This is a genomic window from Collinsella sp. AF11-11, assembly GCF_003465485.1.
GTDB lineage: Bacteria > Actinomycetota > Coriobacteriia > Coriobacteriales > Coriobacteriaceae > Collinsella.
This window is the reverse complement of sequence record NZ_QSAS01000005.1, coordinates 1-115,343: the sequence shown is the minus strand read 5'-3', so window position 1 is coordinate 115,343 and position 115,343 is coordinate 1. Positions and strand designations below refer to the sequence as shown.

At 59.9% G+C, this 115,343-nt stretch carries 89 protein-coding genes, 1 tRNA gene, 3 pseudogenes and 1 riboswitch (1 of these 94 running past the window's edge); of the genes and pseudogenes, 60 read left to right on the top strand and 33 right to left on the bottom strand.

The genetic code is table 11. The features are described from left to right. Nucleotides 1-2,468 carry the 5' portion of a magnesium-translocating P-type ATPase gene (mgtA, locus tag DWV58_RS05155; RefSeq protein WP_117776402.1) on the bottom strand. The gene continues 301 nt to the left of window position 1, outside the view, so 2,468 of the gene's 2,769 nt are visible here — the first part of the coding sequence; its start codon is at nt 2,466-2,468; its stop codon lies off the left edge, out of view. Nucleotides 2,469-2,905: 437 nt separating this feature from the next. Between mgtA and pyrE the strand changes: the two genes are divergently transcribed. After that, nucleotides 2,906-3,586 (top strand): orotate phosphoribosyltransferase, encoded by a 681-nt coding sequence (gene pyrE, locus DWV58_RS05150; RefSeq protein ID WP_117776401.1) that lies wholly within the window; start codon nt 2,906-2,908, stop codon nt 3,584-3,586. A 256-nt stretch (nt 3,587-3,842) separates the two neighbouring features. Here pyrE and DWV58_RS05145 read toward each other — a convergent pair whose 3' ends face one another. Beyond that, on the bottom strand, nt 3,843-4,106 hold the full coding sequence (locus tag DWV58_RS05145; protein ID WP_117776400.1) for a hypothetical protein: 264 nt from the start codon (nt 4,104-4,106) through the stop codon (nt 3,843-3,845). Between the two features lie 161 nt (nt 4,107-4,267). On the opposite strand from DWV58_RS05145, the pseudogene DWV58_RS05140 reads away from it, so the two are divergent. The 3 genes and pseudogenes from DWV58_RS05140 to DWV58_RS05130 form a co-directional block, all read left to right on the top strand. Then, a pseudogene (locus DWV58_RS05140) lies at nt 4,268-4,435 on the top strand (family 1 glycosylhydrolase); the annotation flags it as partial. A gap of 139 nt (nt 4,436-4,574) precedes the next feature. After that, the gene (locus tag DWV58_RS05135) at nt 4,575-5,111 is read left to right on the top strand and encodes a PTS glucose transporter subunit IIA (RefSeq protein WP_055310775.1); all 537 of its coding nucleotides are present in this window, start codon (nt 4,575-4,577) and stop codon (nt 5,109-5,111) included. Nucleotides 5,112-5,346: 235 nt separating this feature from the next. Further along, the gene (locus DWV58_RS05130; protein WP_117634513.1) at nt 5,347-5,904 is read left to right on the top strand and encodes a hypothetical protein; all 558 of its coding nucleotides are present in this window, start codon (nt 5,347-5,349) and stop codon (nt 5,902-5,904) included. A 475-nt stretch (nt 5,905-6,379) separates the two neighbouring features. Here DWV58_RS05130 and DWV58_RS05125 read toward each other — a convergent pair whose 3' ends face one another. Beyond that, a complete protein-coding gene (locus tag DWV58_RS05125; RefSeq protein ID WP_199586002.1) occupies nt 6,380-7,045 on the bottom strand; it encodes an HAD family hydrolase in 666 nt (221 codons plus the stop codon). 478 nt (nt 7,046-7,523) lie between these two features. Between DWV58_RS05125 and DWV58_RS05120 the strand changes: the two genes are divergently transcribed. Next, nucleotides 7,524-9,602, top strand: coding sequence for a C69 family dipeptidase (locus DWV58_RS05120; RefSeq protein ID WP_233540513.1), 2,079 nt, complete (start codon nt 7,524-7,526; stop codon nt 9,600-9,602). A gap of 287 nt (nt 9,603-9,889) precedes the next feature. Continuing rightward, a riboswitch (cobalamin riboswitch) is annotated at nt 9,890-10,017 on the top strand. A 167-nt stretch (nt 10,018-10,184) separates the two neighbouring features. Beyond that, complete coding sequence (locus DWV58_RS05115; RefSeq protein WP_117776397.1) at nt 10,185-14,738, top strand: FIVAR domain-containing protein; 4,554 nt, start codon at nt 10,185-10,187, stop codon at nt 14,736-14,738. Between the two features lie 181 nt (nt 14,739-14,919). Here the strand turns inward: DWV58_RS05115 and hypE are convergent, their stop codons facing one another. The 7 genes from hypE to trxA all read right to left on the bottom strand — a co-directional run bounded on the left by hypE (nt 14,920) and on the right by trxA (nt 21,380). Beyond that, nucleotides 14,920-15,954 carry a hydrogenase expression/formation protein HypE gene (gene hypE, locus DWV58_RS05110; protein ID WP_117776396.1) on the bottom strand — a complete coding sequence of 345 codons (1,035 nt, stop codon included), beginning with the start codon at nt 15,952-15,954 and terminating at the stop codon, nt 14,920-14,922. 48 nt (nt 15,955-16,002) lie between these two features. Then, the gene (gene hypD / locus DWV58_RS05105) at nt 16,003-17,115 is read right to left on the bottom strand and encodes a hydrogenase formation protein HypD (RefSeq protein ID WP_233540512.1); all 1,113 of its coding nucleotides are present in this window, start codon (nt 17,113-17,115) and stop codon (nt 16,003-16,005) included. Further along, nucleotides 17,115-17,375, bottom strand: coding sequence for a HypC/HybG/HupF family hydrogenase formation chaperone (locus DWV58_RS05100; RefSeq protein ID WP_022094793.1), 261 nt, complete (start codon nt 17,373-17,375; stop codon nt 17,115-17,117). Before DWV58_RS05100 ends, hypD begins: the two co-directional genes overlap by 1 nt. A 131-nt stretch (nt 17,376-17,506) precedes the next feature. Further along, complete coding sequence (gene hypF, locus DWV58_RS05095) at nt 17,507-19,975, bottom strand: carbamoyltransferase HypF (RefSeq protein WP_117776395.1); 2,469 nt, start codon at nt 19,973-19,975, stop codon at nt 17,507-17,509. Nucleotides 19,976-20,093: 118 nt separating this feature from the next. Next, a complete protein-coding gene (nikR, locus tag DWV58_RS05090; protein WP_117757710.1) occupies nt 20,094-20,588 on the bottom strand; it encodes a nickel-responsive transcriptional regulator NikR in 495 nt (164 codons plus the stop codon). Nucleotide 20,589: 1 nt separating this feature from the next. After that, entirely contained in the window at nt 20,590-20,838 is a 249-nt protein-coding gene (locus tag DWV58_RS05085) for a hypothetical protein (RefSeq protein WP_006235225.1), read from the bottom strand. 221 nt (nt 20,839-21,059) lie between these two features. Further along, nucleotides 21,060-21,380, bottom strand: coding sequence for a thioredoxin (gene trxA / locus DWV58_RS05080; RefSeq protein WP_117776407.1), 321 nt, complete (start codon nt 21,378-21,380; stop codon nt 21,060-21,062). 136 nt (nt 21,381-21,516) lie between these two features. On the opposite strand from trxA, the gene DWV58_RS05075 reads away from it, so the two are divergent. After that, nucleotides 21,517-22,092: a hypothetical protein gene (locus tag DWV58_RS05075; RefSeq protein WP_117776394.1), complete on the top strand. Its 576-nt coding sequence runs from the start codon at nt 21,517-21,519 to the stop codon at nt 22,090-22,092. 18 nt (nt 22,093-22,110) lie between these two features. Here DWV58_RS05075 and DWV58_RS05070 read toward each other — a convergent pair whose 3' ends face one another. Beyond that, nucleotides 22,111-22,638 carry a GHKL domain-containing protein gene (locus DWV58_RS05070; protein WP_117776393.1) on the bottom strand — a complete coding sequence of 176 codons (528 nt, stop codon included), beginning with the start codon at nt 22,636-22,638 and terminating at the stop codon, nt 22,111-22,113. 187 nt (nt 22,639-22,825) lie between these two features. On the opposite strand from DWV58_RS05070, the gene DWV58_RS05065 reads away from it, so the two are divergent. From DWV58_RS05065 to DWV58_RS05040, 7 genes and pseudogenes are all read left to right on the top strand, one after another. Next, on the top strand, nt 22,826-23,932 hold the full coding sequence (locus tag DWV58_RS05065; protein WP_233540511.1) for a hypothetical protein: 1,107 nt from the start codon (nt 22,826-22,828) through the stop codon (nt 23,930-23,932). Nucleotides 23,933-24,014: 82 nt separating this feature from the next. Further along, nucleotides 24,015-24,242, top strand: a pseudogene (locus DWV58_RS09995) (transposase); the annotation flags it as partial. Then, nucleotides 24,143-25,195: an IS3 family transposase gene (locus tag DWV58_RS05060; RefSeq protein ID WP_158564523.1), complete on the top strand. Its 1,053-nt coding sequence runs from the start codon at nt 24,143-24,145 to the stop codon at nt 25,193-25,195. The pseudogene DWV58_RS09995 and the gene DWV58_RS05060, both read left to right, overlap by 100 nt. A 994-nt stretch (nt 25,196-26,189) precedes the next feature. Beyond that, nucleotides 26,190-27,215 carry a quinolinate synthase NadA gene (gene nadA / locus DWV58_RS05055; protein ID WP_089573637.1) on the top strand — a complete coding sequence of 342 codons (1,026 nt, stop codon included), beginning with the start codon at nt 26,190-26,192 and terminating at the stop codon, nt 27,213-27,215. A gap of 56 nt (nt 27,216-27,271) precedes the next feature. After that, nucleotides 27,272-28,648 carry an L-aspartate oxidase gene (locus DWV58_RS05050; RefSeq protein ID WP_233540510.1) on the top strand — a complete coding sequence of 459 codons (1,377 nt, stop codon included), beginning with the start codon at nt 27,272-27,274 and terminating at the stop codon, nt 28,646-28,648. Nucleotides 28,649-28,651: 3 nt separating this feature from the next. Further along, a complete protein-coding gene (gene nadC, locus DWV58_RS05045; protein WP_055250817.1) occupies nt 28,652-29,512 on the top strand; it encodes a carboxylating nicotinate-nucleotide diphosphorylase in 861 nt (286 codons plus the stop codon). Beyond that, nucleotides 29,512-30,057, top strand: a complete 546-nt coding sequence (locus tag DWV58_RS05040) for a transcription repressor NadR (protein ID WP_117776390.1) — start codon at nt 29,512-29,514, stop codon at nt 30,055-30,057. The genes nadC and DWV58_RS05040 overlap by 1 nt, the downstream gene beginning before the upstream one ends. 238 nt (nt 30,058-30,295) lie before the next feature. Here the strand turns inward: DWV58_RS05040 and DWV58_RS05035 are convergent, their stop codons facing one another. Beyond that, nucleotides 30,296-30,481, bottom strand: a complete 186-nt coding sequence (locus DWV58_RS05035) for a DUF362 domain-containing protein (protein WP_006235216.1) — start codon at nt 30,479-30,481, stop codon at nt 30,296-30,298. Between the two features lie 605 nt (nt 30,482-31,086). Here DWV58_RS05035 and dnaK point away from each other — a divergent pair. The 5 genes from dnaK (at nt 31,087) to DWV58_RS05010 (ending at nt 38,068) form a co-directional block, all read left to right on the top strand. Further along, nucleotides 31,087-32,979: a molecular chaperone DnaK gene (gene dnaK, locus DWV58_RS05030; RefSeq protein WP_055250813.1), complete on the top strand. Its 1,893-nt coding sequence runs from the start codon at nt 31,087-31,089 to the stop codon at nt 32,977-32,979. A 2-nt stretch (nt 32,980-32,981) separates the two neighbouring features. After that, the gene (locus DWV58_RS05025; RefSeq protein WP_117776389.1) at nt 32,982-33,824 is read left to right on the top strand and encodes a nucleotide exchange factor GrpE; all 843 of its coding nucleotides are present in this window, start codon (nt 32,982-32,984) and stop codon (nt 33,822-33,824) included. A 107-nt stretch (nt 33,825-33,931) separates the two neighbouring features. Next, the gene (locus tag DWV58_RS05020; protein ID WP_006235211.1) at nt 33,932-34,897 is read left to right on the top strand and encodes a DnaJ C-terminal domain-containing protein; all 966 of its coding nucleotides are present in this window, start codon (nt 33,932-33,934) and stop codon (nt 34,895-34,897) included. A 72-nt stretch (nt 34,898-34,969) separates the two neighbouring features. Further along, nucleotides 34,970-35,386: a heat shock protein transcriptional repressor HspR gene (locus DWV58_RS05015; RefSeq protein WP_006235210.1), complete on the top strand. Its 417-nt coding sequence runs from the start codon at nt 34,970-34,972 to the stop codon at nt 35,384-35,386. A gap of 381 nt (nt 35,387-35,767) precedes the next feature. Then, entirely contained in the window at nt 35,768-38,068 is a 2,301-nt protein-coding gene (locus tag DWV58_RS05010; protein WP_117776388.1) for a hydratase, read from the top strand. 270 nt (nt 38,069-38,338) lie between these two features. On the opposite strand, the gene DWV58_RS05005 is transcribed toward DWV58_RS05010, so the two are convergent. After that, complete coding sequence (locus DWV58_RS05005) at nt 38,339-39,007, bottom strand: hypothetical protein (protein ID WP_117640733.1); 669 nt, start codon at nt 39,005-39,007, stop codon at nt 38,339-38,341. A 234-nt stretch (nt 39,008-39,241) separates the two neighbouring features. Between DWV58_RS05005 and DWV58_RS05000 the strand changes: the two genes are divergently transcribed. The 4 genes from DWV58_RS05000 (at nt 39,242) to DWV58_RS04985 (ending at nt 44,873) form a co-directional block, all read left to right on the top strand. After that, nucleotides 39,242-39,913 carry a hypothetical protein gene (locus tag DWV58_RS05000; protein ID WP_147325196.1) on the top strand — a complete coding sequence of 224 codons (672 nt, stop codon included), beginning with the start codon at nt 39,242-39,244 and terminating at the stop codon, nt 39,911-39,913. A 446-nt stretch (nt 39,914-40,359) separates the two neighbouring features. After that, entirely contained in the window at nt 40,360-42,987 is a 2,628-nt protein-coding gene (gene clpB / locus DWV58_RS04995) for an ATP-dependent chaperone ClpB (RefSeq protein WP_117776386.1), read from the top strand. Between the two features lie 131 nt (nt 42,988-43,118). After that, nucleotides 43,119-43,313, top strand: coding sequence for a hypothetical protein (locus DWV58_RS04990; protein ID WP_233505209.1), 195 nt, complete (start codon nt 43,119-43,121; stop codon nt 43,311-43,313). A 207-nt stretch (nt 43,314-43,520) separates the two neighbouring features. After that, complete coding sequence (locus DWV58_RS04985; protein WP_117776384.1) at nt 43,521-44,873, top strand: ATP-binding protein; 1,353 nt, start codon at nt 43,521-43,523, stop codon at nt 44,871-44,873. 73 nt (nt 44,874-44,946) lie between these two features. Here DWV58_RS04985 and DWV58_RS04980 read toward each other — a convergent pair whose 3' ends face one another. From DWV58_RS04980 to DWV58_RS04970, 3 genes are all read right to left on the bottom strand, one after another. Next, entirely contained in the window at nt 44,947-46,419 is a 1,473-nt protein-coding gene (locus DWV58_RS04980; RefSeq protein WP_117776383.1) for a hypothetical protein, read from the bottom strand. Nucleotides 46,420-46,652: 233 nt separating this feature from the next. Beyond that, entirely contained in the window at nt 46,653-47,660 is a 1,008-nt protein-coding gene (locus tag DWV58_RS04975; RefSeq protein WP_117776382.1) for a DUF5692 family protein, read from the bottom strand. A 63-nt stretch (nt 47,661-47,723) separates the two neighbouring features. Then, the gene (locus tag DWV58_RS04970; protein WP_117776381.1) at nt 47,724-48,386 is read right to left on the bottom strand and encodes a TetR/AcrR family transcriptional regulator; all 663 of its coding nucleotides are present in this window, start codon (nt 48,384-48,386) and stop codon (nt 47,724-47,726) included. 190 nt (nt 48,387-48,576) lie between these two features. Here DWV58_RS04970 and DWV58_RS04965 point away from each other — a divergent pair, with 190 nt between their 5' ends. The 7 genes from DWV58_RS04965 (at nt 48,577) to DWV58_RS04935 (ending at nt 55,590) form a co-directional block, all read left to right on the top strand. Further along, on the top strand, nt 48,577-51,354 hold the full coding sequence (locus DWV58_RS04965) for an FAD-dependent oxidoreductase (RefSeq protein ID WP_199585998.1): 2,778 nt from the start codon (nt 48,577-48,579) through the stop codon (nt 51,352-51,354). Between the two features lie 34 nt (nt 51,355-51,388). Continuing rightward, entirely contained in the window at nt 51,389-51,817 is a 429-nt protein-coding gene (locus tag DWV58_RS04960; RefSeq protein ID WP_117776380.1) for a hydrogenase maturation nickel metallochaperone HypA, read from the top strand. A 374-nt stretch (nt 51,818-52,191) separates the two neighbouring features. Next, nucleotides 52,192-53,181, top strand: coding sequence for a PTS sugar transporter subunit IIB (locus DWV58_RS04955; protein WP_089573275.1), 990 nt, complete (start codon nt 52,192-52,194; stop codon nt 53,179-53,181). Nucleotides 53,182-53,199: 18 nt separating this feature from the next. After that, on the top strand, nt 53,200-54,018 hold the full coding sequence (locus DWV58_RS04950; RefSeq protein WP_089573274.1) for a PTS mannose/fructose/sorbose transporter subunit IIC: 819 nt from the start codon (nt 53,200-53,202) through the stop codon (nt 54,016-54,018). Between the two features lie 16 nt (nt 54,019-54,034). After that, nucleotides 54,035-54,955 (top strand): PTS system mannose/fructose/sorbose family transporter subunit IID, encoded by a 921-nt coding sequence (locus DWV58_RS04945; RefSeq protein ID WP_117564942.1) that lies wholly within the window; start codon nt 54,035-54,037, stop codon nt 54,953-54,955. A 120-nt stretch (nt 54,956-55,075) separates the two neighbouring features. Next, nucleotides 55,076-55,474, top strand: coding sequence for a DUF956 family protein (locus tag DWV58_RS04940; RefSeq protein ID WP_117564941.1), 399 nt, complete (start codon nt 55,076-55,078; stop codon nt 55,472-55,474). Between the two features lie 40 nt (nt 55,475-55,514). Beyond that, nucleotides 55,515-55,590 (top strand) — tRNA-Arg (locus DWV58_RS04935). A 448-nt stretch (nt 55,591-56,038) separates the two neighbouring features. Here DWV58_RS04935 and DWV58_RS04930 read toward each other — a convergent pair. Then, the gene (locus DWV58_RS04930) at nt 56,039-56,272 is read right to left on the bottom strand and encodes a helix-turn-helix domain-containing protein (RefSeq protein ID WP_231500812.1); all 234 of its coding nucleotides are present in this window, start codon (nt 56,270-56,272) and stop codon (nt 56,039-56,041) included. A 137-nt stretch (nt 56,273-56,409) separates the two neighbouring features. On the opposite strand from DWV58_RS04930, the gene DWV58_RS04925 reads away from it, so the two are divergent. The 8 genes from DWV58_RS04925 to DWV58_RS04890 all read left to right on the top strand — a co-directional run bounded on the left by DWV58_RS04925 (nt 56,410) and on the right by DWV58_RS04890 (nt 65,591). After that, the gene (locus tag DWV58_RS04925) at nt 56,410-59,709 is read left to right on the top strand and encodes a CAP domain-containing protein (protein ID WP_117776379.1); all 3,300 of its coding nucleotides are present in this window, start codon (nt 56,410-56,412) and stop codon (nt 59,707-59,709) included. A 47-nt stretch (nt 59,710-59,756) separates the two neighbouring features. Then, complete coding sequence (locus DWV58_RS04920) at nt 59,757-60,419, top strand: hypothetical protein (protein ID WP_233540509.1); 663 nt, start codon at nt 59,757-59,759, stop codon at nt 60,417-60,419. Nucleotides 60,420-61,104: 685 nt separating this feature from the next. Then, nucleotides 61,105-61,695, top strand: coding sequence for a ribbon-helix-helix protein, CopG family (locus DWV58_RS04910; protein WP_117640693.1), 591 nt, complete (start codon nt 61,105-61,107; stop codon nt 61,693-61,695). Next, complete coding sequence (locus tag DWV58_RS04905; RefSeq protein WP_158564521.1) at nt 61,682-62,881, top strand: relaxase/mobilization nuclease domain-containing protein; 1,200 nt, start codon at nt 61,682-61,684, stop codon at nt 62,879-62,881. The genes DWV58_RS04910 and DWV58_RS04905 overlap by 14 nt, the downstream gene beginning before the upstream one ends. Before the next feature lie 187 nt (nt 62,882-63,068). After that, a complete protein-coding gene (locus tag DWV58_RS10085; protein WP_255413117.1) occupies nt 63,069-63,194 on the top strand; it encodes a hypothetical protein in 126 nt (41 codons plus the stop codon). 299 nt (nt 63,195-63,493) lie between these two features. Then, nucleotides 63,494-64,132 (top strand): hypothetical protein, encoded by a 639-nt coding sequence (locus DWV58_RS04900; protein WP_117776377.1) that lies wholly within the window; start codon nt 63,494-63,496, stop codon nt 64,130-64,132. Further along, a complete protein-coding gene (locus tag DWV58_RS04895; RefSeq protein WP_117776376.1) occupies nt 64,129-64,854 on the top strand; it encodes a metallophosphoesterase family protein in 726 nt (241 codons plus the stop codon). Before DWV58_RS04900 ends, DWV58_RS04895 begins: the two co-directional genes overlap by 4 nt. Beyond that, complete coding sequence (locus DWV58_RS04890; RefSeq protein WP_117776375.1) at nt 64,854-65,591, top strand: metallophosphoesterase; 738 nt, start codon at nt 64,854-64,856, stop codon at nt 65,589-65,591. Before DWV58_RS04895 ends, DWV58_RS04890 begins: the two co-directional genes overlap by 1 nt. 42 nt (nt 65,592-65,633) lie before the next feature. On the opposite strand, the gene DWV58_RS04885 is transcribed toward DWV58_RS04890, so the two are convergent. The 10 genes from DWV58_RS04885 to DWV58_RS04835 all read right to left on the bottom strand — a co-directional run bounded on the left by DWV58_RS04885 (nt 65,634) and on the right by DWV58_RS04835 (nt 79,634). Beyond that, on the bottom strand, nt 65,634-66,212 hold the full coding sequence (locus tag DWV58_RS04885; protein ID WP_117776374.1) for a hypothetical protein: 579 nt from the start codon (nt 66,210-66,212) through the stop codon (nt 65,634-65,636). Between the two features lie 608 nt (nt 66,213-66,820). Continuing rightward, a complete protein-coding gene (locus DWV58_RS04875) occupies nt 66,821-67,207 on the bottom strand; it encodes a hypothetical protein (RefSeq protein WP_117776372.1) in 387 nt (128 codons plus the stop codon). Nucleotides 67,208-67,216: 9 nt separating this feature from the next. Next, nucleotides 67,217-67,462, bottom strand: coding sequence for a hypothetical protein (locus tag DWV58_RS04870; protein ID WP_117640700.1), 246 nt, complete (start codon nt 67,460-67,462; stop codon nt 67,217-67,219). A gap of 218 nt (nt 67,463-67,680) precedes the next feature. Next, nucleotides 67,681-68,754: a tyrosine recombinase XerC gene (xerC, locus tag DWV58_RS04865; protein ID WP_158564520.1), complete on the bottom strand. Its 1,074-nt coding sequence runs from the start codon at nt 68,752-68,754 to the stop codon at nt 67,681-67,683. Between the two features lie 816 nt (nt 68,755-69,570). After that, nucleotides 69,571-71,532: a Stk1 family PASTA domain-containing Ser/Thr kinase gene (pknB, locus tag DWV58_RS04860; RefSeq protein WP_117776370.1), complete on the bottom strand. Its 1,962-nt coding sequence runs from the start codon at nt 71,530-71,532 to the stop codon at nt 69,571-69,573. Between the two features lie 132 nt (nt 71,533-71,664). Continuing rightward, nucleotides 71,665-74,535 (bottom strand): FtsW/RodA/SpoVE family cell cycle protein, encoded by a 2,871-nt coding sequence (locus DWV58_RS04855; RefSeq protein WP_117776369.1) that lies wholly within the window; start codon nt 74,533-74,535, stop codon nt 71,665-71,667. Between the two features lie 16 nt (nt 74,536-74,551). Beyond that, nucleotides 74,552-76,351: a Stp1/IreP family PP2C-type Ser/Thr phosphatase gene (locus DWV58_RS04850; RefSeq protein ID WP_117776368.1), complete on the bottom strand. Its 1,800-nt coding sequence runs from the start codon at nt 76,349-76,351 to the stop codon at nt 74,552-74,554. After that, nucleotides 76,348-76,764: an FHA domain-containing protein gene (locus tag DWV58_RS04845; protein ID WP_006235180.1), complete on the bottom strand. Its 417-nt coding sequence runs from the start codon at nt 76,762-76,764 to the stop codon at nt 76,348-76,350. Before DWV58_RS04845 ends, DWV58_RS04850 begins: the two co-directional genes overlap by 4 nt. A 6-nt stretch (nt 76,765-76,770) precedes the next feature. Continuing rightward, nucleotides 76,771-77,784 (bottom strand): FhaA domain-containing protein, encoded by a 1,014-nt coding sequence (locus tag DWV58_RS04840; protein ID WP_035136732.1) that lies wholly within the window; start codon nt 77,782-77,784, stop codon nt 76,771-76,773. Then, the gene (locus tag DWV58_RS04835) at nt 77,781-79,634 is read right to left on the bottom strand and encodes a serine/threonine-protein kinase (RefSeq protein WP_117776367.1); all 1,854 of its coding nucleotides are present in this window, start codon (nt 79,632-79,634) and stop codon (nt 77,781-77,783) included. The genes DWV58_RS04840 and DWV58_RS04835 overlap by 4 nt, the downstream gene beginning before the upstream one ends. Nucleotides 79,635-80,071: 437 nt before the next feature. On the opposite strand from DWV58_RS04835, the gene DWV58_RS04830 reads away from it, so the two are divergent. The 6 genes from DWV58_RS04830 to DWV58_RS04810 all read left to right on the top strand — a co-directional run bounded on the left by DWV58_RS04830 (nt 80,072) and on the right by DWV58_RS04810 (nt 85,907). After that, complete coding sequence (locus DWV58_RS04830) at nt 80,072-82,207, top strand: LuxR C-terminal-related transcriptional regulator (protein ID WP_158564519.1); 2,136 nt, start codon at nt 80,072-80,074, stop codon at nt 82,205-82,207. 109 nt (nt 82,208-82,316) lie between these two features. After that, complete coding sequence (locus DWV58_RS09810) at nt 82,317-82,829, top strand: hypothetical protein (protein ID WP_147345862.1); 513 nt, start codon at nt 82,317-82,319, stop codon at nt 82,827-82,829. Nucleotides 82,830-82,883: 54 nt separating this feature from the next. After that, the gene (locus DWV58_RS04825) at nt 82,884-83,765 is read left to right on the top strand and encodes a hypothetical protein (protein WP_089573265.1); all 882 of its coding nucleotides are present in this window, start codon (nt 82,884-82,886) and stop codon (nt 83,763-83,765) included. A 38-nt stretch (nt 83,766-83,803) separates the two neighbouring features. Then, a complete protein-coding gene (locus DWV58_RS04820) occupies nt 83,804-84,601 on the top strand; it encodes a hypothetical protein (RefSeq protein WP_147326479.1) in 798 nt (265 codons plus the stop codon). Next, a complete protein-coding gene (locus tag DWV58_RS04815) occupies nt 84,598-85,242 on the top strand; it encodes an ATP-binding cassette domain-containing protein (protein WP_089573263.1) in 645 nt (214 codons plus the stop codon). The genes DWV58_RS04820 and DWV58_RS04815 overlap by 4 nt, the downstream gene beginning before the upstream one ends. A 5-nt stretch (nt 85,243-85,247) precedes the next feature. After that, on the top strand, nt 85,248-85,907 hold the full coding sequence (locus DWV58_RS04810; RefSeq protein ID WP_117773741.1) for a DUF5028 domain-containing protein: 660 nt from the start codon (nt 85,248-85,250) through the stop codon (nt 85,905-85,907). A 105-nt stretch (nt 85,908-86,012) separates the two neighbouring features. On the opposite strand, the gene DWV58_RS04805 is transcribed toward DWV58_RS04810, so the two are convergent. Then, the gene (locus tag DWV58_RS04805) at nt 86,013-86,729 is read right to left on the bottom strand and encodes a hypothetical protein (RefSeq protein ID WP_117776365.1); all 717 of its coding nucleotides are present in this window, start codon (nt 86,727-86,729) and stop codon (nt 86,013-86,015) included. Nucleotides 86,730-86,845: 116 nt separating this feature from the next. Between DWV58_RS04805 and dnaX the strand changes: the two genes are divergently transcribed. Next, nucleotides 86,846-89,326 (top strand): DNA polymerase III subunit gamma/tau, encoded by a 2,481-nt coding sequence (gene dnaX, locus DWV58_RS04800; RefSeq protein ID WP_158551940.1) that lies wholly within the window; start codon nt 86,846-86,848, stop codon nt 89,324-89,326. Between the two features lie 21 nt (nt 89,327-89,347). Here the strand turns inward: dnaX and DWV58_RS04795 are convergent, their stop codons facing one another. After that, the gene (locus DWV58_RS04795) at nt 89,348-89,821 is read right to left on the bottom strand and encodes a hypothetical protein (RefSeq protein WP_117776364.1); all 474 of its coding nucleotides are present in this window, start codon (nt 89,819-89,821) and stop codon (nt 89,348-89,350) included. 339 nt (nt 89,822-90,160) lie between these two features. Between DWV58_RS04795 and DWV58_RS04790 the strand changes: the two genes are divergently transcribed. From DWV58_RS04790 to DWV58_RS04760, 7 genes and pseudogenes are all read left to right on the top strand, one after another. Beyond that, nucleotides 90,161-90,481 (top strand): YbaB/EbfC family nucleoid-associated protein, encoded by a 321-nt coding sequence (locus tag DWV58_RS04790; protein ID WP_006235174.1) that lies wholly within the window; start codon nt 90,161-90,163, stop codon nt 90,479-90,481. Nucleotides 90,482-90,494: 13 nt separating this feature from the next. After that, nucleotides 90,495-91,091, top strand: a complete 597-nt coding sequence (gene recR / locus DWV58_RS04785) for a recombination mediator RecR (protein WP_089573257.1) — start codon at nt 90,495-90,497, stop codon at nt 91,089-91,091. Between the two features lie 245 nt (nt 91,092-91,336). Beyond that, entirely contained in the window at nt 91,337-92,242 is a 906-nt protein-coding gene (locus DWV58_RS04780; protein WP_117564927.1) for a hypothetical protein, read from the top strand. Then, nucleotides 92,239-94,083 (top strand): hypothetical protein, encoded by a 1,845-nt coding sequence (locus DWV58_RS04775; protein ID WP_117776363.1) that lies wholly within the window; start codon nt 92,239-92,241, stop codon nt 94,081-94,083. The genes DWV58_RS04780 and DWV58_RS04775 overlap by 4 nt, the downstream gene beginning before the upstream one ends. A gap of 3 nt (nt 94,084-94,086) precedes the next feature. Then, nucleotides 94,087-95,025, top strand: coding sequence for an FHA domain-containing protein (locus DWV58_RS04770; RefSeq protein ID WP_022094220.1), 939 nt, complete (start codon nt 94,087-94,089; stop codon nt 95,023-95,025). Nucleotides 95,026-95,352: 327 nt separating this feature from the next. Beyond that, nucleotides 95,353-95,619, top strand: a pseudogene (locus DWV58_RS10145) (methyltransferase); the annotation flags it as partial. Nucleotides 95,620-96,314: 695 nt separating this feature from the next. Then, nucleotides 96,315-97,943, top strand: coding sequence for an ABC transporter ATP-binding protein (locus DWV58_RS04760; RefSeq protein WP_117564924.1), 1,629 nt, complete (start codon nt 96,315-96,317; stop codon nt 97,941-97,943). 1,095 nt (nt 97,944-99,038) lie between these two features. Here DWV58_RS04760 and DWV58_RS09800 read toward each other — a convergent pair. After that, nucleotides 99,039-99,242, bottom strand: a complete 204-nt coding sequence (locus DWV58_RS09800; RefSeq protein ID WP_124785779.1) for a hypothetical protein — start codon at nt 99,240-99,242, stop codon at nt 99,039-99,041. 169 nt (nt 99,243-99,411) lie between these two features. Beyond that, on the bottom strand, nt 99,412-100,770 hold the full coding sequence (locus tag DWV58_RS04750) for a radical SAM/SPASM domain-containing protein (protein ID WP_082421808.1): 1,359 nt from the start codon (nt 100,768-100,770) through the stop codon (nt 99,412-99,414). Nucleotides 100,771-101,286: 516 nt separating this feature from the next. On the opposite strand from DWV58_RS04750, the gene DWV58_RS04745 reads away from it, so the two are divergent. Next, nucleotides 101,287-101,760 (top strand): FHA domain-containing protein, encoded by a 474-nt coding sequence (locus DWV58_RS04745; protein WP_055285289.1) that lies wholly within the window; start codon nt 101,287-101,289, stop codon nt 101,758-101,760. Between the two features lie 451 nt (nt 101,761-102,211). Next, nucleotides 102,212-105,751 (top strand): pyruvate:ferredoxin (flavodoxin) oxidoreductase, encoded by a 3,540-nt coding sequence (gene nifJ, locus DWV58_RS04740; protein ID WP_117776362.1) that lies wholly within the window; start codon nt 102,212-102,214, stop codon nt 105,749-105,751. A gap of 435 nt (nt 105,752-106,186) precedes the next feature. Here the strand turns inward: nifJ and DWV58_RS04735 are convergent, their stop codons facing one another. Both DWV58_RS04735 and DWV58_RS09850 read right to left on the bottom strand, forming a co-directional pair. Beyond that, the gene (locus DWV58_RS04735; RefSeq protein ID WP_117584183.1) at nt 106,187-107,548 is read right to left on the bottom strand and encodes an ATP-binding protein; all 1,362 of its coding nucleotides are present in this window, start codon (nt 107,546-107,548) and stop codon (nt 106,187-106,189) included. Nucleotides 107,549-107,655: 107 nt separating this feature from the next. After that, on the bottom strand, nt 107,656-107,805 hold the full coding sequence (locus DWV58_RS09850; RefSeq protein WP_158551673.1) for a hypothetical protein: 150 nt from the start codon (nt 107,803-107,805) through the stop codon (nt 107,656-107,658). Nucleotides 107,806-108,240: 435 nt separating this feature from the next. Between DWV58_RS09850 and arcC the strand changes: the two genes are divergently transcribed. The 6 genes from arcC (at nt 108,241) to DWV58_RS04705 (ending at nt 115,133) form a co-directional block, all read left to right on the top strand. Then, nucleotides 108,241-109,203, top strand: coding sequence for a carbamate kinase (gene arcC / locus DWV58_RS04730; protein WP_006235166.1), 963 nt, complete (start codon nt 108,241-108,243; stop codon nt 109,201-109,203). Between the two features lie 433 nt (nt 109,204-109,636). Next, nucleotides 109,637-111,532, top strand: coding sequence for a BglG family transcription antiterminator (locus tag DWV58_RS04725; RefSeq protein ID WP_117648558.1), 1,896 nt, complete (start codon nt 109,637-109,639; stop codon nt 111,530-111,532). Between the two features lie 119 nt (nt 111,533-111,651). Then, nucleotides 111,652-111,978 (top strand): PTS lactose/cellobiose transporter subunit IIA, encoded by a 327-nt coding sequence (locus tag DWV58_RS04720; protein ID WP_117648559.1) that lies wholly within the window; start codon nt 111,652-111,654, stop codon nt 111,976-111,978. Between the two features lie 46 nt (nt 111,979-112,024). After that, nucleotides 112,025-112,318, top strand: a complete 294-nt coding sequence (locus DWV58_RS04715; protein ID WP_117648560.1) for a PTS sugar transporter subunit IIB — start codon at nt 112,025-112,027, stop codon at nt 112,316-112,318. Nucleotides 112,319-112,327: 9 nt separating this feature from the next. Next, nucleotides 112,328-113,677, top strand: a complete 1,350-nt coding sequence (locus DWV58_RS04710) for a PTS sugar transporter subunit IIC (RefSeq protein ID WP_117776361.1) — start codon at nt 112,328-112,330, stop codon at nt 113,675-113,677. A gap of 1 nt (nt 113,678) precedes the next feature. Further along, a complete protein-coding gene (locus DWV58_RS04705; protein WP_117776360.1) occupies nt 113,679-115,133 on the top strand; it encodes a family 1 glycosylhydrolase in 1,455 nt (484 codons plus the stop codon). Nucleotides 115,134-115,343 lie beyond the last annotated feature (210 nt).

Here is a 115,343-nt window from a genome sequence, read left to right as displayed (position 1 = left end):
GCCGCAAAGGTCGCCATACCCGCGACGTCGCCTGCGGCGTCAAGCTCGGACCAGCTTGCGCCCACGGCGGCGGGGCACACCACAAAGAAGAGCGCGGCGAAGGTCACGATGTCAAACAGCGAGCTCACGAGGCCCAGCTCGAGCATTAAGCCCTTGATGGACGCAGCGTCCCAAGCGCGCGGGCGGGCAGTCCAGGCGTTGTCGACGGTGTCCCACGGCAGTGCGATGCACACGATCTCGTAGACCAGCGACAGCAGCACCAGCTGCAGAGCGCTCATGGGCAAAAACGGCAAGAACAGGCTCGCAGCGGTTACGGACAGCACGTTGCCAAAGTTGGAGCTCACCGTGGTCTTGAGGTACTTGAGCAGGTTGCCGTAGGTGCGGCGGCCTTCGATGATGCCGCGCTCGAGCACGCCCAGGTCCTTCTGGAGCAAGATGATATCGGCGGATTCCTTGGCGATATCGACGGCGGAGTCGACCGAGATGCCGCAGTCGCTCGCACGCATCGCGGCGGCGTCGTTGATGCCGTCGCCCATAAAGCCCACGGTGTGGCCGAGCAACTCGCGCATGACGCGCACCAGGCGCGCCTTCTGCAGCGGCGAGAGCTTGGCGAAGAGGTGGGTGTTCTCGGCGCGCTCGGCAAGCTCGGCGTCGTCGAGCGCATCGATCTCGGAGCCCAGCAAGACGTTGCTCGCGTCGATGCCGATCTGCTCGCAGACGGTGGCGGCGACACGGTCATTGTCGCCGGTCAGGACCTTAACGGCGACGCCCTTGGCCTCGAGGGTGGCGACGGCGCCCGCGGCACTTGCTTTGGGCGGATCGAGGAAGGCCAAAAAGCCCATCAGCACCATGTCGCACTCGTCGGCGATGCCAAACTCGCCCACGCAGCGCGGATCGGTCTTCTGCGCCACAGCAATCACGCGCAGGCCCTCGGCGTTAAGCCCAGCGACTTGCTTGCGAATCTGGGCGAGCTTCTCGTCGGTGAGCGGCTGAGCGATGCCATCGACCTCGACAAAGGAGTAGATCTCGAGCATTTCCTCGGCAGCTCCCTTGGTGACCATCTGGGTTTTGCCTTGGGCGTCGGCGACAACTACGCTCAGACGACGGCGCGAGAAATCGAAGGGCACCTCGTCGACCTTGGTATAGCGGTCGCGCAGGCTCTGGCCCAGCATGGAATCGGGTGCTGCGGCCGAGGGCGTCACATCGGCGCGGTCGATGACGGCCAGGTCGATAAGGTTCTTGAGGCCGGTCTGGAAGAAGCTGTTCAAAAACGCATGGCGCAGCACGCGTGCGTCTTCGTTGCCGTCGGTGTTGAGGTAGCGCTCGAGCACGATGCGGTCTTCGGTGAGGGTGCCGGTCTTGTCGCAGCACAGGACGTCCATCGCGCCCAGGTTTTGGATTGCTGGCAGCTCCTTGACGATAACCTGGCGACGGGCGAGGTCCTTGGCGCCCTGCGACAGGCTCGTGGTCACGATGACGGGAAGCATCTGCGGCGTGATGCCCACGGCCACGCTCGTGGCGAACAACAGCGCATCAATGACGTTGCCCTTGGTGGCGGCGTTGATGGCAAAGACGGCCGGCGCCATAACGAGCATGAGGCGTACGAGCAACATGGAGACGCTCGAGACGCCGCGGTCAAACGCGCTCTTCTCGCCGCGCCCGTTGAGCATCTTGGCGATGCCGCCCAGGTAAGTGTCCGAGCCGGTGGCTACGACAAGTGCCATAGCGGTGCCGTTTTGCACGGAGGTGCCGGTAAAGACGATGTTTTTGCAGGCAGAGAGCGGCAGCGCGGGGCTGCCGGCACCCTCGGCGACGGTGATGGCAGCGGTCTTTTCGACGGCCTCGCTCTCGCCGGTGAGTGCGGACTCGATCACAAACAGGTCGCGCGCGGTGATGATGCGGGCATCGGCCGGCACCATATCGCCGGCAGAGAGGCGGATCACATCGCCGGGGACGAGATCGTCAAAGGGGATCTCGATACGCTCGCCGTCGCGCAGGGCACAGCAGGTGTTGGAGACCAGGTCCTTGAGGGCCTCGGCCGCATTGCCGCTGCGAGCCTCCTGGATAAACTTCATACTGCCCGATACCAGCAGCATGATGCCGATGACGATGACCGTGGAGGGATCGCGCTGGGGCTCGGGTACGGCGAGCACGTCGATGTAGAGCGAGACCAGCGCGAGCGCGGCGAGGATGCCGGCGAAGGGATCGATGAACGCGTCGGCGATGCGGCGGGCGAGCGTCTTGGTCGGCGCCTCGATGGTGTTGGGGCCGGCGGCGTCCAGGCGCTCGGCGGCGTGCTCGGCAGTGAGTCCGTCGGCCGTGGCGTCAAGCAGCACGAGGGCGTCCTCGGCGCTATGGGTGGCGGCGAATATGGTGTTCTTGGACAGGCCGGTGTGAGCGGCGGGGCGCGCCGTGCGGCGGCGCTTGGAGATGGCTTCGAGTACCGTGGCGGTTTTGAGCATTAGCATAGGGTCCTCCTTGTTGAAGGGAGTTAGCGTACGTGTCGTATTTGCTTTAAAAAACCTAGATGTCGCTCACGTCATACTCACGAGCCACCACAAAGGGGACAGGCACCTTTGCGGTGGTTTTGGCGATCGGCTATTGGCGCTTATGCGTGTGCGGAATCCTCGCGGCGTGCCGAGGGCGACATGCAGGTTTTTCGACTATGACTGCCTTCCATGGCACACCTCCTTAAGACCGGGCGCGGCGCGCTTCGGGCATCTTGTGCCCGTTTCAATCCGCCCGTATTTTTGATGAGGGGGTTTGCCGTGTCAACCCCATTGTTCGGAAAACCGTTGCCCCTGACAAAGCCTTTACAGAATGCCGTTGCCTCAAAGCGCGCCCGCATCGACGCTTCGCCTGCGCTAAACTGGAAGGCACATACGCGATTACGAGAGGAGCCCGCATGGAGGCTTACAAGCAAGAGTTCATCAAGTTTATGGTCGAGTCCGACGTTCTTAAGTTCGGCAGCTTTACGCTCAAGAGCGGCCGTCAGTCCCCGTTCTTTATGAACGCCGGCGCTTACGTGACGGGCTACCAGCTCAAGAAGCTGGGCGAGTATTACGCCCAGGCTATCCACGATAACTTTGGCGACGACTTTGATGTCCTGTTTGGGCCGGCCTACAAGGGTATTCCGCTGGCCGTCGTGACCGCGATTGCCTACCACGAGCTGTACGGCAAGGAGGTCAAGTACTGCTGCGACCGCAAGGAGGCCAAGGACCACGGCGCCGACAAGGGTAACCTGCTAGGCTATGAGCCCCAGGACGGCGACCGCGTGGTCATGGTCGAGGACGTCACCACCAGCGGCAAGTCCATCGACGAGACCTATCCCAAGGTCAAGGCTGCTGCCGATGTCGAGATCAAGGGCCTCATCGTGTCCCTCAACCGCATGGAGGTCGGCAAGGGCGGCGTGACCACCGCGCAGAAGGAGATCGAGGCCAAGTACGGTTTCCCCGTCGCGAGCATCGTCTCCATGGCCGAGGTCGTCGAGACCCTCTACAACCACGAGATCGACGGCAAAGTTGTCATCGACGACGAGCTCAAGACCGCCATCGACGCCTACTACGAGCAGTACGGAGCCAAGTAGGTTCCGCGGTTTTACCAAACCGCGGAACCGGCCGACGCTACGCGGGCCGCATTTGGACAATCTGACGTTCAACTTCAAGGGCGCGACCAGAAGGTCAGCGCCCTTTCGTTTCACGTCACCTTGTCTCAAATGCGACCCGCTCGCTGTCCGTCCTCTACTTGCGGCGTCGTCTTGCTCCGGATGTGGCACCTGGGGACGTTCCTTTTCTGCCGGCACCTTGGGACACTCCTTAGTCATCGGGGACGTTTTTAAATGGCTACTTGAGCCCGGGCAGGCGGGTGTAGGGGAACGATCGCTCTAGGAACTCGGAGCAGCGGGCGTAGTCTTTGGCAAAGTAGCTGCTGTAGAGCGAATCGAGCACGTATTGCACGGCGATGTGGCTGGCGAACTGCGTGATGCGGTGCGTCATGCTCTCGTGGTCACTCACCGTAAGGTAGGCGGCAAAGCCGGGGTGAATGCGGGCGCAATAAGGCGTGCCGATGACGATGACCGGGACATGTCGACTGCTGAGGATCGGCAAGATGTCCTTGAGGTTGGGGGCGAGGCCGCTGTAGGAGATGGCGATTGCTACATGGTCGGTGCCCGAGGTAAGCGAAGTCGGCCTTGCCTTCTACGACCGCGTCTTCGACTGCCTGCGCGCACGGCATCAAACCGCTTGTTACGCTTAGCCACTACGAGATGCCCCATGCCCTGGTCTCCGTCGGCACCGGCGAGATGCGCAAGCGCTACGGCTTTATCCACGTCGATAAGTACGATGACGGCACCGGCACCTACGAGCGCCGCCGCAAGGACAGCTTCTTCGCCTACCAGAAGATCATCAAGTCCAACGGTACCGAGGGCCTGGCTTAATTGACAAGATGAGTGCCACCGGGGAAAGCCTTGGTACGGGCTCGCGATTCGAGTCCCCACCTTAGCATTTGAACCATTTGGCACTATAATCACCATAGGCATGCGCATAACGTTGCGCTTGATCAAGAGGAGAAAACGTATGGGTCTGTTTGACATGTTCAAGAAGAAGGCTGAGCCCGCGGCTGCCGCTGCTCCGGCCTCCATCTCTGCTTCTGCCGGCGCCGACGTGCTGTGCTCGCCCGTCAAGGGCAAGGTCATCAAGATGGCCGACGTGCCCGATCCCGTCTTTGGTGGCGAGGTTCTGGGCAAGGGCTGCGCCGTGTGGCCCGAGGACGATCTGGTCTACGCTCCCTGCGACGGCAAGGTGACCGTCACCATGGGTCACGCCGTGGGCCTGCAGTCCGATAGCGGCATCGAGGTTCTGGTGCACGTTGGCGTCGATACCGTCAACATGAACGGCGACGGCTTCGAGGGCTTCGTCAAGGCCGACGACGTCGTTAAGGCTGGCCAGCCCATGCTCAAGATCGACCGCGCCAAGATCGCCGCTGCCGGCTACAAGGACTGCGTCGTGGTGGCCGTGTCCAACACCGCCGAGTTCGCCGACGTCGAGCTCGCCGTCGAGGCTGACTCCGCTGTCGCCGCCGGCGATGCCATCGTCAAGGTCGTCCGCAAGTAGTCTGCGGCAACATAAGGGTGTTTTGGGGTGGTCGGGTTATCCGGCCGCCCTTTTTTATTGCAATGCGGCGGAACGTTTTATTGCGCGTTGGGCGGACCGGTAAACCGTTCGGACGTTAAATCGAGCCGACTGCGCCTTTGCTTTGCCGGGGGTGTTCGTTATCGGCTAGTATGGCCTTATTGTTACGACGCGCACCGCGTCGGGAAGCGCGGTGCCGCTTGTTGGGAGGAATGTCATGAAGAAGAAGCTGCTGCTTGCGCCCCTGATGGCTGTTCTGGTCGCGTGCGTGGTTGTGCTTTCCGGCTGCGGAGGTCCTTCGGTTGAGGAGCTCATCACCGAGGATCTTACGACGCAGTTTGACGAGGTCAAGAACGGCGGCGACGACTTCCTCGCCGGCCTGGAAGAGGCCTCGGGCGACGAGTTCGAGCAGCTGGGTATCGATCCCAAGGAGTACGCCAAGAGCTATCTCGAGGGTTTTGACTACAAGATCGGTGACGTGACGGTCGACGAGGACAAGGGCACCGCAACTGCCGAGGTCACCATTACCTGCAAGTCCATGAACCAGATCGTTGAGGATTTTGCCACCCAGTATCAGGAGAAGGTCGCCGCGCTCGATTCGATGCCTTCCGATGACGAGCTGTACAAGATGGCCGGTCAGGTTATGGTCGATGTGACCAAGGCTGCTAAGACCAAGGACACCAAGGTCACCTTCAAGTATTCCTGCAATGACGATGGCGAGTGGTCTGCCGACGATTCCGCAACCAACGAGATGATGAATGCCATGATGAGCTAGGGGAGTTACGGCGTTTTACCAAACGCCGTAACTGTTCGACGCTGCGCGGGCGCCAGAGCGACAACTTGTCATTCAAAGAGGACGGCATGACCAGAAGGTCTATGCCGTCCTCTTTTCATGCCAATTTGTTCGCTCTGGTGCCCGCTCGCTGCCCGTCCTCTACCTGCGGCGTTCTCGTTGCTGGAAGGTGGCAGTTGGGGACGTTCCTTTTCTGCTGGCAGTTGGGGACACTCCTTGTGCCGGCGTTGCATCGCGAACGCTCGGGAAAATGCGACCCGGTTTTTGGCCGAATTCCGGGTCGCGGTTTCCGGATGGGGTGGGTTGCGGAAACCGCGACCCGGAATATTGCTCCAAAACGGGATGCCGTTTCCCCGATGGGGCTCAAGCGGAAAGCGCGCCCCATTCCGGAGCTCCAAAACGGGATGCGCTTTCCGCGCGGAAGAATTGTCGCAGCTGCGTTAAGCGGTGTCGCTCGCTACTCGCCCAAGATTAGCTCGGCGAGTTCGTCCTGCGTATCAACAACGTAGTCGGCGCCGGCGGCTTCCAGCTCTGCGCGGCCGCGGAAGCCCCAGCTGACGCCCGCGCTCTTAAGGCCGGCGTTGTGGCCGGTCAGAACATCGACATTGGAATCGCCCACATAGAGCGTGGTTGCCGGATCGGCGCCCAGCTCTTTCATCACATGCAACGTGACGGGCGCTTCGGGCTTAGGCGGAAACGCATCGACACGGCCTTGCACCAGCGCAAAGCAATCGGGACCAAAGTATTTCTCGATAAGCGGGGTTGCCGAAATATGATCCTTGTTGGTGAGCACGGCAAGCTGAATGCCCGCTGCGCGCAGACGGTCGAGCATCTCAATCGTGCCGGCGTAGGGTGAGGTGTGGTCCTCCTTGTGCTCGCCGTAATAGGCCCTAAACTCGGCAAGCGTCTGCTCAAACATACGGCCGTCGCCCGCGTACTCGGCGGGCATAAAGCGCTCGACCAGCTTAAGCATGCCGTTTCCCACCTTGTAGCGGTACTCGTCCACGGCAAACGTGGGCCAGCCGTGCATCTCGCAGGTGTGGTTGCCGGCGGCCGCCAGGTCTTCGAGCGTGTTGAGGATGGTGCCGTCAAGGTCAAAGATCACAGTGGAAAAAGCTGCCATAGGTACGCTCCCATCTATATAGCTCACGCAAACGGCAACCATAATAGCGCGTGCCGTTCCAGTCGGGCATGAGCGAGCCAAATGTCCCCCGTGGGACTGAGGGGGCCAAAAGTCCCCGTTAAAACGCTTAAATGGCCTCTAACAGGTACATTTGGCCCCCTCAATCCCACGGGGGACACTCGGCCCGCTCAATCTTGCGCACGGGGCTTATCGGCCTGTTCAACCCTGCGGGGAATGCCGCCTGCCAGATGCAAACGACCGGTCACGGGTTGTTACGAGTGCCATGTCCATACTTCCTTAACACATAAGATAAGCTGATAACTGCATATTCAATCCGATTTACCCAGCTAAAGTGTTCTCATTACGCATATTGTTGGTGGGTAGTTCGGGCTCCGTGTGGAGGGGAGAACGTATGAGGTTACCGGCTTTTGCTAAGAAGGCGTTTAGGGGGGGGGTAGTCGCGGCGCTTGTGCTTGCCATGCCCGCGCCCGCGCTCGCCTGCACGCAGGTTTACATCGGTAAGAACCAGACAACGACGGGCGATACCTATGTCGGTCGCGCCGAGGACTATTCACCTCGCTACTGCAAGACCTTTGGCGTGCAGCAGCCGATCGACAACCCTGTCTTCCGTTCTTTCGAGAACGATTCTGTGCCGGGGACCGGCTTTGAGTACACCTATCAGGGTCGCTCGTATCGTTACACCTATGTTCGTGACAATCCCGATGCGTGGGATGCCCAGGACGACGAGGCAGCGTCCCGCGTGTATTCCGAGGCCGGCACCAACGAGCGCGGCGTCTCCGTTTCCGCGACGCTCACAACGGATTACAACGACGGAATCAAGGCTATCGACCCTCTTGTCGACAAGGGCATCGGCGAGTATAACCTGGGCGACTACCTGTTGAGCGTTTCGTCCACGGCGCGCGACGGCGTGGAGAAGCTCGGCGCCATCATCGATCAGTATGGCTCTCAGGACTGCAACCAGATCGTCATTGCCGACAATACCGAGACCTGGATTTTCGCTCAGCTTTCGGGCCATCAGTGGATTGCCGTCAAGATGGGCGACGACGTGGCGTCCGTTAATCCCAACATCGGCGGCCTGCAGTATAAGGTCGATCTTGACGATCCGAGTCAGTGCCTGCACTCGGCCGATGTCGTGACGCTGCCCGAGTCCAACGGCGTTCTCGTAACCTATGACGACGGCACGCCGAACATCTTCAAGACGTATGGCAAGGAGAATTCGGGTTCGTCGCAGAATACGCGCCTGGCCCAGGGACGTGCTTACTTCGGTGCTGCCCTTGCGCCTCAGACGGACTATACCGTTGATGAACAGGGTCGCGTCACCTCGCTCATCGACCCGCAGCTGACGTTTACGCCGGGCATCAAATCCGATACGTTCACGGCGTTGCGTTCCCTCGCTGCCCGCGGTGAGCAGGATGACAGCCTCAACGCCAATCTCAACAGTGCCCTGTATGCCATCGGCAACAACAGGACGACCGAGAGCAATATCTTCCAGATTCGGTCCGGCCTTTCCAGTGATATCGCCACGATTCAGTGGGAAGCGCTTTCGCGTTGCGAGTTCAGCGTGTACCTGCCCAGCTACTCTGCGCTGTTGACGGAAGTTCCGGCTGACTACTTCCCGGCGTGGAACACGGTGGACGGCACTTATACAGGACGCAAGGACGACGTCGCGCAGGCTTTGGTCGAAAAGGACGGCAAGAACCTCGACTACGTCTTCATGGACATCAACACGCTCGCCTACAACAACCGTGCCTCGATGGGTGAGAACGTGCGCGCCTACCTCGATGTCCTTCAGAAGCAGGTTATCGCCCAGCAGGACGTTGTTGACGGGTTGATGCAGGCAACCCCTGCCGATCAGCGCACGGACCTTGCCAACAAGGCGTTTGCCGCAGTGAGCGAACAGGTCTACAACAAGGCGGCCAAGCTTCTCGATGAGATGCGCGCCTATGTGAATGCGGGAGATACCTCGAGTGCGTTTATGCCGAGCGACTATGACGCCGAGAATGGAACCTCCCGGACCCCGATTATGTACGCGTCCGCTTTTGTTGCTCCCAGCATCACGGCTCAGCCGCAGTCGGTAACGTGTGCTCAGGGCGCTGAGGCCAAGCTGAGCGTTGCCGCGACGGTTGATGACAGCGTGGATGGCTCGGATGCCCAGCTTACCTACCAGTGGTTCGTCAAGGGCGAGGACGGTAACTTCTCTGCCATCGACGGGGCGACGGCGGCTGAGTACGTCGCCGCGACGACCGAGGTCGGTTCAAAGGTGTATCGCGTTGAGGTGACGAGTGCTGCCGGGCTGGTTTCCACGTCCGATGAAGCGACGGTGACCGTGACGCAGGCTGCGCAGGAGGAGCCTGGGCAGAAGCCCGGTCAGAAGACGGATGTGAAGACGGACGTCAAGACCGATACCGCCAAGAAGGCGACCAAGGGAGGGCTTGCCAAGACCGGTGATTCGTCTGTGGTGATCGTGGCGCTTCTGACGGTGGCTGGAGTTCTGGCCGTTATGGGGGCCGTGCTTATCCGCAAGCGTGCGAATTAACCGGAGCGGGTCATAGACGACAGCCCTAACTAAAAACGGTCCCGTACGAGTAATCGTGCGGGACCGTTTGCTTGAGCTAAAGCAAAATGAGCGGGCCAAAAGCCCCCGTGGGACTGAGGGGGACATTCGGGCCGCTCAATCTTGTGGGCAGGGACGGCTCGGTGGACGGCTGGCGATATGGGCTGCCTATAGGTGGCCATCCGGGAGCCATATGGCTCGGGTATGGCGGTTTTTGTGTAGTGCATTGACCGATTTACCTGCGGTAACGTACACTTCCTCCGTTAAAAAATAGAAGCCGGAGCACGGGTGCGCGCGAGCGCATAAAGGGGAATCGGGTGAGAATCCCGAGCAAGGCGGTTACTGTGTGCGGGCGCGCCCGCGAGCCAGATTACCTGCCCGCGCTCTTCTCGAAACCGAGGGCCTCTCTGCTTGCCGCTGGATTCCGGTCTACAAGGGGTGCTGCTGAGCGTGCGTTTTGCTGCTGATAGGGTGGCTGGCGTGCGCTTTTGTGCTGCCGGGGCATCGCCTGCCCCGCCTTCTTCGCCACGGCTCTATTGCAGGTTCGCGAAAGAAGGAGAACGGGTGACGCGAAACAACATCATGCTCAAGCGCCTGGGGGCCGCTGCTTTCTCGGTGCTGCTAGTCTGGTCGATGCCGGGTACGTCGGCATTTGCCGAGGGCGTGGCAGAGATCGCTGTGCAGGCGCAGGCCCAGGCCTCGCAGCAGGCGGATGCTGCCGAGAATGCCGACGAGTCGAGTTTCACTTCGGACGAGCAGACGGGTGCTGAAGGCGCCGAGGCGTCGGCGGACGAGGCAAGATCCGACGTTGCTCCGTCTGCCGATGAGGGGCTTGCCGCCATGCTGAGTGCGGACGAGCAGAACGCCGCCGCGGTGAACGTCGACGATGACGACGCCGATGTTCAGCAGGCACGTGACGTGCGTTTCGCCAAGGCCGGCGAGACTGTGATGGTCTCTTCTGCCGATGAGCTGCCCGCCACCATCGAGGCCGGGGCTGTCGTGAAGCTCGCGGCGAATATCAGCCTTGAGGCTGACCAACAGATCGAGACCGTGGCCGGTACGCTCGATGGCCAGGGCCATAGCATCGTGCTCAACGGCAAGGCGTTGGCGAAGAGTGTGACCGGTACAGTGCAGAATCTGGGCGTGACGGGTTCGATGTCGATTTCTGGCACCGACGGTCCTATCGCCACCACATGCTCGGGTACCGTGCAAATGTGCTGGTCGACGGCAAGTCCCTCTGACGACAATTGGACTTTCGCTGACGCTGCCGGTCTCGTAGGCACGCTCGATGGCGGTTCGGTGCTCAACTCGTATTACGCCGGCAGCCTCAGCGGCATGCCCCTTGGCGGCTACGGCCTCGTTGCCTGGTATAAGTCTGGCACCGTGGCCAACAATCTGTTCACTGCGGGCGATCAGGCGTGCGGCTACAAGGTTGATGCTTCCTTCGGCAGCAAAATCTCAACCGGCGAGCTCAAGACCCAGGCTTCGGTCGATAAGCTCAGCACCGATGCCCCTGCCACCGGCTTTATCTGGTCTGCGCAGGGCGGCCTTCCCGTGCTGGTTTCGGGCAGCGCCGTGGTCGTCGTGAACAAAGATGCCCTCAAGGCCGCCATCGACGACGCCAGCGCCAAGGTCGAGAGCGACTACACGGCCGAGAGCTGGTCGAAGCTCGCCGAGGCCCTTGTGAGCGCTCAAGACGTCTACGCAAACGATGACGCCAAGCAGGCCGAGGTCAACGCTGCAACCAAGACGCTTACCGATGCCATTGCCGCACTCGAGAAGCCCAAGCCCACCGAGCCCGTGGCTCGGCCGCAGAACGTAGTGCGCCTGAGCTCGCAGAGCGACCTCGAAAACAAGTTCAAGCCTGCCGACGTCGACGCCTACTACGTCCTCGACAACGACATCACCATCGACGACGAGTACTTCTTTGCCCCCACGGGCATGTTCGCGGGTACGCTTGATGGTCAGGGCCACGCCATCACCTTCACCAACGGCGGTGGCGTGAAGTCGCTCATGGACGGCGTTGCCTCCACGGGCGTGGTGCAGAACATCTCGTTTTCCGGTGAACTCAAGCAGGCGACGGACGGTAAGGCGTTCGGCCCCCTGGGCAACAAGGTTCAGGGTGCCGTGCTCAACTGCTCCACGAGTGTGGCCGGCAAGGGCGTTGCGGGCTTTGCGCGTACGCTCGACGGCGGCATCGTGTCCAACTGCGTGTCGACCTCCGAGGGCACAGCGGGCGCGCTGTTCGCGACCTATAGCGCGGGCCAGCTCGTCAACACCTACTGGGGCGCATTCCTCACCAACAAGATGGACGCTCCCGCCTCGGCATTCGTCAACTCCTATGCCGTCGACCCCGCCGACATGGCCACCGATGCCTTCGCCGATCTTATCAACGCCAACTGCGGCGCCAACGGCAGCAGCTGGGGTATCGATAAAAATGGCACGCCGGTCTTTGGCTCGGGCAACAGCTACCAGGCGCCCGAGGACACCACGCCCGACGACGCCTACACCGTGAGCTTCACGGCCAACGACGGCACCAGCCAGACGGTTGCCGGCCATATGCTCGAGGTTTCGCCTGATGCTGTGGACGCCTACCGCAAACTTGGCGTCTTTGCACTTAAGGGCGTCCCGGCCACGAGCACCATCACCTGGGGCACCGATGACGCCAACCGCGGCAACATCGGCATCAACGAGTCCACGGGAGAGCTCTACGTCTACGACAACGCTACCGGCACGGTGACCGCCACCGAGCGCAAGGCCGATGGCTCCGAGCAGACCGTGGCTACCATCAAGATCAAGGCCAAAGCCAAGCAGTTCGACGACTTTGAGCTGTGGTATCGTGCCTCCGACGGCACCGTGAGCAACGTGACCGATGGTACGGCTACCGTCCAGGGCTCCGAGGTGCGCAACCTCGAGATTCGCGTGCATTACGTCGATGCCGATAAGGGCGAGTACGTGCCCGTCTCGTTCAGCCGCTTCCACTTTGCCTCGAGCGATCCTACGACCATCTACAGCAACGACTACTCGGCCTGCTTTTACTTCAAGCATGCCGGCAGTGCCACGATTACCGTTACCCCGCGCGACGCCGCATCTGCGGGCGCCGGCTCCAAGAGCGTGACGCTGACGTCCGAAGCCGTGGCCGCCACGTCCATCTCGATGGGCTATAACGAGGACGGCGCCACCGTCTACCTGCAGGGCCGCAGCCCACTCTCCGAGCGCGGCGCGTTTTTGACCGATCACGCACGCCCGGTGGTGGCGCCCGACAACGCCACCAACCGCGACAACTTTACCGTGACGAGCAGCGATCCTGCCGTGGCGGCCTACACCACCGCGGGCGAGATCGGCTACACGGCGTACAAGGCTGGCGCCACCACGTTAACCGCGACGCTGCCCGACACGGACGCCGATGGCAAGGTCATCAGCGCGTCGTGCGACGTGACTTATGCTTACCAAAATCCGCTTGCGAGCGTGACGGCCGGCACGGACAGCCTCTACCTCAAGGCCGGCTCGGCGCAAAAGCTCGACCTGGCCTTTACCGGCAAGAACGACGCGGACGGCTGGAGCGTGACCGAACCCGGCCTCACCTGGACGTTCAAGACACTCGACGGCAAGGACGCCTCGGGTATCGTGGGCATCGACCGCAACGAGAAGGGTGCCTGGAAGCACGTTGACGGCGCTCCCGATGACGGCCTGTACGTGGCCTCGAGTGACTACACGGTGACGGCGCTTTCGGCCGGCACGGTGATCGCGACAGGTACGCCGGTGGACACGACTGCCGGTGCCGAGCCCGTGACGCTTACCATCACCGTGGCCGGTGTGGCCGCGAGCCCCGCCACGAGTGAGTCCGCCTCGGCGGGCATCGATGCTGCCGCTGCGTTCATCGACGCGCGCCGCAGCTCCGACGCCTTCCAGTATGGCGACGAGTGGGAGATCTACGACTTTGCCAAGGCGGGCCGCAAGATCGATTCCAAACTGCTCGATAACTACCGCGCCTCGCTGGCCGAGCACAAGGCCGAGTGGGGGAGTGCGACCTGCGCTCTGACTGAGACCGAGCGTGTGGCGCTTGCTCTCTCCGCCATCGGCGAGGACATCACCGACTATGACGGCGTCAACCTGGTCGAGCTCATCTGCGGCCGCACCGATATGACGCGCGCCAACGAGAAGATCTTCGCACTGATGGCGCTCAATGCGAGCGGCTCGGATGCGCCCGCCGGTTCCGCCTGGACGCGCGCGAGCCTCGTGGACGCCGTCTGTGAGCTCCTCGGCAGCGACGACGCTGTGGAAGGTACGCGACTGGGCGACGTGGACCTGACGGCTATGGCGATCCAGGCCGTGGCGCCCTATGCGGGCGACACCAAGGTCGATGCTGCCATCGAGAACGGCCTCTCCTACCTCAAGGGCAAGATGAACGCCGGTACCTGTGACTTCGGTTCTGCCGAGGCCAATGCCCAGGTGATCCTCGCACTGCTTTCGCTCGACCGTGACCCGGCCAACCCCGTCAACGGGTTTGCAAATGCCGCGACCAACGTGGTGTGTGCGCTGGACCTGTACCGCGTGGACGGCGGCAACGGCTATGCGCACAGCAAGGGCGGCGCGGCCAACGCCATGGCGACCGAGCAATCGCTCCGCGCGCTCACGACGTATCGTGTCTCCTCGGGAGAGACGATTGCCTGGAAGACGGCCGTGATGGCGGGCAAGGGCTCGAGCAGCAACGACCCGCAGAAGCCCACGGTGGCGCCGGGCGTTCTGACGCCGGGTACCGGGTCGGACAGCGGTGCAGGCAACGGAACCGGCGGTTTTGCGGCCGTGATGGCTCCTGTGGCCGCCAAGATGGCCGGTGCTTCCTCGCGCGAGGGCGCCAAGGCAGCTGGCGATTCCAAGGACGAGGCTGAATCCGGCAAGAAGGATTTGACGGAGTCTTCCGTCGCCGGTAAGACAGACAAGAGCGGCAAAAAGTCGGGCACGTCCGGCAAGACTGCCGCGTTGAGCGCCGGCGCCGCCAACAAGGCTGCGGACGCGGGTCCAAACGGCTTTGCTATCGCTGGCGTTGCCGTGGGCATCGTCGGTATCGGGGCCGTCGGCGGCTGGTTTGTCTACACCAAACGCCGCGCGGCGTAGCGAGCCTCTGCCTACCAGGTAAATACTGCAAGGAGTATGGTCTTGCAAAGCGAAGGGCCCTCCTACCGATCAGCTCGGCAGGAGGGCCCTTCCATCTCCTCGCAGTTTAAGTGGGCCAACGTCCCAGTGAAAATGGGCGGGCCGATTGTGGCCGGATGCTGAGCAGCTTGCAGAGCAGCCGCTAGCAAATTCTCGGCAGCTGCTCTCCTACGAGCATGTCGAGGATGCGGGTCGATCCCCAGCCGGTGCGTACGCGCACGGCGGGGCGGGCGTCCTCGGCAAGCGGCAGCACGCGACCGATGATGGCGGCGTTCTCGCCGTAGCGGGCGGCGCGCATGGCCGCCAGCGCGGCATCGGCCTGCTCGGCCGGCACCACGGCGACCATCTTGCCCTCGTTTGCCACCTGCAGCACATCGTAGCCGAGCATCTCACATGCCGCCTGCACGTCGGGGCGCACGGGCACGGCATCCTCGTCGATCTCCATGGCGACGCCGCTGGCCTGGGCAAACTCGTTGAGCGTGGATGCCAGGCCGCCGCGCGTGGGGTCGCGGAAGCAGCGGGTGTCGGGGGCGGCGGCGAGCACATCGGCAATCAGATGATTGAGCGGCGCAGCGTCGCTTTCGATGTTGCTCGAAAACGCCAAGCCCTCGCGCTGGCTCATGATGGCGATGCCGTGGTCGCCGAGTGTACCCGACACCAGGATGACGTCGCCGGGCTTGCAGTTTGCGCCGCTGAGCGCCACGCCCGCGGGTACCTCGCCCACGCCGGCGGTATTGATATAGACGCCGTCGGCCCCGCCGCGCTCGACCACCTTAGTGTCGCCCGTGATTATGGACACGCCCGCCTCGTGCGCCGTCTCGGCCATCGTCTGCACGATCTGACGCAGCTTGTCCATGGGGTAGCCCTCTTCGAGGATAAAGCCGCACGATAGGTAGCGCACGTTGGCGCCCGAGGTCGCGACGTCGTTGACGGTTCCGCACACGGCGAGGCGGCCGATGTTGCCACCGGGGAAGAACTGCGGCGAGACTACAAAGCTGTCGGTCGACATGGCGATGCGCCCGCTCGCGGGCAGCGCGGCGACGCCGGCGTCGTTGCCCTCGAGCAGCTCGGGCGAGCCAAAGGCATCCAAAAAGACTTCGTCGATGATGCGCTTCATCATCTGCCCGCCGGAGCCGTGGCCCAGCAAGACAGTGCTATCGGAGACACTATGGGACATATCGAAAACTCCAATCGTGGGAGGTGTCAGCACGCGGGGGCGTTCGGGCTAGACTCGGTAACGGTAGTACGCCGCGCAGCTGCCCTCGGAGCTCACCATGCACGGTCCGACAGGATGCTCGGGCGTGCAGGTGCGGCCAAAGAGCGGGCAGCTGCTCGGCGTAATGGCCCCGCGCAGCACGTCGCCGCAGCGGCATCCGCGCGGCTCAACCGTCGCCTCAACGGGCACGTCAAAGCGAACGCGGGCATCAAAGCGCGAGAACTCGGGACGAATGGTGAGGCCCGAGCCGGCAATCGGCCCCAGACCGCGCCATGTGGTGTCGCACGGCTCAAACACCTGCTCGACCAGTTGGCGCGCCACGGGGTTGCCGTCTGCGTTGACGCCACGGCGGTAGGCGTTGTCGATTGCGGGCTGCCCCTCAACAACCATCTGGACCAGCATGCAGATGCCCTGCAGAATATCGACCGGCTCAAATCCGGTGACCACACCCGGGGTATTGAACTCGTCGACCAAAAAGCTAAAGGGCGCCAGGCCCGTGATGGTGGCGACGTGCCCCGGCAGGATAAAGCCGTCGATAGTGGTCTCGGGATCGTTGGCGATGGCGCGCAGCGCCGGCGGCGTGGTCTTGTGGGCGCAATAGACCGAAAAGTTCAAAAGTCCGCGCGCGTCTGCCTCCAAAATGGCGCCGGCGATGGTGGGCGTTGTGGTCTCAAAACCCACGCCCATAAAGATGACCGGGCGGTCGGGGTTGTGTTCGGCGATATCGAGTGCATCGAGCGGGGAGTACACAATGCGAATATCGCGCCCCGCCGCCTTTTGCGCGGCGAGCGAGGTAGACGACCCGGGCACGCGCATCATGTCGCCAAAGGTGGTGATGATGGCGCCGTCCATCTTGGCGAGCGCGATTGCATGGTCGATATCGCGGTTGGCGGTAACACAGACGGGGCAACCCGGACCGCTCAGCAGTTTGAGCCCGGCAGGCATAATGGAGCGAAAGCCATAGCGACCGATGCTCACGGTGTGCGTGCCGCAGACTTCCATAAGGTTGATGGCGCGGTCGCCGACAAGCTCATGAATACGATCGATGAGCTCGCGAGCCAGCTTGGGGTCGCGAAATGCCGAAAAGTCGATACCGGAGCGCGCCGGCTGTCCGGCCGCCACTAGTATGCCTCGGCCGGATTGCTGGCCAGTTGGTCTTCTTCGGCCAGTTCGGTCATGGCATTAACGAGCTCGAGCGTTTCTTGCGCTTCCTGCTCGTCGACGATCTGGATGCCAAAGCCGGCGTGTACGAGAATATAGTCGCCTACCTGTGCCGTCGGCACGAGGCGCAGCGAAACGGGGCGCTCGATGCCCATCATGTCGACGGTCGCCTTAAGGTCGTCGTCGCGTTTGACCACTTTACCGGGAACGGCAAGGCACATAATGTTCCCCTTTTATACGTTTTGCGCTGGATAGGCGCCTAATTACCCATCAGTTGATGGTAGCGCTCGCGGGAGTCACGAGCAAACGCGTTACACCTGTGAGACGGCGGCGCGCAGGCTGGCAAAACAGCCTATCGCGATGCTGTCTGCGCGAGGTGAGCGCGAGCGATGGCGGCCTGACCGTAGGCGATGCAGCCGTCGTTGACGGGCACGGAGCGGGGGACCAAGACGGCAAGACTGGCGTCTTTGAGTTCGTGGGTAAGGAGCCGAAGCAAAAGTCGGTTCATGAACACGCCGCCCGAGAGCACGACGGTGTCGAGGTCTTCACGGACGCAGATCTCGCTTGCGATGCGGGCCGACGCGCGTGCGATGGTGACATGGAAGTCGAGCGCGAGCTTGCCGGCGGGCACGCCGGTCCTGATTCCCTCCAAAAGCGCCTCAAAAAGCGGCCTGGAGTTCAGAACATGGCAGTCGTCCGGACGGGATGATTCGGTTACGGAAAAGCTGGCCATATTGCCGGTGGGGCAGGCACTTTCACTGCTGAACGCGCGCCAGGCGGCGGCTTCGAGTTCTATGGCGGGTTCGCCCTCGTAGGTTGCCTTGTCGCAGATGCCCAGAATTGCTGCCGCGGCATCAAAGAGGCGCCCCATGCTGCTGGTACGCGGGCTGTTGATGCCGCGCTCGATCATGGTGGCTGTCACGCTGCGCGTTTGCTCGTCGAGACTGTCCAAAAGCCGAGCGGCACCTGGGTGCTCGAGCAGGCCGAGCTCACTGAGCAGGGCAAAGGCGTTGCGTCGAGCGTCGCGTACGGAGGCCGCCCCGCCGGGGAGCGCCCAGGTGAGCAAATGCGCGGCGCGCTCAAAGCCGCCAAGGCTGGCAACAAGAAACTCGCTGCCCCAAATGGTTCCATCGGTGCCGGCGCCGGTGCCGTCAAAGGCGATGCCAAGGACACGCGTGTCGGTTGTAAGCTGGCCCGCGGCGATGGCCTCGGCCATTACGCTCGCGATATGTGCATGATGGTGCTGCACCTCGACGAGCGGCAGATTGTGCTCCCGTGCCTGCTCGCGCGCCCACTGGCCCGATAGATAGCTGGGGTGTAAATCGCAGGCCAAGGCGGCGGGCGCCAAGTCAAAGAGATCTTCCAAGCGCGTGCGCGCGGCGTTCCAGGCATCGAAGGTCCCGCCGTTTTCAACATCGCCGATATGCTGCGACACAAAACAGGTTGCCTCGCCGTTCGTCCCTTCACGCGTGAGCGCAATCGTGGCCTTTTGTTGTGGCCCGCAGGCGAGCACGCAGGACGGAGCGCCGTCGAGCGCCGGCAACGGCAGCGGCTGGGGTGCATATCCGCGAGCGCGGCGCACGGGCATAACAGCGCCGTCGACCACGCGCACTACAGAGTCGTCATAGCGCGAGAGGATCGCGCGGTCGTTACCGAGCAACGAGTCGGCGATGCCGGCGGCAACGAGGTGTTTCCAGGCAAGGTCGTCGTCGGTCTCGATGGGTTCTTCGCTCAGGTTTCCGCTGGTCATGACGAGCGCGTGCATACCGCAGACTTCTGCCGCGGCAAGCAGCAGATGCTGAAGCGGGGTGTAGGGGAGCATAACACCGAGCTCGGGAAGGTCGTGCGCGACGGACGGCGCGAGCGCGAGGGCGTCGGGGGAATCTCCACTCTCGCAAACGGCACGTCGGCGCAGCAGCACAATGGGGCGGATGCTGCCGGCCAGCAAGTCGCGCTCGGCATCATCGACATGGCACAGGCGTTCAGTATCGGCAAGGCTGCGCACCATAACGGCAAGCGGCTTGTTGCTGCGGCGCTTGCGACGGCGCAGCTCGACCACCGCCTGCTCATTGGCGGCGTTGCAGGCCAGATGGAATCCGCCCAGCCCCTTGATGGCGACAATACCGCCGCTGGCCAGCAGCTCGACACAGCGGTCAATAATGGCATCGCTGGTTTCGCGCGTGCTGCCGACGGCCGGCATCGCCCCCGAGCCCTCGAGCTCCATGTCGCCCGCCGCCTCGCGCCAGGTAATATGTGGCCCGCAGTCAAAGCAGGCATCGGGCTGCGCATGAAAGCGCCGGTCAAGCGGGTCGCCATACTCTGCAGCGCACTCGGGGCACATAGGAAAGCAATCCATCGACGTGGCCGCTCGGTCATAAGGCAGCGACCGGATGATGGTAAAGCGCGGCCCGCAGTTGGTGCAGTTGATAAAGGGGTAGTGATAGCGACGGTCGGCGGGGTCGAACAGTTCGCGCAGGCAGTCGTCACAGGTGGCGATATCGGGGGAGATGAGCGTCGTGTGCACGGTCTGATCCTGTGACGCTACAATACGAAAGACCTGCTCATCGTCGGCATCCCAAGCGTCGGGCTCCAGGTCTGCAACAGCGACATGCTCAACGCGGGCTGCGGCCGGCGCGTGCTCCGACAGCGCGGTGACAAATTCGTCGAGCGCCTCGCTCAAAGCATGCGCCTCGATGTGTACGCCATCGCCCGCGTTGAGCACCCAGCCACAGATGCCATGCGCCATAGCCTCGCGATACACAAATGGCCGCATGCCAACGCCCTGCACAATGCCCGTCACATGAATATGCACATGCCGCATGTGGCTTCCCCTCGTCAAAACCGACCAAAAAGGGACAGGTTTATTTTGGTCGGTAAAACTTCTAAACCTGCCAAAACAAACCTGTCCCTTTTTGGCAGGTGCGCTGCGGGAAATCCCGCTACAGCCCCAGGCTCTGCTTGGTGGCGGCGCAGGTGAGCTCGCCGTGCTTAACGCCGCGCAGTCCCAGCAACCGGTCCGCTAGCTCATAGACGCGTTTGCCGCGACCCTTGAGCGCCAGAATCTCCAGGCAGTTGTGGTGGTCCAGATGCACGTGCATGGTCGAGACAATCTCGTCGGTGTAGTCGTGCTGCACCTCGTCCAGACGGCGCGTCAGATCGCCGGTATGGTGGTCATAGATCATGGTGAGCGAACCGATGACCTGCTCGTCGGGCGTGCGCATCTGCTCCTTGGCGATCGAGGCGCGAATCAGATCGCGTACGGCCTCGGATCGGTTAGCCACGTCACCGCGGCGCGCGATCTGCTCGTCAAAGCGGCGCAGCAGGTCGTCGGGCGCGGTGACCGAAAAGCGGACCAGCTCGGAGCTGGAGCCGCTGTAGCGGCAGCTTGCATCGTCGTCCGCACCGTGATTGTGCGCGTGCTCGTGCTCGGCCACGTTACACCAGTTTCACAGAGCCGACGGAGTTGTGGTCGGCCTCGATGGCCTCCTCGTAGCCCTCGAGCGCATCGTGCGCCTCGTGGAGTGCCGCCATGGCGGCCTCGAGCTTGGCGCCAATGCGCTCCATGTCAAAGTTCTCGGTCGCATGCAGCAGCTGATGGCTCCACTCGTGAGCGAGCTCAATGGTGTCGTCGACCTGCTTGACGCTCATGGCAAGCTGGCTCATGTTCATTCCGACGTCATGCATGGGGAGTCTCCTTTTGTACGGGGCGATATGGTGGTTCAGATTCTACTACGCCCGCCTTGAGCGCCGCCGCATAAGAAAACGGGTGCGAGTCCGTCTGACCCGCACCCGTTCACTGGGGGCTGTTTGTATCTACCATACTATCCGTGGTCGCATACCTTGCGTTTGGCACTCCGGCGAGCGGTGCGAAACCGCTCATGGACGGCAGATGGGTAACAAGCGTATTACAGATGTTTCTCCAGCAGTGCCTGAAGTCTTGCCTTGGGCAAGGCGCCGACCGAGCGGTCGACCTCCTCGCCGTTCTTAAAGACGATCAGCGTGGGGATGCTCATGACGCCAAACTTCATGGCCAGGTCCTGGTTGTCGTCGACGTTGCACTTGGCCACAGCCAACTTGCCGGCCAGCTCGTCGGCAACCTCGTCTACGATGGGCGAGAGCGAGCGGCAGGGGCCGCACCACGGGGCCCAAAAATCAACCAGTACGGGCAGGCTGTCGTTAACGATGGAATCGAAGTTCTCGGGGGTAATCTGCTTAATGTCAGCCATGGTGACCTCCATAATACGACGCGGCTCGGCCGCGTAAAACTCAGTACGACCGTGCTTATACCCAGCGGCCCGCAAAGCAACCACTCGCGGGCGGCTCTTTTATATAATGGTGGGCACGCAAACGATTGGAGAGCGCATGCCCACGTCACAAAGCCAGAAAAAAGAAGCCATCGCTCAGGCGACCGAGCAGGAGCTCGCGTCGCTTGCAGGTCGCGGTGTGCGTATCGCGGGCAACGCGTGCTCGCCGATTGTGCTGGTCAAAGGCGATTTGGATGAAGCCGAGTGCTCGGGCGGCGAGCTGGCTGCCGGCGCGGATGGCGCCGCGTTGCGCAAGGCGCTCGGCGCCATCGGATATGCCCCCGAGGACTTTTGCGTGCTGGCAAGCGTCGCCGGCGCGGGTGACGGAGCGGTCGCGGTGGGCGAGACTCTGCCGTGCGACCTGTTCCGCGAGGCGCTGGAGACCTTGGACCCCGAGGCGGTGCTGCTGCTCGACAACAGTGCGGCCGATGTCATGCGCGAGACCTATGCCGATATGCTTGTGGCAATTGATGACTTTGACACCGCCATGCTCAAGCCCGGCCTGGTCGCCCATGTGCAGGGGCGCCGCGTGCTGGCGCTCGACGGTTTTGAGGCGGCGCTCACCGACAAGGCCGCCAAGCAGCGCATGTGGGCCTACATTAAGCAGCTGACCCCGGCGGCTGCACCGCTGTAGCGAGGTTGGCGGCAGCCCCTACATCACGGCGCGCAGCTCAAACCGGTCGCCGTTAATGCGGAGCTGGCAGTTGCCGTTCATGCGCTCGACGGCAAGCATAATGCTCTTGGTGCCAAAGCCGTGCCCAGTGTGCTGAGCCACGGGCATGCCGTCGACCATGTGCGGCGCACGGCCAAACGTGTTGGAAACCAGCAATAGAAGCTGACCGTCTTCGTAGCGAAGGTCCAGGTCGACAAACCGCTTGCCTTCGGGGGCGGCGCTCGCCGCGGCGATGGCATTGTCCAGGGCGTTCGATACCACACTGAATAGATCGACATCGCCCACGTGGACGGTTTCGGGCACGGCGGCGCGCAGATCGGCGGTGATGCCGCGCGCGTTGATGTCCGCGGAAAGCGACGAGAGCGCAATGTTGACCGTTTCGTTGGCGCAGTAGCGGCGCACGGCGGTGCGGTCGTTGGTCTCGCAGAGCGCGTCGATGCGCCCGAGTGCCTCATCGGTGTGACCCTCTTCGATCAGGGCCGCAAGACCGCGCAGGTAGTGGCGCATGTCGTATCACATTGAGACCAAGTCAAGAAGAATCGCTTCGGTCGAATCGCGTCTTTTGGGTGAGTTCTCAACGTCCGCTGCCGCTGGTTTCCACCGTATGCCGAAAACACCCGGACGATGCCGTGCAGATCGCTTCGCTCTGCTATAGTCTCCCAAATTCACGTTTTCTATTGGGATGGTGGTTAATATGGGCGACATACTCGAATCGTTCCTGCGCGTGGCGATGGTGGTGTTCATCGTCGGTCCGCTCACTGCATGGGTCGCCCGTCGCGGCGCGCGCGAGCGCAGTGAGGCGACGGACAGCCTCGATCGCTTCACGGTGCGCATGCCCGCTGCCATTCGCACGATCATCGCCTGCTGCGCCGTCGCGTTCGAACTGCTCATGCTGGGTGTCTACGTCTGGCAGGGCGTCTCGTTGGGCGAGTGGGACCACGAACTTGTGTGGTTCGGTCACGCCATGGCGCTCGCGGGCATGGCCATCTGGGCCCTGCTGAGCATCCCGCGCATCGACGTGGACGGTGAGCGAATTCTCTCGCGTAACGCCTTCGGCATCCGCAAGGAGACGACGTTTGGCAACATCACCCGTGCAACGCTTCACACGCAGATGATGAGGATCGACCTGTTCGAGGGCGACCGGAAGTTCTGCTCGATAAGCCTCGAGGGGGTGTGCTCGCTCAACCTCCTCGCCCGTCTGGAGGAAGAGGGCATCGAAGTCTCGGACGCCGTCGACGGTCCCATGACCAAGGCGGGCCTGTGTTGGTCTGCCATCAAGCCGTTGACGATTGTTTTCAACGGCATGGCGCTCGTCTTCTCGCTCGTGATCGCCTTCATGGCTGTTTTCACCGATGCCGGTGCTCGTCTGCTCTTGCTCGTCCCGTTCCTCTTCCTGTTCATAGGGGGACTCCTGCCCCTGCTCATGCTCAGCATGCCCGACCGCGGCATCCTCGAGATCGGCAGGCAGGAGCGCGAACTCGGCTTCTCCTTCGCCGAGGAGATGGCAAGTCGAGGTACCACGGGCACTTCGCTTGTCGACGATGATTGGTTCATCGAGATCAGCAATGCCCGCGTCGTGGCGTTCCGTCGCGATTACCTCAAGAAGGTCACGGCGCACGAGAACAGCGAGAGCGGCGACCGTTGCACGGTGACCACGAAAGGCGGTCGCAAAATCAAGGTGTATGCAGCGGGCAGCACGCTCGAGGACCTGCGCTCGTGGTTCAAACAGGGTGCCAAGGCCAGAAGCACGCTCGACCGTGCAGAGGACGCGCTCGAGACGACGTCTGATTGGGTTGTCTGACCTGTATCGTCTTTTCGGACACGCATGCTAGAGGCCCAATCCTTTAGAATGCATTCATCGACGACCGAGAGGACGGTATGCTATGTCCAACCCAGCCGCCAAGTACACCGACGAGTTCAGGCGCGAGACCGCCGACTACATCATCTCGACGGGCAGGCCGATAACGGAATGCTGCGCAGAACTGGGCCTGAATTCCAAGACCGTGAACAAGTGGGTGCAGAATCGCCGGCGCGAGCTTGCCGGCGGGCCCGACCCCAAGGCCGAGGACCGCGAGCTTCGCGAGGCGAAAAGGCGCATACGCGAGCTCGAGATGGAGAACGCCTTCTTGAAAAAAGCCGCGGCCTTCTTCGCCAAAAGCCAGGCGTAGCCGCGTGCTACCGGATGATGTTGGCGGAGAAGGCCGAATTCCCGGTGAAAATGATGGCCCGCGTGCTCGGCGTGAGCCGATCGGGCTTCTACTCGTGGCTCTCCAACGGCTGCCCGCGAGAAGACTGGTCGGCCGAGCGCGAGGCGGTCCGGCGCGTGTGGCTGGAGTCGGACCGCAGGTTCGGCTTCCGGTTCGTGAAATGCTTCCTGCCCGGCGAGTTCTCCGGATTGACCCTGTACAGGGTGCGCAAGCTGATGCGCGAGCTGGGAATACGCGGCTGCACGCCCAACGACAGGAAGCGCACCACCATCCCCGACCCGAAGGCCAGGCCCCGGCCCGACCTGGTGCGCCGCGACTTCACCAGTCCCGTTCCAACCTGCAAGCTCGTGGGCGACATCACCTACCTGCGCACCGGCGAGGGATGGCTGTACCTGTCGACGGTCATCGACCTCAACACCCGCATGGTGGTGGGCTGGTCGCTCTCCGAGCGCATGACCGCCGACATCGTGGTTTCGGCGCTGGCGTCGGCCAAATCGCGCGGCTACGTGGCCGGCAACGCGATATTCCACGCCGACCGCGGCGCCCAGTACACCAGCAGGCTTCTGGCCGAATGGGCGCGCGACAACGACGTGCGGCTGTCCTGCAGCCGCGCCGGCAACTGCCACGACAACGCGGTGGCCGAGTCGTTCCTCGCCACGCTGAAGAACGAGATGTACTACAGGCGCAGCTTCCCGACCAGGGATTCCGCCAAGCACGCGGTGGTCGAGTTCATCGAGGCGTACTACAACCGCCGAAGGCCCCGCTCGACGATCGGCTACAAGGTGCCGGCCGAGGCCATGGCGGCCTTCTTCGAGAGAACCGAGCCCAAGCTCGAGGCCATGCCTATGGCCGCTTGATTTCTCGAGCATGCGTGTCCGAAATCTTGACACAGGTCAGAAGGCCTCGATGCCAGCGCTGCGCCGATATGGGGCAGCGGCCCCCCGTTGGCCGCCATGGCCCTGACTTCCGAGCGTATGCTGGCGCCGCTCGTCTTAAGACGTTGACCTCCATCCGGAGCCTGCGGTTCTCGCGCTCGGGCTCCAGGATCCGGTTCTACTCGGGCGTGCGGTTGTCGGCGGCGCGCGGCGAGCCGGTCGCGTTTATCGGCTTGACCCGCCTCTCCACGGTGCTCTTGCCGAGGCCGCACTCGTCCATGGCCTCGCGCCTGGGCTTTCCGGCGTTGTGGAGATCGACTATCTTCCTCTTGAACTCGTCAGTGAAATGCCTCGGTCTGGGGCCGGTCGAGGCCGAGCCCCCGGTCCGGCTGGGATAGCATGTCGCTGCGGGCCATTGTCTTTCCTTTCGTCGAATATCTAGGCGCTGACGATTCTAGGCGATGGCCCTCTCTTGCTTCTTACACCTCGATTGTGCGCGCTACCCCCAGCGGGCCCGGATCGAGCGATTCGGGCCCGCTTTTGGGGCCTGCCGGAAACCCGGTGGTCAAAAAGGGCCAAATATGAGTACTGTTACCAGTTTAGTGGCAGCCAAATGGCCTCAAAAATCGGTGCCAGAGGACAAAAGTGCATCGATTTTCGTTCTTCAGAGTCGCGATCGGGCTCCAAACAAGGCGATTTTGCTGCTCTGGACCGGAAAATCGCTGCTACTAATTTGGTGACAGTACTCATATTTGGCCCTTTTTGACCACTGCCCCTTGGTCCAGGACAAAACAGGCTGCTCGAATCATGGGGCGGGTCCATTTTCGGCTGTCCTCAGCTTGCCAGTTCGAATATGGACTTGCCGCATGGTCGAATCTTTATTTCAACTTTACACCTAGGTTTACAGCTGTCTTGTCAGCTGTAAACCTAGGTGTCATACTAAAGCCCCAAGATTCGCCAAAAGAGAGGGGCCTTGATGGCACAGAGCGCGAACATGGATGCGTCGGAGCTTGCACGCGATATCGCGGCCGGCCTAGCATCGGCAACGACGGCAACGGAGCGCGCGGCACTGGTGCCCGCAGAGCTCGTCGAGGCCATTCAGCAACTTAAAACCCAACGCGACGCGGTGATCCTGGCGCACTATTACGTGGCGCCCGAGGTTCAGGCTGTGGCCGATTACGTCGGCGACAGCTTCTACCTGGCAAAGCTTGCCAAGAGCCTGCCGCAGCAGACCATCGTGCTGTGCGGCGTGGAGTTTATGGGCGAGAGCGCCAAGCTGCTCAATCCCACCAAGACCGTGCTGCTGCCCGAGCCGGGCGCGGACTGTCCCATGGCGCACATGGTCAAGCGCGAGACGGTCGATGCGGCGCGCGCCGAGTACGGCGACGACCTGGCCGTGGTCTGCTACGTCAACTCCACGGTCGAGATCAAGAGCTGGAGTGACGTGTGCGTTACCAGCTCAAACGCCGTCAAGATCGTCTCCGAGCTGCCGCAGCAGCACATCTTGTTCATTCCCGACCAGAACCTGGGCCGCTTCGTAGCCGAGCAGGTGCCCCAGAAGCACGTCATCCTCAACAACGGCTACTGCCCGCGCCATCACATCATCACCGTCGAGCAGATCGTTGACGCGACGGAGGCCCACCCCGACGCGCTCGTGCTGGCGCATCCTGAGTGCAAGGCCGACGTCTTGGCCGAGGCCGACTACATCGGCTCCACCGCCGGCATCATCAAGTACGCCGAAGAGTCCGACGCGAGCGAGTTCATTATCGTGACGGTCCGCGGCGTGCTCTACGAGCTCGAGCGCCGCTGCGAGGGCACCGGCAAAAAGTTCTACTTCCCCGCGGTGCAGCCCACCTGCGTCAACATGGATCTCATCACGCTCGAAAAACTCGTGCGCTGCCTGGAGACGGGCGAGGGCGAGGTGCAGATCGGCGTGTCGGACGAGGCCGCCGACCAGGCCAAACTTACGCTCGACCGCATGCTCGAGTACGCGGCGCGCTAAGCCAATGTGACATGAGGGACAGTCCCTTATGTCACATAACAAGGGAGAGGATTCCTGTGGAAACCAAACAATACCCCGACATGGAGTGCGACGTTGTCATTGCCGGTTGCGGCGTGGCGGGCCTGTACGCGGCCCTCAATCTGCCGACGAGCACGCGCGTGATCATGCTCTCCAAGGGCGCTGTCGACGAGTGCGATTCGATGCTCGCGCAGGGCGGCATTTGCGTGCTGCCCGAGGGCTCGGACTACGATGCCTTCTTTGAGGACACCATGCACGCCGGCCACTACGAGAACCGCCGCGAGAGCGTCGACATCATGATCCGCTCGAGCCGCTCGGTCATCAACGACCTGCTGGCGATGGGCGTGGACTTTGAGCGCAAGGCCGACGGCAGCCTCGACTTTACCCGCGAGGGTGCGCACAGCCGCCCCCGCATTGCCTTCCATGCCGACATTACGGGCAAGGAGATCACGACCAAGCTGCTTCAGGCCGTTCGCAAACTGGATAACGTGCAGATTTTGGAGCACGTGGCCATGACCGACATCCTGACGGGCGAGCGTGACGGCGCCACGGTGTGTGCCGGTGTCGTCGCCGTTCCCGTGGACGAGGACAACTCGGTCCGCCCCGCCGACGAGCTGATAAATGCCGCCGAGGGCGCGCATGCCGGCGAGCCGTTTAAGATCCATGCCCGCCACACGCTGTGGGCAACGGGCGGCATCGGCGGCATATACGACCACTCGACCAACTATCCGCAGCTCACGGGCGATGCCTGCTACATCGCTCAGGAGCATGGCATTAAGATGGAGCACCTGGACTACGTGCAGATCCACCCCACGGGACTGTTCTCGCCGCAGCCAGGCCGCACCTTCCTGATCAGCGAGAGCTGCCGCGGCGAGGGCGCGATTTTGCTCAACGCCGCCGGTGAGCGCTTTACCGACGAGCTTCAGCCGCGCGATGTGGTCGCTGCCGCTATTCGCGAGCAGATGAAGCGGGACGGTACCGAGCACGAGTGGCTGAGCTTTGCCCCCGTCGAGCGCGATGTAGTGACCGGGCACTTTGCCAACATTCGCGCACGCTGCTTGGAGGACGGCCGCGACATCTTGGACGAGCCCATCCCCGTTACGCCTACGCAGCACTACTTTATGGGCGGCGTGTGGGTCGACAAGGACGGCCGCACCTCGATGCCCGAGCTCTACGCAGCCGGTGAGACGGCCTGCAACGGCGTGCACGGCAAGAATCGCCTGGCTTCCAACAGCCTGCTCGAGGCGCTGGTCTGGGGTCGTCGCGCCGCGTGGTACATGCGCACCGGCGAGTCGCTCGCCGTGGAGCAGGCGGGCGAGCCCGCGCTCGACGGGCGTCATCGCGCCCTGAGCGCCGACTCCCTGGCAATCGATGATTTGGCCCGTGCCGCCGGCACGCAGGCCGTGGAGGAGTAGACCATGAATCCCATTACCATGAAGCTCGTCGTCGATGATCTGATTCTGCAGGCTCTACGCGAGGACATTACGTTTGAGGACGTGAGCACGGCGAGCGTGTGCCCCACGGCGCGCCCCGCCACGGTGGAGCTCATCGCCAAGGCCGATGGCATCATCGCGGGCTTGGATGTGTTCGCCCGCACCTTTGAGCTGCTGGATTCGCAGAGCTCGGTGCTGTTTGATGTTGCCGACGGTGACGAGGTGCACGCCGGCGACCACGTGGGCCAGGTGCGCGGCGATGCGCGCGTGCTGCTTTCGGGCGAGCGCGTGGCGCTCAACTACCTGCAGCGCATGAGCGGTATCGCTACCTATACGCACAGAATGGCAGCGGCGCTCGAGGGTACCAAGACCGTGCTTGTCGACACACGCAAGACCACGCCGGGCATGCGCGTTTTCGAGAAGGCGGCGGTTGAGATCGGCGGCGGCAGCAACCATCGCTACAACCTGTCGACGGCCGTCATGCTCAAGGACAACCACATCGACGCCGCCGGTGGCGTGGCGCGCGCGATTGAGATGGCGCGCGCCCATGCATCGTTTACCACGACGGTCGAGATCGAGTGCGAGAACCTGGACATGGTGCGCGAGGCCGTGGAAGCCGGCGCCGACATCATCATGTTCGACAACATGACCCACGACGACATGGCCGCCGCTATCGAGCTTATCGCCGGTCGCGCCAAGACTGAGTGTTCGGGCAATGTGGACGCCAGCAATATTCGCGCCCTGGCCGATCTGGGCGTCGACTTTATTAGCTCGGGCGCGCTGACACACTCCGCCCCGATCCTCGACCTCTCGCTTAAGCACCTGCGTCTGCTGGACGGTAAATAATGAACGCCCGCGAGCGCCGTCGTGCCATCATGGGCGTGCTCGAGGGAGCCAGGGAGCCCGTTTCGGGCAGCGCACTTGCCCGCGAGGTTGGCGTGAGCCGCCAGGTCGTGGTTCAGGATATTGCCCTGTTGCGCGCCGATGGGCACGATGTCGTGGCAACCAACCGCGGCTACGTGCTGCAGGAGGCCCCCAGCAGCCCCGCCGTGCCCACGCGCTTGGTCAAGGTTCGCCACAGCGTGGAGCAGGCAGGCGATGAGCTCACGAGTATCGTCGACGCCGGCGGCGCCGTGCTCAACGTGATCGTCAATCACCGCGTGTACGGTAAGATCACGGCCGACCTGGACATTCGCAATCGTCGCGATGTTGAGCGCTACCTGCACGATATCGAGAGCGGCAAGAGCTTTCCACTACTAACGGTGACGAGCGGCTATCACTTCCACCGCATTGCGGCAGAGGATGAGCAAACCCTCGACGAGATCGAGGCCATACTCAAGGAGAAAGGCTATTTGGCAGACCTGATGCCCTACGAGGACGATCTGTCGTAGCCGATGCTGCAAACGTCCCTAAGCGGCAATCTGACGTTCAATCGTCGGTCGCGTACCAAAGTACGCTTCCCTCCTCTTTCACGTCACCTTGCTCGCTTAGGGACGTTTTCGCTGACGTGAGCTCAACCTGCGATGGTGCCTAATTGGTTATCCGCACAAAAAAGGAGGCCTCCGCGGCGATGCGGAGGCCTCCTTTTTTGTGCACGGTGTACTTTTGAGTGTGCAAGTGCGGGAGTTGTTACTCCTCGACGATCTCGGTGATCGCGCCAGCGGGGCAAGCGTCCTGGCAAGCGCCACAGGCGACGCAGGAGTCCTCGTCAGCGACGGTGGCGACGTCCTGGAGCTCCAGAACGCCAGCGGGGCAGGAGTCGACGCAAACGCCACAAGCGATGCACTCGTCGGCATCAATTACGGGATGAGCCATGGTAGTTTCCTCTCTGTTGACCGACGCTACAGGCGATGCGCGTCGGTTTGATTCGGGCAAAAACATACCACGGGAGCGACCGTTTGCAATACCCTCTGACCGGCATCTTCATACCGTTCGCCGAGTATGCCATGGCTTACTAAAAAACATGCAGGTGAGGCCGTTGAGCTGCGCAAATGTTAGCTACAGGTGACTTGAAATATAGGGCGATTGAGCGTGTTTGCGGAAACCGCATCCCGTAATCCACGTCCAAAACGGGACACGGTTTCCGGTTGGACCGCCCGGCGGAAACTGCGTCCCGGAATTTACGCTCAGACTGGGTCGCGCTTCCCCCGGGGTCGCTCCAAGGCCCCCTGTACGGCTTCAGGCTCACACCTCAGTCAACTCTACATAGATCTCAATAGATCTGCCGAGAACTCAATCAGCGCATCTACCTGCGCATTTAAGAACCTAAACTCTCAGCAATAAGAAATCTTATATGAATTGACTTAGATTTTGTATATTCCAGCCCATAAGGGGATACACTACATCCTGAAAGACAAGCCGAAGCGCCGCGCGACAGACCGTCGAGGCGACGCGAACGCAAAAGAGAGAGGGAATTTCTAATGAGTAAGATTCTTGGTATCGACCTTGGTACTACTAACTCCGCCATGGCCGTTCTCGAGGGCGGTTCTCCGACCATTATTGTGAACGCCGAGGGCGACCGCACCACCCCGTCCGTCGTGGGCTTCCGTGCCGACGGCGACCGCGTTGTGGGTAAGGCCGCTAAGAACCAGGCTGTCACCAACCCCAAGAACACCGTGTTCTCCATCAAGCGCTTCATGGGCCGCAAGTACTCCGAGTGCACCTCCGAGATCAAGACCGTGCCGTATGAGGTCAAGGAGGGCCAGGGCGGCCGTGCCGTCGTCGACATCGAGGGCAAGGACTACACCGCCGAGCAGGTGAGCGCCATGACGCTCGCAAAGATGAAGGCCGACGCCGAGAAGTATCTGGGCGAGACCGTCACCGACGCCGTCATCACCGTCCCGGCCTACTTCAACGACGCCCAGCGTCAGGCCACCAAGGATGCCGGTAAGATCGCCGGCCTCAACGTCAAGCGTATCGTCAACGAGCCGACCGCTGCTGCTCTGGCCTATGGCCTGGACAAGCAGGGCACCGACCAGCGCATTCTGGTCTTCGACCTGGGCGGCGGCACCTTCGACGTCTCCATCCTCGACCTCGCCGACGGCGTGTTTGAGGTTCTGTCCACCTCGGGCGACAACCACCTGGGCGGCGACGACTGGGATCAGCGCGTCATCGACTGGATGGCCGACAAGTTCCAGCAGGAGAACGGCGTCGACCTGCGTCAGGACCCCATGGCCCTGCAGCGTCTGAAGGAGGCCGCCGAGAACGCCAAGAAGGAGCTCTCCGCCGCCCAGCAGACCACCATCAACCTGCCGTTCATTACCATGAACCAGTCCGGCCCGCTGCACCTCAACTACACGCTGACCCGCGCCGAGTTCGAGAAGATCACCCGCGACCTGCTCGAGCGCTGCAAGCAGCCTGTCACCAACGCCCTGCGTGACGCCAAGCTTAAGCTCTCCGATTTGACCGAGGTCATCCTCGTCGGCGGCTCCACCCGTATGCCCGCCGTCCAGGAGCTCGTCAAGACCATGACCGGCAAGCAGCCCAACATGTCCGTGAACCCCGACGAGGTCGTTGCCGACGGCGCTGCCGTCCAGGGCGGCGTGCTCACCGGCGACGTCGAGGGCATCCTGCTGCTCGACGTTACCCCGCTGTCGCTGGGCGTCGAGACCATGGGCGGCATCATGACCAAGATGATCGACCGCAACACCACGATCCCGACCTCCAAGACCGAGGTCTACTCCACCGCTGCCGACAACCAGACCAGCGTCGAGATCAACGTGCTCCAGGGCGAGCGCGAGCTTGCTCGCGATAACAAGTCGCTCGGTAAGTTCCAGCTGACCGGCATCCCGGCTGCCCGCCGCGGCGTGCCGCAGATCGAGGTCACCTTCGACATCGACGCCAACGGCATCGTCAAGGTCTCTGCTAAGGACAAGGGCACCGGCAAGGAGCAGCAGATCACCATCTCCGGCTCCACCGCTCTGTCCGACGACGAAGTCGATCGCATGGTCAAGGACGCCGAGGCCCATGCCGAGGAGGACAAGAAGCAGAAGGAGGAGGTCGAGGTCCGCAACCAGACCGATAGCCTGTGCTACTCCACCGAGCAGACCCTCAACGAGCTGGGCGACAAGGTTTCCGCCGATGTGAAGTCCAAGGCCGAGACCGCTATCGCCGACGCCAAGAAGGCGCTCGAGGGCTCTGACGTCGAGGCCATCAAGGCCGCTGGCGAGTCCCTGCAGTCCGTGGCCTACGAGCTGGCCCAGGTTGTCTACGCCGACGCTCAGCAGCAGACCGACGGTGCCGCCGGCGCCCAGCCTGCCGACGATGACGTGGTCGACGCCGACTACGAGGTTGTGGACGACGAGGACAAGTAATCATGTCCGCCCGTAAAGCTCGCACGGAGGCGGCTGCCGCTGGCGCCGCCCCCGTTGACTCTGAGGAGAAGGACGTGAAGATTCCCGTAGAGGCCGTCGACGATACCGAGGCCAACGAGGCCGAGGCCGCCGAGGCTGCCGAGAACCAGGTAGAGGATTCCAACAAGGAGGCGACGATGACCGAGGACGAGATGGTGGAAGCCGCTATCCGCGCCGGTGAGGAAGCCGCCGACAACGACTTTAAGCTCAAGTTCGAGCAGGCCCAAAAGGAGCTTGCCGACGTGCGCAGCGAGCTCGATGCTGCGGCAGAGGCTCAGAAGGCTGCCGAGGACAAGGCGAAGGACGCCACCGAGCGCACCGCCCGTTTGCAGGCCGACTGGGAGAACTTCCGTCGCCGCACCGCCAACGAGCGCATCGCCGAGCGCGACCGCGCGACTGAGAAGCTTGTCACCGCGCTGTTGCCGGTAATCGACGATATCGAGCGCGCGATCGACCATGCCCGCAGCCAAGAGCTTGCCGACGACTTTAAGCAGTTCGTCGATGGCGTCGATGCGGTGCATGCCAAGCTGCTCGATGTGTTTGCGCACGAGGGCGTTGAGCCCATCGACCCCAAGGGCGAGGCGTTCGATCCGCTCGAGCACCAGGCTGTGGGTCGCGTCGAGGACGCATCGCAGTACGACGAGACCGTCAACGACGTGTACCAGAAGGGCTACCGCATGGCGGATCGCATCCTGCGTTCCGCGATGGTGACGGTGACCTACGGTGGCGAGAAGCGCCCCGCACCGGAGCCCGAAGCGGCGCCCGAGGATGCTTCGGCCGATACGGCCGAGAGCACCGAGGAGTAATTGAGAAGGGCCCCGGGGCAACACCCGGGGCCCTTTCTGGCCTAGTGCCATATGAAAGCATGAGCCGCCGCCCGCTGGGCGGCGGATGAAACAGGAGAGGAGCTACGATGGCTGCAGGCAAAACCTTCTATGACATCCTGGGCGTATCCAAGAGCGCCTCCGACAAAGAGATCAAGAGCGCGTTTCGCAAGCTCGCGCAAAAATATCACCCCGATGCCGGCGGCGACGAGGCCAAGTTCAAGGAGATCAGCGAGGCCTACGAGACGCTTTCGGACGAGAAGAAGCGCAAAGAGTACGACCAGATGCTCATGTTTGGCGGCATGCCGGGCGCGGGCGGCGCATATGGCGGCGGCTACGGTGCCGGCGCGGGCGCCAGCGGCTGGGGCGACATCTTCGACAGCATCTTTAGCGGCAACGGCGCCTGGGGCAGCGATTGGGGCTCGGGCTTTGCCGGGGCTGCGGGCGCTGCCGGTGCCGGCGCGGGTCGCAGCCGCGCTCGCAAGGGCGGCGACCTGTCGCTGACCGTCGATGTTTCGGCCGAGGACGCGTTTCGCGGCGTGACGCACAAGGTCACCTATCGCATTCCCTCGACAGGCGAGCAGCAGACCATCACGGTCTCGGTGCCCGCGGGCGCGGTCGATGGCGGCAAGCTACGCTACAAGCGTCGCGGCGAGTATGGCGTTGCGGGTGGCGAGCGCGGCGACCTGGTCGTGACCACGCATGTGGAGGAGCACCCGCTGTTCAAGCGCAAAGGCGCCGACGTGACCATGGAGGTACCGGTCTCGGTCTACGAGGCGGCGCTCGGCTGCACGGTGGACGTGCCCACACCCGGCGGTGCGACGGTCCGTTTGAAAGTGCCCGCGGGTACCCAGACGGGCAAGAAGTTCCGCTTTAAGGAGATGGGAGCGCCCGACGTTAAGCACCGTGGCCGTACGGGCGCGCTGCTCGTCGAGATCAAGGTGCAGGTCCCCACGAACCTATCCGATGACGAGCGCGATGCCATGACCAAGCTGCGCGAGGCCGACACGCGCGACTATCGCGAGAAGGTCAACCGTTACAAGGCGACGTACTAGGGCGGTCGCGGCGCGCGCCCGCGCCCGCGGGCTTATGATGGACGATAACGAGACGGAAAGGGGTCAGGTAGCATGGCCGAGGACAATAGGAACAAACCGCTGTACATGATCAGCGTGGCGGCCGAGCTGACCGGCATGCATCCGCAGACTCTGCGCGTCTACGAGTCTAAGGGCCTGGTGAACCCCCAGCGCTCGGGCGGTAACACACGCCTGTATTCGCGTGCCGATATCGAGCGTCTGGAGCTCATCAACCAGCTGACTGACGAGGGTATCAACCTTGCCGGCGTGGTGCGCATTCTCGATATGAAGGAGCGTGCCGAGGAGCGCGAGCGCGAGAACGAGAAGCTCCGCGCTCGCGTGCGCCAGCTCGAGGATGAGCTGCACGAGTACAAGATGCAGAAGAAGATCACCGCCCTGGCCCCGCGCGATGGCTCGGTTAACCCCGAGCAAGTCATGCGCAAGCTACTGGGCGCCGGCGGAGATCTCTAGGTTCCGCCGTTCTACCGAACGGCCGACGCTGCGCGACGTCCGGAGCGACAATTTGTCATTCAAAAGGCAAGGCATGACCAGAAGGTCTATGCCTTGCCTTTTTCATGCCAACTTGTTCGCTCCGGACGTCGCTCGCTGTCCGTCCTCTACCTGCGGCGTTGCCTTGCTCCGGATGCGGTAGTCATTGGGGACGTTCTTAAATGACTAGTCGAAAGGGACACTCTTGCGCCAAATCTGCCGGCCCCACACCGGGCTCGTCCTTTGCTTTACTGAGATAAAGTGAACGCGCAGATTCGTAACCCGCTCGCAACCGTTCTATGGCACGATATTGAACGAATGTATGCTATGCGCCCGAGCCTTTCGGGCAGAGTGGGAGACAGTATGGTTAAGCTGTACGAGGACGGCATCTACCTGCGCGGCGGCAGCGAGGTTGTGCCTGCAGCCGAGGCCGCTGAGCGCGGCATTACGCAGACGCCCGAGGATGCCAAGCGCGGCACCATCGCGTATTCGATCCTTCAGGCACACAATACGTCCGGCGACCCCGAGGCGCTCAAGATTCGCTTCGACGCCATGGCGAGCCACGACATCACCTTTGTCGGCATCATCCAGACGGCGCGCGCCTCGGGCATGGAGCAGTTCCCGCTGCCCTACGTGCTCACCAACTGCCATAATTCGCTGTGCGCCGTGGGCGGCACCATCAACGAGGACGACCACGTCTTTGGCCTCTCTGCGGCCAAGAAGTACGGCGGCATCTTCGTCCCGCCGCACATCGCCGTCATCCACTCCTTTATGCGCGAGAACTTTGCCGGTTGCGGCAAGATGATCTTGGGTTCCGACTCGCACACCCGCTACGGCGCTCTGGGCACTATGGCCGTGGGCGAGGGCGGCGGCGAGCTGGCAAAGCAACTGCTGCGCGACACCTACGACGTCGCCTATCCCGGCGTTGTCGCCATCTACCTCACGGGCGCCCCGCGCCCCGGCGTCGGCCCGCACGACGTTGCGCTCGCCATCATCCGCGCTGTCTTTGCCAAGGGTTACGTCAAGAACAAGGTCATGGAGTTTGTGGGCCCCGGCATCGCGAGCATGACGACCGATTACCGCAACGGCGTCGACGTCATGACCACCGAGACCACCTGCCTGTCGAGCATCTGGGCCACTGACGAGGACACGCATGCATTCCTGACCATGCACGGCCGCGGCGACGACTACCGCGAGCTCAAGCCCGCCGATGTCGCCTACTACGACGGCTGCGTCGAGGTCGATCTGTCGAGCATCAAGCCCATGATCGCGCTGCCGTTCCATCCTTCCAACGGCTTTGAGATCGACGAGCTCAACGAGAACCTCGAGGACATCCTGCACGAGGTGGAGCTCGAGGCCGCTAAGATCGGCGAGGGTAAGACGCACTTTAGCCTGCTCGACAAGATCGTCGACGGCAAGCTGCACGTGCAGCAGGGCGTCATCGCCGGCTGCTCGGGCGGCAACTACGACTCCGTGGTTCAGGCTGCCCGCGTGCTCAAGGGCGCCAACACCGGCTGCGGCGAGTTCTCGCTGTCGGTCTATCCCACGAGCCAGCCCGTGGCGCTCGAACTTACACGTCGTGGCTATATCTACGACCTTATGGAGGCCGGCGCGATCGTGCGCACGGCGTTCTGCGGTCCGTGCTTTGGCGCCGGCGACACGCCTGCCAACAACGGCCTTTCGATCCGCCACACTACGCGCAACTTCCCCAACCGTGAGGGCTCCAAGCCGGGCAATGGCCAGTTGAGCGCCGTGGCTCTGATGGACGCTCGCTCCATTGCGGCGACGGCTGCCAACGGCGGCGTCCTGACGCCGGCGACCGACCTACCCGAGGAGACTTGGGACGAGGCCTGCGAGTACACCTTCGACGACGCTCCCTACAAGAAGCGCGTGTACTGGGGCTTTGACAAGGCTGAGCCCGCCGACGAGCTGGTCGAGGGCCCCAACATCAAGCCGTGGCCCGCGATGGAGCCGCTCGGCGACGATATCCTGCTCAAGGTTTGCTCCAAGATCATGGACCCGGTCACTACGACCGACGAGCTCATTCCCTCGGGCGAGACGAGCTCCTTCCGCTCCAACCCGCTGGGCCTGGCCGAGTTTACGCTGAGCCGCCGCGACCCGGCCTACGTGGGCCGTTCCAAGGAGGTTGACGCGGTAGAAAAGCGCCGCGTGGCCGGCGAGGCCACGGGCGACCTGGCGGCGCTCGATGCCGAGCTTGCCGGCGTGTTTGAGGCGCTGGCCGGCGCGGGCATCGCGGCCGATGCCAAGGCGACCGAGTATGGCTCCATGCTCTACGCCAAGAAGCCGGGCGACGGTTCTGCCCGCGAGCAGGCCGCGAGCTGCCAGCGCGTAATTGGCGGCCTGGCCAACATCGTCCACGAGTACGCCACCAAGCGCTATCGCTCCAACGTGATGAACTGGGGCATGGTGCCCTTCCAGATGGAGACGGAGCCCAACTTTGAGGTGGGCGACTACGTCTTTGTGCCGGGTATCCGTGCCGCGCTCGATGGCGACCTCAAGAACATCGCCGCCTACGTGGTGCGCGCCGACGGCACGGTCGAGCAGATTGAGCTTTACATTGCCGATATGACGGCCGAGGAGCGTGCCATCGTCAAGGCCGGCTGCCTGATCAACTACAACAAGTTCAAGGCCGCTGCCGAGTAACGCACTTAATTGTCCGCCCGGGGCCACCCTTTCCCGCCCGCTCACGCGCTTCGCGAGGGTCGCGTTCGGCAAAGGGTGGCCCCGGGCTACATTTCTGCGTTCTCGTTGGGTCTTGAGGGATGCTAATAAATAGACTTGCTTGATGCCGCCTCTTTTATTGGGGCGGCTTCTTTTTGTCGAAACCCACCACATTGGGGTCAGGCACCTTTGTGGTGGTGGGGGTGAGCTCAATGTCGGTGTGCACGTTGAGCGACATTCCAATAAGCGCCTCTACAGGATTTCATCCGGGTTGGCGGGTTTGGTTGTTTTGGGGATGCCGAGTTTGGAGGACGCGAAATCGTCAACATTGTCCTTAATTCCGTCTTTGGTGTAGACAGTGACCATATAGGTGCTGTGTCCGAATTCGCCCTTGTCGCGTGTTGCCCAGGCATCCCAGTAGGCGGCCCCGTTTCGCCCTTTGATTTTTCCGACACGGCGGAGTTCTGTTCGCTTTAATTTCTGGTTGCTATAGATGGTTCGACCGGCCTCCTCGGTGAGCCCGCACTGTCCAAGCATCTTGTCGAGGACTTGGTTCATGTGGCGCTCATCGGTGTTTGGTGCGTAGTCGTAGGCGAGGGTGATGGAGTCGAGTGGCTGGTCGTCGATTAGATAGTTTAGCGCCTGAGGTCCAAGGCAGAAATAGGGGGAGCATCCGTCGATCTGACCGAGCAGTGGCAACTTTGACTGCCAAATTCCGGTGGGAATTCCATCTTCGTAAAACACGCCGCGACAGATAAAGGAGAGCGAGGTGGCACGTGAGCCGGCGTCGACCATTCCGCATAAATCGAAGGGCGAGGTGATACCAAGGGAAAAGGGCGTGATGACGATAAGGAAGAGCATCACGATGGGTATGGCGAGAATGGCGATGACGTTGCGACCGGTGGAATGAGGCGGCTTCATATGCGCTCCTCGAGACAAAGATCTGTTGAGGATAGGCAGAAATAGATATGTTCAGAGAACAATTCAAGTTTAATCTCATGGCGCGAGATGGTCGACCGTTAGCGTCTAAAACCACCACAAAGGTGCCTGTCCCCTTTGTGGTGGTGAGGAGCGCGCGGCTTCTTTTGGTAATAGTGCTGGCTGGCGATATCATTAGTGCAGGTAGCGAAGGTTTGCGTTGCGAGGTGCTTTGCTGTGAGAAGTCCTGCCCGTATTGGATTGATTGTTTTGGCGCTTGCGATTGCCGTGGTTGGCGTGGGCACTGTCGGCATGGCGTTTCTACCTGCTGCGGTGACGGAGCCGGTGGTCAAGCCTGTGACTCAATCTGTCGAACTTCTGACCGGCGACGACAAGCCCGAGACCATTACCGTTGATTTTGATGAGCAACCGGCTGCGCTGGGCATTAGTAATTATCCACATATTCAGCTTGGGGCTATGCGCTATACCACGGATTCTAGTCTGATCGACAGGGCGTCCGAGCTGCTCAAGGGCAAAACCTTTAAGCGCTGGTATGGATATGCGTCCTATCGGGCAAAAGCGAACGACATGGTTGGCGGATGCCACTCTTCCATCGAGCTGGACACTGCAAACGGCGCAAAGTTATGTGATGTCTCGTACGATCCGGGCTACGAGGGCAATGAGGGTCCGGGCATCTACATCATGGACGGCGATGTCGCCTATGTCATGGAGGGCGACCAGACCGAGCTCAACGATTTTATGGGTCAGTGTATCCAAGATGCCTATAAACAGACCTGCTTGCCTGACCCGCAGACTGCACGCGATAGTGGGTCTGCCCGTACATGGCTGTTCGAGGATGAGATGCCCTGGACCGTCGAATCGGGAAGTACGGGTTCGGCGAAGGAGTAGAGACCGCGACTACCACAAAGGTACCCGTCCCCTTTGTAGTAGTTCTCGGTTTGTCTCGATCTGTAACATCTTGGCCGCTAAAAGTGGGCCTGGTGTTACAGATTTAGATTTTCGACTCAGGTGTCTTCGTTCGTCTCGATTTGTAACAGTTAGACCCTAATTTGCCGAGTAGATGTTACAGATTGAGACAAACGGTTGCCGCTGGTCATTTCATCTTGATCCGTAACATCTAGGATCAAAAATGGCTGCTAGATGTTACAGATCGAGACGGTAGTGCGCCTGGGCAGCGGCGGGCTGACATCTCAGTACCCTATCCATCAATCACTCAGAAAATCTTATATATAGAGACTTAGATTTGTGTATAAGATCGTACAAAGCTGGCAACAATACTTCTCGAACAACGTGAAGCCGCCCCGTAGGGCGGCCGCCCCAAGAGAGGTGATTCCATGAGAATCGATAAGCTAGCAATGACGTCGCGCGAGGCGTTGCAGACTGCCATGGGCATCGCCGCCGACGCACAGGCCGGCGCGGTGGAGCCCATCCACCTGCTGTCCGCCCTGCTCGGTGCCGGCGAGCGCAACATTTCCGTGATCATCGAGCGCATCGGTGCCGACCCGGTCCAGCTTGCGCGCGCCACACAGGATGCCATCGACCACGCGCCCAAGGTTTCGGGCGAGGGCCAGCAGATGGGTCTTTCCAATGAGCTCGTCCGCGTCATCGAGAAAGCCGAGAAAAAGGCCACCAAGATGGGCGACAGCTTTGTGGTGACCGAGCATCTGCTGATGGCGCTTGCCGAGGACAAGGGCGACGCGGGCCGTGTGCTGCGCGACGCCGGCGTTACCAAGGAGCGTATCGAGCAAGTCTACGAGGAGCTGCGCGGCGATGACCGCGTGACGTCTGCCGAGGACAAGACACAGTTTGAGGCGCTGGAGCAGTACGGTCGCAACATCTGCGACCTCGCCCGCGCCGGCAAGCTCGACCCGGTCATCGGCCGTACCGACGAGATTCGCCGCACCATCCAAGTCCTGTCCCGCCGCACTAAGAACAACCCCGTGCTCATTGGCGAGCCGGGCGTCGGCAAGACGGCCATCGTCGAGGGCATCGCCCAGCGTATCGTGGCCGGCGACGTGCCGAGCACCCTGCGCGATCGCGACCTCATCGAGCTCGACATGAGCGCGCTGGTCGCCGGCGCCAAGTATCGTGGCGAGTTCGAGGACCGCTTGAAGGCCGTGCTCAAGGAAGTGCAAAAGTCCGAGGGCAAGGTCATCCTGTTCATCGATGAGCTCCACACCATCGTGGGCGCGGGTGCCACCGAGGGCTCCATGGACGCCGGCAACATCCTGAAGCCGGCGCTTGCCCGTGGCGACCTGCACGCGATCGGAGCGACTACGCTCGACGAGTACCGCAAGTACATCGAGAAGGACGCGGCACTCGCCCGTCGTTTCCAGACTGTTATGGTGAGCGAGCCTACCGTCGAGGACACCATCTCCATCCTGCGTGGCCTCAAGGAGAAGTACGAGATCTTCCACGGCGTGCATATCACCGATAGCGCGCTCGTGGCAGCTGCCGACCTCTCCGATCGCTACATCGCCGACCGTTTTCTGCCCGACAAGGCCATCGACCTGGTCGATGAAGCGGCAAGCCGCCTGCGCATGGAGCTCGACAGCATGCCGGTCGAGATCGATGCCACCACGCGTCAGCTCACTCAGCTGCAGATTGAGGAACAGGCGCTCATGAAGGAGACCGACGAGGCCTCCAAGGAGCGTCTGGAGGCTCTGCGCCAAGAGATCGCTGAGGTCCAAGAAAAGCTCAACGTGCAAAAGGCCGGCTGGCTCAACCAGAAGAACGCTATCGACCACGTGCAGGAGCTCAAGGGGCAGCTCGACGAGGCCAAGAGCGAAGAGGAGCGTGCGACGCGCAACGGCGACCTGGGCCGTGCGTCCGAGCTGCGCTACTCCGTGATTCCGGGCCTGCAGCAGCAGATTCAGGATTCCGAGGCTGCGCTCGAGGCGCAAAAGCAGCAGGACGGCGAAGGCCTCAACGAACAGGTGACCTCCGATGAGATCGCTGAGGTCGTGAGCGCTTGGACCGGCGTGCCCGTCTCCAAGATGATGCAGGGCGAGCTCGACAAGCTGAAGGGCTTGGAGGGCGAGCTGCATAAGCGCGTCATCGGCCAGGACGAGGCGGTCTCCGCTGTCGCCGCGGCCGTGCGTCGCAGCCGTGCGGGCCTCTCCGATCCGGACAAGCCCATCGGCAGCTTCTTCTTCCTGGGCCCCACCGGCGTGGGCAAGACCGAGCTCGCCAAGGCGCTTGCCGAGTGCCTGTTCGATGACGAGCGTGCGCTCGTGCGTATCGACATGTCCGAGTACATGGAGAAGTTCAGCGTCCAACGTCTGATCGGTGCGCCTCCGGGATACGTGGGTTACGACGAGGGCGGCCAGCTTACCGAGGCCGTGCGCCGTCGTCCGTACTCCGTGATTTTGCTCGACGAGATGGAGAAGGCTCATCCGGATGTCTTTAACGTGCTGCTGCAGGTGCTTGATGACGGCCGTCTGACCGATGGCCAGGGTCGCCAGGTGTCCTTCAAGAACACGATCATCATCATGACGTCTAACGTGGGCTCCAAGGCCATCGCCGATCTGTCCGGTAAGGACGAGGAGGAGATGCGCCATCAGGTCGACGCCGCCATGGCTCAGACCTTCCGCCCCGAGTTCCTCAACCGTATCGACGATATCGTGGTGTTCCATCCGCTCGGCATGGCGCAGATCGAGAAGATCGTCGACATCCAGCTTGCCGACGTCCGCGCGCGTCTGGCCAAGGAGCGCATGACGCTTGCCATCACCCCGGCGGCCAAGCAGATGCTCGCCGTGGGTGGCCTGGACCCCGTGTTCGGTGCCCGTCCGCTCAAGCGCCTGGTCCAGCGCGAGGTCGTGGACGCCATCGCCGCCGCCATCATCGACGGTACGGTGCGCGAGGGCGATCAGGTGACGGTCGATGCCGACAAGGACGGCGGCTTTACCGTCGTGTGCGACAACACGCCGTCTGCTACCTACGAGGTCCCCGACGCGCAGTAGGTTTTTGGCGCATGCCTTACAATCTGCCTTTTGAGCCGAACGCCAAGGGCGGCGGATCCAATGGGGTCCGCCGCCCTTTTTCGTGCGACAATCGATGATGCTGAACGGATGCGATGCAAGGAGCTATGCAGATGAAAGACGAGATCAAGACAAGCGCGCCGGCGACCGATGCTGCACCCGCCGCACCCAAGCCTGCGCCTAAGCCGGCACCCAAGCCGCGCGATCCCTACATCCGCGCCGAGAACGAGGACGACGACGGCTACGATCCTTATAGCGATCGTCGCCCCGAGCGCGAGCCCCTCTTCGAAGCTGACCCCTGGCGTTAAGTAGCTCATTTGGGACGGGGCTTTTTAGCTACTTTGTTTTCGGCTAGAGGCGTTCATGCCTGCCCCCCTCGGCCGCTCGATATCCTCCGGGAGGGGCCACTAATAGAAAACTTGCTTATCCATTAATCAAGATACGCATAATCTTGCTCTCCTGCTAATCAAGAATCGTTATAATCTTGATTAGCAGGAGAGCAAGATTGGAGAATTATGGCATTCAACGACTTGGTGGCTCAAAAAATAAAGGACTTTGAGCAACAGGGGATTCCGCAGGTCTTTGAGCGCGACCTTGATCTGGGCAACCCGCAGGAGCCAAAGCGCGACAACATCGTATATGTGATTGTGGGCGCCCGTCGTTGTGGAAAGACGTATCGCCTGTATCAGGAGATGCGGCGGCTTCAGGGCCAAGGCGTCGAGCTTGACCGGATGCTATATTTCAATTTTGAGGATGAGCGCTTGCGTCCGTATGAGCCATCGCTACTAGCGGACGTGCTCGATACATTCTATGCACTATATCCTGCTGCTCGAGGCGAGGGCGCCTACCTTTTCTTTGACGAGATCCAGGAAATACCCGAATGGGGTGCGTTTCTGCGACGCGTGGTCGATACGGAGAAGGCGACCGTTTACGTGACGGGATCTTCTTCTAAGATGCTGTCCTCAGAACTTAAGAGCGAGTTCAGGGGCCGTTCTCTTGTGCGAGAGCTTTTTCCGTTGAGTTTTTCGGAATACGTCCGATATAAGACGGGGAGCGTTCCTGAGTCGAACGCACCCTTCTCCTCGAGCGATGCGGCGTTGCTCCGACACCATCTGGTCGGATATCTCGAGCGAGGGGGATTCATCGCGACACTTGAGCAGACGCCCGCAGACGCGATTCAGCTGCTACAGGAATATGCGTCGCGAACGGTCGCCATGGACGTCGTTGAACGTTACGACGTCAAGAACCCCCGTTTGGCCTCGCTGTTTCTGGCGCGGTGCATGGCATCTTCGGGACGAGAGCTGTCAGTGAACAAAGTGTACAACGAGTTCAAGAGCAGACAGATATCCGTCAGTCGAAATACGCTCAGCGACTTACTTGAGTATTACGAGGACGCCTACCTGCTGTTTTCGGTGCCGGAGTTCACGCGTTCGCTTGCAAATAATACGCGGTCTGCGTCTAAGGTCTACGCCGTCGATCCTGCGATGTTCGGAGCGTTCTCCCCCGCATCGGCATTGGATCAGGGTCAGAGGCTCGAGACCGCGGTGTTCAATGCGCTCAGAAGAAGGACCCCCGCCGTGCGGCCCGGTTCGGTTTGCCGCCTGCTGATTAAAGATAAGAATAAAAGCCATGAGGTGGACTTTGTGGCTGGGGATGCACTGCTCATGCAGGCTTACGGCCTGATTCAGGTAAGTGTGGATATGACAAGCGAGAAAACGCGCGAGCGCGAAATTGCCGCGCTCGATGCCGCGATGGCCCAGTTTGATCTTGGCGAGTCGGCAATCGTTACCATGGATGAGCAGGCCGATATTCCATGCAAACACGGCGTGGTACATGCTGTGCCCGCATGGAAGTGGCTCCTTTCCTAATCGTCTATGGATTTGCGAGGCCAGGACCTCCTGGCCCCTTCATCACGGTTGGGGAGCACCATGATGCGCCCGGCTAGTCCTGGGCCTTGATGCTCGGCAGGAGAATCTGGGCGAGGTGGTCGGTCTCGAGTTTGGTCGCGGCGTCGGCCTTGCCGTCTTTGCCGACCAGTACGTTCTTGATCTGGCTATAGGTGTAGCGGTTGCCGGTCGTGAGCTCGACAAGCTCAATGGCCGAGTCCATGGGGTAGGTCGACACGGGATTCTGCGTCCGTCCGTTGATGGTCTGGGGCACCACGTACGGATAGACGGGGCCGCTGGCGTAGACGGTATAACCGTTGCCTAGATTGGCCGCACCCAAAACCGTATCGCCCTCATCGGGCGTAAAGCTCTCGCCCTCGCGCACCGCGACGAGCGTCACAATCGGCGTATCGCTGTCGCCGGCAAGATAGATGCATAGCGTGCTGCCATTTTGCCAAGTCTCGACCTTGCCGTACCATTCGACGGGGATATCGAGCTGGTAGAGGTCGGTTGCCTTGTGACGGGCGTCGGCATCACGGGCCGCCTGTGCCTTTTGCGCGCTCACGGCATTGACGGCGGCGTCGCGCCGCGCGGTTGCCGCCTGCTGGAGCGCCTTGGCGGTGGCGGCGGAGCTCGCGCCTCCCTCCTCGGCATATTTGGCGGCGGCATCGATCTGGTCGTCGGTTACCGTGTCGGCCGAAGGCACCTTAAGCTTAAAGGCGGCCTGGCTGCTTAGGTCTTGTCCGTCGCTCTTGATCGTGACCTGCGCCTTGGTGGTCGGCACGGTATAGACGGTGCCGTCGGACGCGATGGGGGAGGCGGCAATGGAGAGCGTGTAGTTACCGGGTAGCAGTTTGATGCCACGGCCGTGCTCGTCAACATAGAGTGTTTCGCTCACAGAGGAGCCGTCAGAATCCTGGCCGCTCACCTGTACGGGAATCTTGGAGCCGGTGGAACAGTCGAGCCCCGCGGCATGTACACCAATCTGCACCGACATCATCGTGTGGGCATTGGCGGCGGCGATGGCAGCCTGCTCTTGCCGGTATCCGTTCCAGGCTGCGTAGCCTGCGCCGCCGGCGACGAGCGCAACGACCACAGCGCCGGCGACCATCAGATTGCGGCGCTTGGGCGACATCTTGCGATGGCGAACCTCGGCCTCGCGTGCCGAGGGAACGGACGGCAGGGGAATATCGCCCATGGCGATGGTCTCGTCCACGGCAGGCGCGGAGCCTAAGCCAGGGAGCTCGCGGGTGAGCGAGTCGTCGGCAGGCAAGCTGCCAAGCAGGACGGTCTCTTCTCCCGAGTCGGATTCCGGCTGGTCATCGTCCTTGCTATCGTCCTCTTCGGCTTCGGCCTCGTCAGGAGCGTCTTTGGCGTCGCTGTCTTCGTGCGCCTCGTCCTGCGTGTCGACGGCCGAATCGCTAAACGAGAGCTCGTCTAGCGCAATCCGGTCAAGGCTCTCCAGGGCCTCGGCACATGCTTCCGCATCCTGGACCGCATCCTCGCGGCCACACATCTCATCGCTCATATATCCCCCAATGCAATATCGGCTCAACACTGTACCCAAAAATGGAGCCATATAAAGCGAATGCGAAATATAAGATCCGATTTAACCCGAGCACATCGTTCAGCCGCATCCTCGCGGCAGCAAAAAGCCCCCGGAACGCGAACGAATCACATTCCGGGGGGCTCTGCAATGCGTTGAGTTGCGCGGAGCCGGCTACGCCGCTTCGTGCTCAAACGATGTTTGCGTCAGGCACGTTACTCGGCGTGAGCGTAGTCAACCTTGGCGCGGCGGGCGGTGGCCTTCTCCCAATCGCTGGTGCCCTCAAAGACATCCTGCTTGTAGGGATTGCGGCCGAGCTTCTTGGCGCGGTAGGCGATGTAGATGATCGCGGCGACGTTGGCGACCAGTGCGGCGATCGAGACCGCGGTAGCGGCGCTGGGGTCGAGCGTGGAGTGGGTCACAAAGATGGACTCCTCCTGGAAGAACGGGAACACCTGGGCAAACATGCACCAAATAGCCAGCGTAAAGGCGCGGTTCTGGATCCAGCCGCCCTTGTTCCAGATAAAGGCGGCGACGGTGGGCGCCAGCAGCAGCGCAAAGCCGCAGAACCAGGAGTGGGTGGGCAGACAGTTGTAGGTGTAGCAGAAGTTCCAGATATCGTAGGCGATGATGTAGACCCAGGTCATATCGGGCCACAGCATGTCGGTCTGATCCTCGGAGGCGTAGACGCTCCACCAACCGGTCATGCAGAAGATGTTGATGATACCGGCGATGCCGTTGAACACGTTGTTCCAGCCGGCCAGCTGCGTAGCACCTTCGGAGGTGACCCAGGTGGACTCGCCCAGGACAAAGAAGTGATAAGCGCTCTCGAAGTCGGACACGACGGCGATCATGATGTTGATGGCGACGATCACAAACGGCCATGCGCGGAACCAATGCGCCTTGCCGATCTTGCCCCACTGGTACTTAATGGCAATGAAGCCCCAGCAACCGGCCAGCGCCGCGTATACCTTGGCGTAGTGGAACCAGCTGTTCTGGTACACATGGGTGGGGTTGGTGAGCGCCCATTCGGCACCCTGCGAAACGCCGACGGCGATGGCGATGCAGTAGATGGTCATGGCCAGCGGAGCCACGCCAAAGATGATGGCCGCGCCCAGCTTGGTGCGCCTGCCTACCTCGTTGAGCACGATCAGGCCAATAAAGACCATGGCCCAGCCGGCCCAGTGGATAAGGGTATTGCTACCCCAAACATCGAACAGCATGCTGCTCTCCTTTCACAAGCCCGCGGCCCCTCTTCTGATCGCGGGCAGTTTGGCCAAATGTCGTCAGTTCTGGGGCTTGCGCTCCGGATACTTGGCGGTATAGCCCTCGATGTGGAGTGTCGAGGCGATGATTTCCTTGACCGTCTCGTCGGGCACATCGGGGTGCGTGCGGATATACATCAAAAGACCCATGATGAGGGTGTAGAACGTCTCGTAGACATGGTCGATGCGTAGCTCATGATGGGCGACAAAATCCACCACGGTGGTATCGCAGATATACTGCGCCACGCGCTGGACCACGTTGTGCAAAAAGCCGCCGTAGAGCGCGCCGCTGCTCGAGGTGAGCGTGCTCGGCAGCTCGTGGCCGCTGGCGACCAGGCGTTTAAAGAGCGGGGCGACGGTGTCGAGCGCGCCCTCGATATCACCAACGGTGCGGCCGGCATTCCACGTCTCGAGCTCGGAGATAAAACCGTCGATTGCCTCGTCCATGACGGCGGTGACGGCGGCGTCCATGTCGGCGAAGTAGTGGTAGAACAGCGAGCGCGTGCAGCCGGCTCGCTTGGTTACGGCCGAGACGGATAGGTGGGACACGCCCAGCTCGGAGCTTACGGTGCGCACGGCATCGAGGATCTCGCGACGGCGTTCGTCGCCCGTCAGGCGCTTTGCCGTGCTGTCGGACGCGAGGACGGCATCAGCCACAGAGATGTTTGCCGTGTTATCGCTCATGCGTTTGCCGCCTTTCATCCGTTTGGGCCCGACCGTTCGCCTAACAGTCTTGAATATTGTTGACGGTTCGTCAATACTGTTTTTGACACAATGTCAACAATAGCGGGTGAACGGCATGGGGGCATGCCCGGCCTGCAAAAAAAGAGGGGCGCTGCGGTCTCGCCGGGCTGCGGCAAGAGAAGGGATAACCATGATTCTCAACGGACCGGGGATTAGCTATACCGAGCCCGATATCGGCGCGGAGTTCGTGCCGCCGATACCGGAGCATCCGCGCGAGGCCATCGTCAAACTGTGTGAGCACTGCACCAACCGCCTGTTGCACCGCGACGAGCTGCTGGGCTACGAGTACTGGTCGTTTGCCGAGGCCGCAACCGACGAGCAGGCCGAAGTGCTCTGCAAGATGAAGATGCGCCGTCCCTATACGCTGCCCGAGATGGTCAAGCTCACCGGCATGCCCGAGGCCCAGATCGAAAAAATGCTCGATGACATGAGCTACACGGGTCTGCTCGAGTACAACTGGGAAAACCCCGAGCGCGCCAAGCAGTGGGTGCTGCCCATGCTGGTGCCGGGTTCTGCCGAGTTCCTCAACATGCGCATGGGCCAGCTCGAGGAGCACCCGGTCTATGCTAAGTTCTTTGAGCAGGCGTCCAAGGGACCGCTGTCCAAGGCCACGCCGATGGTGCCGCCTGGCGGTGCCGGCATCGGCATGCATGTCATTCCGGTCGAGAAGGCCATCGATGCCGCGAGCACCTCGGTGCCGATCGAGCATATCGAGCATTGGCTCGACAAATACGAGGGTAAGTATGCCGCCAGCACTTGCAGCTGCCGCGCGAGCCGTCGCGTGATGGGAGAGGGCTGCGCCGACGACCCGGCCGATTGGTGCATCGCCGTGGGCGATATGGCCGACTACGTGGTCGAGACCGACCGCGGCCATTATGTGACGCGCGAGGAGGTCTACGACATCCTGCGCCAGGCCGAGGACAACGGCTTTGTGCACCAGATCACCAACATCGACGGTGAGAACAAAATCTTCGCCATCTGCAACTGCAACGTCAACGTGTGCTACGCCCTGCGCACTTCGCAGCTGTTCAACACGCCCAACCTGTCGCGCTCAGCCTATGTCGCCAAGGTCGAGAAGGACAAGTGCGTGGCCTGCGGTCGCTGCGTTGAGGTGTGTCCGGCCGGCGCCGCCAAACTGGGCCAGAAGCTTTGCAGCAAAAAGGCCGGCGGCCGCGTGCCCGAGTATCCGCGCCAGGAGCTGCCCGATGCCACCAAGTGGGATCACACCAAGTGGTCGCCCAACTACCGCAACGACAACCGCATCGAGACGCACGAGTCTGGCACCGCGCCCTGCAAGACGGCTTGCCCCGCTCACGTTGCCGTTCAGGGCTACTTAAAGCTTGCGGCGCAGGGCCGCTACGACGAGGCTCTGGCGCTCATCAAGCGCGAGAACCCGCTGCCCGCTATCTGCGGCCGTGTGTGCAACCGCCGCTGCGAGGATGCCTGCACCCGCGGTCGCGTGGACGAGGCCGTGGCTATCGACGAGGTCAAGAAGTTTATCGCCCAGCGCGATCTGGATGCCGCGACTCGCTATGTCCCGCCTGTGGTGACCCCGACGCGTGCCGGCGGCTTCGACCAGAAGATCGCCATCATCGGCGCCGGTCCGGCCGGCCTGTCCTGCGCTTTCTACCTGGCCGAGAAGGGCTACAAGCCCGTCGTGTTCGAGAAGAACGAGCGCCCGGGCGGCATGCTCACCTATGGCATTCCGAGCTTTAAGCTGCAGAAGGACGTTATCGAGGCCGAGGTCGAGGTCATTCGCCTGATGGGCGCCGAGTTCCGCTATGGCGTGGAGGTCGGTCGCGATGTGACGCTCGACGAGCTTCGCGCGCAGGGCTTTAAGGCCTTTTACGTGGCCATTGGCTGCCAGGGTGGCCGCCTTGCCGGTATTCCGGGCGAGGATGCCGAGGACGTGACCGTGGCCGTCGACTTTTTGCGCGAGGTCAACAGCGGCAAGATCGACGCGCTGCCCGGGCGCACCATCGTGGTGGGCGGCGGCAACGTGGCCATCGACGTCGCGCGCAACGCCTGCCGTCTGGGTTCCGAGCACGTTGAGATGTTCTGCCTGGAGAGCGAGGCCCAGATGCCTGCCAGCGAGGAGGAGCGTCGCGAGGCCATCGAGGATGGCGCTCACATCAGCTGCGGCTGGGGCCCCAAGGAGATTCACCTGGACGAGGCCGGTCGTGTGTGCGGTATCACCTTCAAGCGCTGCACGCGTGTCTTTGACGACGAGGGCCGTTTTGCGCCCGAGTATGACGAGAACGACTTGCGCCGTGTCGATGCCGACCGTGTCGTCATGTCGATTGGCCAGTCCATTGTGTGGGGCGACCTGCTGGCTGGCTCCAAGGTGGAGCTCGGCCGCGGCCAGGGTGCCCTTGCCGATCCGCAGACGTACCAGACCGCCGAGCCCGACATCTTTGTGGGAGGCGATGTCTACACCGGTCCCAGCTTTGCCATCGACGCCATCGCCGCCGGTCACGAGGCTGCTGTGTCCATCCACCGCTTTGTGCAGCCGGGCTCCACGCTCACCATCGGCCGCAACCAGCGCCGCTACACCGCGCTTGACCGTGACGACGTCGTGATCGAGAGCTACGACAACGCGAGCCGCGAGGTTGCGCATGTGGACCGCGAACGCGAGAAGGCCGCGCCGTTTAGCGAGTACGTCGAGACCTTTACCGAGGAACAGGTGCGCGCCGAGACCGCTCGCTGCCTGGGCTGCGGCGCCTCGATCGTCGACCCCAACAAGTGCATCGGCTGCGGTCTGTGCACCACCAAGTGCGCGTTCGACGCCATCCATCTGGATCGCGACCGCCCCGAGTGCTCAACGATGGTCAAATACGAGCAAAAGCTTCCCAGCCTGGGCAAGTACGCACTCAAGCGCGCCATCAAGATCAAATTCGGTCGCAAGTAAGTAGTCATAACGGGAACGGCGGAAGGAATTAAAAGTGCACGAGCTCGGGATTGTTTACCACATCATTCGTGATGTCGAGAATGTGGCGCGCGCCAATGGCGTGAGTCGCGTTTCGAGCGTGACGCTGCTCCTGGGCGAGGTCTCGGGCGTCGTTCCCGATCTGCTGCTTGATGCTTGGCGCTGGGCGGCAGATAAAAAGCCTATCACGCAGGGCGCGGAGCTTATCATGGAGCCTGTCGAGGCCGTGACGCATTGCGAGGCGTGCGGCTGCGACTACGCGACGGTCGAGCACGGCAAGACCTGCCCCCATTGCGGTAGCGGCGAGACCTATCTGCTGCAGGGCCAGGAGGTCATGATCAAGCAGATCGAGACCCCCGACGAGGACCCGACAGACGCTGTCCCCGACGGCCTATCCGATGCCCCCGACGCCGTCGACGCCGCCAACCCCCTCCACATCGCCTAACTAAGTCGTTGGGGACGTTCTTAAACGACTAGTCATTAAAGAACGTCCCTAACGACTACTTTGCTAGAGCATATTTCTTACCATTAGTCAAGCACCATCTGTTTAAACGAAATAGCCTCAACCCGAGCACATTTGTGTCTGTTTAAAACCGGCAATAATGAACAGCGTGCTCAATTCGGTCATGTAAATAGATCAGCTATCAATCCTCAGCAGCAAATCAGCCAAAATACTGGAATGTAATCAGCTTGTAACAAAACTAGACGTTTAAACAAATAATGCTACCTTTTGCAGTTTTTCAAACAATTCTGCTGTATTTGCAGCTATACTCCATAACTGTCGTGTAGGAATTACGTAGACAAAAAGGAGGTTATGTGATGGTAAGTATTGTTCTTGCTAGCCATGGTGACTTGGCGGCTGGAATCAAGCAGACGGGCTCGATGGTCTTTGGCGATCAGCCGTCTGTAGCCGTGGTCTCGCTCGAGCCGAGCATGGGCCCCGACGACTTCCGAGCCAAGGTCGAGGAGGCAATCGCTTCCTTCGAGGACCAGGAGCAGGTGCTCTTCCTCGTTGATCTGTGGGGCGGCACGCCCTTCAACCAGATCAGCGGTCTCATCGAGGGCCATGATTCCTGGGCTATCGTCACCGGTGTCAACCTGCCTATGCTCATCGAGGCATATTCGCAGCGCTTTGACGCAAAGAACACTGCACATGCGATCGCAAAACATCTCGTGACTGAGGCTAAGGCCGGCGTGCGCGTCAAGCCCGAGTCTCTGGAGCCCGAGGAGAAGAAGCCGGCTGCGGCCGCCGCTGCTCCTGCGGGTGCCATTCCTCCGGGAACGGTGATCGGCGACGGGCACATCAAGATCGCCCACGTCCGTATCGACACGCGTCTGCTGCATGGTCAGGTGGCCACCACGTGGACCAAGCAGATCAACCCCAACCGCATCATCGTGGTCTCCGACGGCGTTGCTCACGACGAGCTCCGCAAGACCATGATCGAGCAGGCTGCCCCTCCGGGAGTCCACGCCAACGTCGTGCCCATCAAGAAGATGGCCGAGGTCGTCAAGGACACGCGCTTTGGCGACACCAAGGCGATGCTGCTGTTCGAGAACCCGCAGGATCTGCTCAGGGCCATCGAGGCCGGCGTCGACATCAAGGAAGCCAACATCGGTTCCATGGCCCACTCCAAGGGCAAGGTCGTCGTCACCAACGCTGTCGCTATGGGCGATGACGATGTCAAGACCATCGAGGCTCTCAAGGCCAAGGGCGTCAAGTTCGAGGTCCGCAAGGTTCCTTCGGATTCCTCCGAGGATCTCGACGCCATGTTGAAGAAAGCAAAGGCCGAACTGGCCGCTCAAGCATAGTAAAGGAGGGTCCGATACATGTCTGCAATCACTATTCTGCTTGTTGCGATTGTCGCGTTGCTTGCCGGTATGGAAGGCATTCTGGATGAGTTCCAGTTCCATCAGCCGCTCGTGGCATGCACGCTTATCGGTCTCGTAACCGGTCACCTTCAGGAGGGCATCCTCCTGGGCGGTTCGCTCCAGATGATGGCCCTTGGCTGGGCTAACGTCGGCGCCGCCGTCGCGCCTGACGCCGCTCTGGCCTCGGTCGCTTCTTCGATCATCATGGTGCTCGCCCTCAACGGTGGCGCCACCGATTCGGCCAAGGCCGTTACCGCCGCCATCGCCGTCGCCGTCCCGCTGTCGGTCGCTGGTCTGTTCCTGACCATGATCTGCCGTACCCTGGCTACCGCTATGGTTCACGGCATGGACGCCTGCGCCGAGAAGGGCGACTTCGCCGGCATCGAGCGTTGGCAGTACGCCGGCATCCTCATGCAGGGTGTTCGTATCGCCATCCCGGCAGTACTTCTGTGCATCATCCCGGCCGAGGCTGTTACCAACGCGCTTAACGCTATGCCCGATTGGCTGTCCGGCGGCATGGCTGTCGGCGGCGGCATGGTCGCTTCCGTCGGTTACGCCATGGTCATCAACATGATGGCCACCAAGGAGACCTGGCCGTTCTTCATCCTCGGCTTTGTCCTTGCTGCCATCCCTCAGCTCACGCTGATCGCCCTTGGCCTCATCGGCATCTCCCTTGCCCTCATCTACCTTGGCCTTAAGGATCTGGCCAAGCAGGGTGGCGGCATGGGCGGTGGCTCCGGTGACCCGCTCGGCGACATTCTGAACGATTACGAGTAGGAGGGGAGTGATACATATGGCAGAGAACAAGATTCAGCTCACCAAGGCTGACCGTAAGAAGGTTTGCTTCCGTCATCAGTTCCTTCAGGGCTCGTGGAACTACGAGCGTATGCAGAACGGCGGCTGGTGCTTCGCAATGATCCCTGCGATCAAGAAGCTCTACACCAGCAAGGATGACCAGATTGCCGCTCTTAAGCGCCACCTGGAGTTCTATAACACCCACCCCTATGTTTCCGCCCCCGTCATTGGCGTTACCCTCGCCCTCGAGGAGGAGCGCGCCAACGGTGCTCCGATTGACGACGTCGCCATTCAGGGCGTCAAGGTCGGTATGATGGGCCCGCTCGCCGGCGTCGGCGACCCCGCCTTCTGGTTCACCCTTCGCCCGATTCTGGGTGCACTGGGCGCTTCCCTGGCCCTGTCCGGCAGCATCGCCGGTCCGCTGCTGTTCTTCTTCGCGTGGAACATCATCCGTTACGCCTTCCTGTGGTACACGCAGGAGTTTGGCTACAAGGTCGGCTCCTCCATCGCCAAGGACCTCTCCGGCGGTCTGATGGGCAAGGTCACCGAGGGTGCTTCCATCCTGGGTATGTTCATCATCGGCGCCCTGGTCGAGCGCTGGGTGTCCATCTCCTTCACCCCGGTCGTCTCCAAGGTCACGCAGTCCGCTGGCGCCTATATCGACTGGGCCAACCTGCCCGCCGGTTCTGAGGGCATCAAGCAGGCATTGACGATGTACAGCTCTGTCGGTGCCAACGCACTCGACCCGGTGAAGGTCACCACGCTTCAGGCCAACCTCGATCAGCTCATCCCCGGCCTTGCCGCCGTGTGCCTGACCCTTCTGGTCTGCAAGCTCCTCAAGAAGAAGGTCAGCCCGATCGTCATCATCCTGGCTCTCTTCGCCGTCGGCATCATCGGTCGCGTCTGCGGCTTCATGTAAGCACGCTTCGGCTTAAGACCGAGAGTTGCTAGGCAAGGGCTTTTGAGCCATTGAAACGGACCGCACCCGGTGGGTACACTGGATGCGGTCCGATTGTTTTTATTGGAGGGCGAGGCGCGTATGGCGCAATCTCAGAACAGCACGGTCGATCTGGCAACGCCGGCAACCTGCCTGATGGGGCTTACCAGTCACGGTAACGTGATGGTGGGCAATAAGGCGTTTGAGTACTATAACGAGCGTAATCCCGAGGATTATATCCAAATCCCGTGGGACGAGGTCGACTATATTGCCGCCGAGGTTTTGCGCGGCACCAAGAAGATTACGCGTTTTGCCATCTTTACCAAAGAGAATGGCCACTTTACGTTTTCGACGCGCAATGACAAGGAAACGCTTCGCGCGGTGCGTAAGTACATTGACGAGGACAAGCTCGTTCGTTCGCCCGACTTTATTGACGTGACCGCCAAGGGCGCCAAGAGCATCCCCTCTGTCATCAAGAACCTTTTCCACAAAGGCAACTAGCCATTGGTAGTGGTGTAAATCTGCTACACTAGTACAACATGCCTCCGTAGCTCAGGGGATAGAGCACCGCTCTCCTAAAGCGGGTGTCGACGGTTCGAATCCGCCCGGGGGCACCAGAAAAATCGCAGGTCAGGAGTTAATTTTGCTTCTGACCTGTTCTGGTTTTAGGGTTAAGAACTGCTTTTGTTTGTAAATCTGGTAAGTAAATAATTTAACTTACCGAGTTTTCCACTGAAAACAGGAAATCACCATTTTGGGGATAAAAAGTTTTCAACAGCCGTTAGTCGGTTCCATTTTGGTGAAGCGCTTCCTCAATTTGGGTAAAAAATTTCACCATTTTGATGATTCTGCTGCTTTGAGTTTTGATAAAAACGCCTGTTCAGAAGCTTGCGCTATACCCATTTTGGTGAAACCAATTAATAGAGAAATATACTATAAAGATATAGGGACGGCGATGCCGTCCTCTTCGCTCGCGAAGCTCGCTGCGCGGTCACGTGCCGTGACCTTGCCGCCGGCTGTGCCGTCGATTGATTCGCTCACTGCGTTCGCTGATTGATTGATGGACTAATCCGTTTTCTCAGTCACACCAGTCATGAGTGCAGCGATTGTCATGTCGAATCCGTTAGCAATTTTACAGAGGTTAGAAAGACTGACATTTCTTCGTCCTACCTCTATCGAGGCGTAGTAAGACCTGTCCATGCCGATGCGATTCGCAAATTGTACTTGAGAGTAACCAGACTTTGATCTTAATTCTTTGCAGCGTAGACCAAAGGATCGTTGTAGCGGCGAGATATCCATGACAAAAAGAGTCATGGATTGTTGTATAAAAGCCAACGGACTATATACAACAATCCCTGTTAAGGCGCATAATTATCTCTATTGGAAAGCACTCTGATGCCCAGTCGGATAGGGCACGGAAAAGGAATGGAATAGCAATGACTCAGGGAAAGCATTTCGCTGCCGGCGGCGATCACTTCGCCACACTGCCAAACAAAAAGATTCACACTCCGAAGGGGATCGCGCGTCTGACCGTCACCGCGGCGACCATGGCCGCCATGACCGGATCGAGCCTCATCTCACCGTTCACGGCATTCGCCCAGACCGGTGACGGGGGCACGCAGCACCCCGCCGTGATGTCGCCGATCGCCGCCCACGCCGGCGCGGCATCCGGTACCGGCACGAAATCCGTCGCACAGACCATCGCGGACCTGCAGAAGGCAGTCGACGAGGCGAAGGCGAAGGAGGACGCCGCCAAGGCATCCTACGATGAGGCCGCCGGTCCCTACAACGAGGCGGCTTCCGCCCGCGACCAGGCCAAGGCATCCTACGATTCGGCAGTCAGCGCCGGTACGGCCGCCGACCGAGCGGCAATGGACGAGTACGCCCGTCAGGTCGCAGAGGGCAAGGACGCCGCCGATGCCGCCGGCAAGGACCTCGAGCAGGCGAAGGCGGGTCTCGCAGACGCCAAGGCAGATGCGTCCGAGAAGGACGAAGCGTACCAGTCCGCCATCAAGGCGGCCCAGGACGCTCAGGACGCCCTCGATAAAGCCAAGGCCGATGCCGTAGGCGCCACCCCGGAGGCTATCCGTGCCGCCGAGCAGGCCGTGCGCGACGCCACGGATGCCGTGAGCAGGGCACAGGCCGAACTCGACAACGCCAACGCGACGCTTGCCGATGCCCAGTCCAAGCTGGTTGCGGCCCAGTCTGCAAAGGATTCCGCCGATTCTGTCCTCGCTGCAGCCAAGCAGAACAAGGACGCGGCGGATGCGAAGGCCGCAGCCGCCAGCGCCGCCTACGAGAAGGCGAAAGCAGACCTCGCCGCAGCGGAGGCCGGTGCGAGCGGTCCAGAGTATGATGCGGCAAAACAGAAGGTCGCGGACGCAGAGGCAGCCCTCGCCGCCGCACGAGAGGCACAGTCCCAGTGCGAGTCCGAGCTCGAGCAGGCACAGTCCGCTGCGGCAACGGCACAAGCCGACCTGAATGATGCCCAGACGGCTCTCTCCGTAAAGCAGCAGGCCGCGGCCGATGCCGAATCCGGTGTGAACGCCGCCCAGTCCGCTCTCGATGCCGCGATCGCCGACCTCGATGCGGCCAAGCAGGCGAATGCCGACGCCGTCGCCAAGCTGGACGCCGCGAAGCAGACTGTCAAGGACGCCGAGTCCGCCAAGGCAGCCGCCGACGTAGAGCTCGCGAACGCCAAGGCCGCAAAGGATACCGCAGACGCCGCCGTGACCGACGCCCAGCAGAAGGTCGACGAGGCACAAACGAAGGTGGATCTCGCAGACGCGCAGCTCAAGCAGGGAGCCATCGGTTTTTTCAAGGCCATGGGTGCCGATTCAGCCATCGAGATCATCCAGAACTGCACGTACAAAGACTACACCGAGATCGGAAACAGTCTCGACGCAACGGGCCTTGAAAACATGCTTTCGTCCATCACGGTCATGAAGAACGTGAACGCCTACCGTAAGTCCGTCGGCCTTTCCGAGCTTGAGGTAAGCTATAAGCTCATTGCGGCAGCGATTGCAGATGCAAACTATTCGACGAAAAATGTAGAGCATGCCCAGCAGTTCGATGTCGGTGAAAACCTTGCCTGGAGCTATCGCGACCCCTGCAAGGCCTGGATCTATCAGGAAAAGGATCTGTTTGACAAGACTGCAGCATCCCTTGGTGCGACGAATCTTTCCGGAAAGGACGCCTACGACTTCTGGTACGCCAACCAGGACAAGTTCGATTACTACCGTATCGGTCATTACATGAACATCATCAACCCTGACTATGCTGTCATGGGATGCGGTCTGAACGATGACACCCGTTTGACGTTCTCGCTCACGCTGCAATACGGCGGTTGGGCCGGTTCGGGCTGGAATACCGGAGCCATCTCCGTCGACGAGTACGAGCAGAAGCTGACCTCCTACATCAACGGCCTGAAGAACGCCAAGAGCGCACTCGACGCAGCCAAGGCCGATCTCGCAGCCAAGCAGCAGGCAGCCACCGACGCCGCTGAAACCGTCCAGCAGAAGCAGGACGCAGCGGATTCCGCACAGGCAGATGTCGATGCCGCAAAGCAGGGTGTTGCCGATGCCCAGCGTGCCGTCGATGCCGCAAAGGCTGATCTCGCATCCAAGCAGCAGGGCGTCACGGATGCCCAGACCGAGCTTAATGCGGCGAAATCGGACCTCGATGCCGCCAACGCGGCAGTCGATACGGCAAAGTCGACCGTCCAGCAGAAACAGGTCGCCTTTGATGCCGCCAACGCAGCCGTAACGGCCGCACAGACCAAGCTGGATTCCGCCAAGGCGGACACCGAGGCCAAGCAGCAGGACGTCACGGTTGCGAACGCCGATCTCGCGAAGTTCTTCCAGGACGTCGCCGACGCCAAGAAGGCGCTCGATACAGCAAAGAGCGTCCATGACGCGGCGGCAGCCGATCAGGTCGAGAAGGCGACCGTCCTCGCCGCCGCCGAGCAAAAGGCGGACGCCACCGCACGCGCCCTCGCGGATGCCCAGCGTGCCGTCGATGCCGCAAAGGCCGACACCGGCGTTGCCGCCGACAGGCTTACCGGCTCCCAGACCGATCTCGATGACGCACAGTCGAACCTCGACATCCTCACCGATCTTGCCGCGAAGCTCGCAGAGTCACAGCAGCGCGAGCAGGATGCAGTAAAGGCCGTCAATGACACCAAGGTCGAACTCGATGCCGCGAAGGCTGACGCCGTCGCCGCCGAGTCCCTGGTCTCCGCCGCCGAACAGGCGAAGGCGCAGGCAGACGCCAAGCTGTCGAAGCTGAACTCCATCGACGCCGGCGCGGCGATCGCTTCCGGCCATGACGCGAACGCGGATGACGCCCTCAACGCGCTTTTCGCCGCAGCAGTCGAGGCACGTGCCAAGGTCGCGCCCGCCAAGGCCATCCTGGACGAGAAGCAGGCCGCGGTGGACGAGCTCCAGCCCGGCTATGATGCGGCGCTCGCCGCCTACGAGCAGGCGAAGTCCGACCGCATCGCGGCGGAGCAGGAGCTTTCCGATGAGATCGCACGACAGGAGGCAGAGGAGGCCGCAAAGCAACAGGTGGCATACAGCCCGAAGCATCTCGCCGGCACGGAGACCGCCCAGCCCGGCAGCCTCGCCCAGACCGGCGACCGCACGGGCCTCATCGGCGAGACGTTCGCCATCGGCGGTACCGTCCTTGTGGCAGCCGGCATCTTCCTCGATCAAAAGAAGCGCCGCGAGCAGATGTAAAAGCGAGTCGGGCGTTGGATATCGGCTAGTGTCCAACGCCCGGTTTCATGGACGGGGAGATCGGTGTGAGAACAAAGGCTATTATCGTTGCGCTTCTGGTGTGCCTTTCGGCACCTCAACTTGGATGTGCCAGCGTTGCAAAGCAAGGAAGCGGCTCTACGGAAAGGGCCGCCACAGCGGTAAAGAATAAAGACAAAAAGAAGCCAAGCGAAGAAAAGGCGACGCAAACCTCTGGAACCAAGTCCGAGGAGAAGAAAGAATCCGACGACAAGGACCAGAAGTCCGATGACTCCAAGAAGGAGGATAACAAGTCTTCCGATTCCTCGAAGTCGGACAGCAAGGGCGATTCCTCCCAGTCCAAGCAGAATTCCGGCAATTCGCAGGGCTCTGGCAGCAACAATTCCTCTTCCAACGGCGGTAGCCAGAAGAAGTGGGTTGCCGAGCAGGGCCACTGGGAGACTGATTACAGCCAGGTCTGGGTGCCGAATGTGGTATATACGCGTCATGAACGTTACATTTGTAGTGCATGCGGTGCATCTTTCGATTCTATAGCCGCTTGGTCAGCTCATAGTGACGCAATGTGGGAACAAGGTCAAGACCATGGAGCATATATCAATGATTCGTATACTACCTCTGAGGACCAGGGACATTATGAACAGAAGGCTACGGGGCAGCATTGGGTCGTCGATGTTGCCGGTCACTGGGAATGATGGACATATGTTCCTCTCCTCTTCCGTTCGGTGAATTTTTATTTATTTGTGGGCGGCCGGTTCGGCCGCCTTTTTTAGACGCCCAATCTGGGAGCAAACGATAGGAAAGCAATCAAACGAGAGGCCGTTCCAAAAGAATCCGGCGGTGCCGGATGCTTCGGGCAAAACCTTCCGCAAATCGGTAAGGTCTTCCATCAACTTGTTCCAGCCCTCGCCCGGAGTCCGCTGCGCGGTAATGCAAACACTCTGCATCCCTCGCATTCGCATTACCGCTCCGCTCTCGCTACAGCGAATCTCTAACACTCAGCATCCTTCGCGTTAAAAATTCGCTTCCGCTCACGGTCTTCGCTGACACTACGACACCGCGAAGCCTTTCGCTCGAAACGAGGCCTCTCATTTCGTGTCTACGCTACGCTTCGCCCAATCGCCGTCCCGGTGATTGCAAGATTGGTGTTGGGCTAGATAAATGGGGCCATACTCGCCCCTTTATCTGCCAACACATCTTGTTTAACACCTCACACGGCGATAAAGTTAGAAATGAAGTTCGCCTTCATTTCTCTAAGGGAAGCGACGGCGTCACTTCAAAAATCGGCGCGACGTCAGTCGCTCCTAAAAAGGAAAGCAATCTCATATCGGTTTTGAATCGGTGGCCTCACCGATTCGCTCTGCTTTCCTGGGGGCATGAATGATGAGTTGCAAACGTCCGCACACCGTTAAGGCGACACTCACTTCTGAAGAATACGAAACGCTTTCCGCTTTGGCAGAAAAGGCGGGCATGACGAAAGCCGAATTCATTCGCTATGCACTGATTCATTGGAATGAATCGTTCGATGATCTAGTCATTTCCAAAAATAAGAACGGTGGCCGTAGCAAAAAGCTGCAAACCGTTTCAGAGGATTCGAACGAAAAGCGCTCGGAGGTTATTTACGTCAAAGTCACCGATGGCGAGCACGAGGCGATTCGCAAGCAGGCGGATGCGCTCGGCACGACCGTCAGTGCGTATGCCCGCCGCGTGATGCTGGCCGGGAAAATCGAGATGATCGATTTCGATATGAGCCAGGTCGCAAAAATCTATCACGAGCTGTATCGAGAGGGGACGAACCTCAACCAGCTGATGTATTTTGTGAATGCGCAAGGTCTTCCGGCCTACAACGAGAAGGCGGTTTTCCGAACGCTTGAAAAGGTTTACCAAAATGCCCGTAAAGTCACTCTCTTCATCGAAGAGCTCGAACAGCGCTATTTCACCGATGGCGGTGAGCTCGATGACCGTCGTTAAGCAGAAAGGTGTTTCGTCCGAGCGCTACGCGAAGAATGTGCGCGAGTACATTAACGGCAAGCACGCTTTGGCCCGCGGCGGCTGGAACCTCGCGAACCGAAAGTACTGGTTTTCCGAGATGGCTATGACGCGGAAGATGTTTCATCACGACAGGCCCGCGCGTGCCGGCGCGAAGAACATAACGATGCTTCATCAGGTTCTTGCGTTTCTTCCCGAGGAGTGCAGCTGCAACGGAGGCAAGATGACCCCCGATGCATGTATGGCCTACGCGGAGCAATGGCTTGCGAAACACTACCCGCATCAACAAGTGATTGTCGCCTTGCATGAGGAAAGCGATAAGGCGGGAAAACGTTACGCGGTCCATATGGCGATTAACCGCACGGATCTTTTGACGGGTAAGCGTTGCGAGACGGGCGGGCGTCGCGGAAAGTACGAACGCGCTGCGTGGGTTCGTGAAATGGACGAGGCCTGGAATCTCGCTCAGCTCGAAAAGGGAAAGAAGAACTCGAAGATTCGAGACCGACAGCCGCGCGACACTGAAAAGAAAATCGTTGAGCGGGGAGAGTGCAGTTATAAAAACAATCTGCGCGAGTTGATCCATCTTGCAATCAACGAAGGTCATCCGAAGAATATGGAGCAGTTTAAAAAGTTACTTGCCTCATGGGGCGTAGACATTTTCATCAAGAACAATCGAGTCTATGCGACAGATCTCGATATCAAGGAGGCCGGCAACCCGAAGTGCACTTTCAACCTGACTCGTCTTGACGGGAGGTTTGCGGTCAAGCAACTTGAGGCGGCCTTCAAAAATAACGTGCTGGAGGCCGAGCGAGCCCTTCCTTATGAGAGGCGTTGCGAGATTTACATTCAACGGCTTAAGAAGGCGTATTCGGCGTGGGTCGAGCAGGCAAAGGCGAGCAAGGGCGTCGCCTACAATCTCTTTCCTAAGTTCATCGCACCGAAGTGCGATGAAGATCTGCTCGAGGATCCGGCGGTTCGTGATGAGCTTCTTGCCCGGCGCGGTTACGCAAGGGAGATTCGCAACCGTTACGCCGGCGCCGTTCCCGATGCTGGCGATGACCGCGTTCGCGCCGCAGGACGAGCCCATGGTGGCAACGGCGACATCTCGCCGCAGGTCGATCGTGCGGTCGACCGAGGCGATTACGATCGCGGCGACGCGCCTCGCTAGTTTTGGAAAGCCTATCGTCGGTGCCCTAGCGCGCTGCCATCCAGTGCCGATTCTGCCATACTCGCAATTCGGTGAGGATGAGGAGCGTGAATTGATCGGCGGGGGTCAGCCGCTCTGATAGAATCGTCCTTGCTGGCGGCAGCCCTCGTGCCGGGCAGAGCCCTCCATTCGATGGGAGGTGATGCCCATGACCGATTTCACCGAGCTCGTGAAGCTCCTGACCGCTATGGTCTCGCTCCTCACGGCCCTTGTCGGCCTTTCCAAGGCACTCAAGCAGGGCTCGAAGCCCAAAAAGAAAGGCCACCGTCGCTAAGACGATGACCCAACTTCATTAAGCAACGGCTCTGCCCAGCTCTCTACAACTTGGGCTGCCGTCGGCACCATTTTACCCTCCTGACGAGGAATTCGTCCATATTTCAAAAATCAAATCCTGTTCGCGCGTGGGCCTTGATTATCGACCGTTCGCGCGTGGGCGCGTGGGCGTAAACTTTTAGTTGGGCAAATCCGGCAGATTGGAGCTTGAAACATGAGGGATATGCACCTCATGTCGCTCATAAAACGTCTCCTGACCTCGAAGGAGAACGTTTTTTAGCGACAGAAGGAGACATAAATATGATCTGGTTTACCAGCGACACCCACTTCGGGCATGAGAACGTGCTGAAGTTCACCGACCGCCCGTGGGAGACGATTTGGCAGATGAACGACGCCATCGTCGACAACATCAACGGCAAGGTTGCCGTGGACGACGAACTCTACATCCTGGGGGATTTCTCATTCAAGATGACCGCCCAGGACGCCTACGGGCTGCGCAAGCGGATCGCCTGCAGGCGCATCCACCTCGTCCCGGGAAACCACGACAAGGACTGGACCCAGCCGGCGGTCGCGGGCGCCTTCACCGTGGAGCCGCCGATCTGCGTGCTCAAGATCGACGGGCAGAAGATCGTCCTGAGCCATTACCCCATGGCCGACTGGCAGGGCATGAGCCATGGATCGTGGCACCTCCACGGGCACATCCACAGCAGCGGCGGCGCGTACAACGAGTTCAACCGCAAGCAGGGCCTTCTGCGCTACGACGTCGGTTGCGATGCCAACGGGCACTCCCCGGTGAGCCTCGACGAGCTGAGGGAGTGGTTCGCCGGAGTCGACGAGCCGTGCGGCCGGGTGAAATGGCCCTGGTGGGTCAACGAGACCGGCGACAGGCAGGTCGAGCGCGAGCTGGCGGCGTACAAGCGGAAAGAGGTGATCCGATGACGGTCTATGTGACAGGCGACATCCACGGTGGGCTCGACATGCAAAAGCTCCGCGACTGGGAGCTTGGCGACAGTCTTACCAGCGACGACTATCTCATCGTTGCCGGTGACTTTGGCTTTCCGTGGAACTTCTCTGCCGAGGAATGCGCCGACATCGCCTGGCTGGAGTCGCGCCCCTACACGGTACTGTTCGTCGACGGCAACCACGAGCGCTTCGATCACTGGGAGGAGCGCCCCGTGGAGTTATGGCATGGCGGGCTGACGCAGCGCCTGTCGGACACCTCGCCCATTCGGCGCCTGACGCGCGGCGAGGTCTTCGAGCTCGACGGCTCGACAATCTTCACCATGGGCGGTGCCACGAGCGTGGACAGGGAATACCGCGTTCCGTATTCCAGCTGGTGGCCTCAGGAGCTCCCGGACGAGCGCGAATTCGATGCCGCGCGGGCAAAGCTCGACGAGGTCGGCTGGAAGGTCGACTGCGTCATCACCCATGCCTGTGCCACGCGCATGCTCTCGCCGACGCTCTACCCGGACCCAGGCTGGGAACGCCCCGATGTGGACCGGCTGACCGGATTCCTCGACGAGCTCGAGGACCGCCTGGACTACAAGCGCTGGTATTACGGCCATTTTCACCGAGACGGCAATCCGGACGAACGGCACACGGTGCTGTATGACCGGATCGTGAGGCTCGGGGACAAACTCCTGCCGTGGGGTGCGTACTGATGACGGTCTATGTGACAGGCGACGTGCACGGCAGGGCCGAGTACGGGTCCAGCCGGTTTGCATTCAAAAATTGGCCGCTGGGCCGGACCCTGACGCGCGATGACGCGGTGATCGTGGCCGGCGACTTCGGCTTTGTCTGGGACGGCTCGAATGCTGAGAGGTATTGGCTCGACTGGTTCGAGTCCAAACCGTGGACTACGTGCTTCGTCGACGGAAACCATGAGAACCATCACGCCTTGGCCAATCTGCCGGTGCGGGAGTGGAACGGCGGGCTCGTCCATGAGGCACGACCGCACGTGCTGCACCTGATGCGCGGAGAGGTGTTCGATATCGACGGGCTCACAGTCCTTGCCATGGGCGGCGCCGCGAGCAACGACAGGCAGTATCGCAAGGAGGGGAGGAGCTGGTGGCCTGAGGAGATGCCGAGCGAGAAAGAGACGGAACACTGCCGTTCCTCGCTCGACCGCGTGGGCTGGAAGGTCGACTACGTTGTGACTCACGAGGCTCCGGCTGCCCTTGCTGAGGGGCTGTGTCGCGAACGCGGACGTGAGTACCGCGGGGATCCGCTGCAACGATTCCTGGGCGAGCTCGACGGGCGGCTCGGCTACCGAGCCTGGTTCTTCGGACATTATCACGGCGACGAATGGCGCGACGATAGACATCGCCTGATCTACCGAGACATCGTGCCGATCGAAGATGCCGCGCCCGGTTCTAGAGACCTCCTAGAAGCGTTCTAGGAGGTCTCTAGAAATCAGCCGCCTGATAGGAGAAGCGCGGGGCTACTCGCCCTTCATCTTGGTCATGACCTCGACCTTGGCCTCGGCCACGGTCGCCCGCCGCTCGGAGGCGGCGAGGCGGTCCTTGAGGGCGGCGACTTCGGCCATCAGGTCGCGCTGGGCCAGTAGCGCATCGCTCAGCTCGGCCTGGGCTTTCAACGCAGCGTCACGCTCGCCGCGCAGTCGCTCGATCTCATCGGCCATGGCCTCAGCCTCGGCGTGGAGCTGGGCGACCTGCCTGCCGAGCCCCTTAGCACGGGAAAGGTGCCTGACGCCCGCGGCGTGGAGCTCGTTGTTCTCGAGTTCGAGACTCGCGGTATCGAGTTCGAACTTCTCCTCTATAAAGGCAATCCGCTCATTGCAGTCGGCCTCAATTTTTTCATTCCGATCCGTCGCCTCGGCGAGCTTGCGGTTGAATTTGTCGAGCTGGGCCCTGAGCAGCGCGTTCTCGGTCTTGAGATCGGCGGTCTCGCGCAGCAGCTTCTCTCGCCAAGCCTTTTCAATCTGCTCGGCGGCCTCATCGAGGACGTCCTTCACGCCGGGCGTCTCGCTGATTTTTCTGTCGTTCGGGTTGTCTGTCATCGTGCGGCACTCCAATCAACAATGGGCATGGCTCCGCCATGCCGTACGGCTGGGAACAAATACGCGGCCGCTGTTGAGTTGTGTTTGTCCTGCGCTTGGTGAGTTCTAAAAGCGTCTCAAGTCATACGTTCACGCAGGTTTTCGATTGGAGAAATACCGCACGTTTTCATGGTATCACGTGCCTTAAAGAACATGAATGGGCGGTCATATCGATTCGTTGAAAATAGCACCTATGACGTGCTGGTGGCGGGAGAGTGATGGCGTTAAAGATGTCGAGAATGATTATGGGAGTATTTTAGATGCAGGTATGAGAAAGGGTCGAATCGAAGTGTCTGGCCGGACGCCAATTGTCCGGGAACTGTTTCGGTTCGACCCTGCTTCATTTTACATCCGCGGCATGTTTTTGTAGACGCCTGGCGATTACCGACCTTCACGACCTCGATGACGGTTTCCCCGTCCTCGATTCTTGCCAGATTGCGGTAGACATGCTGCGTGAATGGTCGGATATCATTTGAGCCAGAATCCTCTTCTATTGAAGCGGATTCTGGCTCAGTGGTTTTTAACTCGGTTGTTTGACAGAAGCCCACGTCGATAGTCGGGCTGTGGACTTAAGATTTCGGGGGCTCCCAAGCGTTTTCGACCCCGGCGCGGTAGATTGCAGCGTAATTAAGCATCCAGCTGCCATCACCAGTTTTTTGAATATACCCCTTATCCTTTAGAGAAGTATAGGCTCGGGATATCGTGTTCTTGCTCAAGTGGTAGTGATCCTCAATCCATTTGCTTCTTGCGCAAAAGCCCATGGGCCGTTTGTTTTTGGAAGGTTTTCCAAACTTCCATACGAGGCCGAGGATGAGACGCTCGGCGGCAACGGTGGTGACGCAGCACGCCCACTCGGGCACTGAAATAAAAATAGCTTTATCCATTTTCTCTATAATCTTTCGTTGCTCGGTAACATCATCGTTGAATATGTCGGAAATTGACGGTAGCTCGCTCATGTTTACCACCTAGTCAAGGTGGGCGGTACGACCTTCAAGCTGCTTGAAAAGCTCATAAAACGAGCTTTCAAACATGTAATTCGAGCGATGGATTTGGATGAGCTTGCCGGACTCGCGCATGAATTTGCGTGCGGTGTTTTCGCTCCAGCCAGTGAGTTCGCGGATATCGTTAACGCGGAGCAACCGATCGCACTGAGCGGCACCAGTGGGGAAAGTCGGTGTGGACGCCTGAGTGCTAATCTTTGGAGTAGCCATGATGAGCTATCCTTTCAATGAGGGCCCTCCCTGTGCTTGTAAGACTTACCAGGTTCATAAGCACTTGGGGGGCCGGTTTCTATGACTACATGCGTAGCCATCTGACAGCTTTAGCATGTATTAAAACTCATTAGTTGTCAATCAAATATAGCATCTACCTGCGGAAACGGTATTATAGTACCGTAATATTATGAATAAAACGATGAATGAAAAACATGCTATTTCTCGCTTCTCTGTATATAGGCGTTGATGAAGTCTTCGTAGCCTTTAACTGCTTTTATTTCTGATTGTTGAACGAGGCTTGTATACGTTTTGAGCGTGATATTGGGGTCCGCGTGGCCAAGAATACCTTGCACGCTTCTAACGTCCGATCCGTTCGCCAGCATAAAAGTGCTTACGCAATGCCTGAGCTGATGCGGGCAGATGCCCTTATATAGTTTTCCGCCAGTCGAATTATTCGGCTCATAGATTCCAAGATTGCAGCTAACTGCGAAATCGCGAAACCAATGGTTGAAGATGTAGTTCTTCATGTGACAGGCAGTGGGGACCCCTTGCTCGACAGCAATATCGCTAATGATGGGAGTGCTGCCAGTCTGGGACAGCCCCAGAGAGGCCAGGAGCTCTTTTTGTATGGCTGACCATGATTGAAGACGTTCGGCCAGGGTTTCTCCAACGGGGATTTTGCGTTGGCTTTCTTGTGACTTGGGTGCCCTCAGTTCATGATCGTTGGTGTACTGCCTGTCAATTTTCAAGGTTTTATTGGCAGGGTCCCAATCGCGCCATTCGAGGCCCAGCATCTCGCCTTTTCGCATACCCGTATACACTAGTACTAGCGTACCAACAGCTTCGGCGGTGAGCTCAATGTGTTGAAGATGTGTGCATAGGGTAGCTACTTGCTCGATTGTCAGTGATTCTCTTTTGTTGCGTGGTCTGCGAACATGAACGGTAGCGCAGGGGTTTCGGTCAATTATTCTCTTTGCGACTGCATTCGACAGAATCTGGCGCAGTTTCGCATTGATTCGTACAAGCTCAGATGGTTTGTATTTTCCCGTACGACGAGCTTCGGCATATGTTTCTTCGATTAGATCGGGAGTTAGCCCCTCAATTGTCTGAAACGCGCCGAATAGGTCTTCGATATGCCTGCAATCGTACGCTTCTCTTTCATAGCTCGTTGGCGCAAGCTCGGTGTCCCTATTTTCATGAAAGGCCCAGCAGTAGGACGCAAGCAAAGTGGGCTTTTTAGTTTTAGTGATCGTGCCAGAGGAGTTGATTTCAGCCAGCTTGGCCTGCATTGCAGCCTTAGCTTCTGTTTTAGTCTTGCAACGAACCGTATAAGTTGGGGATCGTTTGTAACGCCCTGTCTTAGGGTCCTTGACCCCAAGGGAAAAATAATAGCGATAGGTGTTAGGTGATCTCTTGTCTTTCCAACACGTGCCTCTTCCGCTAATTAGTGGCTGTTCTGACATCTTTGCACTCCGTTTCTTTGAATAGTTTTCAACAATTCATTGAGTGCAGTTTAGCTAAAGCTGTTAGTAATATGTTTGTAAAAGCGTAGGCGCAGCTACCGGAGGTAAAAGACACAAACTGCTATGTTTATCTGCGGTTATATGGTGTTCAATGATGCTTGATGAATAGTAGGGGGTAGCATTAAATCATATCTCCTAAAGCGGGTGTCGACGGTTCGAATCCGCCCGGGGGCACCAGAGGAATATCGAGCCCGGTACCGCTACGGTGCCGGGCTCTTCTGGTCTAAGGGCAGGATTCGGACCGTCGACACCCGCGTCACTCATTTCCCCGCGGGGGGAGTTTTCGAATCCGCCCGGGGGCACCAGAGATTTGTCGAGCCCGGTACCACCACGGTGTCGGGCTCTTCTGGTCTAAGGGCAGGGTTCGAGCCGTCGACACCCGCGTCACCAATTTCCCGCGGGGGGGGGTTGAATTCGCCCGGGGGCACCAGAGATTGATCGAGCCCGGTACACCGCCACGGTGCCGGGCTCTTCTGGTTCATGCCATGTCAAAAACGAAGCGCCCGCTTGCTGGGGGAGCAAGCGGGCGCCTGTGAGTGAATATGTTTGCGGCGAGAGCCGTAATGGGCGGTGGGGTGGCGACTAGTTGACCGTACCGGAATCGTCGCCCGTGCCCGAGCCCGAACCCGAACCCGAGCCAGAAAGTGCGACCGTCAGCGTAATCGTGCTGTCGGTAGACTGCTTGCCGGTGGGGGAGACGCCCGTAACGGTGGCGTTTTCGTTGCCGCTCACGGGGTTACCGTTCTGATCGCAGAATGCGATGTTGTAGAACCCGGCGTTGTTGAGCGCGGTAACGGTGGCGGAGATGCTCTTGCCGTACAGGTTGCCCGGAACGCTGGCTTTGCCGGACTTCTTGGCAATGACGACGGTAATCGTGGCGCCAGGCTTCTGCTTGCCGCTGGGGTTCCAGCTAATCACGGTGCCCTCGGTAACCGAGTCGTTCTCCTGGTAGCTCACGTCGACGCCAAAGCCTGCCATATCGAGGGCGTTGCGCGCTTGGGCCTCGGTCATGTCGGTCAGATCGGGGACGGACGTGGTATCCGGGCCGCTCGAGACCTTGTACGAGATGGTCGTGCCCTTCGCGACTTCCTTACCGGCTTCGGTGCCCTGATCAAAGACCTGGCCCTCATCGGCCTCGTTGGCCTCCTCGGAGGCGTTGCCCTTCAGGCCAACGCTTGCCAGCGCGGCTTCTGCCTGGTCCTTGGTCAGGCCGACAAGCTGGGGAACCTCAACCTTCTCGGAGGGCTTGGGGCCCTTGGAGATTACCAGGTTCACCTTGGTGCCCTTGGCCTTCTTGGTGTGGCCGTTGGGCGTCTGCTCGGCGACCTTGCCCTCGTCGACATCGTCGTTGTAGCTTTGGTCGATGGTGCCGACCTCGAGGCCGGCTTCCTTGATCAGCTCGACGGCAGTCTGCTGGTCCTTGCCCAGCACGTCGGGCACGGGGACCTGCTCGCCGCCAAAGAGTCCTGTGGCAAAGGCCACCACGATGCCGATGACGGCAACGGCTGCCACCACGGCGGCGATGATCTTGTTCTTGTTGGATTTGGGCTTTTCGACCTCGTAGGAGCCGGTGGAGCCCGAAACCGAGCTACGGGCGGTATTCTGGCCGCTCACGCCCGAGACGGGACGCACCATGGCGCGCGTCTGATCGGAAAGCTCGCGAGTCTTGGTGGCGCCCAGCTCACCGGGGGCACCGATGATACGCGTGGGCTCCGAGATGTTGACGGCACGGCCCGACAGGTAGCTGTTGAGCACCTGACGCAGCTCGTCAGCGGTCTGGAAGCGGTTTGCCGGGTCCTTCTCCATGCACTTGAGGATGATGCGCTCAAGGTCGGCGTCGACACCGGAGTTGATCTGGCTCGGCGGGATAGGCAGCTCGTTGACCTGCTTGAGTGCGACCGAGATGGCGTCATCACCGTCAAAGGGCACGCGGCCGGTGGCGCACTCGTACATCACGACGCCCAGCGAGTAGATATCCGAGGTGGGGCCGAGGTCCTGACCGCGGGTCTGCTCGGGGCTGACGTAGTGGGCGGTTCCCAGCACGTTGTTGTCTTGCGTGAGGTGGCTGTTCTTGGCGCGTGCGATGCCAAAGTCCATTACCTTGATGTTGCCGTCGGGCAGCACCATGATGTTCTGCGGCTTAATGTCGCGGTGGATGATCTCGTGCTTGTGGGCGACCGAAAGCGCAGAGCTGATCTGCGAGCCGATCTGGGCGACCTTCTTGGGGTCGAGGGCGCCGTGGCTCTTGATGCCGCTCTTAAGGTCAGTGCCGCGCAGGTACTCCATGACGATGTAATAGGTGTCGCCGTCCTTGCCCCAATCGTAGACGCCCACGATATAGGGGGAGGAGAGACCGGCTGCTGCCTGTGCCTCCTGCTTAAAGCGTGCGGCGAAGGTTGCGTCACCGGCATACTGTGGCAGCATGATCTTGACGGCTACCGTGCGGTCGAGGACCTGGTCCTGTGCACGGTAGACGGTCGCCATGCCGCCTGTTCCCACCTTATCCTTGAGGAGGTATCTTCCCCCGAGGACCCTCTGTTCCATTCCTGCTCCTAACATAACTATTCGCTCAACGATGTGTGTAGTACCTACGATGTGGCCGCTGGGGCCGTGTGGCGCGTTGCCGCTAACTCTTCGGCCGCGGCGCGCCTCGGGTGTCCGATTCGATCATGGGCATCACGCTCCCTGTGCGGCAAGCGCCGCGGTCAGGACGATGCCGGCGATCTTGGCGGCCTCGACGTCATGCTTGTCGTAATCCTCTAAGGCCACCGAGATAGCGACCGTGGGTGAATCGTAAGGTGCAAAGCCAACGAACATCGAGTTGACGTTGGTGCCGCCGGTCTCGGCCGAGCCAGTCTTGCCGGCGACCTTGACGCCGGGGATTTGGGCATCGGTGCCGGTGCCGGACTGGACGACGGCAAGCATGGCCTGCTTGACCTGGTCGGCCGTGGCGGAGCTGACGGCCTGACCCAGCGAGCGGGACTGCGTGGTCTTGACCACGGTTCCGTCCGGGGCGAGTACCTGGGCTACAAAGTACGGGTCCATGACTACGCCGCTGTTAGCGATGGCGGCGGCAATCACGGCGTTTTGCATGACGGTGGTCTGCGGGCCGGGCGTGTGGTCCATGCCGACAGGCTGGCCGGCGCCGGCCCAGGCGGTCTCCCACTCGGTCATGAGCGACGGGTCGGCCATGATGGAGGCCGCGGAGGTCAGGTCCTGGCCGAGCTTTTGGCCGTAGCCAAAGGCGTTGGCAAACTGCACGAGCGTGTTTGCACCAACTTCGTTTGCCACCTGGCCAAAGACGACGTTGGAGGACACGGCAAAGGCCTGCTGCAGGCTGATGGTGCCGTAGCTCTCGTTGGCATAGTTGGTGACCGGTGCGTTGCCGATGTCCATGGAGCCGGGCGCCTGGTAGGTGCTGGTAAGGCTGGCGGTACCGGTCTCGAGTGCCGCGGAAAGCGTAACGACCTTAAACGTTGAGCCCGGCGTGTACAGCGCGTCCATGGCGCGATTGTACATGGAGCCGTCCTCGCCGCCGCCCGTCTGCAGCAGGGCATCGATGTTGGTGTTGTCGTAGGTGGGCGAGCTGGCACATGCGAGCACCGCGCCGGTACGCGGGTCGATGACCACTACAGCGCCCTTAAAGCCCTTGAGTGCCTGCTCGGCCGCCGTCTGGATACGCGAGTCGATGGTGAGCTTGGCGGTGTTGCCCGGCTGGGTCTGGCCCGCGAGCGACGCGATGGCGTTGTTCCAGCTGGAGTAATCCTTAGAGCCGGTGAGCGTGTCGTTCATGACGCTCTCGATGGCGGTGGTGCCATACTGCTGGCTCACGTAGCCAACCACGTGCGCTGCCAGGTTACCGTTGGGGTAGGAGCGTACGTAGGTGCCGTCCTCCTGCTGCAGCGACTCGGCCAGCGTCACGCCGTCGGACGTGATGATGGAACCGCGCTGGATGTACTTGGAGCGGGCGATGGTGTGGTTGTTGGTCGGCATGTCCTGATAGTCCTTGGCCTTGATGACCTGGACATAGGTGAGGTTGCCGATAAGGATGGCGAACAGCGCCGTAAAGGCGAGTACCGCACGGGTTAGACGGTTGGCGAGCGCAACGCGGCCGAGCACACCGGATTCAGGCGTGTCGAGCAGGCGACGGCGCATGCGCGAGCCGACGGAATGGCTGCCACTGCCGTAGGAAGACGAGATGGCAAAGCGCGTGCCCGTCGGGGCGGCGGCAGATGCGACCTGATCATCGGTGATGGCGGCCATGGTGCCGGTGCCGGTAAGCTCGGCCTCGCGTCCGGTCGCCTCGTCACCGGCGCGCAGCAGGAGCGCGACGATGATAAAGCTTGCCAGCAGCGAGGAGCCGCCCTGGCTCATAAAGGGCAGGGTGACGCCGGTCAGCGGGATCAGGCGGGTTACGCCGCCAACGATCAAGAAGGCCTGGAAGCTGATGGCGGCCGTAAGGCCCGTGGCGCTAAAGGCGGCAAGGTCGGACTTTGCGCGGGCAGCCGTGGTGAGGCCACGCACGGCAAAGAGCATAAACAGGATGAGCACGGCGCCGCCGCCCAAAAGGCCCATCTCCTCGCCGATGGCCGAGAAGATAAAGTCGGACTCGACGACGGGGATGTTATTGGCCATGCCGTTGCCGATGCCAACACCGACCAGACCGCCATCGGCAAGCGAGAAGAGCGACTGGACGATCTGGTAGCCCTGGCCCTGGGCGTCCTTAAACGGATCGACCCAAACCTGGAAACGCACCTGAACGTGCGATAGGAACTTGTAGGCGCCCACGGCTCCGACGGCTAAGAGCGCAAGGCCGATAACGACATACGAAAAGCGCCCCGTGGCAACGTAGAGCATCAGCAAGAAGATGGTGTAGAACAGCACGGCCGAACCCAGATCGCGTTCGAAGACGACGACGAGCAGGCACACACCCCACACGGCAAACAGCGGCAGCAGCAGTCGCAGGCGAGGGATCTTAAAGCCCAGGATCTTGCGGTTGGAGATGGAGAGCAACTCGCGGTTCTCGGCCAGGTACCCGGCCAGGAACAGCACGATAAAGACCTTGGCGAACTCGCCGGGCTGGATGGTAAAGCCCGCGATGCGAATCCACAGCTTGGAGCCCGAGATCGTGGTGCCGATAAAGATAGGCAGCATCAGCAGGATGATGCCGATGATGCCAAAGGTGTACTTGTAGCGCATGACCACGTCGAGGTTTTTGACCAGTGCAAGCGTTCCCACCATGAGCGCCACCGAGACAAACAGGATGATGAGCTGTGAGATGGCGAGAGCGGGGGCGAGGCGTGTCACGAACGTGATGCCGATGCCCGAAAGTATAAATACGATGGGTAGGATGGCAGGGTCGGCGCCGGGCGCCAAGATGCGCACGGCAATGTGGGCCGCGGCAAAGGCGGCAAAGAGGCCGATCGGTACGGCGAGCGTCTCAAAGGAGATGGCAGCGCCCGCGGTGAGCACGTACATCGCATACAGCAGGATGACGGGGAACGCCGAGGCGATGAGCAAGAGCAGCTCGGTGTTGCGGCGACTCATAAGCGGCACTCCCTTTCTAATTCTTATCGGAGGCTTCGGCCTCGGCGGACTGTTCGGCGGTTTTCTCGGAATCTGATTCGGAGGTCGATCCCTGATTGGTGTTGTCGCGAATCGTCTGCGCGTCAATCACCTGGCGGGTCTGCTCCTCGTCGATCTGGTGGCGGTACTTGGATATCGTGTCCTGCGCATCGTCAACACTTGTTTGCGGAATGCCCGCCTTGAGGCGGTTTTGCGTGTCTTCGGGCAGGTCGGATAGCTTGATGCTGGTTTCGCTTTCGAGCCAGTGGAGCTTGAGTCCGAGCGGCTTGCCGGGCAGGCCGCGCCAGACGGCGACATTGCCCTGGTAGGTACCCAGGTAGTACGAGCCGGTGACACCCGTGTAGGCCCAGATGCCAGCTGCCAGCACAAAGACGAGGGCCAGAATGGCGGCGATAGTAATGTTGCGGCGACGCACGCGCTGCGCCTCGCGCATAACGCCATCGTCAACCAGGTCAACGACTACTACGGTCACGTTGTCGTGGCCGCCGGCGGCAAGCGCCGCGTCCACTAGGTTGTCGACGCAGATTTGCGCGGTTGAGGACTGCGTGGCGATGTTCTCGATATCGCTATCGGGAATCATGCTCGAAAGGCCGTCGGAGCACAGGATCAGGCGGTCGCCTTCCTCGATATGCAGAGTGAAGTGGTCGGCATACATGGCGGGGTCCGAGCCCAGCGCACGGGTGATGACCGAGCGGTTTGGGTGGACGCGAGCCTCGTCTGCCGTAATCTCGCCGGCGTCCACGAGCTCCTCCACGTAGGAGTGGTCGCGGGTCACGCGGATGAGCGTGCCCTCGTGGAGCAGGTAGGCGCGAGAGTCACCCACGTGGGCGATGGCGAGCGTGTCGTTTTCGATGTAGGCGCAGGTGGCCGTGCATCCCATGCCGGGTTTGCCCAGGCCGTTGAGGGCGGCCTCGATCACGGCGGCGTTGGCGGCCTCGACGGCTGCGGCCAGGCGCGCGGCGTCGGCGGACTGCGGCGCCGTCTTGGCGACGGTCTCGACGGCGATGGAGGATGCCACCTCGCCGGCGGCGTGTCCTCCCATGCCGTCGCACACGCAAAAGAGCGGCGACTGCACCAGATAGGAGTCCTCATTATGCGGGCGTACACATCCGACGTCGGAGCGGGCGCCCCACATAAGCTGCGTGGTGGTGCCGGCGTCGTAGGTCGAGTCGGTCTCGATGCGCTCGTCGGTCAGCGGCTCAAAGCTCATGGTCGAGCCGGGGTCTTTGAGCTTGGCCTCAACGGCGGCAACGTCGATTTCGGCTGTGTCACCGGGAGAGACGGTGTCGGTCTCGGCGTTTGATTCGGAATCGCCGGTGTCCGGGGAGTCGGGCTCCTCGGACACGCGGGCGGTCGACTCGTCGTCTTGCGGGCTGACGTCTATAGGCTCGGGCGCCGGCGTAGACGCGGGCGCAACCTCGGATGCCGGGGCTATGGGAAACGCCGGCGCGGCGGGCTCGGGTGCCGCAAACACCGCAGCGCTCTCGTTAATTGCCGCGGCGACGGGCTCTGCAAAGTGAGCCGGCGCCGGGGTTGCTTCGGGCGCTGTGGGCTGTTCCGCAGCATGTGCGCCGATGGGCGCCGCTACGGCATCCTCTTCGTCCTCGTTATCGGCGAGATCCGAAATATCATGCGTTACATGCGAAAGAGGCAGGGAGAACACGGTGTCCTCGGGCTCCACGGGTGCGGAGCCCGCCGGAGCGGCGTGGGCCGGCGCAGCTGTGGCGGCGGCCGGTGCCTCGGTCATAGTTGCGGACTTGTTCTCCTCGTCGATCATCGACGGTTCACCTTCATGACCACATCGCCAATCTGGACTTCGTCGCCCTCGCGCAGCGTCGCGGGCTCCACGAGCTGGCGGCCGTTGACGAGCGTGCCGTTAAGCGAGTTGAGGTCCTCGATGATGAGCGCCGGGCCCTGCAGCGAAAAGCGCGCATGCGAGGCCGAGACGAACGGTTCGTTGATGCAGATGTCCGAAGATGGCGAGCGACCGACGATGACGGGGCCGAGCATGTCTACGTGGATGCCACGGATGCCGCGCGGGCCCTTGTCCACATCGATCGTCCAGATAGCCGAGTCGCGGCGCTGTCCGCGCACAAGTCCCACGCCGGTCTTCATGACGGCGAACAGGAAGATATAGAGCAGGGCGACCAGGACGATGCGGCCTGCAAAAAGGACGATATCGATGTTCATAAGCGACTATCCCCTAAATTCAAAGGTGCTCAGGCCAAACGTCAGCAGATCGCCGTTGCGCAGCGGGCAGCGCGTAATGCGGCGGTTGTTGACGAGCGTGCCGTTGGTGGAATTGAGGTCCTCGATCGACCAATCCGAGCCCGTAAAGGTGAGCTGGGCGTGGCGGCGCGACACGTTGGGGTCGCGCAGGGCAATATCGGAAACCGAGCGCTCGCGACCGATAGTCACCTGTGCGGAGGTGATGCTATGGCTCTCGCCGCTCACGACGTCGACGAGCTGGGCGAGCGGGCGCTGCGGGGCGCGAGTGCTCGCCATGTTGGAGGCGATGCCGGCTGCGGCGCCTAGGCCCACGGCGGCACCGGTCGCGGCGGCTCCGCCCATGCCGGCAAGCGCGTCGCGCGAGACGGTCTGCGGCACCGGGATGGGTGCTGCGGCGGGGTCGGGGACGCTAGGCGCGAAGGGGTCTGCCACGGCAAGCGGGTCGGGAGCGGCGGCGCGAGGCGTCGGCTGCTGCTGGGGCATGGCAGCGGGGCGCTGCTGCTGCGGGGCAGCAAACTGCTGCTGGCCGGCGCGCGGGGCGCTGGCGGCACGGCTTGCCGCGGAGTTGTTCTGGCCCAGGCCGTTTTGATAGGCGCGCTCTTCTTCGTACAGGCGGCCGAGCGTGGGGGCATCGACGTTCTCGGCAAAGACCGAGAACTTGCCGGCGCGCAGCTGCGGATCGATCATAAAGCGCACGAGGGGCTCGCCGACAAAGACATAGCGGCGCTTTTCGGCCTGCGCTTTCACAAACTCGCGGACCTCGCGCGAAAGCTCGGGGTAGAACGGGGCGAGCATGGGATCGTCGTCGGCGGCGATCAGGATGGTATAGAGTGCCGGCGCCGTGTTGACGCCGTTGATCACCAGAGTCTGATCCTCCATGTCGCGAGCGGCCTGCTTGGCAAGCTTCTTAAAGGAGAACGGGGCACGGGTGGCACCGAAGATGCCGGCCACGTGGTCCTCGAAGATGTTCAGGAAGTTCACGAAAGATCACTCTCCGTATAGGTTCTTTGGTATCCGAGCAAATATAGGCATATCCCAACGATTATAGAGGATAGGGTTCCCGCAACCGCCGCCTTGGCGGCGACCGCGGCTGCAAGGCTGGCAATTTCCATATGGTGTGCAAGACAGGATGCCGCTGCGCAGCCGATGCCGGTGACGGCGATAGCGGCGATTGCGGCAAGGTTTGAGCCCTGGTCGGCACGCTTGGCATGGGCATTGAGCAGCGCAGATGACGCTGCGGCAGTTGTCGCGACCAGCACAAAGGCAGCCCAAAGGAGCGGGTCTTCCAGCGCTGCGGCAACGTTACCGAGCCCCAGCACGCCTCCGGCTGAAAGCGCGACCGTGGCCAGACGGGCAAAAAGCACGCCCATGCCCGTTGCCGCGGCGGCGCTTGCCGGGCCGAGCCAAAATGACGCGACGCCGGCGGCGACCCCAGCTGCCAGGAAGGTATTGCCAGTCAGACAGCCAAGCGCGAGTGCACAGGTGAGCGCGGCGCTCGCGGCAGCCTCGGTGCGACCCCAGGCGATCCACCAACCGGACATGGCAGCGGCAAAGATCACCGCGACGGGCAACATCGACAGGATGCCCTGCGCCTGCATGGTGGCGTTGGTCATGAGCACCAAAAAGCCCACAGCCGAGATGGCCGAGCCAATCTGGGGGGCCAGGCCAGCCGCCGCTCCGATCGCGATAGCCGCAATGACCAGGCCGGGAAGCGCCGCGACCCCGGCCGTTTGCATCAGCAAAAAGCTAAAGGTGCCGCACGTTAGCGCCGAGATAGCGTGCATGGTGTAGTCGCGCGCATGGCTCCAGCGCGTGCCCGCCCAGCCGAGCGCGGGGTCGACCTCGATGGCGTCGTCCTCGTAGTACGACGGCTCGATATCGTCGAGCTCCTGCTCGTCATCCGAAAGCTCGCCAACCATTTGCTCCAGACTGCGACGGCCCTCGCGCACGCTGCCCAGACCGGCAAGGAGTTGGTCGCAAAATGCCTCGATGCTGTTGGGGCGGTCCTGCGGCATGGGGGAGAGCGCGCTCATGAGCGCGGCCTCGGCTCCCGGGGGAAAGTGTGGTATCAGCTCGCTGGGATAGGTGGCGCCGCCGATGATGCGGTCGAGCGAGTCGGCGGGCGTGGCCGCCATAAAGGGAGCGCTGCCGCACAAGCCCTCATAGATAACGCAGGCAAGGGCAAAGACATCGGCGCGTTCGTCGACCGTGCCGGTCTCGATATCGAGCTGCTCGGGCGGCATGTAGCCGATGGTGCCGCCGCGCGAGCCGCCAAAGCCACCGGCGGACGACAGTCGCGCCATGCCAAAGTCGGTGAGCTTTACATTGCCCGAGTGGTCGATGAGCACGTTGGCGGGCTTAATGTCCAGGTGGAGTACGCCATTACTGTGGGCGAAGGTGAGCGCCTGGCCCAGGGCATCGGCAATGGCCGCGGCCTCGTCAAAGGTAAGTGAGTGGCCGTCCACGCGATGCAAAAACTCGGCCAGCGACATGCCATCGACATATTCCATAACCAGGTAGGCATAGGCTGTGTCATGCGTAAAGTCGATGACCTGCACGATATTGGGATGTTGAAGCATGGCGGCAGTGTGCGCCTCGCGCAGGACATCCATGATGTCGCTGGCGGGCATGCCGGCACCGTTGATAAGGGGGATGCGCTTAATGGCGACGCGGCGGCGCAGGTGCGTGTCGCGGCAAATCTCGATGGAGCCAAAACCGCCGGTCGCAAGTGTCTCGAGCGGCTGGTACCGCTTGAGCAGCTCGCGAGAGCTGGTGCCCTCCAAAGGAACGTCCGGCGAGAACCGGGCGGTATGTTGCGAGAAAAGCGGCATGGCCAACCCTCGTGCATTTAAAGTTCGTTTGCGAGTGGCGGGCGCGGAGCCGAGCCGTTCGCGGTGGCATAAATGCTGCTAGTGTAGCACGCTCGGGCAGATGGCGAGGAAACGGGGATGAGGTGGTCCGATCGATTCGGCCCGTTTCGGCTCGTTTGGAAAGCGCATCTCAGTTTTCAGCCAAATTATGGGATGCGCTTTCCAAATGGGGTGGGCTGCGGAAACTGCATCCCAGAATATTGCCCTGGAACGGGATGCGCTTTCCGAACCGGCGTCCAAAAGGAAACCGCATCCCGCTTTGATGTGGGGACTGCGAACAAAAGCCGGACCGTGATCTGGCGCGGATTGGAGTTCGCCTGAATCATTGATGCTGGCTGGTGTGAGAACAGAGATAAACGAGCGGCTCGAGCGATATAATGACACGCTATGGAGGCCGTATGCTCTTTTCCCGCCGTTCTGCTACATTTGCCTGCGCCATTGCGCTTGTCGTAATGGCGGTCACCCCTTATCACCGGTTTTCATCTTCAATCGGCCTAGCGTCAGGTGCAATGACCTGGCTCGTTATCCTGGGCGCATGCCTCGCGGCGTTTGTTCATGGTGCTGCGCTATGCAAGGGGGGAATGAGAAGGCCGAGGCATCTCGGTGCCATCGGTGTTTTCCTTGGTGTTATTGCAACGGTTCCCGAATGGGCCGACCTGGCTTTCTATGCTCGCGGAGACTCTATTCCAATCGTGTTTGCACCGATTTGGTTGTTACATGGCGTTTCGTGTGTCTCGTGCTTTGTTGGATCGCTGCTTCTCTCATATGTTATTTGGGGCACGGCGGACTCTCCTTTGACGCAGAGGTCGACACGGACTGACGAAAGGGAAACTCGTCACCCGCAGGACGCGATTTTTACAGAAACAATAGCCGTCATGTCTTGCCTGCTGTTTTGCTGTCGAGTTTCATGGAGAGTCGTTCCCGAGCCATGGGGGATGCCCCCTGTAACGGCCGCGTCAATTGGCCTTGCGCTTTTAATTCCGTTGGTCTATCTCGCATTGACTGTGGCCCCGCCGTTTTGCCGCCCTCGTGCCTTTGGCCATGGGCGGCGCGACGTGTTTGCCTGTTCTGTGCTCGTAGCAGTTCCTATTGGTCTTATTCCGGCTGTTGAGGCGGCATACTTCGCAAGCGATGCCGTGGTCATTGCATTGCTGGCGATGGGGTCCGTTATCGCTGCTGCCTTCGTATGCATGTTGCTAAGGGGGAAACGGGACAACAATTCGGATATCGCCTGTGCGTCCGACACATTCGATGCGGGGGTGTTTTCCCCTGCCCTGTCGCCTAGAGAAGAGCAGTTTGTTCGACTGCTGCTCAAAGGGAAAACGCCGGCGGAAATTGCCAAGGAGACGGATACGAAGCCATCGACGGTGAGAACAACGCTTCACCGAGCATACGGGAAGGCGTCGGTTGCGGGCTCACGCGAGCTCGTGGCGCTGTTTGCGGGTGAGGGCGATACTGTAGGGCATGAGCTACCGCAGCGGCATGCTGACGATATAGTGGCATCAGCTCGAACGCGCCGGCTGTTTCGATACCTGCTCACATTATTCTTTATCCTCCTTGCGGCGGGGCCCTTGGTAATGGCGGATAGCGATTGGGGGTCCGGTGTTTCGCGGGCTGTCGCCTTTTCCCTCTTAAGCTACGCATTGGGTCTCGGACTGCTTCTGTCGCTACGCTACGCGGGTGGAAAAGCGAATCGTGGCGCTGCGCTGGATAGAGCGGGTGAAGCGATTTGGCTCGGAAGCCCGTACGTATGGGCGGTGCTATCTGCTGTGGAATGGTCTTTTATCTATATCGCGGCATTGATGTGCATACGCGTTCCGTTGATGGCTGTGCCGGTCCTGTTTTGCGGCGTGGCGTCTACGGCTTCGCTCGCTGTTGGGCTGCGTCCGTTTAAGGTGCATGCCCATGCTCGGGCTATCGTGCCGTTGGTGTCAATGGGCATGGTTGCCTTAATCTATGCGGTCGCTAGGGGGCGAATCCATGGACTTGCGGTGCTGACGGGGGTGCTGCTCACATATATAGTGATGCGAAGCTGTCCGCAGCGCAAAATACTTGGGATATGGATGCTTTGCTTCGGGGCGACGGCTCCTGTTTGGGCTGTCTTGCTCAATATGGTGCAGGATCTGACGGTTTTCGAGCCGTTGTTCCTCGCGTCGTTGTTGGGGCAAAGTTCGGCTGTCAATGTCGTCGTGGCAACGGTGATTGTTTGCTGGTCTGTGCCCATGTTCGTTACGCACATCGCGCTCGCCCGCTCGGTTGAGGACGAGAAGGCCGTCTTGGAGTACCGGGCGAACGGGTCCACCGAAACGGCCCGCGTGCGCCAGCTGGCCCTGCTTACGTCGCGCTCCCTTTCTGATGTTCAGTCGCAAATTTTGCTGATGACGGCAGAGGGGGCAACGACAAAGGCCATTGCGGAGGATGTCGGTTACGCTGCATCTACGGTGCAAGCGCTGCGGTCTGCATCTTACCGCCAGTTGAAGATCAAGAATAAGGCGGAGCTAATTTTATTGTTATCGCAGGTAAATAACGTGTAAACGCCTGAGCAATCAACTCAATAGCGGGTGTTTACAGACATTTTTCTCTATTCATGCGAAGGTTGCCGTGCGTCGACGCATTGTTAACCGCTTTTGATTGGAGAAGGCCATGATTAAGCCAAGGAGCGCTATTGCTCTAATCGGAGTCGGCTTGGTGATTGCAGCTGGTCTGTCCCTAGGGGTTCCCGCTGCATCGTTTGCACAAGAGGAGTTTGACACCTCTCAGGTTTCCAGCATTACTCAAAACGCCGATACGGGAATTACGACCTGTACGAACAATGCCGATAAGGCATTTAGTTTTCAATGTGCCGGGACGAGTGCAACTGGCTACCGTCAAAAGGATGATTCCTCATCGCTCTATCTGGATATCCAGGGCCATACGGGAAATCCGCTTCGGTTATATACAGACGGTGCGTATAACACAAGCGGTAGCGGCAGCATGAATTGTACTCAGGGAACGTATCGTTCGAATCACAAGGGACAGTGGGAAATGTATAACCTCGTCCGTGAGAACGGGCGATCTGCGGCGCGACTGACTGCATGGGCGGAGTCTGGCTACGGCACTGTTATTGGTGTATGGAGCCCCGACTGCGTCGGGCATTTCCACAAGCTTCCCACATAGTTGTTTGAAATGGCTCCCTTCCGGCTTTCTGGGTCGGAAGGGGGAGGAGGACGTATGAACCAAAAGCTCGCAAGATACGAACTGTCGAAAACGATTAGACGTCCAGCTTTTATCCTTGCTCTCTTGATTGCGGTCGCAGTTGCAATAGCTGCCGCGCTGGAGCCGTGGGCAAATTTGGAAAAAGAGCGTCACAACCTTCTTTCTTTTGGTTACGGCGTTGGCGTGCAAGCCGAAAATTATCTCGGTCAAACACGTGAAAGCAGCTTCGGTAACTGGATTGTTGTGAGCGCGAACGCGCCACTGTCTGCGTCGGTGTTTTTCTATGCACTGCCCCTGCTTGCAATGTTGGCTGGATCTTGGTCGTGTCTCTTTGAGCGTTTGAGTGGTTATGACATGCAGATATGCACGCGCGTTTCCAGAAAGGCGTACGTGAACGTAAAGATGCTGTCTGCTTTCCTCTCCGCGTTTACAGTGACTGCCATTCCTCTGCTCGTCAATTTCCTGATCGTCTCGATGCTTTTTCCTGCGTATCTTCCTCGGGTCGATGAGTCGACTTACGTAGGACTTTACCTGCATAGCTACTTCTCCGGTCTATTTTATTCGCATCCTTTGTCATATGTGCTCGCATACACGCTGTTCGATGCTGTCACGCTCGGGACTTTATCCATGGCTGTAACTGGCTTCTCAATTTTGTTTCGTAGCAGAATCAAAGCGATAATTGTCCCGTATCTGCTAATGGTTGCGTGGCATTTTGCAAATGGCTGGATCTTCGGCGTAATGGCTTGTGTGGGGTTTAACTGCAATATCCTCAACAGCATCAGGTCGGAATCGCTGAATAACTGGCCAGACATTCGAGCCGGTTTTGCGGAAATCATATTATTGACCCTTGCTTCGTTGGCTTTTTCTGGGGCGTGGAAAAGACGCGAGGTGGTCTGATGCTGTTTAGGCTGGTCGCCGCGGACCTGAGGACCGTTTTGAAGAAGAACATCATCACTTTTATTGCAATTGCGGCAGTGACCGTTGCGAACTTGGTGTACGCCTACGGATTGTCTTCTGTGTATGGGGTTAGAACGGATACCTTGGGGTTTGCGGATAATCTTGCGCTCGTGTTTGCCGGATCTGCTCCGTTTGAGCCTAGGCCCGGGGTCATGTTTGTGCCTCCGCTAGGATGGCTATTTCTCATTCTGCTTATTCTCTATACAACACTCGACTATCCGACCGAATCGTTGCACGGGTTTGGTTTGCAAGCGCTTGTTCGATGCCGGGCAAGAACCCTTTGGTGGGTCTCGCGTTTTATCTTGGTGGCGGCAGTAACGGCATTTTCACTGCTCGTGGTGGTTTGCTCTGTTGTGATTTGGAGCTTGGTGGTGAGCTCCTCGTTCAGCGCGGTCATTCATGGTGAGTCGCTTCAACTGGCTAATTTGGCGCCGTGGTTTCTCAAAGCTGCCGAGGCAGATGCGCTGCCGTTTTTCATAGGTCTCTTATTTGCTTTTGAGGCGCTTGCGTTTGCGCAGGCAGCGGTTGGGTTTGTGCTTGGGTCGTCAGTCTCGTTTGTGGTTTTAATGAGCTACCTGATCTGCTCGGCATATGCACGACATTGGGCGCTATTGGGTAACGCCTTGATGCTGTTGCGCTGGGGTGGAATTGTCAAAGAGGGAATCGCGGCGGGCTCGAGTGTCTTGTCATCAATTGGGCTTATGTCGTTATGCCTATCGTTGGGTGGACTGTGGTTTCGAAGGGCCGACCTTATAGAAAAGGGGGACAAGATATGAGTGTGATCGTAAGGGGCGTATCGAAGCGCATGGGTAAAAACGATGTCCTGCGCAACGTGTCCATCGAGGTTGACCCTGGGACTGTGGTCGGGCTTCAGGGGATAAACGGTTCGGGTAAGACCATGCTCATGCGAGCGGTTTGCGGGTTGATCAAGCCTACCGAAGGCGAAATCTCTATCGATGGCCAAAGGCTTGGGGCGGACATCTCGTTCCCGCCGAGTCTGGGGATGTTGATCGAGGCGCCTTCCTTTTTGGGATATCTGTCTGGCTACGACAATCTGAAGCTCATCGCTCAGATCAAGGGCGTTGCCACCCCCGAGGACATTCGCTCTGCCCTGCGGCTCGTGGGGCTCGATGCAGACGAAAAAAAGAAGTTCCGAGCATACTCGCTTGGGATGAAGCAGCGTCTGGGGATAGCTGCGGCAATTATGGAGAAGCCGAAGCTGCTTGTTCTCGATGAGCCAACGAATGCCCTCGACGAAGCGGGCGTTGAAATGCTCAAGCGCGTTGTGGCGATGGCGGCATCAACGGGTCGTGAGGTCCTTCTGTCCAGCCATGACGGAGAGGTGCTCGAGGAACTGGCCGATCGGGTTTACTGCATGCGCGACGGTGCCGTTGTGAAAGTTCGGGAAAGGTCGTGAGCGCGATGAAGAAGACCCTGTGGACGAGAAGATCGGCGCTCGCGCTTTTTTGCTGTGCTGCTACCGGCCTTGCGGGCATGAGGGTGAGCGTCGTTAACGGGAACCGGACGGTCATTCCTGAGAAATATTACGCGGAGGGCGAATGGCTCTCGATGGATGGAGCGTTTCTGGGGTCGAAGGATGTGGTGACTGATGGGTATTCGTTTTGCATAGACGGGGCAGAGTTGCTCACGCCGCGCGAGTATCTCAAACGAGCACATGACGATTATTCAAAATATGGCACCGTGGATACGAAAACGAGACTGAAGGATGCCGACATCACGTGCGTTATCGCCGTAAAGATGCGTGTCAGAAATAGGGATAATATCGACGGTGGAATCAAAGCGTATGTTTGGCATCTGGTTCCGGAGTCTGCGCCAAACTATGATTTTGTAGTCAATACCGATCTGATAACGCAAGCCATGCCGGTCCTTGGCGGCTCTGCTGCGTTTGCCGTGGAGGTTGGGGCAGAAAACGAGTTGCTCGTCCCATTTATGATGCAGAACACCAACGACTATTTCGAAGGTTACGAGACCGTCCGTTTTGAGAAAGCATTTCCCGGGACTTACACGATGAAGATGACCGATCTGCCGGAGCGGAGGCTCTTAAGGTTTGAAGTGAAATAGCTCGAGAGCAAGGCAAAACGGGTCCATTGGCGGTACGCGTGCCCGATTCCAGGCGCCCCGGCCCGGAATCGGGCGCGGGACGAGGCGCCTTCGGTGTCGGCCGGCCTACCGCTTCTTCTTGCTCTTCTTCTGCTTGCGCTGCTTGCCCTTGGTCTCCTGGGGCTTGTCGCCCTGTTTTGCTTCGGCAGCGGCCTTTTCTGCCTTCATCTTCTTGCGTTTGGTCTCGATGCGGAGTTTTTTGTTGATGCGCGTCTTAAGGAAGGGACCGAACTGCTCGGCATCGCCGCGGACAAAGGTGTCCTTAGGGATCGTCACGCCCTGGTCGGCGAACATGGCCACAAAGATGCGCTCGCCGTCGAGCACGTGGTCGAGCTTTTCAAACGGGAAGAACTGCGACTTGCCGCTCGTGCCCCAAACCATCAGGCCGTCCTCGTTGGCGGCGACGCGGCGATAGCGGCCACCCATGGACTCGTCGGCCTCAACGGCGTCGATAAAGTCGCGGGCGAGGGTGTGGTGCAGGTTTTTGCTCCACCAGGCCAAAAAGGCGCCGAATACGATCAAGACGACGCCAAACTTGATCCAGTTGCCGCCGGCCACCAGCATGCCGATGCCGATGAGCGCGGCAATTGCCGCGGCGACATACAGCGAGCCGCGACGCCTGGGCGAGGCGACCAGGCGGGCGAAGTCGGTGACGAGGTCGTTTTCGTATTGGTACTCGTTGAGGTACAGGATGCCGTCGTCGGCTGCGGCCTGCTCCTCGAGCGCGACCTCGACCTGGTCGGCTGCTTCGGAGGGAACGAGGTTGCTCTCTGCGTCTGCCATGCTCTTTGGACTCCTATCGCGGCGGGCTCGCCGTACGGGTTATTATGGAATGCAGTATGCCGTGCGACCGCATGGCCGCCGCGGCAACAAGACTCAGTATACCCGGGGGAGCACCCATGGAATCGTTGTACCGAAAGTATCGCCCGCTCACCTTTGACTCCGTGGTGGGCCAGCAGCATATCGTCTCGACGCTCGAGCACGCCATCACCGAGGGGCGCCTGTCCCACGCCTACCTGTTCTGCGGACCGCGCGGCACGGGCAAGACCACCATGGCGCGCATTCTGGCCAAGGCGCTGCTGTGCCGCAATGCCGAGGCGGCGCGCGCCGAGGGTGCAAGCGGCTGCATGCCCGACGGTACTTGCGAGGAGTGCGAGCTCATTGCCGAGGGTAACCACCCCGATGTCTACGAGCTCGATGCCGCCTCCCGCACGGGCGTGGACAATGTGCGCGAGGAAATCATCAACTCCGTCAACTTTGCCCCGGTGCGCGGCAAGTACAAGATCTATATCATCGACGAGGTCCACATGCTCACGACGGCGGCGTTCAACGCGCTGCTCAAGACGCTCGAGGAGCCGCCGGCACACGTGATCTTTGTGCTGTGCACCACCGACCCGCAAAAGATTCTGGAGACCATCCTCTCGCGCTGCCAGCGTTTCGATTTCCATCGCATCGGCAACGAGGATATCGAGCGTCGCCTGGCATACGTGTGCGAGCAGGAGGGCTTCGATTACGACGATGAGGCGCTGGCTATCGTGGCGCGCCATGCCAAGGGCGGTATGCGCGACGCGTTGTCCACGCTGGAGCAGCTGAGCGTCTTTGGCAACGGTTCTGTGCATGCGGACGACGCCCGCTCGCTTTTAGGCGAGGTTTCGGACCAGATTCTGGGCGAGTTTTCCCGCGCCATTGCCGATCGCGATGTTGCCGAGCTCTATGGACTGATCCGTGCGCAGGTCGAGGAAGGAAACGACCTGCTGGAGCTGACGCGCGACCTGGTGGCGCATGTGCGTGACGTGTACGTTGCCTGCGTTGCCGGTGCCCGTGCCGAGCTGTTTGAGGGCGGCTCCGAGCAGGCCGAGGCGCTTGCTGCCGAGGCCGCTGCCTTTGGCGAGCATCCTGCCGACCGCCTGGCCCGTGTGCTGACGGTGCTCGACGATGCCGCACTGGAGATGAGGGGCGCGAGCGACGTGCGCCTGGTGCTCGAGATCGCCTGCACGCGCCTGGCACGTCCCGAGGCCGATTTAACGATTGAGGCATTGGCCGAGCGCGTGGCCCGCTTGGAGGCCATGGTTGCCAACGGCGCCGTGCCGGCGAGCGTGGCTGCTGCTCAGGCCGCCGCGCCTGCAGCATCCGTACCCGCTGCTGCCCAACAGCCGACGCTAATTTCGGGCGCTCGTGCTGCCGCTCCGGCGGCATCCGCTGCCCCCGCTGCTACGTCCGCGCGCCAGGGCGGTATGCCTTGGGACCGTGGTGCTGCTGTTCCGGCTGCCCAGCCTGCGTCCCGTTCTGCGTCCGTGTCAGCTTCCAAGCCTGCAGCGCCTGCACCTCAGCCTGCGCCGACTCCGACGCCTCAGCCCGTTGCGGCTCCCGCGCCTGCCACCGCTCCGGCACCTAAGCCCCAGTCCAACAATGCCGCCCAGGTTGCCGCCGCCGGTACTGCCGAGACGCCCGCGGTCGAGGATGCCGGAGAGCTGCAGCGCAAATGGGCCGAGGTTGTCGAGCGTGTCAAGGCGCGTCAGGCTTCCTACGCGGGGCTTTTGCTCAATGCCCGCGCCACGGCTGACGACGGCTCCAGGCTCACGGTCTCGTTCCCCGCGGGCTCGACCTTTGCCATCAAGATGCTTGGACGCGCCGACACGCAGTCGGTGGTCCTGCCGACAGTCAGTGCGGTCTTCGGTCGTCGTACCGTCGACTATGTCCTGGATGGGGGTGGCACGCCGGCTCCTCAACATGAGGAGCATTCTCCATCTGCACGGGCTGCGGTATCTGCGGACCCGCAACCCGTGTCCTCGGCGGCCCCTGCATCCTCGAGCGCCAGCGCGACGCAGCCAAAAGCAGCACCGATAGCGGCGCCGACCCCGTCGGCGCCTAAGCCCGTCATGGCCAAACCGGCTGCTCCGACACCCGCGCCCAAGCCTGCCTCGCCCGCGCCCAAGTCGTCTGACCTGGGCAAAGCCCCCTGGCTGCGCTCCGACAACCCCGCCGGCGCTCCTGCCACGGGCAAGCTCCCGACCGAGCCCGCGCCCCGAGCGCCCGAGCGCGCGTCCGCTCCCAAGGCTCAGCCCGCCGCGCCGTCTGCGCCATGGGAATCCGAGCAGGTTCCCTACGACGATGCCATGGTTGGCGGTTTTGTTGCCGATGCTGGTGGGGACGATCTGCCTCCGTTCGACGTGCCGGGTGCGGCGTCCGCGCCCAAGTCCGCTGCAACTGCCCCCAAAGAGGAGGACGCTCCTGCAGCTCCCTGGGAGTCCAACTCCGGTGCGGGCGGCCCCTTCGGCCATCAGGGTGCAGCCCCGAGCATCCCGCAGACCGAGGACGAGGCCAAAGCCCTCATCCGCAGCGTCTTCGGCCAGTCCACCATCTTCAAGCCGGTGGAGTAGCTGCGCAGGCGGGTATACTGCTCAAGAAGAGAACCCCTTGCCCGGGCGCATCTGTATTTCGGACATGTGCAACGTGGTGCCGCGTATATCGCATTCGAGCAGACAGGCGCGTGACGGTCGGCCTAGGATGCTGAGGTCGATACGATACGTCGCATGGCCGTCCGTGTACTCGACTTGCTCGGCGTTGACGGTTGCTCCGATTGTAAATAAAGAGCCCAGTTCGGCATCGACAATCTTGGAGTCCTTTATCTTGACCTTGAACTCTTGGTAGAGGGACGGGCTGTTGTAGTAAATGGTTCGGGTTCCGTCGGTGCATTCATCGGTCGTCTCCCATTTGACGACGGGCTGGTCCGAGCTGGCTATCAGCAGTTCTGCTCCAAAAGCTATGGCATGGGTGATGACAACCAGCAATGCCCAGCCGACAAAGAGATAGAGAACCACATATGCAACGGGGTGTTTTGAGCGGATGTTTTGGAGCGCGTCGGGGGCATTCATGGGGCACCTCCAAATTGCAATCTATGACAATCAAATTATACCCTGCCGCCATGTGCTCCGCCTCGAGCAGCGGTTTGGCATTTAGCTATTTAGTGGCACACATGAAATGCCGGATTCGGCTCTACTAGATTGAGTATGCGATATTATGCAACCTTGCATAATTCGGCCTTGCATAATCTTTGCGCGTGGTTTGTATTGGAGGACATGTATATCGACTGAGGTAGCGTGTCCGCCCCGCTCGCTGGCCTCGCGCCGTGGTACGATTTTTGAGTTTGAAAGTCCCGCCGCGCTCCGGCTGCCCTTGCAGCTCGGCGTGCGGCCGCACGTAAAGGAGCCATCATGGCCGGTATGAACATGCAGCAGATGATGAAGCAGGCTCGCAAGATGCAGGAGCAGCTTGCCGCCGCGCAGGAGAACCTCAAGTCCCAGACCGTCGACGCCTCTGCCGGCGGCGGTATGGTCAAGGTGACCGTTAACGGCGAGATGGAGCTCGTCAACCTTACCATCGACCCCGATGCCCTCGATCCCGAGGACGTCGATATGCTGCAGGACATGATCATGGCTGCCGTCAACGAGGCCGTCCGCGGTGTCAACGAGCTTGCCAACAAGCAGATGGGCGCCATCACCGGCGGCCTCAACATCCCGGGCATGCCGTTCTAAGACACGCATATATATGAGTGCCAACCATAGTCTGCAAAAATTGCTCGATGAGCTGGGCCGTCTGCCGGGCATTGGTCCCAAGTCGGCCCAGCGCATCGCCTATTACCTGCTCGAGGCCGATGCCGAGGAGGCGCGCCGCCTGGCCGAGGCTATCCTGGAGGTTAAGCAGGAGGTTCACTTTTGCAGCCGCTGCTTTAACTACGCCACGGCCGACGAGTGCTCCATCTGCCAGGATTCGATGCGCGATACCACTCGCATTTGCGTGGTGGGCGAGCCGCGCGATGTCCAGGCGATTGAGCGCACGGGCAGCTACCACGGTCTCTACCACGTATTGGGCGGCGTGATCAGTCCCATGGACAAGATTGGTCCCGAGCAGTTGCACATTCGTGAGCTGCTGGCACGCTTGGGCCACGAGGACATCCACGAGGTCATCATCGCCACCAACCCCAATATCGAGGGCGAGACCACGGCGAGCTACCTGGCCCGCACTATCAAGCCGCTGGGCGTTGAGGTATCGCGTCTGGCGAGCGGCCTTCCCGTGGGCGGCGACCTGGAGTATGCCGACGAGCTTACGCTTGGGCGCGCCATCGAGGCCCGTCGCACGATTTAGGTGGCGAGCCTGCTCCTGCCGTATGTCTTCATCACGACGCACGGGGTAGCCATAATTTCCCCGTGCGACTGTAAGTTTGTTGTGCAACAAAGATGCTTTGTATCCGCTTATCGCATGGATGCTTCCACTCGCATCCTTAATTTGCCCATTCGTTGCGCAACCTTTTGGGTTCGCTGATACACTCAAATATGGATTCGAATGAATGCGCCGCTCCCGAGCGGCGTGTTTTTGTTGGAGGAGAACGCATGCGGCCCGGTGGCACTCAGACAAAGCGCGGCGCCGCGGTGCGCATGCGACGCCGACTGGGCTTGGCGCCGCGGGCGTACGCACTGCTGTCTTGCTCGCTGGTGCTGGTCATAGCTGGCGTTTCTGCCTATGGCATGACCGTGCCGTCCATGATGCAGGCACATGCCGCACGCGAACCGCGCGTGGGGCATGAGGTCAAAAGTGACCTGGGGACCACGACTGGATATGCTTGGGCAAGTGTGGTCGCGCATATTGTGTTTGGCACCGGCGACGCGGACGGCGCCGAGGCCCCGGACAACGAAGTCACGCTTGCCAATGGCAAAACCATCGTGCTCACCAACACCAAGATCATCGATCGGTTGTCCAACAATAGCGTGGCGGCAACGGTGAATAAGGTCGAGCAGCAGAAGGAGCAGGACGCCCAGCAGTCCGGAAAGCCCGGTAGCTCGGATACTTCTGGCTCCGGCTCGGATTCGTCGAGTTCGGGCGGTGGCTCTGGGTCGGGTTCCTCTGCCGGAGGGTCTGGAAACGGCGGCTCGACGGGCGGCAACACTGACAACGATGCAAACTCCGGTGGCCTTTCCGCTGCTGAGGAAGAGAGCATTCACAGCTGGCTTGTGACCAAGTACAACATGCTCGACGGCTATGTTTCTCGTGCCAATGACGTGGTCTCGACCTATAACTCTACGGGAGATCCCAGGCCGTGCGACAGCCTGGTCGGGGAGATGTTTGTCATTCGAGCCGAGTTCGGTCGTCAGACATTCTCGCCCCGGTCAAAGTGGTATCAGCAGTATGCCAATCTGTGGGGCTGTTACACCAACCTATGTCAATGGGTCGGCCATTACGGCGATGATGACGTCGCGCTCGGTAACTTCAACAATAACGTGGCGGCGCTTGCCCTATGATGACCGATCTTGCATCTACCACACCACAATCGCTCGGTCGCGATCCCATGGTCGGCCTGCGCCTGGCGCGTGTCGACGGGTTTGAGCCGGCCATTGCGCTCGGTCAGGACGAACTGCCTGCCTATCTGCGTCGTTTTACGATGCTGTTTGCCGACGATGCCACCATGCGCCGTGGCGGTATCGGCCGCGTGACGCGTGCCGTCAACGCCCAAGGCGAGGCTGTGGCGCTCAAGCAGCTCATCTTGCCGGCGCGCGATGAGTTCGACGACGATGCCGCTCACGAGGCGCTGGTCGCCAAGTTCAAGGCGGCGTTTCGCGAGGAATACGAATGTCATCGTGCCCTTTCGGGCCTTAAGGGCTTTCCCCGCCTCTATGGCTGGGGCGAGGTCGACGGTGTGCCTGCAATTGTCATGGAATGGGTCGAGGGCGAGACACTTGCCCGCTTGCGTTCGCGACTCGCCGTGGACGATGCCGGACGCCTGTCGCCGCTTGTGGCGGCGCGTCTGGGTCGCGACCTGTTCGATCTGCTCTGCCGTATGAGCCTGGTGGGCGAGGGCTTTGTCCATCGCGATATCTCGCCCGCTAATATTATGGTGCGTACGGCGCGTCTACCGCTTGACCGGCAGCTTGCCGAGGGCACCTTTGACCTGTGCCTGATCGACTTTGGCTCGTCGCTGGCGCTTGAGCCTGCGTCGGCCGTGGCCGGTACCGGCGGCAAGGCGTCGTTTACGGAGCGCTATGCCACGCTGCGTCGCGCGACGGTTGCCTATGCCCCGCCCGAGATGCTCACCGACGATATTCCCGACCTGCGCGCTTTGCGTATGTCGCCGGCGATTGACGTATACGCCGCGGCAAGCACGGTTTACGAGCTCATTGCCGGCGTCGCGCCATACGAAGCCGCGCCGAGTACTTCGGGTGCCTCGGGTTCGCGCAAAAAGACGCGCGACATCGCGAGCCCCTACCGTCTCAAGATGGACACGCGGCCCGACTATCCCATTGGTGCCCATGCGCCCGGTTGTGATTTGACTCAGCTGCTTCGTCGTGAGCCCGATGTGGCGCTCGCCGCGGCCGAGCAGGCCCAGCAGCTAGGGCTTGAGCCGGATTCCGAAGAGCTACGCGATGCGCTGGCGTTTGTCGATGCCCAGCTGTTCGACGTGGTGATGGCCTGTCTGTCCAGCCATCAAAAAGATCGTCCCGAGCCGGCGGCGGTCGAGGCGGCGCTCTCGGCGTTTTGTGACCACTATGCGCAAAATGTCGGTCGTTCGCTTCGCGGCGAGCCGCTCACGCCGTGCCCCATGGATGCGTCTGGCCGCGCGGTTCGTCGCGCGCTGATGGTCGGCGCGACGGTCGTCTGTGGCGTGGTTTGGGCTGTGGTCGTGGTTTCGGCCGCGCTGCTGGTGTCGGGCGCTCGCGTGACGGCGACTTTGGGATCGCTCGTGTGGTCTGGGTCGCTACCGGGTATTATTGCCGCACTGGCGTTGGCGCTGCCAGGCATAGCCGGCGTTGCCGCGGGGGCACTTGCGCGCGATCGGCGCTCGGGCTTCCTGCAGGGTGTGCTTGCGCTTTCTGCCTGCGAGGTTCCGGTGCTGGTTGTGGCTGCATGTAGCGTATTTTCCCAACGCGCCGTGATGGGCGGCCTTGTTGCCGCTCTGGTTGCAACCTATACGCTTACGTGGTTTTTGCTTGCGATGGGCTTTGCCTTTGAACTTCCCGTTTCGGCACCGCGACGCACAAAAGCCCAGATGGCGACTCCGCTTGCCGGTGGAGCCGCAGCTGTCCGTGCTTTTGGCGGACCTGTCGAAGTATCGTCCGATTCTATTTCTACGACCAAGGAGGCCTAGGTCATGGCATCTCAAGTTGAGCTCACCCCATGCGGGGCCATGTTTGACATCTTTAAGCGCGCAGCGCATCTGAGCCATATCGAGCTGTGCGGCTTGGTGCTTTCGTCCCGTCCGCTCGCCGACGGCCGCAGCCCGCAGAGCCGAGCCGCCGATCGCTCTTGGGTTTCCCGCTTTATCGTTCGCGCGCCGGTCGGCACGCTTCAGCAGCGCTACTTTGCCGAATACGGTACCTCGGCTGCGCGTATTATGTCGCAACTGGCCCTGCGCCAGCGCAATCCCATGGACTCCACGGCTGTGATCAATATGGTGTGCGGTCCTGCAGGTGAACCGATGGTACGCGCGCTCGAAGAGTGCCACCAGGACACGAATCTCTATCGCAACGCGCTCGATCGCCTGTCCCAGGCGGCGGAACTCATGCCCGCCGAGCGCGCCGAGGCCGTGCTGGTGCTGTTTGTCGCCGTCGGTTGTTCGGCGGATGTGCGGTCCTCGGTGAACTATGCCATCGACTACGCGCACGCGACCTGTGGCGGAGGCACCTCCACGCCGCGTTCGCTTGGCATGTCGATGACCGCGGGCGAACGCGAACCCGCCCCGGCGCACCCCTTGGGCTTGCTGCGCGTACAAAACAGTTTTGTCGTGAGCGCCCCGCGCTGGATTCAGCCGAGTGAGCAGGGTGTTGAGATTGGCGCGCTGGCCACTGGTGAGGGCGATATTACCGACGTCGGCGACGATGTCTCGGCCCGCCATGCCCATATCTGGTGCGATGCTCAAAATATCTGGCACGTCGAGGACTTGTCGTCCACCAACGGAACCGTGGTGGTAAACGGGGCCACGCGCGTCTGCATTCAGGTCGAGCCCGGCCGTTCCGCCCAACTCAATCCCGGCGACGAGCTCAAGCTCGGCGAATCCACTACCTACGCCATCCTCTTCGGCGCCCTCTAGCCGGCAGTTAGGGACGTTCCTTTTCTGCCGGCACTTGGGGACACTCCTCGGCGCGCCAGAGCCGGTCGCCTGGGGATGGAGAGGCCATTTTGGCCCTTGGCGGTCAGTCGGGGCGAAACTAGAAGATCTTTCCGATTCGCGGCTGTTCATGCTTGTAGAGCATCTAAAACAATAGGATGTTATTCTGGAATATGCCGGGTGCGTGAACTTGCCTGTCTTAGCCTTAATAAGGTATAGGGGAGTTTGGCTCAGGGGTTCCGTGTTGTTCTTCAGCGCAGTATTGTGGGACAGATTTGCTGAGATTGGCGCCTTACACCGCAGAGCGCACGGAAGGCTCTCGATTTGTGTTCTGGCCCCAGAATACAGGGCCTGATACTTACCAACTGTGGCATGGATGTAACATCTGTAGAAATCAACCCTTTTGTTGTCGACCTTTGTAAGAAAAACACTGCCATCAACTCTTTGGATGACGAAACTAGGGTGCTTGAGGGGAGCCTTTACTCCCCTCTGAGAGATGACTCATGTTTTTCGCTTGTCGTTGTGAATCCTCCGTTACTGCCGATTCCGGATGAGATTCCTTATCCCTTCGTTTGAGATGGAGGACAATCGGGTCTGGATAAAACACTTCGTATTCTTAAGGGTGGCGATACGCATTTAGAGAAAAACGGTAAATACTGCTAATAGGGGTGACGACGATGGTGCGGGGGCGACCCGCGATGCTCTCATCAATACGTCGGATACTTGGGAAATCAGGTCTAGATGCATGTATGATGATGCTGTGTGGCTATTCAATTAATCCGCGTTCCGAATGGGTGCAGGGTATAGCTGCGACATCGTATGCTTTTGACCCGGCGCGATACTCAGATATTTCTGAGGCGGTTGACGAAGTTTATACGCACTATGCCGCGCAAGGCGTTTCGGAAGTTTGCACATCTACGTTACGGGCTTAGGTTTCTTCAAGCGAGCAGGCCGGTTGCGTTATTTCGAGCGATTTTTCTAGTCTAGACGACAAAAGGCAAAGGATTTGATGGGTATAAAACGCGGACGTTTGTGGGCGAATGCTCAAATCTATTGTGGCAATCGGGCGGTTGAAAAAGATATTTCAACCGCCCGATTGCCAGGTTCGTCGGAGGAGATGTCCGATTCCGACTCTCTTGTAGGAAGAGCTTGAGATCGTATTGGCCCAAGGCAATCTTAAAGCAGTCTCATTGGCAAATCTTCGCTCCTGTTGTGTTGAGGTGTAAGGTATCAGTGATTGATGTTTTGTGGCGGGTAGATTGGGGCCTTCCTTGATTCGATGCGTTCTCTCGAGGTTCATCAGAGCAAAAGGGGCTTTCGTCTTCATTGCTATCACGGTGATTGGAACCGCTCTCTCCTATGCCATGCCATACGTGAACGGGAAATTCTTAGATTTTCTTCTCGGTAACCGCAGCGAAAGAGACGCCGTACTCTTCGCGCTCCTGGTTGCGTCAATAGGAGTTTTCTCCACCCTCTTTACTTATTTTGCAGGAACACTTTCCATTCGCATAACCACGAGACTTTCCTTTGATCTTCTCAGGGAGGCCGTCTTGCGTTTTGAAAGAGACGATTACTTGGTGAGTCGGACCATCGATCCAGCCTATACAACGCAACGGATTATTTCCGACTCTAGCGTGGTCTCATCCTTCGTTTTGGCGAATTTTATCAGTGCGCCGCTGTCCATTGTAGCCATTCCCATCGTATTGCTTATCATATGGTCAATTGATTCAACTCTCGCGGTGTTTTCCATCATTCTCCTCATCGTGTATTTCTGTGTAATTACTGGGTTGAGGAAACTTTTGTATAGGGTCACGTATGAGAAGAAAGAGGCGGACAGCGCCTTTTACGCCGCAATTGCATCGCAGCTTAATCAGATTCTCAACATTCAACTGACATCTTCGTACGGCAAGAGCGAACAAGCGCTCGACGCTGGGTTTAAGAGCTATTTTCCCAAAGTTTTGCGCTCCGGAAAGCTATCATATTCTCTGACATCGCTCGATGGTCTTTTCGCAGCGTTGTTTCAAGCGGTGATACTTGTTGTTTCCGGAGTACGAATCATTAACGGAACTATGTCAATAGGCGAGTACACTATCATCGGTACATACTTCGCGGTTCTCTTTAAGACTTTGAAAAGTATGATGTCATTGTTCAAATCCTATCAAGATGCCAAAGCATCATGGGATAGGACGGCTATCGCGACGAGAGAAAAGGAGAGATCGGGGTGGAATCGGACCGATTTAGCTAAACTCGATGAAATAAATGACATTTCGGTATCTGATTTGGAATTCTCGGTTGCCCTTCCAGACGGATCTGTCCGAGAGGTCCTCGGCGGGTTTTCTTTCAAGTTTTCCGGTCCTGGTACATATTGCATAGTTGGGGAAAACGGAAGAGGCAAGACGTCACTTCTTTACTTGATGCTCGGGCTATACTCATCGAAAGGCAAAGTAAAATACAACGGCGTGCCAATCGAAGAATGCGACTTGGATTACATACGTGCGAGAGAGATATCGTGCTGCCCACAGTCGTGCTTCGCGCCGGACGAAACGGTGAAAGAGCTGTTAGAGTATTTCGACACGCCCTTTTCTTCCTATCACCGGGGTGTAGATGGCCTACTTTCGCTGGAAAACAGCGTGAAGGAGTTGCTCGGGAAACGTTGCTCCGCGCTTTCGGGCGGTGAGCTGCGCCGAGTGTACTTATGGTCGGCGATTTCACGCAAGTCGTCAGTTTTGGTACTCGACGAGCCCACGACTGGGTTAGACGCTGTAAGCCGCGCCGAGCTTGCGGCCTATGTTAAGCGCAACAAGCAAAGCCAGCTGATCATCGTTGTCTCTCACGATGACGAGATGGTCGGCGCGGTAGAAGGGGTAGTGGATTTAGGCAGCATGTACCAGGGTAAATGATGACAAGTGTAGTGCTACCCAACTGGCAGAGATAACAAAAAGGCGATGCAGATGCACGGAGCATTCAGGCGGTTCGGACTCGGTGCCTTCACGCCATCGCAACGCTTTCAGATATAGTTCTCGTTCTCTTACTAAAGGAAACTTTAGTCTACGTCATCTTGTCGAGACAGAGGTGAAGCGAAGTGTTGTCGCGACGTATCTTATTCCAGGTGGCTCAGTATCAGCGTGAGAATCGCACCAAAGTGTACTTACGATTCTCGTGTCCCACGGACAACATGAGCTGAGCATTGAGGTTCCACCCTTTGCTGCAACTACACGGGGTTGGACGGCAATGAATATGCCGGGCCGCATACCACGCGCAGCGGGGGTCCATGTCCCAGTATGTTGCCTACAGCAGCCTCGATGTCCACGCACACATCATCTCTGCCTTCGCGTTCAATCCATTTGCCGGAGAGTGCGAGGGTTGCCAGGCCGTAGAATTCGAGCCGAAAAATGAAATGCGGTATCAGCGCATAGGATTAAACTGACGATTGCTTTGCACTGAGAATACGCTTGGAAAGCCGCTATGGGTGGCGGCCCGGGTTAAATAGAGAAGCCCGTCCGATCACTTTCATGTGGCGAACGGTCGGGCTTCTTATTCCACTTGCCAATGCTCGGCTCATATTGGAAGAAAGCTACGCTAATGTTTGCGTGACACTCCTATTTTCTCCGAAGAAAGAGTCGGATAATGAAGAATAGAATTAAAAAAGGTGCCAGATATAACGCAAGTATAAAGGCTAATCCAACGAGACCTTGCAATAATGGCATAACTCCTCCCAGACACGAGATTTTGGTATTTGTTCCCATCTTATTCTGAATTGGACCAAATAGTTCCTAGCCACAAAACTACTCGTCAACTGGATCGCACCAATCTGCTGGCAAAACACAGCTTGATTCTTTATCGACATAGCACCAATCCGCAACAGGGCACTCGGCGATGTCGTAAAAATTGCATATATCAACTCCAAGACAACAAGGCTCAACGGGAGGATGTTCATTTGAACCAACAGGATGGATATGCTTCATAACAGCTCCTCACCTTAATCCAATTAGAGACTACGTTTGATCAATGCCACAGTGATCTACAACGCAGATGCTGCCGCCATCCATGTCATAGTCGCAGTAATCGTATGCACCACAGCCATCTGCTTTATCATAAACAGTACAGATGTCAGTAATGCCCAAGAGGCAGTCAAAAGACATCGGCTTCACGCCTGCCTCATCGCCACTTCCTGGATTAATCGGATGAATATGCTTCACGACTACCTCCCTTTGAGTGCAGAAAAACCTCAATATTGTGTATAACAAACCAAGATGTCTAGTTCACCATATTTCTAGAATGGTTTCGGCGAACGTAGCAATAAGCTTCGCAGACGGTAATCAGAAGAACGAACACCTCCACAATGGTGACAGCAATGCGCTGAACCGCTTATTCCGATACAGTAGCTTCTCGTTGATTTTTCTCCTGCGAAGATGAGTGGCGGGAAATAAGGTCAAAAGCCATCTCGTAGCACATCTTTCTATATTCACATGATGCAGGGTGTAGACTCTTGGGCAAGTAGCCGTGCTCGTCTGCAGCCTCCCAGCTACAGCCCCCACCACAGAAAGACCGAGCCCAACAGTCCGTACAGTCAATTCTTTTTTCGACACCCTGACTCCAGTTTTCAATATACCTAGTTTCGTCAATTCCGGTGACGATGTTGCCCATTTTGAATCGCATCATCCCGACAAACCTGTGACAGGGGTATACGTCCCCTTCGGGAGTCACGGAAATAAAACGCCTGCCAGCCCCGCATCCGACAAAGGCGATCCTGTTGCTCATAATCAAATCAACTGCAGTTTTCAATGTTCTAAACAAGGGCTTTTCCCCTTGATCAATCTGTTTGAGATATTGATCCGCCAAATCTATTAGGCCCGCCCTGATTTTGTTTAATGAGTGTTCGTCGAGTTTGATATTCTCATCGAATGAGCTCACGGGCGAGAAGTAAATCCTTCTGAAGCCCATCTCTTTAAACTGAAGATAGTCTTCAACAAGGTTACAGTTATTATTTGTTAAGGTCGCTCTTGCGCCGAAGGGGAACGACTCGGAAAAACGACGAACGTTTTTGTCGATATCGGAGAAAGAGCCGCCTCCCGTCTTGTACGGGCGCGATGCATCGTGCTTGCATCCTGTACCATCGAGACTAATCAGAACAGAAAACCCGTGCTCCTTGAAAGAATTCACAGCAGTGTCATTCAAAAGCGTTCCGTTGGTCGTAATAGAATAGGTAAAGTTTCTATTGGGGTATATTCTTTTTGAATAGTCGACCGTTTTCCATATCAGCGGCTCGTTAATCATGGGTTCCCCACCAAAAAAGACGATCGCAAGCGTTTCGTTTTCCGATGAACTTGCGACGAGGTAGTCGACCGCCTTGAAGGCTATCTCGTCTGTCATCAGCAGAGGAGACGTTCCATAATCTCCTTTACCGGCAAAACAGTAACTACAACCAAGGTTGCATGCATGTGAAACGTGGAGTTCGATGGATCTAAGTTTTCGAGGCGTGTCTTTTGTTAAGAAAGTCCGCTCAGACAATCGTTGATACTCATCAATGTCGTCTTCAAGTTCTGCTATGGTCGTTTGGTCGTAGCCTTTCGCAGCAAGTGACTTTGTTAGCAACTTCGAGTTGACCGTTCTTCCCGATGCTTCAAATATGCGAAGCGCATCTTCTGATGCTTGGTCAACCTGAAAGCAATTGCGAGTGACCTCATCGAAGCAGTAACGACGATCACTTACTGAGAAAAAATGCATACGTTCCTCAATTTCATGCTGGACTGGCACTAACCTTGTTTATTGTTGCGCAGCTATAAAAAACCACCAGCGGGGATTCGGTGTGCGGCCCAATCGGACTCCCAAAAGGTTCTATTTGAGACTGGCAAGCTTTGTGTTGTTGGCACTTCGACAGCGCTCTTTATTCCAACATGGAGCCTTGCAGTTTGAGTCGACTTGCCTCTGGAAGGTCCGATCTTAACTTGATTTAGGATGAAAACAGATTACAGGCGCGCTCCTCTAGAAAGAAAGGAAACCAATCGCCGCCTTTCACCAGGAAAGTTTTTATAGCCCACCTCGAGCAAAATGAAAGATGCGAGAGCGATTGGGGAACAACGCGAATCTCCCCTTTTGGGTGGGAGCGAGCCTTCAGCCACCGGCGAACGACTCGCCCTGGTCAGAATCTGGAAGTGGTGCCGGGCCGCTTGGGCCTCCCCGGTGACTTCGTGGGGCTTACCTGCCTGACGTCGAGGAGTACATCCGCAAGATTCGTTCCCTATGCCGTTTGCTCTCACGCCCGCCTTAGTTCCAAGTCGGGCGAGCCGCCGCGCTCATGCGACCCGTGGCGGCGACACGTCGACGCCGCGCTCGCTGAGCACATCTTCGGTCGCGGGCGAGCACGAGGTCGCGCCGGCGCATCCGCTGGGACTGCTGTGCGTGCAAAACGGCTACGTGGTGAGCGTCCCGCGCTGGATTCAGCCGAGTGAGGAAGGCGTTGAGATCGGCGCGCTGGCAACGGGGGAGGGCGGCATCACCGACGACGTCTCGGCCCGCCATGCCCATATCTGGTGCGACGAGTCTGGCGCATGGTTTGTCGAGGACCTGTCGTCCACTAACGGCACCGTGGTGGTAAACGGGGCCACGAGTGTGTGTATTCAAGTAGAGCCCGGCCGCTCCGCCCAGCTCAACCCCGGCGACGAGCTCAAACTCGGCGAATCCACCACCTACGCCATCCTGCTCGGCGCCCTCTAGCCGGCAGTTAGGGACGTTCCTTTCCTGCCGGTACTTGGGGACACTCCTTGGCGCGTCAGAGCCAGTCGTCCGGGGATGGAGGGACCATTTTGGCCCTTGGCGGTCACCTAAGGTAAACCTTTACCGCCCACCTATATTTGTCGAAATTACACTTGACGGCGGGGTACAATAAACCCGCATGCGGATTTCCGTTGCGGGCGCTTCCCATCGCCGGGGCGTGCCCGGGAGCATCCGGCATGCGGCCTTTGCGGCGCTCGGTCATGTGCAAGACGGGTAGCTGGGTCTGTGGAGCGCGTGAAGCCCTCCTCGCCTCGGCATGCCTTCTCTCCACGCCATGTACCTGCTGCTGAGTCCGCCTGTCAGATGATCGGAAGCAACAACGAAAATCCCATCACGCCAACATCCCGGCGATCGCCGGGGCCTGTATACCTATATGAGAGGAGAGGGGTATATGGCGCGTAAGTTTAAGTCTATGGACGGCAACGAGGCGGCCGCATATGTTTCGTATGCGTACACCGAGGTAGCGGGAATTTATCCCATTACGCCGTCCAGCCCGATGGCCGACCATGTCGACCAGTGGGCGGCCCAGGGTCGCAAGAACATCTTCGGCACCCCGGTCAAGGTCGTCGAGATGGAGTCCGAGGCGGGTGCAGCCGGTACCGTTCACGGTTCGCTGGGCGCCGGTGCTCTGACCACCACCTACACGGCTTCTCAGGGCCTGCTCCTGATGATCCCGAACATGTACAAGATCGCGGGCGAGCAGCTCCCGGGCGTCTTCCACGTCTCCGCGCGTTGCGTCGCTTCCCACGCCCTGAACATCTTTGGCGATCACTCCGACGTCATGGCTTGCCGTCAGACCGGCTTCGCCATGCTCGCCGAGGGCAACGTCCAGGAGGTCATGGACCTCTCGCCGGTGGCTCACCTTGCCGCCATCGAGGGTAAGACCCCGTTCCTTAACTTCTTCGACGGCTTCCGCACCAGCCACGAGATCCAGAAGGTCGCCATGTGGGACTACAAGGATCTGGCCGAGATGTGCGACATGGACGCCGTCCAGGCTTTCCGCGATCACGCGCTCAACCCTGAGCACCCGCACACTCGCGGTAGCCACGAGAACGGCGACATCTTCTTCCAGAACCGCGAGGCCTGCAACAAGGTCTACGACGAGCTTCCCGCCGTTGTCGAGGGCTACATGAAGAAGATCAACGAGAAGCTCGGCACCGATTACGGCCTGTTCAACTACTACGGCGCTCCCGATGCCGATCGCGTCGTCGTGTGCATGGGCTCCTTCTGCGACGTGCTCGAGGAAGTCATCGACTACCTCAACGCTCACGGCGAGAAGGTCGGCCTGGTCAAGGTTCGCCTGTTCCGTCCGTTCTCCATCAAGCACTTTGTCGACGTTCTCCCCGAGACCGTCCAGAAGATCGCCGTTATGGACCGCACCAAGGAGCCGGGTTCCATCGGCGAGCCGCTCTACCAGGACGTCGTCTCCGCCCTCTACGAGGCCGGCAAGACGGGCATCAAGGTCGTCGGCGGCCGTTACGGCCTGGGCAGCAAGGACACGCCTCCCGCGTCCGCGTTCGCTGTCTTCGAGGAGCTTAAGAAGGACGAGCCCAAGCGCGAGTTCACCATCGGCATTGTCGATGACGTGACCAATCTGAGCCTGCCCGAGGCCGAGGATGCGCCCAACACCGCGGCTCCCGGCACCATCGAGTGCAAGTTCTGGGGTCTGGGTGGCGACGGTACCGTCGGCGCCAACAAGAACTCGATCAAGATCATCGGCGACCACACCGACAAGTACGTCCAGGCCTACTTCCAGTACGACTCCAAGAAGACCGGCGGCGTCACCGTCTCGCACCTGCGCTTTGGTGATTCCCCAATCCGCTCGCCGTACTACGTGACCAAGGCCGACTTTGTTGCCTGCCACAACCCCAGCTACATCGTTAAGGGCTTCAAGATGGTCCGCGACGTCAAGCCGGGCGGCACCTTCCTGGTCAACTGCCAGTGGAGCGACGAGGAGTTCGCCGAGCACATGCCCGCCGTGGCCAAGCGCTACATCGCGAACAACAACGTCAACGTCTACCTGATCGACGCTATCGACCTGGCCGCCAAGGTCGGCATGGGCAAGCGCACCAACACGGTGCTCCAGTCCGCCTTCTTCGCGCTGGCCAAGGTCCTGCCCGCCGAGGACGCCCTGCAGTACATGAAGGACGCGGCCACCAAGTCCTACATGAAGAAGGGCCAGGCCATCGTCGACGCCAACCACAAGGCCATCGATGCCGGCGCTACCGCCTTCCGTAAGTTCGAGGTTCCGGCCGACTGGGCAACTGCCGAGGATGCCGCTCCCGTCGAGCTCTCCGAGGAGACCAAGTCCGCCATCGCCCAGCAGGTCAAGAACCTGCTCGAGCCCATCGATCGCATGGATGGCGACAGCCTGCCCGTTTCCGCCTTTGTCGATTGCGCCGACGGCCAGTTTGAGCTGGGCGCCTCCGCATACGAGAAGCGCGGCGTCGCCGTGGTCGTTCCTCACTGGGACGAGACCAAGTGCATCCAGTGCAACCAGTGCGCCTATGTGTGCCCGCATGCCACCATCCGTCCGTTCGCGATGACCGAGGACGAGGCTGCCGCCGCGCCCGAGGCTACCCGCACGCTCGACGCCATGGGCCCCAAGGCCAAGGGCATGAAGTTCACCATGGCCGTGTCCCCGCTCGACTGCATGGGCTGCACCAACTGCGTCAAGGTCTGCCCCAAGGGCGCCCTCGAGATGGTTCCCACCGAGCAGGAGATGGACCAGCAGCCCGTTTGGGACTACATGGTCGAGAACGTCTCCGAGAAGAAGGAGCTCATCGCGGCCAACGTCAAGGGCAGCCAGTTTAAGCAGCCCTACCTGGAGTTCTCCGGCTCCTGCGCCGGCTGCGCCGAGACCGCCTATGCACGTCTGGTGACCCAGGTCGCCGGCGACCGCATGTTCATCTCCAACGCCACCGGCTGCTCCTCCATTTGGGGCAACCCCGCTGCCACCGCTCCTTACTGCAAGGACAAGGACGGTCACGGCCCGGCGTGGAACAACTCCCTGTTCGAGGACAATGCCGAGCACGGTCTGGGCATGGCCGTCGGTTACGAGGCCGTTCAGAAGAAGCTGATCGCTGCTACGCAAGAGATCATCGCCGCTGACGGTCCGTCCGACGAGCTCAAGGCCGCCGGTCAGGCTTGGATCGACTCCGTCAACGACGCCGAGGCTTCCAAGACCGCTGCCGCTGCCTACGTTGCCGAGCTCGAGAAGTGCGGCTGCGACGCTTCCAAGGCGATCCTCGCCGACAAGGCTTACCTCACCAAGAAGTCCTTCTGGATTTTCGGCGGCGACGGTTGGGCCTACGATATCGGCTTCGGTGGCCTGGACCACGTCCTGGCTTCCGGCCACAACGTCAACGTCTTCGTCTTCGACACCGAGGTCTACTCCAACACCGGCGGTCAGGCCTCCAAGGCCTCGAACCTGGGCCAGGTTGCTCAGTTCGCCGCTGCCGGTAAGGTGACCAAGAAGAAGTCTCTGGCCGAGATTGCCATGAGCTACGGCTATGTCTACGTGGCGCAGGTCGCCATGGGCGCCAACCCGGCTCAGACCCTCAAGGCCATCCACGAGGCCGAGGCCTACGACGGTCCGTCCCTCATCATCGGCTACAGCCCCTGCGAGATGCACTCCATCAAGAAGGGCGGCATGCAGAACTGCCAGGCCGAGATGAAGAAGGCTGTCGAGTGCGGTTACTGGAACCTCTTCCGCTTCAACCCCGAGGCTGCTGCCGGCAAGAAGTTCTCGCTCGATTCCAAGGAGCCCGCGGGCGGTTATCAGGAGTTCCTGATGAACGAGGCCCGTTACGCTTCGCTGACGCGTTCCTTCCCCGAGCGCGCCGAGGAGCTCTTCAAGGAGAACGAGCAGGCCGCTATGGATCGCTACGCTCACCTGCTGAAGCTCAAGACGGTGTACAACGAGGCCTAGGTCTCCCACCGCAGGATCTGAGGGCTAACCTTCGCGGACGTCCTCGGACATGAAAGAACCCCCGCTGCGCACTACGTGCGGCGGGGGTTCTTTCGTCCTGCGGAGTGTCCGCGAAGGTTAGCCCTCAGATCCTGCTACGACTACGTCCTCGGATTGTGGGGCTGAATGAAGGACGTGGCTGTGGGGGTGCCTTGTCCCGGTCGCTGTTTCGCGGCGTGGCCGCGAAACCACGCGCCACTTTGGGCATGGAGGGCTAGCTGATTGTGGCCTTCTGCTGCCCCAGTGCTGTTTCGCGCTTTGCGCGAAACATCGCAGCACTTTGGGCATAGTGGGGGAGTTGGTTGTCGCTGCCTTCTATCCCCTTGCTGTTTCGCGCCTTTGGCGCGAAAGGCGCAGTACTTTGGGCGTGGGGGCTGGCTTGCGGACTCAGATGACCTAGAGAGATATGGGTGCAAACGAGAAATCGTTGTTGGGGTCGTCCTTTTCCATAAACTCATCGAGACAGAATGTCATATAGATTGGAACGTAAAGGATCTTGCCCTCTTTGCAAAGGTTTTCGTGGCTCAGCACAACGGCCTCGGGAATTTTGTACTCGCCCACACTCATCAAACGGTCGAGGGCTGCATGTGCTCGAACTTTCTTGCCCGATTTGACTTCGATTGGGACAACATGCCCGCGGGCACCTTCGATTACAAAGTCGACTTCACCGACCTCACGCGTTTGGTAGTACCACGTATCTGCTCCGAGGGCAACGAGTTCCTGTGCGACCACGTTCTCATAGAGGCCGCCGAGGTTGGGGGTTTTCATGTCAAGGTAGACGGCGCGTGCCGTGCTGCCGGGATACCGCGATGCGAGCATACCTGTATCGGACTCGTATAGTTTAAAGGCCGTCGTTTTCTCCGTCCTCTTGAGAGGACTTCGTGCCTCCGTCACCTGGGGGACCATCAATCCAACGCCTGCGTTCACCAGCCATAGGAAATCCTGCTCGTATTTTTGAAGACGAGCTCCCTCGCCTAGAGACGAGACGATAAAGCGATGGGACTCCGCCTCAAGCTGAACGGGAATTTGCTCGAAAATGGAGCGAACGTTAAACGCTCGAGTCGATGCATATTTAGAGATATCGCTTTTGTACTGATCGACTAGCTGAATTTGAAGCTCACGCGTTCTCACGAGCGAATAGCCCGAATCGATATAGTTCTGAACGACCTCCGGCATGCCGCCGCAAACGATATAGGCTCTAAAGTTTTTGAGCATCGCCTCATGAATATAGTTTTCGACGGGACGTCTCTCGACAAGGCGGCTGCGAATATCTGCAAGCACATTTTCGCTGACGCTGTTTGCCCAACAAAACTCTTCAAAATCCATCGGCCGCATAACAATGTGCTCGACATACCCTACCGGAAAAGAAGAGATCCCCTTAAACTCAGTCCCAAGCATAGACCCCGAGAAGACATAGCTAAAGCGTCCGTCCTCGACCAGCGCCTTCATAAGTGTAACGATCTGCGGATACTCCTGAATCTCATCGACGAAGATAAGCGTGTCTCCTTCAACAAGCGGTGCATCCGCAAGAAGGGCCACACGGTTGATGAAGTCAATGGAGTTCTTAGCGCCAACAAGTACGTCTCTTGCCTCGGCATCAAGTAGCAGATTGACCTCATAATACGAAGCGTAGTTGCTCTTTCCAAACGCGCGAATCGCATAGCTCTTGCCAATCTGACGCGCACCGGTAACAAGCAGGGCCTTATGGGAGTTATTCTTCCAGCTCAAAAGCCTATCAGTGACCTTGCGGCGTAGCATTAAAACACCTCATTGACAAAAATTGGCAAATAGATTTGCCCCTAATCATACAAAAATTGACAAATAGATTTGACCCAAATCATACAAAAATTGGCAAATAGCAAAGCTCACTTAGGCCTCAAAGCCAGCGAGCCAGCACGGTACTTTGCGAAAAGGCTGGCGGCGCCGTTGTTGAGGGTGGCCAGGTTGGCAGTGGCGCCGTTAGCGTTCTCGGCTGCTTGGGCGCGCAGGAGCGAAAGGGCGTCGGCAGCGTTCATGCAGAAGCCGACGGTAAAGTTCCATACTGCGAACTCGCAGTCGCTTGCCGCGGGGTGAAGCGCGATCGGCTATCCCTTATGTTGGATGAAAAGCCCCATGTTTTTGCAGGGGTGCATACTCGTCAAATTAATGTATAGAATCGCGTATAGTGCGAGTAAGATATTGCGCTGTCCGTTTTGTGTTTAGCAAAGATATAGTTTGCATAATCTGGTCTAATCCCTGCTCTATTTAAATAAAGTTGCACGTAAATGGCGTAGATATGCCTGAACTGGGCTTCTTTACGCTGAGCGGGTAAAATCGACCGTTCGCCGCTTAGGTATTTTCAAAATGAATAAAATGAGCGATAAAGAGAATATAAACCTTAATAAACTCGCGTATCGCACGGACGCGGGTTATTAATGGGTTGTAGGCCTTTTACAGAAAGGATTCCAGCAATGTCTAAGCCTCTTGGCAAGCCCGATCGTATTGTCGTCGCCCTCGGCGGCAACGCCCTCGGCAACAACCCCGTCGAGCAGATCGAGGCCGTGAGCAACACCGCCCACGCTCTCCTTGGTCTTATCGAGCAGGGCAACGAGATCATCATCACCCACGGCAACGGCCCGCAGGTCGGCATGATCCAGAACGCCTTCGCCGCTGCCCACGATGCCATCGGTACCCCCGAGATGCCGCTGCCCGAGTGCGGCGCCATGTCCCAGGGCTACATCGGCTACCACCTGCAGCAGGGCATCGGCCGCGAGATGCACAAGCGCTATAAGCGTTGGCACGCCGCCACCGTCGTCACCCAGATCGAGTGCGATCCCGACGATCCCGCGTTCAAGAATCCGACCAAGCCGATCGGCCCCTTCTACACCGAGGAGCAGGCCAAGGAGTTCATGGCCGAGGATCCCTCCAAGGTCTTCGTCGAGGATTCCGGCCGCGGCTGGCGTCGCGTCGTCGCTTCCCCCGATCCCAAGAAGATCGTCGAGGCTGACTCCATCCTCAACCTGCTCGACAACGAGTTCATCGTCATCGCCTGCGGTGGCGGCGGCATCCCCGTCGTCCGCGACTACGAGAACAAGGGCTGCTACAAGGGCGTTCCCGCCGTCATCGACAAGGACCTGGGCGGCGAGCTGCTGGCCGAGGACTGCGACGCCGACGTTCTGTTCCTGCTGACCGCCGTTGAGCATGTCGCCATCAACTTTGGCAAGCCCAACCAGGAGGAGCTCGAGGACCTCACCGCCGACGAGGCCGAGCGCCTGGCCGACGAGGGCCAGTTCGGCAAGGGTTCCATGGAGCCCAAGGTTCGCGCTGCCATCAAGTTCGCGCGTTCCCGCAAGGGCCGCACCTGCATCATCGGTGCTCTGGACAAGGCCGCCGAGACCATGGCCGGCCTCTCCGGTACCCGCATCCACGAGTAGTCTCTACTCTGTTGCCTCTCTCGTGGGCGCCAGGCAAAGCGCCCACAAACTAGCCTCTCTTCATGAGCCCCGCAGTCCGCTCCGACTGCGGGGCTTTTGCTATTCACCTAGTCATTGGGGACAAACCCGGCACTTGGGGACGGTCCTTTCCTGCCGGCAGTTTGGGACAGTCCTTAATAGCCATTGGGGACGTTCTTAAACGACTAGTCAAACAACAACGTTCACAACGACTACTCATTTAAGTCTGTCCCCAATGACTGCCCAATGGCTGGGAAGGCGCATCCCACACCGACGCATTGCCTTCGGGCCCTCTCCCCAGGCTCTCCATAGCTCAGCTGGACTCCCCGCAACCTGTTCCGAGTTGGCGGAACGAGCGCGACGTGGAGTGTCATTCTTTACCGCGTTAGACTAGACGCAGGGAAAGGAGGAGGACATGGATGCTCGCGTCAAGCAGCTTGTAAATATGATCGAGGACGCTCAGCCTGTCGCTGTCGCGGTACTTGCCAAGCGTCTCGAGGTAAGCGAGCGCGCCGTGAGAAACTATATCCATCGCGCAAACGACAGCCTTGCAGGGGTTGCACGCATCGTTGGCAGCAAGGGGCAGTATCGTATCGATGTTGCACGTGCAGATGAGCTTGCTCGCTTGCTAGACGGTGCGGCTCTGGCCCATCCGGGCATTCCTGATACGCGCGACGGCCGTGTGTCCTTCCTTCTTAACGACCTCCTCATGCGGTCCCAGTGGGTGACGATTGAGGAGTATGCGGATTTACTCTACGTTTCGGCGCGAACTCTGTCCAATGACATGCGTCTGGTAGAGCAGAAACTCGCCCAATTTGACTTAACGCTCGAAAAGCGCCCACGCTACGGAATCCGCGTTGCGGGCGGGGAGTCACAACGGCGCCTGTGCCTGGCCTCGCTGGTGAGGCCCGTGTTGCCCGACACCGACGATGCAAAGCTCGCCGAGCGCCTGCGGGCCATCGCCGCATGTGTGGACGATGCCCTGACGGCCTCGCCCGTCACGGTGAGCTCGCTGGCATCCCGCAATCTCATCATGCATCTTTACATTGCTCTTGGCCGCATCGAGCAGGGCTGCTATGTCCCAGCTGCAGAATCGGACGTTCAAAAACTGGAGGGAACGCGCGAATACGCCGCGGCTTTCCAGATTGCCGCAAACATCAAGGATGCCCTGGGCGTGAGCATGCCCCGAGAAGAGGTTGCCTTTATCGCAATCCATTTGCTCGGCAGGGGCACGGGCGTGCCCGAGAAGGGCTCTGCCGTTATCTCGGACGAGATGTGGGAGATTGCTTCCGAGATGGTACGTGCGGTCAACGATGAGTTTAGGTTTGACTTTAGCGGCGATCTTGAACTTCGCATGAACCTTGCTCGGCATATCGGCCCTCTGGGCTATCGCCTTGAATATCACATGCATATGGATAACCCCATGCTGCCCGATATCAAGACGAGGTTTCCGTTGGCCTATTCGATGGCAGCTGGCACCTCGCAGGTACTCGAGCGTCATTTTGGCAGCCAGCCCTCTGATGAAGAGCTCGGCTACATCGCCATGGCATTTGCCCTGGCCCTCGAGCAGCAAGCCGACCAGCCGCGTCGCAAGCGCATCCTGATCGTGTGCGCCTCGGGAGCGGGAAGCGCCCGCATGCTCGAGCACCAGTACCGCAAGCAGTTTGGCATGTATATCGATTCGATTGAGACATGCGATGTCGCCCGCGTGGGAACGTTCGATTTTTCGCACATCGACTACGTGTTCACAACGGTGCCGCTCAACGTCAAGTTGCCCGTGCCCGTCCGCGAGGCCGATTTCTTCTTGGAGACGAGCGATGTCAACGCTATCCGCAAGGTGCTGAGCGACGACACTGCGCAATCGGACTCCGTAAGCTCTTTCTTTAGCCGTGCCCTGTTCTTCAACCGCGTTGAGGCGCCGTCGAAGCAGGCCGTTCTCCGATATCTCTCCGAGCGCGCCGTCGAGAGCGGCCGTGTCGATGCCCAGTTTGCCCAAGAGGTCGCCGAGCGCGAGAGCGCGAGTGCCACCTCGTTTGGCAATGGGGTAGCCATGCCCCATGGGATGCATCCCTTGAGCGCCGAGGCCTTTGTTACCGTGGGCCTGCTCGAACATCCCATTCTTTGGGACGAATACGGCCATGAGGTCGATATCGTCTTTATGGTGTCGTTTGCCCGGTCGGGCGGCGATGAGGCGCGGATCTTGAGCTCACTGCTCGCCGAGATCTTTATGGACCGCCAGGGGGTCGAGCGCCTACGCGAGCGCCGGTCCTGGCATGAGCTGATGGCGCTTGTGCAAGCGCATACGGCTTAAGACTTCTTTTGTCGATAACCCTGTCTGTCTACCTGCAATAAACCTCGAGGATTGCGGGCGGGAGATAGGCGTTTCGAATATTCAAGTACAAACCAAACATCACGGGAGAGGAGACCGTTATGGACGATCAGGGAACCGAGATGGTTTCGTTTCAGCTGGTCGCTGCAGCGGGAGAGGCACGCAGCCTTGCCTTCGAAGCCCTTGAAAAGGCAAAAGCGGGGGATTTTGACGCCGCCGCCAAACTCATGAAGCAGTCAAAGGATGCGGGAATCAAGGCTCACCACATCCAAACGCAGCTGCTTTCGACTGAGGCAGCGGGCGAGCATCTGTCGGTGGATGTGTTGCTGGTCCATGCTCAGGACCACCTCATGTGCTCCATGCTTGCTCAGGAGCTCGTGCAGGAGCTGATCTGCCTGTATGAGTGCACTGCAACCAAGAACGCCTAGCGGCGTGCGGTGACTATCCAACCAATCAATGCGAAGGGAATCCCTTATGAAGATCCTTCTTGTTTGCGCAGCTGGTCTGTCTACAAGCATTCTGATGAAGAAACTCGAGAAATATGCGGAGCAAAACGGCATCGAGCTCGATATCGATGCGGTGGGTATCGGCGAGTATCAGGAGACGTGCGCCAATTATGACGTGCTGCTCTTGGGGCCGCAGGTGTCCTACCAGCTCAACACCGTCAAGCAGGGGAGCGGTAAGCCGACCGCGGTCATCCCCGCACAGGACTACGGCATGGGCAACGCCGCCAACGTGCTGGCACTCGCCCAGTCGCTGTTGGGTTAGGAGGCAACCATGGAGAAGTTCATGACCCTGCTTCAGGAAAAACTGACCCCTATCGCCAATTTCTGCGGCACCGAGCGCCACTTTGCCTCCATGCAAAAGGGCTTTATGAGCGCGATCAGCTTCATCTTGGTATCTGCCGTCTTTATGATCCTCGCCAACCCGCCGGTCACGGCCGACCTGGTGGCGCAGGGCGGGTTCTGGTCCGTCTTTGGCCCTTGGCTCGATTTTGCGACGGCCAATAAGCTCACGCTGCTCATCCCCTTCAATATGACGATGGGCATACTGTCGGTGATCGTGACGTTCGCAATCGCCTATAACCTGGCGGGCACCTACAAGATGCCCAAGCTTAACGCCGGCATGACCTCGCTGGTGATGTTCCTGATCGCCGCGGCGCCGTCGTCCTACTACCAGCTTGCTGACGAGTCCGTGCTCCAGGCGGTCCCCTGCACCTATCTGGGTGCGCAGGGCCTGTTTACCGCCATCATCGTTGCCTTGGTCTCCGTCGAGGTCACGCGCTTCTGCCAGACCAAGGGCATCACCATCAAGATGCCCGATGGCGTGCCGCCGTTTTTGTCCGAAACCTTTGGCGCCATCGTACCTATGCTCGCCAACATCCTCATCTTCTTTGGCGGCAACCTGCTGATCCAGATGATCGATCCCGCGCTGTCCATCCCCTCGGTTATCGAGAAGCTGCTCGCTGCCCCGCTTTCCGTCGCAGTTGACTCTGTGCCCGGCGCACTGCTTATCTGCTTCATGACGCTGCTGTTTTGGTGCTTTGGCGTCCACGGCAACATGATCGTAATGCCCATCACCGCCCCGGTCTCGCTTGCCGCCTTTGCCGCCAACGCCTCGCTCTATGCTGCCGGGCAGCCGCTTGAGTTCCACCCGGTGCTCATGTCGTTGGCCATCAACCTCATCGGCGGCACGGGTAATACGTTCTCTTTTGTGGCGCTCTGCGCGTTTAGGGCAAAGTCGCAGCAGCTCAAGGCATTTGGCAGGGCATCGATCGTGCCGAGCTTCTTCCGTATCTCCGAGCCCGCGATCTTCGGCGCGCCCATCATCTTCAACCCGATCCTCATGATTCCGTTTGTGCTAGGCGGCATGATCTCGGCCCTGCTGTATTGGGGTGCGGTCTCACTGGGTCTTGTCTCTAACTTCTACATCTTGGTGAGCGGCACGTTCCCCATCTTCGTTCAGGGCTTTGTCCAGTGCCTCGACCCGCGCATCTGGGTGTTTACGATCGTTTTGATCGTGGTCATGGCTGTGGTCTGGTACCCGTTCTTTAAGGTGTACGATAACCAGCTCCTGGCTCAGGAGCAGGAGAACGCCGCGGCAGCTTCTGCCGAGGATGCTGAGTAGCATGAGTTACTTTGACAGAACGTCTGCCGCCGGTATGCCCGAGGGCTTTTTGTGGGGTGGTGCCCTCGCCGCCAACCAGGCCGAAGGGGGCTGGAACGAGGGCGGCCGCGGCATGTCGCACTCCGACCTGATCCCACAGGGTTCCGACCGCTGGGATGTAATGTTTGGCAGGCAAAAGCCCGTGGACGATCCGGACAGGCTGTATCCATGCCGCTGGGGCAACGACTTCTTCCATCATTGGCACGAGGATGTCGAGCTCTTTGCCGAGATGGGCTTTAAGTGCCTGCGTCTTTCAATTTGCTGGAGCCGTATTTTTCCCACAGGGATGGAGACCGAGCCCAACGGCGAGGGCTTGGAGTTTTACCGTCAGGTATTCGAGGCGCTGCGCGAGCATGGAATCGAGCCGCTTGTGACGCTGTCGCACTACGACTATCCGTTGGCTCTGGTCGAGCGCTATGGTGGCTGGCAAAGCCGAGAGATGATCGAGCGGTATGCGCACTACGTCGAGACCGTCGGACGCGCGTACCAGGGCCTCGTGCGTTATTGGCTTACGTTCAACGAGATCAACAGCGTGGCGCTGTCCTATCTCAACGCGGGTGTCACGCTCGAGGATGAGCGTGACCGTGCAGCCGTGACCGCGGCGTTCTCGCACCATATGTTTATGGCGAGCGCTCGCGCTGTCGAGATTCTGCACAAGATCGATCCCGCAAACAAGGTGGGTTGCATGGTCGCTGCCGGTGCGACCTATCCGTACCGTTGTGCGCCCGAGGACGTATGGCTTGCGTATGAGGAGGACCGCGGCCGCTACTTCTACACAGACGTGATGGCTGCGGGCGCCTATCCTGCTTGGAAGCTGCGTGCACTCGAGAAAGAGGGTGTTCACGTGCCCTTTGAGCCGGGCGATACGGAGTATCTGGCAGAGCATACGGTCGACTTCATCTCGTTCTCGTACTATTGCTCGCGCTTGGTGTGCGCCGATGATCAGGTGATCGCCGAGAAGGCGGAGGGCAACGTGTTCCCGACGTTGCGCAATCCGTACCTCAAGGATAAAGAGACTGCCTGGAAGTGGCAGATCGATGCGCTGGGTTTGCGCGTGACGCTTGCCGGCTACCACGATCGTTACCATCTTCCGCTCTTTATCGCCGAGAACGGTGTGGGCGGACTCGATGCGCTGGAAGACGGCAAAGTCCACGATGCGTATCATATTGATTACCTGCGAAGGCATATTCTTGCGCTGCGCGATGCAATTGTCGAGGACGGTGTTGACCTGATGGGATACACGCCGTGGGGCTGTATCGATTTGGTGTCGGCCTCGACGGGGCAGATGAAGAAGCGCTATGGCTTTGTTTATGTCGATGCCGATGATACGGGCAAAGGCACGTTCGATCGCTACCGAAAGGACAGCTTCTGCTGGTATCAAAAGGTCATTGCATCAAATGGCGAGGACTTGAGTTAACCCTTGCAAGCCTGCTGCCCCCGTGGCCCGTTTCGGCCGCGGGGGCTTTTGCTATTTACCTAGTCCCCGATGAGACCCTCATTCTGTGGGTAGTCATTGGGGACGTTCTTAAAAGACTAGTCATTTAAGTCTGTCCCCAATGACTGCGGAAACCCGGCACTTGGGGACGTTCCTTTTAATATGAGCAGGACATTGTCAAGAGGCAAAATC

Excerpts from the sequence above, each read along its gene's own strand:
- DWV58_RS04920 (WP_233540509.1), top strand. The coding sequence starts at position 59,757 with ATGGACGGGGAGATCGGTGTGAGAACAAAGGCTATTATCGTTGCGCTT.
- DWV58_RS05075 (WP_117776394.1), top strand. The coding sequence starts at position 21,517 with ATGCCCACGTCACAAAGCCAGAAAAAAGAAGCCATCGCTCAGGCGACC.
- DWV58_RS04745 (WP_055285289.1), top strand. The coding sequence starts at position 101,287 with ATGCCGTTTGCTCTCACGCCCGCCTTAGTTCCAAGTCGGGCGAGCCGC.
- DWV58_RS04970 (WP_117776381.1), bottom strand. The coding sequence starts at position 48,386 with ATGAGCGATAACACGGCAAACATCTCTGTGGCTGATGCCGTCCTCGCG.
- DWV58_RS05135 (WP_055310775.1), top strand. The coding sequence starts at position 4,575 with ATGGGTCTGTTTGACATGTTCAAGAAGAAGGCTGAGCCCGCGGCTGCC.
- DWV58_RS05100 (WP_022094793.1), bottom strand. The coding sequence starts at position 17,375 with ATGTGCCTTGCCGTTCCCGGTAAAGTGGTCAAACGCGACGACGACCTT.
- DWV58_RS04885 (WP_117776374.1), bottom strand. The coding sequence starts at position 66,212 with ATGACAGACAACCCGAACGACAGAAAAATCAGCGAGACGCCCGGCGTG.
- DWV58_RS04955 (WP_089573275.1), top strand. The coding sequence starts at position 52,192 with ATGGTAAGTATTGTTCTTGCTAGCCATGGTGACTTGGCGGCTGGAATC.
- DWV58_RS05010 (WP_117776388.1), top strand. The coding sequence starts at position 35,768 with ATGGTTAAGCTGTACGAGGACGGCATCTACCTGCGCGGCGGCAGCGAG.
- dnaK (WP_055250813.1), top strand. The coding sequence starts at position 31,087 with ATGAGTAAGATTCTTGGTATCGACCTTGGTACTACTAACTCCGCCATG.
- DWV58_RS04890 (WP_117776375.1), top strand. The coding sequence starts at position 64,854 with ATGACGGTCTATGTGACAGGCGACGTGCACGGCAGGGCCGAGTACGGG.
- DWV58_RS05005 (WP_117640733.1), bottom strand. The coding sequence starts at position 39,007 with ATGAAGCCGCCTCATTCCACCGGTCGCAACGTCATCGCCATTCTCGCC.
- nifJ (WP_117776362.1), top strand. The coding sequence starts at position 102,212 with ATGGCGCGTAAGTTTAAGTCTATGGACGGCAACGAGGCGGCCGCATAT.
- DWV58_RS04875 (WP_117776372.1), bottom strand. The coding sequence starts at position 67,207 with ATGAGCGAGCTACCGTCAATTTCCGACATATTCAACGATGATGTTACC.
- DWV58_RS04980 (WP_117776383.1), bottom strand. The coding sequence starts at position 46,419 with ATGAGCGATGAGATGTGTGGCCGCGAGGATGCGGTCCAGGATGCGGAA.
- DWV58_RS04910 (WP_117640693.1), top strand. The coding sequence starts at position 61,105 with ATGATGAGTTGCAAACGTCCGCACACCGTTAAGGCGACACTCACTTCT.
- DWV58_RS10085 (WP_255413117.1), top strand. The coding sequence starts at position 63,069 with ATGACCGATTTCACCGAGCTCGTGAAGCTCCTGACCGCTATGGTCTCG.
- DWV58_RS05015 (WP_006235210.1), top strand. The coding sequence starts at position 34,970 with ATGGCCGAGGACAATAGGAACAAACCGCTGTACATGATCAGCGTGGCG.
- DWV58_RS04945 (WP_117564942.1), top strand. The coding sequence starts at position 54,035 with ATGGCAGAGAACAAGATTCAGCTCACCAAGGCTGACCGTAAGAAGGTT.
- DWV58_RS09850 (WP_158551673.1), bottom strand. The coding sequence starts at position 107,805 with ATGAACGCTGCCGACGCCCTTTCGCTCCTGCGCGCCCAAGCAGCCGAG.
- DWV58_RS04855 (WP_117776369.1), bottom strand. The coding sequence starts at position 74,535 with ATGAGTCGCCGCAACACCGAGCTGCTCTTGCTCATCGCCTCGGCGTTC.
- DWV58_RS04775 (WP_117776363.1), top strand. The coding sequence starts at position 92,239 with ATGATGACCGATCTTGCATCTACCACACCACAATCGCTCGGTCGCGAT.
- trxA (WP_117776407.1), bottom strand. The coding sequence starts at position 21,380 with ATGGCTGACATTAAGCAGATTACCCCCGAGAACTTCGATTCCATCGTT.
- xerC (WP_158564520.1), bottom strand. The coding sequence starts at position 68,754 with ATGCAGGCCAAGCTGGCTGAAATCAACTCCTCTGGCACGATCACTAAA.
- DWV58_RS04815 (WP_089573263.1), top strand. The coding sequence starts at position 84,598 with ATGAGTGTGATCGTAAGGGGCGTATCGAAGCGCATGGGTAAAAACGAT.
- DWV58_RS04985 (WP_117776384.1), top strand. The coding sequence starts at position 43,521 with ATGGCATTCAACGACTTGGTGGCTCAAAAAATAAAGGACTTTGAGCAA.
- DWV58_RS04725 (WP_117648558.1), top strand. The coding sequence starts at position 109,637 with ATGGATGCTCGCGTCAAGCAGCTTGTAAATATGATCGAGGACGCTCAG.
- DWV58_RS04925 (WP_117776379.1), top strand. The coding sequence starts at position 56,410 with ATGACTCAGGGAAAGCATTTCGCTGCCGGCGGCGATCACTTCGCCACA.
- hypF (WP_117776395.1), bottom strand. The coding sequence starts at position 19,975 with ATGCGGCATGTGCATATTCATGTGACGGGCATTGTGCAGGGCGTTGGC.
- nadC (WP_055250817.1), top strand. The coding sequence starts at position 28,652 with ATGAATCCCATTACCATGAAGCTCGTCGTCGATGATCTGATTCTGCAG.
- DWV58_RS04710 (WP_117776361.1), top strand. The coding sequence starts at position 112,328 with ATGGAGAAGTTCATGACCCTGCTTCAGGAAAAACTGACCCCTATCGCC.
- DWV58_RS04905 (WP_158564521.1), top strand. The coding sequence starts at position 61,682 with ATGACCGTCGTTAAGCAGAAAGGTGTTTCGTCCGAGCGCTACGCGAAG.
- DWV58_RS05130 (WP_117634513.1), top strand. The coding sequence starts at position 5,347 with ATGAAGAAGAAGCTGCTGCTTGCGCCCCTGATGGCTGTTCTGGTCGCG.
- DWV58_RS05020 (WP_006235211.1), top strand. The coding sequence starts at position 33,932 with ATGGCTGCAGGCAAAACCTTCTATGACATCCTGGGCGTATCCAAGAGC.
- clpB (WP_117776386.1), top strand. The coding sequence starts at position 40,360 with ATGAGAATCGATAAGCTAGCAATGACGTCGCGCGAGGCGTTGCAGACT.
- recR (WP_089573257.1), top strand. The coding sequence starts at position 90,495 with ATGAGTGCCAACCATAGTCTGCAAAAATTGCTCGATGAGCTGGGCCGT.
- DWV58_RS05040 (WP_117776390.1), top strand. The coding sequence starts at position 29,512 with ATGAACGCCCGCGAGCGCCGTCGTGCCATCATGGGCGTGCTCGAGGGA.
- DWV58_RS05035 (WP_006235216.1), bottom strand. The coding sequence starts at position 30,481 with ATGGCTCATCCCGTAATTGATGCCGACGAGTGCATCGCTTGTGGCGTT.
- nadA (WP_089573637.1), top strand. The coding sequence starts at position 26,190 with ATGGCACAGAGCGCGAACATGGATGCGTCGGAGCTTGCACGCGATATC.
- hypE (WP_117776396.1), bottom strand. The coding sequence starts at position 15,954 with ATGTCCCATAGTGTCTCCGATAGCACTGTCTTGCTGGGCCACGGCTCC.
- DWV58_RS04835 (WP_117776367.1), bottom strand. The coding sequence starts at position 79,634 with ATGCCGCTTTTCTCGCAACATACCGCCCGGTTCTCGCCGGACGTTCCT.
- DWV58_RS04715 (WP_117648560.1), top strand. The coding sequence starts at position 112,025 with ATGAAGATCCTTCTTGTTTGCGCAGCTGGTCTGTCTACAAGCATTCTG.
- DWV58_RS04850 (WP_117776368.1), bottom strand. The coding sequence starts at position 76,351 with ATGATCGACGAGGAGAACAAGTCCGCAACTATGACCGAGGCACCGGCC.
- DWV58_RS04795 (WP_117776364.1), bottom strand. The coding sequence starts at position 89,821 with ATGAATGCCCCCGACGCGCTCCAAAACATCCGCTCAAAACACCCCGTT.
- DWV58_RS04705 (WP_117776360.1), top strand. The coding sequence starts at position 113,679 with ATGAGTTACTTTGACAGAACGTCTGCCGCCGGTATGCCCGAGGGCTTT.
- DWV58_RS04735 (WP_117584183.1), bottom strand. The coding sequence starts at position 107,548 with ATGCTACGCCGCAAGGTCACTGATAGGCTTTTGAGCTGGAAGAATAAC.
- DWV58_RS04790 (WP_006235174.1), top strand. The coding sequence starts at position 90,161 with ATGGCCGGTATGAACATGCAGCAGATGATGAAGCAGGCTCGCAAGATG.
- DWV58_RS05120 (WP_233540513.1), top strand. The coding sequence starts at position 7,524 with ATGCCCGCGCCCGCGCTCGCCTGCACGCAGGTTTACATCGGTAAGAAC.
- DWV58_RS04950 (WP_089573274.1), top strand. The coding sequence starts at position 53,200 with ATGTCTGCAATCACTATTCTGCTTGTTGCGATTGTCGCGTTGCTTGCC.
- DWV58_RS04900 (WP_117776377.1), top strand. The coding sequence starts at position 63,494 with ATGATCTGGTTTACCAGCGACACCCACTTCGGGCATGAGAACGTGCTG.
- DWV58_RS05125 (WP_199586002.1), bottom strand. The coding sequence starts at position 7,045 with ATGGCAGCTTTTTCCACTGTGATCTTTGACCTTGACGGCACCATCCTC.
- DWV58_RS04895 (WP_117776376.1), top strand. The coding sequence starts at position 64,129 with ATGACGGTCTATGTGACAGGCGACATCCACGGTGGGCTCGACATGCAA.
- DWV58_RS05025 (WP_117776389.1), top strand. The coding sequence starts at position 32,982 with ATGTCCGCCCGTAAAGCTCGCACGGAGGCGGCTGCCGCTGGCGCCGCC.
- DWV58_RS04810 (WP_117773741.1), top strand. The coding sequence starts at position 85,248 with ATGAAGAAGACCCTGTGGACGAGAAGATCGGCGCTCGCGCTTTTTTGC.
- DWV58_RS04830 (WP_158564519.1), top strand. The coding sequence starts at position 80,072 with ATGCTCTTTTCCCGCCGTTCTGCTACATTTGCCTGCGCCATTGCGCTT.
- DWV58_RS04965 (WP_199585998.1), top strand. The coding sequence starts at position 48,577 with ATGATTCTCAACGGACCGGGGATTAGCTATACCGAGCCCGATATCGGC.
- pyrE (WP_117776401.1), top strand. The coding sequence starts at position 2,906 with ATGGAGGCTTACAAGCAAGAGTTCATCAAGTTTATGGTCGAGTCCGAC.
- DWV58_RS04825 (WP_089573265.1), top strand. The coding sequence starts at position 82,884 with ATGAACCAAAAGCTCGCAAGATACGAACTGTCGAAAACGATTAGACGT.
- DWV58_RS04770 (WP_022094220.1), top strand. The coding sequence starts at position 94,087 with ATGGCATCTCAAGTTGAGCTCACCCCATGCGGGGCCATGTTTGACATC.
- DWV58_RS04750 (WP_082421808.1), bottom strand. The coding sequence starts at position 100,770 with ATGCATTTTTTCTCAGTAAGTGATCGTCGTTACTGCTTCGATGAGGTC.
- DWV58_RS05085 (WP_006235225.1), bottom strand. The coding sequence starts at position 20,838 with ATGCATGACGTCGGAATGAACATGAGCCAGCTTGCCATGAGCGTCAAG.
- DWV58_RS04975 (WP_117776382.1), bottom strand. The coding sequence starts at position 47,660 with ATGCTGTTCGATGTTTGGGGTAGCAATACCCTTATCCACTGGGCCGGC.
- DWV58_RS04990 (WP_233505209.1), top strand. The coding sequence starts at position 43,119 with ATGAAAGACGAGATCAAGACAAGCGCGCCGGCGACCGATGCTGCACCC.
- DWV58_RS05065 (WP_233540511.1), top strand. The coding sequence starts at position 22,826 with ATGGGCGACATACTCGAATCGTTCCTGCGCGTGGCGATGGTGGTGTTC.
- DWV58_RS04720 (WP_117648559.1), top strand. The coding sequence starts at position 111,652 with ATGGACGATCAGGGAACCGAGATGGTTTCGTTTCAGCTGGTCGCTGCA.
- DWV58_RS05070 (WP_117776393.1), bottom strand. The coding sequence starts at position 22,638 with ATGCGCCACTACCTGCGCGGTCTTGCGGCCCTGATCGAAGAGGGTCAC.
- DWV58_RS04930 (WP_231500812.1), bottom strand. The coding sequence starts at position 56,272 with ATGGATATCTCGCCGCTACAACGATCCTTTGGTCTACGCTGCAAAGAA.
- DWV58_RS04845 (WP_006235180.1), bottom strand. The coding sequence starts at position 76,764 with ATGAACATCGATATCGTCCTTTTTGCAGGCCGCATCGTCCTGGTCGCC.
- arcC (WP_006235166.1), top strand. The coding sequence starts at position 108,241 with ATGTCTAAGCCTCTTGGCAAGCCCGATCGTATTGTCGTCGCCCTCGGC.
- dnaX (WP_158551940.1), top strand. The coding sequence starts at position 86,846 with ATGGAATCGTTGTACCGAAAGTATCGCCCGCTCACCTTTGACTCCGTG.
- DWV58_RS04940 (WP_117564941.1), top strand. The coding sequence starts at position 55,076 with ATGGCGCAATCTCAGAACAGCACGGTCGATCTGGCAACGCCGGCAACC.
- DWV58_RS04780 (WP_117564927.1), top strand. The coding sequence starts at position 91,337 with ATGCGGCCCGGTGGCACTCAGACAAAGCGCGGCGCCGCGGTGCGCATG.
- pknB (WP_117776370.1), bottom strand. The coding sequence starts at position 71,532 with ATGGAACAGAGGGTCCTCGGGGGAAGATACCTCCTCAAGGATAAGGTG.
- DWV58_RS04870 (WP_117640700.1), bottom strand. The coding sequence starts at position 67,462 with ATGGCTACTCCAAAGATTAGCACTCAGGCGTCCACACCGACTTTCCCC.
- DWV58_RS09810 (WP_147345862.1), top strand. The coding sequence starts at position 82,317 with ATGATTAAGCCAAGGAGCGCTATTGCTCTAATCGGAGTCGGCTTGGTG.
- DWV58_RS04805 (WP_117776365.1), bottom strand. The coding sequence starts at position 86,729 with ATGGCAGACGCAGAGAGCAACCTCGTTCCCTCCGAAGCAGCCGACCAG.